The 88,172-nt window shown below is 72.0% G+C and carries 74 protein-coding genes and 1 riboswitch; of the genes, 32 read left to right on the top strand and 42 right to left on the bottom strand.

All coding sequences use genetic code 11. The features are described 5' to 3' along the window. Positions 1-113: 113 nt before the first annotated feature. Positions 114-596, bottom strand: coding sequence for a GNAT family N-acetyltransferase (locus ACWCQM_RS36545; RefSeq protein WP_450919385.1), 483 nt, complete (start codon positions 594-596; stop codon positions 114-116). Positions 597-809: 213 nt separating this feature from the next. Between ACWCQM_RS36545 and ACWCQM_RS36540 the strand changes: the two genes are divergently transcribed. Then, on the top strand, positions 810-1,385 hold the full coding sequence (locus ACWCQM_RS36540) for a hypothetical protein (RefSeq protein ID WP_450919384.1): 576 nt from the start codon (positions 810-812) through the stop codon (positions 1,383-1,385). 344 nt (positions 1,386-1,729) lie between these two features. Continuing rightward, positions 1,730-2,023 (top strand): hypothetical protein, encoded by a 294-nt coding sequence (locus ACWCQM_RS36535; protein ID WP_450919383.1) that lies wholly within the window; start codon positions 1,730-1,732, stop codon positions 2,021-2,023. A 162-nt stretch (positions 2,024-2,185) separates the two neighbouring features. On the opposite strand, the gene ACWCQM_RS36530 is transcribed toward ACWCQM_RS36535, so the two are convergent. Continuing rightward, on the bottom strand, positions 2,186-2,983 hold the full coding sequence (locus tag ACWCQM_RS36530; RefSeq protein ID WP_450919382.1) for a tyrosine-protein phosphatase: 798 nt from the start codon (positions 2,981-2,983) through the stop codon (positions 2,186-2,188). A gap of 99 nt (positions 2,984-3,082) precedes the next feature. After that, the gene (locus tag ACWCQM_RS36525) at positions 3,083-3,577 is read right to left on the bottom strand and encodes a DUF6325 family protein (protein ID WP_450919381.1); all 495 of its coding nucleotides are present in this window, start codon (positions 3,575-3,577) and stop codon (positions 3,083-3,085) included. Positions 3,578-3,865: 288 nt separating this feature from the next. Here ACWCQM_RS36525 and ACWCQM_RS36520 point away from each other — a divergent pair, with 288 nt between their 5' ends. The 5 genes from ACWCQM_RS36520 to rho all read left to right on the top strand — a co-directional run bounded on the left by ACWCQM_RS36520 (position 3,866) and on the right by rho (position 13,146). Beyond that, positions 3,866-6,250, top strand: coding sequence for an ATP-binding cassette domain-containing protein (locus ACWCQM_RS36520; protein ID WP_450919380.1), 2,385 nt, complete (start codon positions 3,866-3,868; stop codon positions 6,248-6,250). A gap of 165 nt (positions 6,251-6,415) precedes the next feature. Next, complete coding sequence (locus ACWCQM_RS36515) at positions 6,416-8,272, top strand: methylmalonyl-CoA mutase family protein (RefSeq protein ID WP_450919379.1); 1,857 nt, start codon at positions 6,416-6,418, stop codon at positions 8,270-8,272. Beyond that, entirely contained in the window at positions 8,272-10,515 is a 2,244-nt protein-coding gene (gene scpA, locus ACWCQM_RS36510) for a methylmalonyl-CoA mutase (protein ID WP_450919378.1), read from the top strand. Before ACWCQM_RS36515 ends, scpA begins: the two co-directional genes overlap by 1 nt. Positions 10,516-10,525: 10 nt before the next feature. Then, positions 10,526-11,515, top strand: coding sequence for a methylmalonyl Co-A mutase-associated GTPase MeaB (gene meaB / locus ACWCQM_RS36505; RefSeq protein ID WP_450919377.1), 990 nt, complete (start codon positions 10,526-10,528; stop codon positions 11,513-11,515). Between the two features lie 491 nt (positions 11,516-12,006). Beyond that, complete coding sequence (rho, locus tag ACWCQM_RS36500) at positions 12,007-13,146, top strand: transcription termination factor Rho (protein WP_450919376.1); 1,140 nt, start codon at positions 12,007-12,009, stop codon at positions 13,144-13,146. Between the two features lie 113 nt (positions 13,147-13,259). Here rho and pgm read toward each other — a convergent pair whose 3' ends face one another. Next, positions 13,260-14,906, bottom strand: coding sequence for a phosphoglucomutase (alpha-D-glucose-1,6-bisphosphate-dependent) (gene pgm, locus ACWCQM_RS36495; protein WP_450919375.1), 1,647 nt, complete (start codon positions 14,904-14,906; stop codon positions 13,260-13,262). A 582-nt stretch (positions 14,907-15,488) separates the two neighbouring features. Between pgm and ACWCQM_RS36490 the strand changes: the two genes are divergently transcribed. From ACWCQM_RS36490 to ACWCQM_RS36450, 9 genes are all read left to right on the top strand, one after another. Further along, entirely contained in the window at positions 15,489-16,664 is a 1,176-nt protein-coding gene (locus ACWCQM_RS36490) for a glycosyltransferase family 4 protein (protein WP_450919374.1), read from the top strand. Then, the gene (locus tag ACWCQM_RS36485; protein ID WP_450919373.1) at positions 16,661-18,136 is read left to right on the top strand and encodes an exopolysaccharide biosynthesis polyprenyl glycosylphosphotransferase; all 1,476 of its coding nucleotides are present in this window, start codon (positions 16,661-16,663) and stop codon (positions 18,134-18,136) included. The genes ACWCQM_RS36490 and ACWCQM_RS36485 overlap by 4 nt, the downstream gene beginning before the upstream one ends. A 3-nt stretch (positions 18,137-18,139) precedes the next feature. Next, positions 18,140-19,516: an O-antigen ligase family protein gene (locus tag ACWCQM_RS36480; RefSeq protein WP_450919372.1), complete on the top strand. Its 1,377-nt coding sequence runs from the start codon at positions 18,140-18,142 to the stop codon at positions 19,514-19,516. Beyond that, positions 19,513-21,129 (top strand): lipid II flippase MurJ, encoded by a 1,617-nt coding sequence (locus tag ACWCQM_RS36475; protein WP_450919371.1) that lies wholly within the window; start codon positions 19,513-19,515, stop codon positions 21,127-21,129. Before ACWCQM_RS36480 ends, ACWCQM_RS36475 begins: the two co-directional genes overlap by 4 nt. Further along, the gene (locus ACWCQM_RS36470) at positions 21,119-21,880 is read left to right on the top strand and encodes a polysaccharide deacetylase family protein (protein WP_450919370.1); all 762 of its coding nucleotides are present in this window, start codon (positions 21,119-21,121) and stop codon (positions 21,878-21,880) included. The genes ACWCQM_RS36475 and ACWCQM_RS36470 overlap by 11 nt, the downstream gene beginning before the upstream one ends. Further along, positions 21,877-23,013 (top strand): glycosyltransferase, encoded by a 1,137-nt coding sequence (locus ACWCQM_RS36465; protein WP_450919369.1) that lies wholly within the window; start codon positions 21,877-21,879, stop codon positions 23,011-23,013. Before ACWCQM_RS36470 ends, ACWCQM_RS36465 begins: the two co-directional genes overlap by 4 nt. Further along, positions 23,010-23,687, top strand: a complete 678-nt coding sequence (locus ACWCQM_RS36460) for a YveK family protein (RefSeq protein WP_450919368.1) — start codon at positions 23,010-23,012, stop codon at positions 23,685-23,687. The genes ACWCQM_RS36465 and ACWCQM_RS36460 overlap by 4 nt, the downstream gene beginning before the upstream one ends. Continuing rightward, positions 23,684-24,847, top strand: coding sequence for a GNAT family N-acetyltransferase (locus tag ACWCQM_RS36455; RefSeq protein ID WP_450919367.1), 1,164 nt, complete (start codon positions 23,684-23,686; stop codon positions 24,845-24,847). The genes ACWCQM_RS36460 and ACWCQM_RS36455 overlap by 4 nt, the downstream gene beginning before the upstream one ends. 149 nt (positions 24,848-24,996) lie before the next feature. Further along, complete coding sequence (locus tag ACWCQM_RS36450; protein WP_450919366.1) at positions 24,997-25,278, top strand: chaplin; 282 nt, start codon at positions 24,997-24,999, stop codon at positions 25,276-25,278. Between the two features lie 75 nt (positions 25,279-25,353). On the opposite strand, the gene ACWCQM_RS36445 is transcribed toward ACWCQM_RS36450, so the two are convergent. After that, positions 25,354-26,214 (bottom strand): tyrosinase family protein, encoded by an 861-nt coding sequence (locus ACWCQM_RS36445; RefSeq protein WP_450919365.1) that lies wholly within the window; start codon positions 26,212-26,214, stop codon positions 25,354-25,356. A gap of 19 nt (positions 26,215-26,233) precedes the next feature. Then, complete coding sequence (locus ACWCQM_RS36440; RefSeq protein ID WP_450919364.1) at positions 26,234-26,749, bottom strand: tyrosinase family oxidase copper chaperone; 516 nt, start codon at positions 26,747-26,749, stop codon at positions 26,234-26,236. A gap of 203 nt (positions 26,750-26,952) precedes the next feature. Between ACWCQM_RS36440 and ACWCQM_RS36435 the strand changes: the two genes are divergently transcribed. From ACWCQM_RS36435 to ACWCQM_RS36410, 6 genes are all read left to right on the top strand, one after another. After that, the gene (locus tag ACWCQM_RS36435; protein ID WP_450919363.1) at positions 26,953-28,242 is read left to right on the top strand and encodes a cytochrome P450; all 1,290 of its coding nucleotides are present in this window, start codon (positions 26,953-26,955) and stop codon (positions 28,240-28,242) included. Between the two features lie 111 nt (positions 28,243-28,353). Then, positions 28,354-29,538 carry a glycoside hydrolase family 26 protein gene (locus ACWCQM_RS36430; protein ID WP_450919362.1) on the top strand — a complete coding sequence of 395 codons (1,185 nt, stop codon included), beginning with the start codon at positions 28,354-28,356 and terminating at the stop codon, positions 29,536-29,538. A gap of 31 nt (positions 29,539-29,569) precedes the next feature. Then, entirely contained in the window at positions 29,570-30,322 is a 753-nt protein-coding gene (locus ACWCQM_RS36425) for an SDR family oxidoreductase (RefSeq protein ID WP_450919361.1), read from the top strand. 196 nt (positions 30,323-30,518) lie between these two features. Continuing rightward, the gene (gene dhaK / locus ACWCQM_RS36420; RefSeq protein WP_450919360.1) at positions 30,519-31,505 is read left to right on the top strand and encodes a dihydroxyacetone kinase subunit DhaK; all 987 of its coding nucleotides are present in this window, start codon (positions 30,519-30,521) and stop codon (positions 31,503-31,505) included. Positions 31,506-31,543: 38 nt separating this feature from the next. Then, positions 31,544-32,161 (top strand): dihydroxyacetone kinase subunit DhaL, encoded by a 618-nt coding sequence (gene dhaL / locus ACWCQM_RS36415; RefSeq protein ID WP_450919359.1) that lies wholly within the window; start codon positions 31,544-31,546, stop codon positions 32,159-32,161. Beyond that, on the top strand, positions 32,158-32,568 hold the full coding sequence (locus ACWCQM_RS36410) for a PTS-dependent dihydroxyacetone kinase phosphotransferase subunit DhaM (RefSeq protein ID WP_450919358.1): 411 nt from the start codon (positions 32,158-32,160) through the stop codon (positions 32,566-32,568). The genes dhaL and ACWCQM_RS36410 overlap by 4 nt, the downstream gene beginning before the upstream one ends. 62 nt (positions 32,569-32,630) lie before the next feature. On the opposite strand, the gene ACWCQM_RS36405 is transcribed toward ACWCQM_RS36410, so the two are convergent. Together ACWCQM_RS36405 and ACWCQM_RS36400 are read right to left on the bottom strand one after the other, a co-directional pair. Beyond that, on the bottom strand, positions 32,631-33,782 hold the full coding sequence (locus ACWCQM_RS36405; protein WP_450919357.1) for a GH12 family glycosyl hydrolase domain-containing protein: 1,152 nt from the start codon (positions 33,780-33,782) through the stop codon (positions 32,631-32,633). A 229-nt stretch (positions 33,783-34,011) separates the two neighbouring features. Next, the gene (locus ACWCQM_RS36400) at positions 34,012-37,506 is read right to left on the bottom strand and encodes a phosphodiester glycosidase family protein (RefSeq protein ID WP_450919356.1); all 3,495 of its coding nucleotides are present in this window, start codon (positions 37,504-37,506) and stop codon (positions 34,012-34,014) included. A 183-nt stretch (positions 37,507-37,689) separates the two neighbouring features. Between ACWCQM_RS36400 and ACWCQM_RS36395 the strand changes: the two genes are divergently transcribed. Continuing rightward, complete coding sequence (locus ACWCQM_RS36395) at positions 37,690-38,196, top strand: NUDIX domain-containing protein (RefSeq protein ID WP_450919355.1); 507 nt, start codon at positions 37,690-37,692, stop codon at positions 38,194-38,196. Here the strand turns inward: ACWCQM_RS36395 and abc-f are convergent. The 4 genes from abc-f to ACWCQM_RS36375 all read right to left on the bottom strand — a co-directional run bounded on the left by abc-f (position 38,160) and on the right by ACWCQM_RS36375 (position 43,641). Next, a complete protein-coding gene (abc-f, locus tag ACWCQM_RS36390) occupies positions 38,160-39,857 on the bottom strand; it encodes a ribosomal protection-like ABC-F family protein (RefSeq protein ID WP_450919354.1) in 1,698 nt (565 codons plus the stop codon). The two genes, ACWCQM_RS36395 and abc-f, sit on opposite strands and share 37 nt — an antisense overlap. A gap of 379 nt (positions 39,858-40,236) precedes the next feature. After that, positions 40,237-41,442: a glycoside hydrolase family 6 protein gene (locus tag ACWCQM_RS36385; RefSeq protein WP_450919353.1), complete on the bottom strand. Its 1,206-nt coding sequence runs from the start codon at positions 41,440-41,442 to the stop codon at positions 40,237-40,239. 117 nt (positions 41,443-41,559) lie between these two features. After that, the gene (locus ACWCQM_RS36380) at positions 41,560-42,756 is read right to left on the bottom strand and encodes a PP2C family protein-serine/threonine phosphatase (protein WP_450919352.1); all 1,197 of its coding nucleotides are present in this window, start codon (positions 42,754-42,756) and stop codon (positions 41,560-41,562) included. 24 nt (positions 42,757-42,780) lie between these two features. Then, positions 42,781-43,641: a GNAT family N-acetyltransferase gene (locus ACWCQM_RS36375; RefSeq protein WP_450919351.1), complete on the bottom strand. Its 861-nt coding sequence runs from the start codon at positions 43,639-43,641 to the stop codon at positions 42,781-42,783. Between the two features lie 466 nt (positions 43,642-44,107). Between ACWCQM_RS36375 and ACWCQM_RS36370 the strand changes: the two genes are divergently transcribed. Both ACWCQM_RS36370 and ACWCQM_RS36365 read left to right on the top strand, forming a co-directional pair. Then, on the top strand, positions 44,108-44,989 hold the full coding sequence (locus ACWCQM_RS36370) for an RNA polymerase sigma factor SigF (protein ID WP_450919350.1): 882 nt from the start codon (positions 44,108-44,110) through the stop codon (positions 44,987-44,989). A gap of 270 nt (positions 44,990-45,259) precedes the next feature. Beyond that, on the top strand, positions 45,260-46,519 hold the full coding sequence (locus ACWCQM_RS36365; RefSeq protein WP_450919349.1) for a sulfite oxidase: 1,260 nt from the start codon (positions 45,260-45,262) through the stop codon (positions 46,517-46,519). Between the two features lie 33 nt (positions 46,520-46,552). Here the strand turns inward: ACWCQM_RS36365 and ACWCQM_RS36360 are convergent, their stop codons facing one another. Then, on the bottom strand, positions 46,553-47,449 hold the full coding sequence (locus ACWCQM_RS36360) for an NAD(P)-dependent oxidoreductase (RefSeq protein ID WP_450919348.1): 897 nt from the start codon (positions 47,447-47,449) through the stop codon (positions 46,553-46,555). Positions 47,450-47,495: 46 nt separating this feature from the next. Beyond that, complete coding sequence (locus ACWCQM_RS36355; protein ID WP_450919387.1) at positions 47,496-48,098, bottom strand: adenosylcobinamide amidohydrolase; 603 nt, start codon at positions 48,096-48,098, stop codon at positions 47,496-47,498. Between the two features lie 360 nt (positions 48,099-48,458). Between ACWCQM_RS36355 and ACWCQM_RS36350 the strand changes: the two genes are divergently transcribed. Continuing rightward, positions 48,459-49,448 (top strand): PRC and DUF2382 domain-containing protein, encoded by a 990-nt coding sequence (locus ACWCQM_RS36350; protein ID WP_450919347.1) that lies wholly within the window; start codon positions 48,459-48,461, stop codon positions 49,446-49,448. Between the two features lie 111 nt (positions 49,449-49,559). Here the strand turns inward: ACWCQM_RS36350 and ACWCQM_RS36345 are convergent, their stop codons facing one another. The 23 genes from ACWCQM_RS36345 to ACWCQM_RS36235 all read right to left on the bottom strand — a co-directional run bounded on the left by ACWCQM_RS36345 (position 49,560) and on the right by ACWCQM_RS36235 (position 78,644). Further along, positions 49,560-50,375, bottom strand: a complete 816-nt coding sequence (locus ACWCQM_RS36345; RefSeq protein WP_450919346.1) for an ABC transporter ATP-binding protein — start codon at positions 50,373-50,375, stop codon at positions 49,560-49,562. Next, positions 50,372-51,421, bottom strand: coding sequence for a FecCD family ABC transporter permease (locus tag ACWCQM_RS36340; RefSeq protein WP_450919386.1), 1,050 nt, complete (start codon positions 51,419-51,421; stop codon positions 50,372-50,374). The genes ACWCQM_RS36345 and ACWCQM_RS36340 overlap by 4 nt, the downstream gene beginning before the upstream one ends. Before the next feature lie 29 nt (positions 51,422-51,450). Then, entirely contained in the window at positions 51,451-52,446 is a 996-nt protein-coding gene (locus ACWCQM_RS36335; RefSeq protein ID WP_450919345.1) for an ABC transporter substrate-binding protein, read from the bottom strand. Positions 52,447-52,549: 103 nt separating this feature from the next. After that, positions 52,550-52,736: riboswitch (cobalamin riboswitch) on the bottom strand. Between the two features lie 130 nt (positions 52,737-52,866). After that, positions 52,867-53,046: a hypothetical protein gene (locus ACWCQM_RS36330; protein ID WP_450919344.1), complete on the bottom strand. Its 180-nt coding sequence runs from the start codon at positions 53,044-53,046 to the stop codon at positions 52,867-52,869. Beyond that, positions 53,043-54,941: an acyl-CoA dehydrogenase family protein gene (locus ACWCQM_RS36325; protein WP_450919343.1), complete on the bottom strand. Its 1,899-nt coding sequence runs from the start codon at positions 54,939-54,941 to the stop codon at positions 53,043-53,045. The genes ACWCQM_RS36330 and ACWCQM_RS36325 overlap by 4 nt, the downstream gene beginning before the upstream one ends. A 49-nt stretch (positions 54,942-54,990) precedes the next feature. Beyond that, positions 54,991-55,938, bottom strand: coding sequence for a carbohydrate kinase family protein (locus tag ACWCQM_RS36320; protein ID WP_450919342.1), 948 nt, complete (start codon positions 55,936-55,938; stop codon positions 54,991-54,993). 111 nt (positions 55,939-56,049) lie between these two features. After that, entirely contained in the window at positions 56,050-56,313 is a 264-nt protein-coding gene (locus tag ACWCQM_RS36315; RefSeq protein WP_450919341.1) for a type B 50S ribosomal protein L31, read from the bottom strand. Between the two features lie 100 nt (positions 56,314-56,413). Beyond that, on the bottom strand, positions 56,414-57,730 hold the full coding sequence (locus ACWCQM_RS36310; RefSeq protein ID WP_450919340.1) for an MFS transporter: 1,317 nt from the start codon (positions 57,728-57,730) through the stop codon (positions 56,414-56,416). Further along, on the bottom strand, positions 57,727-58,398 hold the full coding sequence (locus ACWCQM_RS36305) for a helix-turn-helix domain-containing protein (RefSeq protein ID WP_450919339.1): 672 nt from the start codon (positions 58,396-58,398) through the stop codon (positions 57,727-57,729). Before ACWCQM_RS36305 ends, ACWCQM_RS36310 begins: the two co-directional genes overlap by 4 nt. A 67-nt stretch (positions 58,399-58,465) precedes the next feature. Continuing rightward, positions 58,466-59,347, bottom strand: a complete 882-nt coding sequence (locus ACWCQM_RS36300; protein ID WP_450919338.1) for an ABC transporter substrate-binding protein — start codon at positions 59,345-59,347, stop codon at positions 58,466-58,468. A gap of 5 nt (positions 59,348-59,352) precedes the next feature. Continuing rightward, the gene (locus ACWCQM_RS36295) at positions 59,353-60,045 is read right to left on the bottom strand and encodes a GNAT family N-acetyltransferase (protein WP_450919337.1); all 693 of its coding nucleotides are present in this window, start codon (positions 60,043-60,045) and stop codon (positions 59,353-59,355) included. A gap of 49 nt (positions 60,046-60,094) precedes the next feature. Beyond that, positions 60,095-61,009: a YihY/virulence factor BrkB family protein gene (locus ACWCQM_RS36290; RefSeq protein WP_450919336.1), complete on the bottom strand. Its 915-nt coding sequence runs from the start codon at positions 61,007-61,009 to the stop codon at positions 60,095-60,097. Between the two features lie 118 nt (positions 61,010-61,127). Beyond that, entirely contained in the window at positions 61,128-61,445 is a 318-nt protein-coding gene (locus tag ACWCQM_RS36285; protein ID WP_450919335.1) for a cupin, read from the bottom strand. 32 nt (positions 61,446-61,477) lie between these two features. Beyond that, a complete protein-coding gene (locus tag ACWCQM_RS36280; protein ID WP_450919334.1) occupies positions 61,478-63,112 on the bottom strand; it encodes a glycoside hydrolase family 13 protein in 1,635 nt (544 codons plus the stop codon). Positions 63,113-63,227: 115 nt separating this feature from the next. After that, entirely contained in the window at positions 63,228-64,175 is a 948-nt protein-coding gene (locus tag ACWCQM_RS36275) for a carbohydrate ABC transporter permease (protein ID WP_450919333.1), read from the bottom strand. Between the two features lie 15 nt (positions 64,176-64,190). Continuing rightward, entirely contained in the window at positions 64,191-65,153 is a 963-nt protein-coding gene (locus tag ACWCQM_RS36270) for a carbohydrate ABC transporter permease (RefSeq protein WP_267077518.1), read from the bottom strand. 89 nt (positions 65,154-65,242) lie between these two features. Then, positions 65,243-66,655 carry an extracellular solute-binding protein gene (locus tag ACWCQM_RS36265; RefSeq protein ID WP_450919332.1) on the bottom strand — a complete coding sequence of 471 codons (1,413 nt, stop codon included), beginning with the start codon at positions 66,653-66,655 and terminating at the stop codon, positions 65,243-65,245. A gap of 391 nt (positions 66,656-67,046) precedes the next feature. Next, complete coding sequence (locus ACWCQM_RS36260) at positions 67,047-71,336, bottom strand: discoidin domain-containing protein (protein ID WP_450919331.1); 4,290 nt, start codon at positions 71,334-71,336, stop codon at positions 67,047-67,049. 369 nt (positions 71,337-71,705) lie between these two features. After that, positions 71,706-72,890, bottom strand: coding sequence for a S8 family peptidase (locus ACWCQM_RS36255; protein WP_450919330.1), 1,185 nt, complete (start codon positions 72,888-72,890; stop codon positions 71,706-71,708). Positions 72,891-73,095: 205 nt separating this feature from the next. Beyond that, positions 73,096-75,156: a beta-galactosidase gene (locus ACWCQM_RS36250; RefSeq protein ID WP_450919329.1), complete on the bottom strand. Its 2,061-nt coding sequence runs from the start codon at positions 75,154-75,156 to the stop codon at positions 73,096-73,098. A 98-nt stretch (positions 75,157-75,254) separates the two neighbouring features. Continuing rightward, positions 75,255-76,595 (bottom strand): ABC transporter substrate-binding protein, encoded by a 1,341-nt coding sequence (locus ACWCQM_RS36245; RefSeq protein WP_450919328.1) that lies wholly within the window; start codon positions 76,593-76,595, stop codon positions 75,255-75,257. Positions 76,596-76,778: 183 nt separating this feature from the next. Further along, positions 76,779-77,720, bottom strand: a complete 942-nt coding sequence (locus ACWCQM_RS36240) for a carbohydrate ABC transporter permease (protein ID WP_450919327.1) — start codon at positions 77,718-77,720, stop codon at positions 76,779-76,781. A gap of 3 nt (positions 77,721-77,723) precedes the next feature. Beyond that, positions 77,724-78,644, bottom strand: coding sequence for a carbohydrate ABC transporter permease (locus tag ACWCQM_RS36235; RefSeq protein WP_450919326.1), 921 nt, complete (start codon positions 78,642-78,644; stop codon positions 77,724-77,726). Positions 78,645-79,143: 499 nt separating this feature from the next. Between ACWCQM_RS36235 and ACWCQM_RS36230 the strand changes: the two genes are divergently transcribed. Together ACWCQM_RS36230 and ACWCQM_RS36225 are read left to right on the top strand one after the other, a co-directional pair. Next, entirely contained in the window at positions 79,144-80,160 is a 1,017-nt protein-coding gene (locus ACWCQM_RS36230; RefSeq protein WP_450919325.1) for a LacI family DNA-binding transcriptional regulator, read from the top strand. A 79-nt stretch (positions 80,161-80,239) separates the two neighbouring features. Next, the gene (locus ACWCQM_RS36225; protein ID WP_450919324.1) at positions 80,240-80,866 is read left to right on the top strand and encodes a YdeI/OmpD-associated family protein; all 627 of its coding nucleotides are present in this window, start codon (positions 80,240-80,242) and stop codon (positions 80,864-80,866) included. 24 nt (positions 80,867-80,890) lie between these two features. On the opposite strand, the gene ACWCQM_RS36220 is transcribed toward ACWCQM_RS36225, so the two are convergent. Together ACWCQM_RS36220 and ACWCQM_RS36215 are read right to left on the bottom strand one after the other, a co-directional pair. Next, positions 80,891-81,457, bottom strand: a complete 567-nt coding sequence (locus ACWCQM_RS36220; RefSeq protein WP_450919323.1) for a GNAT family N-acetyltransferase — start codon at positions 81,455-81,457, stop codon at positions 80,891-80,893. 203 nt (positions 81,458-81,660) lie between these two features. Beyond that, entirely contained in the window at positions 81,661-82,335 is a 675-nt protein-coding gene (locus ACWCQM_RS36215; RefSeq protein ID WP_450919322.1) for a TetR/AcrR family transcriptional regulator, read from the bottom strand. 142 nt (positions 82,336-82,477) lie between these two features. On the opposite strand from ACWCQM_RS36215, the gene ACWCQM_RS36210 reads away from it, so the two are divergent. Then, entirely contained in the window at positions 82,478-83,614 is a 1,137-nt protein-coding gene (locus ACWCQM_RS36210; protein ID WP_450919321.1) for an FAD-dependent oxidoreductase, read from the top strand. Between the two features lie 98 nt (positions 83,615-83,712). On the opposite strand, the gene ACWCQM_RS36205 is transcribed toward ACWCQM_RS36210, so the two are convergent. Together ACWCQM_RS36205 and ACWCQM_RS36200 are read right to left on the bottom strand one after the other, a co-directional pair. Further along, positions 83,713-84,174, bottom strand: a complete 462-nt coding sequence (locus ACWCQM_RS36205; RefSeq protein WP_450919320.1) for a pyridoxamine 5'-phosphate oxidase family protein — start codon at positions 84,172-84,174, stop codon at positions 83,713-83,715. A gap of 11 nt (positions 84,175-84,185) precedes the next feature. Continuing rightward, positions 84,186-84,620: an SMI1/KNR4 family protein gene (locus tag ACWCQM_RS36200; protein WP_450919319.1), complete on the bottom strand. Its 435-nt coding sequence runs from the start codon at positions 84,618-84,620 to the stop codon at positions 84,186-84,188. A gap of 186 nt (positions 84,621-84,806) precedes the next feature. Between ACWCQM_RS36200 and ACWCQM_RS36195 the strand changes: the two genes are divergently transcribed. Both ACWCQM_RS36195 and ACWCQM_RS36190 read left to right on the top strand, forming a co-directional pair. Continuing rightward, the gene (locus tag ACWCQM_RS36195) at positions 84,807-85,532 is read left to right on the top strand and encodes a dienelactone hydrolase family protein (RefSeq protein WP_450919318.1); all 726 of its coding nucleotides are present in this window, start codon (positions 84,807-84,809) and stop codon (positions 85,530-85,532) included. A gap of 313 nt (positions 85,533-85,845) precedes the next feature. Then, the gene (locus tag ACWCQM_RS36190; RefSeq protein ID WP_450919317.1) at positions 85,846-86,352 is read left to right on the top strand and encodes an N-acetyltransferase; all 507 of its coding nucleotides are present in this window, start codon (positions 85,846-85,848) and stop codon (positions 86,350-86,352) included. 216 nt (positions 86,353-86,568) lie between these two features. Here ACWCQM_RS36190 and ACWCQM_RS36185 read toward each other — a convergent pair whose 3' ends face one another. Then, positions 86,569-87,477: a sigma-70 family RNA polymerase sigma factor gene (locus tag ACWCQM_RS36185; protein ID WP_450919316.1), complete on the bottom strand. Its 909-nt coding sequence runs from the start codon at positions 87,475-87,477 to the stop codon at positions 86,569-86,571. Positions 87,478-87,563: 86 nt separating this feature from the next. Here ACWCQM_RS36185 and ACWCQM_RS36180 point away from each other — a divergent pair, with 86 nt between their 5' ends. Continuing rightward, complete coding sequence (locus ACWCQM_RS36180; protein WP_450919315.1) at positions 87,564-88,022, top strand: carboxymuconolactone decarboxylase family protein; 459 nt, start codon at positions 87,564-87,566, stop codon at positions 88,020-88,022. Positions 88,023-88,172: the final 150 nt, after the last annotated feature.

The raw sequence follows: 88,172 nt of genomic DNA, 5'->3' as shown, positions 1-88,172 counted from the left end.
GGTGCGCGGCGGCCGGGGCCCGCCCCGCGGGGGGGGGCGGGGGGGGGGGCCGCGCCCCCCCCCCCCCCCGGCGGCCGGCGCGCCGGCCGGCCGCCGCGCCCCCCCCCCACGGCTCAGGGGGCGCCGCCCACCGCGAGGGTGAACTCGGGCCTGTCCCACATCACCGCGGGCGGCCGGGCGCGCACGATGCCGGTGCGTTCCGCGCCCACGCTGCGGTAGAAGCCCTCCGACGGCGGGTGCGCGACGACGCGGAGGGCGTCCAGGCCGGCACGGTGCGCCTCGCCGCGCAGGTGGCCGATGAGCAGACGGCCGATGCCCCTGCCCTGGGCGTGGTCGGCGACGAACATCAGGTCGAGTTCCGGGGGCGACAGGATCAGCGCGTAGAAGCCGAGCACCCGCTCGTCGTCGACGGCCACATGGACGGTGTGCGTCTCGATGTAGTCGGGGCCGATCCTGTATCCCGCGACCATGGGCGCGTAGTGGCCCTCGTAGGCGCGCGACGAGGTGACCAGGCGGGTGAGCCGCTTGGCGTCCCGTGCGACGGCCCGCCTGATCCGGACCTCGCCGCCCCGGCCTCCCGTAATGCTCGATCTCATGAGGCGAGTATTACGCACTTGAAGGGCCCGGCACACCTGCCCCCGGCCCGCCTCCGGGCCGCTCCGGGAAGAACCCTGCCTCGAACGGCTTCGAGGGGGTACACGACTGATGCACAGCGCCCGGCGGCATCCCGAACCGGGCCCGGAACGAGAGGAGTTGACGGGAGTGGAACAGCACGACGCACCGACCACGAACCGACGGGAGTGCCGGCCATGACGACCGTGGTGATCATCGTTGCCGTCGTCCTGGTGGCAGCACTCGCCCTCTTCCTCGTCCGTGGGCAGAAGACCGGCGGGCGTGGGCTGCGGCGCCGCTTCGGCCCCGAGTACGACCGCACGGTCGCCCGTCACGACGGCGACACGAAGGCGGCCGAGCACGAGCTCGCCGAGCGGGTGAAGCTGCACGGATCCCTGTCCGAACGGCCCCTGTCACCGGAAGCCCGCGAGGCGTACGCGCGCCGCTGGGCCGAGGTGAGGGAACGATTCATCGACTCGCCCAGGGACGCGGTCGTCGAGGCCGACGCCCTGCTGGCGCAGCTGGCGCGGGACCGGGGCTTCCCGGACGGCGACAGCTTCGAGGAGCAGACGGCCGCCCTCTCGGTCCATCACGCCGAGCAGGTCGACGGCTATCGGAGGGTGCACACGGCCGTGAGGGGCCAGGGCGGCACGGAGGAGATGCGGAAGGCCCTGATCGAGGCCCGAGCGCTCTTCGACGTCCTGCTCGCGGACTCACCCGATGAGCCGGTCCACGCGGGCCGGCACGAGGCGAAAGGCAGTGCATCAGCGTGACGGACTCCACCGGACGAACCACACACACGACAGAGCCGGCTCCCGCGACGGACCCGGTCCCGACCACTGACCCGCGCAGGGCCCCCGCGACAGAACCGGTCTCCACTTCGGACTCGCGCAGGGCCCCCGCGACGGACTCGGTCTCCACTTCGGACTCACGCAAGGCCCCCGCCACGGAACCGGTCTCCACGACGAATCCGCGCAAGGCCCCTGCGGCAACTCCCGCGGCGACGGCCCGAACCGCGTCCGCCGACGCGACGGCCCGCGACACCACCGCCCGCGGCCTGCGGAACAGTGGTCCCGGTGACCACGATGTTCCGCCCGCCCCGCGTACGGCCCCCGACGTGCCGGGCACCGGGCGGGCCGACGGACCGCTGGTCTCCAGGGACGACCAGGACAAGCTGTCCCGGCGCATGCACCACGCGGTCACCGACTTCGTCGAGAACCCCCGCCGGGCCGTCGAGGAGGCGGAGGGCACGTTCGAAGAGATCGTCTCGGGCCTGACCGAGGCCCTCGCGGAACGCAGGCGCGTCCTGCGCGCGGGCTGGCGGGAGCAGGACACCGAGGCACAGACGGAAGAGCTGCGCGTGGCGCTCCAGCACTACCGCGACATCAGCGAACAGCTGCTGAAGATCTGAGCGGCACCGCTGTCGCACACCGGCCCGGTGCGGAGTCCCGCGGACTCCGCACCGGGCCTTCGCCTGCGCGGGCAGGCCGCCGGACCGGCACGGTGGGATCCGTGGGACACGCGCGGACAGTCGGAGCGACACGGTGGGAGCCGAGTGAGACGCGCGTGGACCTCAGACCGGCACCGTCAGGTCCTCGCGCAGCCGCTCGGCCACGGCGGGAGGAAGGCGCAGCGCCTTGCTCAGATAGCCGTCGAGACCGCCCCAGCGCTCGTCCATGGCGTCCAGGGCCGCCTCGAGGTACCGGGGCCGGGCGTCGATGACCGCGGACGCGATGTCCGGGTCGCCGCCCTCGTCGAGGAAGCGCCGCAACGCCGGCCCGAAGGCCGCACGGACCGCACGGTTCACCGCGAGGAACTCCTCGCGTACGACGTCACGCGAGGCGCCCGCCGTCATCAGCAGCAGCGCCGCCGCCCATCCCGTGCGGTCCTTCCCGGTCGCGCAGTGGAAGAGCAGGGGCCGGGCTCGGGGGTCGGCGGCGGTGTCCAGGAAGGCCCGGTAGGCGGCCGCAGCTCCCGGGGAGAGAACCATCTTCCGGTAGGTCTGGGCGAACATCTCCTCCGCCCTCCCGCCGCCGAGGAGGCTCGCTGCTCCGTCCGGGTCGTTGAGCAGCGCCCTGAGCCGGGCCGGCGCGACGCCAGGGTTGTCGCCGAGGACGTCGGCGACGAAGAGCCTGGCGCCCGGCGGCAGACGGTCGGGCGCCCACTGGCGCTCCTCGGCCGTGCGCAGGTCGACGACCGTACGGATACCGAGGGCGGCCACGGCCATGTCGTGGTCCGCGTCGAAGTCGCTCAGCTGGCCGGAGCGCAGCAGGACTCCCTGCCTCAGACGGTGGTCGCGCCCCAGGGCGATGCCGCCCAGATCGCGCAGGTTGACGACGGTGGCTGCGGGGACGGCCCGGGCGGTCTGCACGATGAACTGCCTCTTTCCCGACAGACTGCAGGTCGGAATCAACGTCGCACGGCGTGCGCATATCGACAAAGGAAACGTGGGGTGCCGGCCGGTGTGGAGTCAGTCGGCGAGGATCCTGGTCTTCTGGGCCGCGAACTCGGCCTCGGTGAGTGCCCCCTGCTGCCTCAGCGCCGCGAGCCTCTCCAGCAGCGTGATGACGTCGTCGCCGCCGTCGGCGGGGACGCGCTCATGCGCCAGGAGACGGCCGCCCGCCTCTTGGACCGCCCGGGTGAGCGGGACCGACCAGAGGTCCTCCCACACGATCAGGGCGGCGGAGTCACCCTCCGGCAGGCGTTCGAGCACTTCGAGATCGGTGATCTGAGGCACCCCGTCCCGGCCGCCCTCGGGTGGCTCGAAGGCCAGCAGCCCCTGAGGGTCCATCGCGCGCAGCTCCAGGCGTTCGAGAGCTCCGCCCGAGGCTCTGCGGGCGAAGGCCAGATCGAGGATGCGTGCCGCCTCGGAGGCGACGGCGTCCACCAGTACGGGCGCGATCGCGTCGGCGAAACGGCCCCCGGGAAAGGTGACGACGAGGTACTCCACTGGTCCCACGGCCACGGTGCGTCCTTCCCCTGCGGTGCTGGGTCGACTGAAGCTTAACTTCGGACATTCAGTGACGCATTGTGAAATCCAATGACGAACCAGCCGGTCAGGAATCGAGAAGCGTGTGCGGACCGCCGCCCGTAGCGTGAAACACGGAACGCCGCGCTTCGGCCGGCCCCGTTCCCGGGAACTCCCCGGACCGCACAACCGGACTGGTAGACAACGACCGTTGCCGCGCACGTGCCGGTGACACGGCAGGCGACCGCGCAGGCGGCCCGCGCAACAGATGGAGACACGACGAGCATGGCCACGAGGACGAACAGACGGTCACCCGCGCCGCATGTTTCCGACAGCCACGACCTGATCCGCGTGCACGGAGCGCGCGTGAACAATCTGAAGGACGTCAGCGTCGAGATCCCGAAGCGCCGCCTCACGGTGTTCACCGGGGTCTCCGGCTCGGGCAAGAGTTCGCTGGTGTTCAGCACGATCGCCGCGGAGTCGCAGCGGATGATCAACGAGACCTACAGCGCCTTCGTGCAGGGCTTCATGCCGACGCTCGCGCGGCCCGAGGTCGACGTGCTCGAAGGGCTGACCACCGCGATCATCGTCGACCAGCAGCGACTGGGCGCCGATCCCCGCTCCACCGTCGGCACCGTGACCGATGCCAACGCGATGCTGCGCATCCTGTTCAGCCGGCTCGGCGATCCGCACATCGGCCCGCCCGGCGCGTACGCGTTCAACGTCCCCTCGGTCCGCGCCAGCGGGGCGATCACCGTCGAGCGGGGCAACAAGAAGACGGTGAAGGCCACCTTCAACCGCACCGGCGGCATGTGCGGGCGGTGCGAGGGCAGGGGCTCGGTCTCCGACATCGACCTCACCCAGCTCTACGACGACTCGAAGTCGATCTCCGAGGGCGCGTTCACCATCCCCGGCTGGAAGTCGGACAGCTTCTGGACCGTGCGGCTGTACGCCGAGTCGGGTTTCCTCGACCCGGACAAGCCGATCAGCAGGTTCACCAAGAAGGAGATGCGGGACTTCCTCCACCACGAGCCGGTCAAGGTCAAGGTCGAGGGCGTGAACCTCACGTACGAGGGCCTGATCCCCAAGATCCAGAAGTCGTTCCTGTCCAAGGACAAGGACGCGATGCAGCCCCACATCCGGGCGTTCGTCGAACGCGCCGTCACCTTCACCACCTGCCCCGAGTGCGACGGCACCCGGCTCAGTGAGGAGGCCAGGTCGTCGAAGATCGGGCGGATCAGCATCGCCGACGCCTGCGCCATGCAGATCAGCGATCTGGCCGAGTGGGTGGGCGGTCTCGACGAGCCGTCGGTGGCGCCGCTGCTCACCGCGCTGCGGCAGACCCTGGACTCGTTCGTGGAGATCGGCCTCGGCTATCTGGCGCTCGACCGCCCCTCGGGCACGCTGTCGGGCGGTGAGGCGCAGCGGGTCAAGATGATCCGTCATCTCGGCTCCTCGCTGACCGATGTCACCTATGTCTTCGACGAGCCCACCATCGGCCTTCACCCGCACGACATCCAGCGGATGAACGACCTGCTGCTGCGGCTCCGCGACAAGGGCAACACCGTGCTCGTCGTGGAGCACAAGCCGGAGACGATCGCGATCGCCGACCACGTCGTCGACCTCGGCCCCGGCGCCGGAACGGCCGGCGGCACCGTCTGCTTCGAGGGCACGGTCGAGGGACTGCGGGCCGCAGGCACCATCACCGGCCGCCACTTCGACGACCGTGCCACGCTCAAGGAGACGGTGCGCAAGCCCACCGGCACGCTGGAGATCCGCGGCGCGACGGCGCACAACCTGCGGAACGTCGACGTCGACGTGCCGCTGGGGGTGCTCACCGTCGTCACCGGTGTCGCCGGTTCGGGCAAGAGCTCGCTCGTGCACGGTTCGATCCCCGCGGGCGAGGACGTGGTCTTCGTCGACCAGGGCGCGATCAAGGGCTCGCGGCGGAGCAACCCGGCGACGTACACCGGGCTGCTGGACCCCATCCGCAAGGCGTTCGCCAAGGCCAACGGCGTGAAGCCGGCCCTGTTCAGCGCGAACTCCGAGGGCGCCTGCCCCACCTGCAACGGCGCCGGGGTCGTCTACACCGACCTGGGGATGATGGCCGGAGTCTCCACGACGTGCGACGACTGCGAGGGCAAGCGGTTCCAGCCCGCGGTGCTGGAGTTCCTGCTCGGCGGACGGGACATCAGCGAGGTGCTGGCCATGTCCGTCACCGAGGCCCAGGAGTTCTTCGGCGCCGGTGAGGCCGCGACGCCCGCCGCGCACCGCGCCCTCGGCCGGCTCGCGGACGTCGGGCTCGGCTATCTCAGCCTCGGCCAGCCGCTCACCACCCTCTCCGGCGGCGAGCGCCAGCGGCTGAAGCTGGCGACCCACATGGCGGACAGGGGCGGCGTGTACGTCCTCGACGAGCCGACCGCGGGCCTGCACCTCGCCGACGTCGAGCAGTTGCTCGGTCTGCTGGACCGGCTCGTCGACTCAGGCAAGTCGGTCATCGTGGTCGAGCACCACCAGGCGGTCATGGCACACGCCGACTGGATCATCGACCTCGGCCCGGGCGCCGGTCACGACGGCGGCACGATCGTCTTCGAGGGGGCACCCGCCGACCTCGTCGCGGACCGGTCCACCCTCACCGCGCAGCACCTCGCGGCCTACGTCGGAGCCTGACCGGGGCGGCGCGGTACCAACGCCCTTGCCCGGCGTCGGCGTTCACCCGGGCCGCCGTCACGGGGCGGAGCCGCTGCGGCGAGGAGGCTCTCGTACCGCTGGGAGAGGGCAAGGTCACAGTCAGTGGCTCTGCTGCTCCCCGGAGCGCTGACCTAGCATCTGACCATGACGGTCCTGCCTGCTGACGGGCTTTCTCCGGCCTCCGATTTCCCCGACCCTTCCCACGACCAGTGGCAGAGCCTCGTCGAAGGCGTACTGCGCAGGTCGGGCAAGGAAGTCACAGGGGCGGCGGCCGAGGAAGCGCTGTCCACCGCGCTCGGGGACGGGCTCACCGCCCGCCCGCTGTACACCTCCGCCGATGTGTCGGCGGACCCCGGTATGCCCGGCTTCGCCCCTTTCACCCGGGGCAGCAGGGCCGTGGGGAACACCACGAACGGCTGGGACGTGCGCCAGCGCCACGCGCTCACCGATCCCGTGCGCCTGAACGAGGCGTTGCTCGGGGACCTGGAGAACGGCGTCACCTCGCTCTGGCTGGCCGTCGGCGGGCCCGGCGGGGTTCCGGTCGAGGGTCTGGCCCGCGCTCTGGAGGGCGTGTACCTCGACCTGGCGCCCGTGGCGCTCGACGCGGGAGCCGGCCTCGGGCCCGCCGTACGGGAGTTGCTCCGGCTCCACGAGGCGCGCGGGCACGCGAAGGCAACGGTGAGGGGAAGCCTCGGGGCCGATCCCCTCGGGCTGGCCGCCCGCGGGGGCACGGAGCCGGAGTTCGGCGAAGCCGTCCACTGGGCGCAGGTCTGCTCAAGCGAGTACCCCGGGCTGCGGGCGCTGGTGGCGGACGCCCTTCCGTACCACGAGGCGGGCGGTTCGGCGGCCGAGGAGCTCGGGCTCTCGCTGGCCACGGGCGTCGCCTATCTGCGGGCACTGACGGCGGCGGGGCTCTCCGTCGAGGAGGCGTGCGGACAGCTGGAGTTCCGGTACGCGGCGACGGCCGACCAGTTCCTCACGATCGCGAAGCTGCGCGCGGCACGGCGGCTGTGGTCCCGCGTCGCCGAGGTCTGCGGGGCTCCCGGCGCCGGGGCCCAGCGGCAGCACGCGGTGACCTCGTCCGTGATGATGTCCCGCCGCGATCCCTGGGTGAACATGCTGCGCACGACGCTTGCCTGTCTGGGTGCGGGCGTGGGCGGCGCGGAGTCCGTGACCGTGCTGCCGTTCGACCACGCGCTGGGACTGCCGGACGCGTTCGCCCGGCGCATCGCCCGCAACACCTCGACGATCCTGATGGAGGAGTCGCATCTGGCCCGGGTGACCGACCCGGCAGGCGGTTCCTGGTACGTCGAGCGGCTGACCGATGAACTCAGCTCTGCCGCCTGGACGTTCTTCCAGGAGATCGAGCGGGCCGGCGGCCAGGCCGCCGCGCTGCGCTCCGGCATGGTCCAGGAGCGGCTCGCGGCCACCTGGGCGGCCCGGAGCAAGGACCTGGCCCGTCGCAAGGAGCCGGTGACCGGGGTCAGCGAGTTCCCGGCCATCGACGAACGGCCGGTGGAGCGCGAGCCCGCCCCCGCCGTCCCGTCGGACGGAGGGCTGCCCCGGGTCCGGCGCGACGAGGCGTTCGAGGCGCTGCGCGCCCGCTCGGACCGGCATCTGGCCGCCACGGGGAGCCGTCCCCGGGTCTTCCTCGCCGCCCTGGGACCCGCCTCGGCCCACACGGCGCGGGCCTCCTTCGCCGCGAATCTCTTCCTCGCGGGCGGCATCGAGCCCGTCCAGGAGCCGGCCTCCGTGGACGCGTCGACCGCCGCGGCGGCCTTCAAGGCGAGCGGGGCCACGATCGCGTGCCTCTGCTCGACGGACGCCCTCTACGCCGAGCAGGCCGAGGGCGTCGCCGCGGCGCTCAGGGCGGCGGGCGCCGAGCAGGTCTTCCTCGCCGGACGGCCGGACGCCTTCCCCGGGGCCGACGTCCATGTGTTCGCCGGCTGCGACGCGGTCGCCGTCCTCTCGTCCGTACTCGACCGCATGGGAGCGGCGTGATGCAGAACCCTGAGACCACCGGGTCCCCCGGGACCCCGGCGTCCGTGGTGCCGGACTTCTCCGGCGTCGCCCTGTCCGGGGACGCCCCCGCCGAGGTGTCCGACGAGCAGTGGCGCGCCGCCGTGAAGGAGTCGGCGGGCCGCTCGGAGGACGAGCTGGCCTGGGAAACCCCGGAGGGCATCGAGGTCAGGCCGCTCTACACCGGGCGGGACCTGGAGGGGCTGGACTTCCTCGGGACCTACCCGGGCATCGCGCCGTATCTGCGCGGCCCGTATCCGACGATGTACGTCAACCAGCCCTGGACGATCCGTCAGTACGCCGGATTCTCCACGGCCGAGGAGTCCAACGCCTTCTACCGGCGCAATCTCGCGGCGGGGCAGAAGGGTCTCTCCGTCGCCTTCGACCTTCCGACCCACCGGGGCTACGACAGCGATCACCCCCGGGTGACCGGCGATGTCGGCATGGCGGGTGTGGCGATCGACTCGATCTACGACATGCGGCAGCTCTTCGACGGCATCCCGCTGGACCGGATGTCGGTGTCGATGACGATGAACGGCGCGGTGCTTCCCGTGCTCGCGCTGTACATCGTGGCCGCGGAGGAGCAGGGCGTCGCGCCCGAGAAACTGGCCGGGACCATCCAGAACGACATCCTCAAGGAGTTCATGGTCCGCAACACCTACATCTATCCGCCCGGTCCCTCGATGCGGATCATCTCCGACATCTTCGCCTTCACCTCGCAGAAGATGCCGCGCTACAACTCGATCTCGATCTCCGGCTACCACATCCAGGAGGCCGGTGCGACGGCCGATCTGGAGCTGGCGTACACGCTGGCCGACGGCGTGGAGTATCTGCGGGCCGGTCAGGAGGCGGGCCTCGACGTGGACGCGTTCGCTCCGCGGCTCTCGTTCTTCTGGGCGATCGGCATGAACTTCTTCATGGAGGTCGCCAAGCTCCGCGCGGCGCGGCTGCTCTGGGCCAGGCTGGTCAAGGAGTTCGGCCCGAAGAACCCCAAGTCGCTCTCGCTGCGCACCCATTCGCAGACGTCCGGCTGGTCGCTCACCGCCCAGGACGTGTTCAACAACGTCACGCGCACCTGTGTCGAGGCGATGGCCGCCACCCAGGGCCACACGCAGTCGCTGCACACCAACGCGCTGGACGAGGCACTCGCCCTGCCGACGGACTTCTCGGCGCGGATCGCCCGCAACACCCAGCTGCTGCTCCAGCAGGAGTCGGGCACCTGCCGGGTCATCGACCCGTGGGGCGGCAGCGCGTACGTCGAGAAGCTGACGCACGACCTGGCGCAGCGGGCCTGGCAGCACATCGAGGAGGTCGAGGCCGCGGGCGGCATGGCGAAGGCCATCGACGCGGGCATCCCGAAGCTCCGGATCGAGGAGGCCGCCGCGCGTACGCAGGCACGGATCGACGCGGGCCGCCAGCCCGTCATCGGGGTGAACAAGTACCGGGTGGAGACCGACGAGAAGATCGATGTGCTCAAGGTCGACAACTCCTCGGTGCGCGCCCAGCAGATCGAGAAGCTGCGCCGGCTGCGCGAGGAACGCGACGAGGACGCCTGCCAGGCCGCCCTGCGCGCCCTGACCGACGCGGCGGGCCGGGAGCCGGGGCCGGACCTGGAGGGCAATCTGCTGGCGCTGGCGGTCGACGCAGCCCGGGCGATGGCCACGGTCGGAGAGATCTCGGAGGCGCTGGAGAAGGTGTACGGGAGGCACGCGGGGCAGATCCGTACGATCTCCGGGGTGTACCGCAAAGAGGCAGGAGAGTCCCCCTCCGTGGACCGCACCCGCGCGCTGGTCGGAGAGTTCGAGGAGGCGGAGGGGCGGCGCCCGCGCATCCTCGTCGCCAAGATGGGCCAGGACGGGCACGACCGCGGCCAGAAAGTGATCGCGACGGCCTTCGCCGACCTGGGCTTCGACGTCGACGTCGGCCCGCTGTTCCAGACGCCGGGCGAGGTGGCCCGGCAGGCGGTCGAGGCGGACGTGCACATCGTGGGCGTCTCGTCGCTGGCCGCCGGTCACCTCACGCTCGTGCCGGCGCTGCGCGAGGAGCTGGCCGCCGAGGGGCGCGAGGACATCATGATCGTGGTGGGCGGGGTGATTCCGCCGCAGGACGTCGAGGCGCTGCACGAGGCGGGTGCCACCGCGGTGTTCCCGCCCGGCACGGTGATCCCGGACGCCGCCCACGACCTGGTCGCGCGGCTCGCCGCCTCGCTCGGCCACGAGCTGTGAGCCGCTGAAGGTGGCCGCGAACATCGACATCGACGCCTACGTCAAGGGCGTGCTCGACGGCAAACGGGCGTACGTCGCACGGGCGATCACGCTCGTGGAGTCCGCCCGCCCCGATCACCGTGTGCTGGCGCAGCGGCTGCTGAGCGAGCTGCTGCCGCACGCGGGCCGGGCCAGAAGGATCGGGATCAGCGGAGTGCCGGGCGTGGGCAAGTCCACGTTCATCGACGCGCTCGGCACCCTGTTGACGGGTCTCGGGCACCGGGTCGCGGTGCTGGCCGTGGACCCGTCCTCCAGCCGGACGGGCGGTTCGATCCTGGGGGACAAGACCCGCATGGAGCGGCTGGCGGTGGACGCGCGGGCGTTCGTACGCCCCTCCCCCACGGCCGGGACGCTCGGCGGTGTGGCCAAGGCGACGCGCGAGTCCATCGTGGTGATGGAGGCGGCGGGCTACGACGTGGTGCTGGTGGAGACGGTGGGGGTGGGGCAGTCGGAGACGGCGGTCGCCAACATGGTCGACACCTTTCTGCTGCTCACCCTGGCCCGGACGGGCGATCAGCTGCAGGGCATCAAGAAGGGGGTCCTTGAGCTGGCCGACGCCATCGCGGTCAACAAGGCCGACGGCCCGCACGAGCGCGACGCGCGCTCCGCGGCGCGTGAGCTGGCGGGTGCCTTGCGGCTGATGCACCCGGCGGACGCGGCCTGGGCTCCCCCGGTGCTGACGTGCAGCGCCAGGGAGTCGACGGGGCTGGACACGCTGTGGGAGCGGCTGGAGCAGCACCGCACGCTCCTGGAGTCCACCGGCCGGCTCGCGGCCAAGCGCCGCGAGCAGCAGGTGGACTGGACATGGACGATGGTCCGCGACGACCTGCTGGACAGCCTCCGCGCCCACCCGGCGGTGCGCACGCTCACCCCGGAGCTGGAACAGCGCGTCCGCGGGGGAGAGTTGACGGCCACGCTCGCGGCCGAGCAGATCCTGAAGGCGTTCCGCGGGGAGGGCTGAGGGCACGTCGTCGCCGGGGGACGGCGAACGGCGGGAACCGTCACGGCCCTTGCGTCCGGGATCGGCTCGCCAGGGCTGCGAGCACCGCGAGCCGTCACAGCCCTTGCGCCCGGGACCGGCCCGCCGCCCGGGTGAACGCCCGGCCGCCACCCTGGCGAGCAGCCGGCCGCCACCCTGGCGAGCAGCCGGCCCGCTGCAGCGGACGTCCGCCGGGCCTCCGCCGCAGCGGGCCGGGAACCTGCCGGAGAGCCCGGCCCCTTCCCCCCGCTCCCCCATACGTGCTACCTTGCGAGCAGCATTCGTGAACGCCCTAATCGGGCGCCGATGCTTCTTCCCCGCTGTTGCGCCCGTCCTGTGACGACCGGCGATCCAGCTTTTCGCACCACCTCTTCCGTCCGGTACGGGCCTCTTCCGCCCGTCGTACGAGGCGTGACATCACCGCCTTGCCTTCGCCGGACCTCTCATTCGCCATGTCCGCGAAAGGACCCACCATGACCAGCACACTCGAACGCCCCGTATCCCCGCAGAGCCTGCCCGTCCGCACCGTCGGTGTCCTCGACACCACGCAGAACGGACATGGCGTACTGCGGACCGACGGTGGCCACCCCTCGTCCCGTGACATCCAGGTGTCGCCCGCGCTGATCCGGCAGTACGGCCTGCGCAAGGGCGATCTCGTCGAAGGCACCTGCGAGCGGCCTCGCGTGCTCTCCCTCGTCGACTCGGTCAACGGCCGTGCGGCGCACGAGCTCCGTGGCCGGCCGCACTTCCGTGACCTCACCCCGCTGCACCCCCGGGAGCGGCTGCGCCTGGAGACGCCCGGCGGCGGCCTCGCGCCGCGCCTCATCGACCTCGTCTCCCCGGTCGGCAAGGGCCAGCGCGGCCTGATCGTCGCTCCTCCCAGGACCGGCAAGACGGTGCTGCTCCAGCAGATCGCCGCGGCGGTCGCCGTCAACCACCCCGAGGCCCATCTGATGGTGGTCCTGCTGGACGAACGCCCCGAGGAAGTCACCGACATGCGCCGCTCCGTGCGGGGCGAGGTGTACTCCTCCACCCTCGACCGTCCCGCCAAGGAGCACATCGCGCTCGCGGACCTCGCCGTGGAACGCGCCAAGCGGCTGGTCGAACAGGGCCGGGACGTCGTGATCCTCCTCGACTCCCTCACCCGGCTCTGCCGCGCCCACAACAACAGCGGCGGGGCCGGCGGGCGCACTCTGAGCGGCGGCGTCGACGCGTCCGCGCTCACCGGCCCCAAGAAGCTCTTCGGGGCGGCCCGGCTGGCCGAGGAGGGCGGCTCGCTCACCATCCTGGCGACCGTGCTCGTGGAGACCGGCTCCCGCGCCGACGACTACTTCTTCGAGGAGCTCAAGGGAACCGGCAACATGGAGCTCCGCCTCGACCGCGCCCTGGCGGACAGGCGGGTCTTCCCCGCGGTCGACATCACGCCCTCCGGTACCCGCCGTGAGGAACTCCTGCTGCCCGCAGCCGAACTGGCCGCCGTACGGGGGCTGAGGCGCGCCCTGCGGTCCCGGGAGGCGGGGGCCACGCTCGAAACACTGCTCGACAGGCTGCGCAGGACCCCCGACAACGCGGCCTTCCTCCGCCAGATCCGGCAGACCGTCCCCGACGCCTGACCGGCACCGTCGCCGGCTCGGGTCCGCGGCTCCCTATCGGCCGGGTCCGCGGCTCCGTATCGGCCGGGGTGCGGCGGGCCCGGGTCCCGGGCCCGCCGCTCGGTGCCCGTCGCTCAGCCCGCGCCGCCCAGTGCGTCGGAGACCAGGGCGCGGGCCTCGTCCTGGACCCTGGCCAGGTGTCCGGCGCCCTGGAAGCTCTCGGCGTACACCTTGTAGACGTCCTCCGTGCCGGAGGGGCGGGCCGCGAACCACGCGCTGTCGGTGCAGACCTTGAGCCCGCCGATGGCGGCGCCGTTGCCCGGCGCCTCCGTGAGCACCGCGGTGATGGGCTCGCCCGCCAGGGTGTCGGCGGTGACCTGCTCCGGGGAGAGCCTGGCCAGCACCGCCTTCTCCTCACGGGTCGCGGGCGCGTCGACCCGGGCGTAGGCCGGATCGCCGAAGCGGGCGGTGAGTTCGCCGTAGTGCTGGGAGGGTGTGGAGCCGGTGACCGCGGTGATCTCGGAGGCCAGCAGGGCGAGCAGGATGCCGTCCTTGTCGGTGGTCCACACCCGGCCGTCGCGGCGCAGGAAGGAGGCACCTGCGGACTCCTCCCCGCCGAAGCCCAGCGTGCCGCCGAACAGTCCGTCGACGAAGAACTTGAACCCGACGGGGACCTCCACCAGTTGCCGTCCGAGGTCAGCCGCGACCCGGTCGATCATGGAGGAGGAGACCAGGGTCTTGCCGATGCCCGCGCCGGCGGGCCACCCCTCCCGGTGGGAGTAGAGGTAGCGGATCGCGACGGCGAGGTAGTGGTTGGGGTTCATCAGCCCGCCGTCGGGCGTGACGATGCCGTGCCGGTCGGCGTCGGCGTCGTTGCCCGTGGAGATGTCGTAGGCGTCGCGCTGTTCGATCAGTGAGGCCATGGCGTACGGAGAGGAGCAGTCCATCCGGATCTTGCCGTCCCAGTCCAGCGTCATGAAGCGCCAGGTCGGGTCGGCGAGCGGATTGACGACGGTGAGGTCGAGCCGGTGGCGCTCGGCGATGCGCCCCCAGTACGCGACCGAGGCCCCGCCGAGCGGGTCGGCTCCGATCCGGACGCCCGCGTCCCGTACGGCGTCCAGGTCGAGGACGGCCGGGAGGTCGTCGACGTAGGCGCTCAGGAAGTCGTGCCGGCCGGTGGTTCCGGCGGCCAGGGCGCGGGCGTACGGGATGCGCCGCACCTCCTTCAGCCCGCCCTCGATGAGGGCGTTGGCCCGGTCCTGGATCCAGGAGGTGGCGTCCGACCCTGCCGGGCCGCCGTGCGGGGGGTTGTACTTGAAGCCGCCGTCGGCGGGCGGGTTGTGCGAGGGGGTGACGACGATGCCGTCGGCGAGTGAGGAGGTGCGGTCCCGGTTGTACGTCAGGATCGCGTGCGAGACGGCGGGGGTCGGGGTGTAGCCGTCGTCGGTGTCGATCAGGACGGTGGCCCCGTTCGCCGCCAGCACCTCCACGGCCGTGATCCGGGCGGGCTCGGACAGCGCGTGGGTGTCCGCCCCGAGGAACACCGGCCCGTCGGTGCCCTGGCGGGTGCGGTACTCGCAGATGGCCTGGGTGGTGGCCGCGATGTGGTCCTCGTTGAAGGCCGCCGCCAGGGCCGAGCCCCGGTGGCCCGAGGTTCCGAAGGCGACGCGCTGGCCGGGCTCGGCCTGGTCGGGGTGGACCGTGTAATAGGCCGTCACCAGCCGTGCCACGTCCACCAGGTCTCCGGGCTGCGCCGGCTGACCGGCCCGTTCGTGAACCATCGGTTCTCCTCTGTCGTCATCGGCCGTTTCGCTGTCCGCCACGGGACGGACGATCATCACGAGTCGTACCCGATACTGCCTCGTCCGCTCCGCTCCCGGGCAACGGGGGCGGAGCAGCAGTACATCCGGAGAGCGGCGGAACACAGGCCGTTTCACGATGATTGGCCGGTTCACGCGGAAAGCATGCCGATTCCCGGCAAGGCTCCGAATGCACCAGGCGAGGCGACAAACACCGCGGACCGAATTAGGTCGCCCAATCGGGGGAATTCGGGACCGCTTAACTCCCGGCACGTATAGGGAACCCCACGGGAAACGGGCGGCCGCGCACGGCACGGCCATCATGCGTCAGGGCCGGGATTCAAAGCGTTCACCCTGGTCTGACACGCCGCAGGATTCGGCAGCCGAGTTCCCGCTGCCTGCTCACGGGTAGTCCGTGGAGACGGAGCGCGAGTCATACGTGTATTCCGACGAACGTTCTGTCACAGTGCGTTTCGGTTTTACCCACTCGATCTCCGCCGCCATATTCCTTGCCGCCGGTCTTTAACCGAACCGGCTCTTCGGGGCATGTGAAAGAGAGCCTGCGTGCTGCAGAAGAGTTGCACCGAGGAAAGTCGACTGACGGTCCTTCATCTGGTCCAGCCGGTGGACGGCGGCGTCGCCCGCGTCGTCACCGACCTGGTCGCGGCACAGGTCCGTGCGGGCCACCGGCCCGTCGTGGCCTGCCCGGCGGACGGTCAGCTGCCCGAAGGCGCCGCCGCGGCCGGGGCCCGGGTGTGCGTGTGGCCCGCCGAGCGCTCCCCGGGGCCCGGACTCGGGCGGGAGATCGCCACGGCGGGCCGTCTGGTCCGCGCGTACGCCCCTGATGTGATCCACGCCCACAGCTCGAAGGCCGGGCTCGCCGGACGTCTCGCGGTGCGCGGCCGGGTCCCGACCGTGTTCCAGCCGCACGCCTGGTCGTTCGAGGCACTGGAGGGCAGGGCCGCCGGTCTGGCGAAGGCGTGGGAACGGCTCGGGGCGCGCTGGAGCGACCGCATCCTGTGCGTCAGCGAGTCCGAGCGCCGGGCCGGGCTGCACGCGGGCATCGCGGCTCGCTGGTCGGTCATCCACAACGGGATCGACCTCACGCGCTTCAAGCCCTCCGGCGCGGACGCCCCGGTGAGGGCCCGTGCCGCGCTCCCCCTGCTCGACGGTGTCCCGGCGGACGCGCCGCTCGTCGTGTGCGTCGGGCGGCTGAGCCGGCAGAAGGGCCAGGACGTGCTGCTGCGGGCCTGGCGTGCGGTCTCCGACGGCGGCGCGCGGCTCGTGCTGGTCGGCGACGGACCGTACGAGGAGGAGCTGCGGCGCGCGGCTCCCCCCGGTGTGCTCTTCGCCGGCGGGTGCGCGGATGTGCGGCCCTGGCTCAGGGCCGCGGACCTGCTGGTGCTCCCGTCCCGCTGGGAGGGGATGGCGCTGGCCCCCCTGGAGGCCATGGCCTGCGGCACTCCCGTCCTGCTGTCGGACGTGAACGGGGCGCGGGAGAGCCTGGCCCCGGGACACGTGCCCCACTGCCTCGTGGCGCCCGAGGATCACGCCGCTCTCGCGGCGGCGCTCACCGCCCTGCTGACGGACCCGGCCCTGCGCGCCGAACTGGGCCGCACGGCGCAGAGCCGCGCGCGGTCGGTCTTCGACGTGACGAGGACGGCCGGAGCGGTGCTGCGTCTCTACCAGGAACTTGTCGGCCAGTCCCGCCCCATGACGAGGAAGCGCACCGAGCGATGACGACGGAGAGTGCACCTGTCCCCCGTGCCGCCCAGGCCACCGCCGTACGACGTGCGGTGTACGCGATCCGCCCGCCCCGCAGTGGCGGCGGACGGCCGGCCGCCCCCGCCGTCCCGGGCAGGAGGCGCAGGGCGGCCCCCGCCGCGCTGATGGCCGCCGACTGCCTGGCACTCGGCCTGGCCACGGCGCTCGTCGCTCCCTGGCCGTGGCTGTCGGCCGTCGTCCTCCTGCAGGCCGCGGTCCAGCTGCTCCTGAACTCCTGGCGCGGCCTCTTCAGGACCGGGCTGTCCCCGTCCGTCCTGGCGGAGCTGCCCGCGCTGTCCGGTCTCGCGCTCGTCCAGTGGTACGCGACGGCCGAGGTGCTGGCGGCGTCCGGTTCGCGCTACGCCGTCGGCTGGGCGGCCCTGGCCTTCGCCGCCGCCGCGCAGACGGTGCTGTGCTGCGCCGGGCGCGCCGTCGTGCACCGGGCCCGGCTCCGGGCGGCCGCGCGCCGCCCGCGGTCCACGCTCGTCGTAGGGTCCGGGCCGCTCGCCGACCGGGTCTCGGCCGTTCTCCAGGAGCATCCGCGTTACGGGATGCGGCCGGTCGGCCGGGTGGGCACCGCGGCGGGCGAGATCCCCGCCCCCGCGAGCGGCACCGCGCTTCCCGTCCTCGCGTCGGTACAGGACGCGGGGCGTGCGGTCATCCAGAACTCCGTGCGGCACGCGGTCTTCACGGCCCCGCCCGAGTCGGTGCCGGACGGCGAGGAACTCTTCGCCCTGTTCGCCCGGCAGGGCTGCCAGGTCTGGCTGATCACCGATCAGGGAACGGCCGGGCGCTTGCGGAGCACGGCCCGGCCCGACCACGTGTGGGGTTTCGCCGCCCACGCGCTGCACACGGGGCCGCAGCGCCCGGTGGCGCAGCGGGTGAAGCGCGCCATGGACGCCGCCCTGGCCGCCGTCGCCCTGGTCGTGGCGTCCCCCGTGATGGCGGTCTGCGCCCTCGCCGTACACCTGTGCGACGGCCCCGGCGTCATCTTCCGGCAGGAGCGGGTCGGCAGGGACGGGCGGCCGTTCGTCCTTCTGAAGTTCCGCACCCTGCGCCCCGCCGACGCGCACGAGTCGGCCACCCGGTGGAACGTGTCCACGGACACCCGCATGAGCCGGGTCGGCAGGACGCTGCGCAGGACGTCGCTCGACGAGTTGCCCCAGCTGTGGAACGTGGTGCGCGGGGACATGAGCCTGGTCGGCCCACGCCCCGAACGCCCCTATTTCGTGCAGCAGTTCAGCCTCGCGCATCCCGGCTACCGGAACCGCCACCGGATGCCGGTCGGCATCACGGGGCTGGCGCAGGTGCACGGGCTGCGGGGCGACACCTCCATCGAGGACCGGGCACGCTTCGACAACAGGTACATCGACACCTGGTCGCTCTGGCAGGACGTGTGCGTGCTCGCGCGCACGGCCGGCTCGGTGTTCCGGCTCGGGGGCAGCTGAACCGTGACACTCACCGAGACCGAGGCACCCGCCGTACGGACCCCCGTCCGGCCCCCCGCGCCGGCCGTCGTCGAGGACGCGCCTTCGCGCGGGTGGGCCCGCCGGTGGCCGCTGCTGCCGCTGGTGGCGACGGTCCTGCTCGTGGCCGTGCCGTCCGACGGCGCCGACAGCACGGGCGCCACGGCCGCCGACCTCCTCTCGGGTGTCGCCGTCCTCGTCTGTGTGGGCCGCCTGCTGTTCCTGAGGCGGCGTCCGCTCACCACGGCTGCTGCGTTCGTGCTGGGTCTGCCGGTGGCCGGGCTCGCCCTGGCCACGGTCTGCGCCGCGGACCCGGCGGCGGCCCTGCCGGGATTCGTGCGGTACCTCCAGGTCTTCGTCCTGGTGCCGGCCGCCGTCCTCCTCCTGGTAAGGGACGCCCAGGGATTCCGCGTCCTCGCGGGCACGCTGGTCCTGCTGGCGGTCGTCCAGGGCGCGACGGGCGTCCACCAGTACGTCACCGGCACCGGTGCCTCGTACATGGGCGAGGAGATCCGCGCGGTCGGCACCTTCGGCCCCAGCGATGTGATGGGGATGGCCACGGTCGTCGGCTACGGGCTGCTCGCGGCAGCGGCGTTCGCGCTGCGTCCCTCCGCGGGCGCCCCCCGGTGGCTGAGGGTCTGGGCGGCGGTGACGGCGGCACTGCTGGTCGTCCCGCTCGCGCTGTCCTTCAGCCGGGGGGCCTGGATCGCGACGGCCGCGGGCGCTCTCGCCGTGATCGCGCTGACCGGGCTCCGTCAGGCCGTCCGCGCCCTGGCGGTCCTGGGCGCGGCCGGCGTGGTGCTGGTGGGTGGCCTCGGTGTCGGTTCCGAGATGATCTCGCAGCGGCTCACCAGCATCACCGAGGTGACCAGCGCGCCCGACCCGTCCGTCAACGACCGCTACACGATGTGGGCCGCGGCCGAGGGCATGTGGCGCGAGCACCCGGCGGCCGGGGTCGGCCTCAAGGGCTTCCCCGCCCACCGGGACGCGCACGCGTCCATCGGGCTCTCGGCCGGGAGCGACACCGAGGGGGCGGGGCAGGAATTCCGCAGGCAGCCGCTGCTCTCCCCGCACAACATGTATCTGCTGGTGCTGAGCGAGCAGGGTCTGATCGGCTTCACCGCCCTGGTGGGTTCCTGGGCGGCACTCCTGGCCGGCTGCGTACGCAGGCTCGTGCTCTGCCGGTCCCGGGGCACCGCGGCCGTCGACTGCGGGCTGGCCGCCGTCGGGCTGATGACCTGGCAGACCGTGGACTTCCTGTACGCGGACATCGGCGGCCCCTCCACCGTCCTCACCGGGATCGTGCTCGGCCTGGCGGCGTGGTGGGCGCTGGCCGGTCCTGAGAGGACGACCGCAGCGTGAGCGCCACCACGGGCACGCCCCCGGAGGCGGTCGCAGGACCGTCCACGCGTGACGCTCCGGCGGGCCCCGGCCGCTTCCTGGCACGGGCGGCGGGCGGTGCCGCCGGGCTGACCGTGGTCGCCGCGGTGCTGGGACTCGTGCGGGACCAGGCCATCGCCCGGCTCTTCGGCGCCAGTCATGCCAGCGACGCCTTCCTGATCGCCTGGACCGTGCCGGAGATGGCGGCCACGCTGCTGATCGAGGACGGAATGGCGCTGCTGCTCGTGCCCGCGTTCAGCCTGGCGCTGACCCGGCGCGCCACCGGGGGGACCGCGGTGGACCCCGTGCGGGCGCTGGTGGCCGCGACGCTCCCCCGGCTGTCGGCCGCGCTGGCCTGTGTGGGCGCCCTGCTGGTCTGGGGCGCGCCCTGGGCCGTCGGCATCCTGGCACCCGGGCTGGACGATCCCCGGCTCGCCGTGGACTGCACCCGCCTGACGGCGGTCACGGTGCTGACCTTCGGGATCACCGGGTACTTCAGCGCCGCGCTGCGGGCGCACGGCCGCTTCCTGGCACCGGCCGGCGTCTACATCGCCTACAACATCGGCATCATCGGCATGACGCTGGCACTGCACTCCGTCTGGGGGGTGCGCGCCGCCGCCGCCGGGGTCGCCCTGGGAAGCGTGCTGATGATCCTGACCCTGCTGCCCACCTTCGTGGCGCTGGTGCCCGGCCGGCGCGGGCGGGTGCGGAGGGCGGCCCGGGAGCGCGGCCCGGCCCTGCTCGGTGCGGCGGTCCTGGCGCCGGTCGTCCTGTTCGTGGTGAGCCGTCAGTCACAGGTCTTCGTCGAGCGCTTCCTGGCCTCGTCCCTGCCCGACGGGGCGATCTCCCATCTCAACTACGCGCAGAAGGTGGCGCAGTTGCCGATGGTGCTCTCCATGATGATCTGCACGGTGACCTTCCCCGTCGTCGCCCGGGCCATGGCGGCCGGCGACCGGGAGGGCGCCCGGCGGCGGGTCGAGCGCGATCTCGCCCTGGCCGGGACCGTGGTGCTGCTGGGCACCGCGACGGTGCTCGGATGCGCGCCGCAGATCGTCGAAGTCCTCTTCCAGCGGGGCGCCTTCGACGCCGCGGACACGGCGGCCACCGCCGGTGTGATGCGGGTCTACGCGCTCGGTCTGCTCGGTCACACGCTGGTCGGCGCCCTGTGCAGGCCGTTCTTCTCGGCGGGCCGGCCCACCTGGTACCCGCTCGGGGCGATGGGCGCGGGCCTCCTGGTGACCACCGGGGCCGGGCTGGTCCTGACCGCTCCGTTCGGCGTGGAGGGCATCGCAGCCGCCAACGCGCTGGGCATCAGCACGGCAGCGCTGGCGATGCTCCTGGGGCTGCGTTCACGGGCGGTCGCCGTACGGGCCGGCTCGGTGGCCCTCTCCCTCGCGAGGCCCGCCGCCGCCGCGGCGGTGGCGGCGCTGGCGGGGTGGACGGCGGTCGGTCCGGTGCCCGGAGCGCTGCCCGGTCTCGCGGCCGGCTGCGCCGTCGTACCTCTCGCCTTCCTCCTCACGGCTCTCGCGCTCAGAGCACCGGAAGCCGTTCATCTGCTGGCACTCATCCGACAGAGGTTCACCCATGGCCGCTGACACCTCAACACCCCGTGTCCGTACGCTCCCCCGCCGGTCCCAGCCGTGGATCCTCACCTATCACTCGGTGAGCGACCCGACAGACGATCCGTACGGCATCACCGTCTCCGCCGACCGCCTCGACGAGCAGCTGACCTGGCTGCGGCGCAGGGGCCTGACCGGCGTAGGGATCACGGAACTGCTACGGGCCCGGGCCGCCGGGCAACGCGGCCTGGTCGGGCTGACGTTCGACGACGGGTACGCCGATTTCCTCGACGAGGCGCTCCCGGTGCTGCTCGCGCACGGCTGCACCGCGACCGTGTTCGTGCTGCCGGGACGATCGGGCGGTACGAACACATGGGATCCGCTCGGCCCCCGCAGACCGCTGCTCACCGAGGAGGGCATCCGTACCGTCGCGGCGGCGGGGATGGAGGTCGGCTCCCACGGCATGCTCCACCGGGATCTCACGGCCCTGTGCGACGACGAGCTGCGCGAGGAGACGCGAGGCAGCCGCGACGCGCTCGCCCGCCTCACCGGCCAGGCCCCGCCGGGTTTCTGCTATCCGTACGGCACGGCCGACCGGCGGGTGCTCGGCGCGGTGCGGGAGGCGGGGTACGCCTACGGCTGCGCGCTCGTCCCGGGTTCCCTGTCGGGTCCCTTCGCCCTTCCCCGTACCCATGTGAGCCACGCGGACCGGTCCACCCGGCTGCGGGCCAAGGAGCTGCGGCACCGGCTGCGGCACCGCCGCGCACAGGCGGGTGACGCCGGATGAGGGCGTTGCACGTCATCACCGGTCTCGGCATCGGCGGGGCCGAGCAGCAGTTGCGTCTGCTGCTGCGTCATCTGCCGGTGCGGTGCGACGTGGTGACGCTGACCAATCCGGGTGCGGTCGCGGAGGGCCTGCGCGCCGACGGCGTCCGGGTCCGGCACCTGGGCATGCGGAGCAACCGCGACCTCGCCGCCGTGCCCAGGCTGGCCCGGCTGATCCGCAGGGGCTCGTACGACCTCGTGCACACGCATCTGTACCGGGCGTGTGTCTACGGGCGGATCGCGGCACGGCTCGCCGGGACCACCGTGGTGTCGACCGAGCATTCGCTGGGACACGCGGAGATCGAGGGCAGGCCGCTGACCCGTGGCACCCGGGAGCTCTACCTGCGCACCGAGCGGCTCGGGGCGGCGACGGTCGCCGTCTCCGACACCGTCGCGGGCCGGCTGCGCGACTGGGGGGTACCCGCCGCCCGCATCCATACCGTCCCCAACGGCGTCGACGTGGCCGCCTTCCGCTTCGACGGCGAGCGGCGCCGCGCCACCCGCGCGCTGCTGGGCATCCCCGAGGGCGCCTTCGTGGTGGGGGGCGTCGGCCGGCTCGTGCCCGGAAAGCGCTTCGACGCCACGCTCCGGGCCGTCGCCGCGCTGCCCGGCGCCTGGCTCGTGCTGGCCGGGGACGGCCCGGAGGCCGGGCCGCTGCGCGCGCTCGCCGCGGAGCTGGGTGTGGCCGGCCGCGTCCGCCTCCTCGGGGAGTGCGGCAGCGGGGGCACGGCACCGGGAATCCCCGCCGTGCTCAGCGCCGTGGACGCCTTCGTCTCGGCGTCCCGGGAGGAGTCCTTCGGGCTGGCCGCCGTCGAGGCCCTGTCCGCGGGACTGCCCGTGGTGCACGCGGCCTGCCCCGCCATCGAGGACCTGGCGGGGCGGGTGCCCGGAACGACCCGTGTCGGGGCCTCCCCCGGCACCGCGGACCTCACCGGTGAACTCACGTCCGCGCTGCGGCGCCTGAGCGGGAGCGGCACCCGCAGACTGCCGCCGCCGGCCGCCGTGGACCACTACGACATCCGGCTCAGCAGCCGGCGCCTCATGGACGTCTACGCACACGCCACCGTCCCCCCGACCGAGAGAGCACACCCATGACCGAGTCGCCCGCGCAGCAGCCTGCCGTCCCCGGACGGTTCCGCAGGCTCCGCACCGCATCCCTACGGCCCAGTTGGTGGCCCCTGCCCGCCTGCGTCCTGCTCGGGGCGGCATGCGGGCTCTCGTACGGGATGCTCGCCACGCCCGAGTACGCGGCCACGGGTTACGCCATGGTGACCGCGGCCAAGGGCACCGACCCGGCGGCGGCGCTGGGCTACGCGCAGTCCTACGGCCGTCTCGCCACCAGCGACGCGACCCTCGGCTACGCGAAGGGCGCCGCAGGCGAGCCGGTGCGCCGACTGCGCACGCACGTGGTGTCCGAGACCTCCCCCGACTCTCCGATGATCTCCGTCACCGGTACGTCGGCCGATCCGGACCGCGCGGCGGACATCGCCAACGCGGTCACCGAGGCGCTGGTGGTCAGCAGCGGTCATGTCGCGAAGGAGACCGGAGTGAGCCTGATCAAGTTCTCGCACGCGGTGCCGCCGGGCGACCCCGTGTCCCCTTCGGTGCCGCTGGGCACGGCCGTGGGCGCGAGCGCGGGCGGGCTGGCGGGCGGACTGGTCCTGCTGGTCCGCCCCCGGGCCGGCCGCCGTGACGTCACCGCCCAGGTCCCGGGCCCCGCCCAGGGCGGCACGGACGCCCCCGCCGGCGAACGGGAGCTCGTACGATGACCAACGCCACGCGCGGGCGGCTCACCGCCACCCTCTGCCGGGACCTCGCCGAGTTCACCGCACTCGCCGCGGAGTGGGACGCGCTGCACCGCCGCTGCCCCACCGCCACCCCGTTCCAGAGCCACGCGTGGCTCCATTCGTGGTGGCTCTCCTACGGAACCCAGGGCAGGCTGCGGATCGTCCTCGCCCGGCGGGGCGGCCGGCTGATCGGCGCGGCCCCGCTGATGCTGGCGCACCGTCCGATGCCGCTGCTGGTGCCGTTGGGCGGCGCGATCTCCGACTACTCCGACATCCTCGTGGACGCCGAGGACACCGAGGGCGCGGTCACCGCTCTGGAGCGCGGGCTGCACCGCGCCGCCGCGCACACCGTCGTCGATCTGCGCGAGGTGCGGCCCGGCGCCTCGGCGCAGCTGCTGGCCGACGCCTGGTCCGGGGCGCGGAGCAGCCTCACGGACTCGACCTGCATGGAGCTGCCGGGTGAACCGATCGAGGTCCTCATCGGGCGGATGAGCGGTTCGCGCGGCCAGCGGGTCCGCGCCAAGCTGCGCCGGATCGACTCGCTGGGCATCGAGTGCCGCGAGGCGTCCGTGCACCGGGTGCCGGGCGCCATCGGCAACCTGCTGCGGCTGCACGAGCTCCAGTGGCTCGGCCGGGGTGTCAACGAGGAGCATCTGCGGCCCCGGTTCTGCGCGCACCTGGTGCGCAGTACCCGCCGGATGGTGCGCGACGGCGAGGCCTCGGTCAGGGAGTTCGTGCTCGACGGACAGGTGGTGGCGGCGGATCTCTCACTCCGGTCCGCGCAGCTGACGGGCGGCTATCTGTACGGGGTCGATCCGGGGCTCAGGAAGAAGGTGGACGTCTCGTCGATGCTGATGCGCGAACTGGCGCGGGAGGCGGGCGGCCTGGAGCGGGGTGTCCTGAGCCTGCTGCGCGGCTCGGAGCAGTACAAGAACAACTGGTCGCCCGTGCCGGTGGTCAACCGGCGTCTGCTGCTGGCGCGTTCCGGTCTCGCCCCGTCGCTGCGGCTGCGTGAGGCGCAGATCCTGGCGCGGGACCGGGCGGCGGAGGCGGTGAAGTCCCGCTTCCCCGAGGCACGGGACTGGCGCGGGGTGCTGAGCGAGCTGCCGTCGGCCGGGCGGGCGCTCATCGGCATGCGTTGATCCGGTCGGCCGGACCCGATCTCAGCGGCCGGAGTTGGGCCGAGATGATGACTTTTGCTCCGGTCCGTTACCGTCTGTCGACTTCCGCGTTGTCAGTGCACAGCGGCCGCAATCCAGGCGGCCGGTCTCGTCCCTCTCAAGGAGAACTGATGTCGCGTATCTCGAAGGCGGCCGCCGTCATGGCCGGTACCGGTGCCCTGCTCGCGGGCGGTGCCGGCATGGCCACCGCCGACTCCGGCGCGCAGGCCGTCGCGGCCGGCTCCCCCGGCGTCCTTTCGGGCAACGTCGTCCAGGTGCCCGTGCACGTCCCGGTCAACGTCTGCGGCAACACCGTGAACGTGATCGCGCTGCTGAACCCGGCGTTCGGCAACACCTGCGCCAACGTCTCGGACAGCCACGAGGACAAGGGCGGGTACGGCTACGGCCACTGATCTCCCCCGCAGCACCGTGAGGGCCTCCCCTTCCCGCCCCAGGGCGGGAAGGGGAGGCCCTTCGCGCTGCGCCGTTCAGACGTACCGGTAGAGCCGCGTGTGGTCCATGAGCTGCGAGGGCCGCACGTCCCAGGGCGGCATGGGCCGGTCGGCCGGGAACACCCGGTCCCGCTGCGGGTCGTCCTTCGGGAGCTCACGGGCGGGCAGATAGCGCGAGCGCGGATGCGCCTTCTGCCAGCGCGCCCAGAGCAGGTCGATGAAGGCGTGGTGCAGCCAGAAGACGGGATCGTCGGGCGACGCCGCGCCCCCCATCGACCCGCCGATCCAGCGGTGCACCTGGTTGTGGTTGGCCACACCGCGGCCCTCCCGGATGCCCCAGCCCTCGATCCTGTTGCGGAAACCGGTGGCGCTGACGCTGTTCCAGGGCGCGGTGTCGTAGACCGGGTCGCGCAGCGCGCGGTCCACGTCCGCCGCACGGGGCAGGGTGACCGGCGAGGAGGGGCGGCCGAGATTGCGCCGCAGGAAGGGGTCGTCGGTGACCCCGGCGCGGATGCGCCAGTTCCCCCGCCGGTAGGCGAACGGCCCCGTCATGACCTGCCGGTCGCCGGGCCTGCCGTTGCCGCCGAGGAAGTCCTCCGCCCAGAGGGAGGAGCTCGCCGTGTTGTCCCGGGTCCAGTCCCAGTAGGGGATCGACACGCGGGAGTCGACGGACCGGAGCGCCTCCTCGAACTCCAGCAGGTACCTGCGGTGCCAGGGGAAGAATGACGGTGTCATGTGGGCGGGCCGCGGCCCGCTCTCGCCGTCGGTGACGTAGTACTGCCGGTGCAGGCTGACGAACTCGTCGTAACGTCCCGAGCGCTTCAGCTCCAGGATCGCGTCGACCAGGCGTTTCTTCTCGGTGCGCGTCAGATCGCGCTGGTTCTTGCGGTTGTACACCCGTGTTCGTCCTTAGGGTTCAGATGGTGTGCGGGGAGACGGCGGACAGCTGGGCGGTGCCGAGCTCGTCGACCGCGGCGCGGGCGGTCTCCCGGAGCGTCGGGAACGACTCGTAGTGGTTGACGGTGCTGAGGTAGGTGCCGTCCGCGCGGCGCATGACATGCAGCGCCCTGCCGTCGATGTGGATCTCGGCGTCCGGTGCCGCGCCGGCTCCGCCCGCGTACGGCTGCGCACCGGTGAGCGGCTGTGCGCCCGCGTAGGGCTGCGCACCGGCGAACGGGTGCGCGTCCGCCGGGTCGGCGGTGGCCGTGCCCCGGATGTCACGGCCCTTGTACACCTCGGAGAAACGCTCGGGCCCCACGGCGTCCCGGTCCGGGCCGGGGGACACGCCCTCCGGCTTCCGGAGGAGGACCGGGGCGAGCACGCCGCCGGTGCAGGCGACCACGGTCGCCGTGAAGGCGGTGCGCAGTACGGCGCGGCGGGCCGGGCCGGTGGTCCGGGACGGTTCCCCGCTCGCGCCGGTGGTCGGGTTCATAATGGGTGTACCTGCCTCTCGTCCGCACGTGCGAGATGTCTCGCTCGTGAGTGGCAACGAGACGGGGCTCGAACGGTTCTCATCCGTTACGCAGCACGGACGCATCGCGCGACCGTGGGAATCAGCCCGCCGGTCCGGCCGTGTCGGCCGTGCGGTGCGGCACGCCGGGACAGCATGGCCGTCCGAGCTCCGGGAGGTTGTGCATGAACACGCAGACGCAGGTACGCAACGGCCGTGTGCCGAGGGAAGCCTCCGCCGACCTGGCCGATCCCGGCTTCTGGCGGCTGCCCAGGTCCGAACGGCTGTCCGCGTTCGCCCGGCTGCGGGAGCTCGACGCACCGGTCCTCTTCACTCCGCGTGCGGGCTCGGGCGCGCCCTTCCACGCGCTGGTGAGGCACGCGGACGTGCGGGCGGCCAGCAGGCAGCCGCAGGTCTTCGCCAGCGCGCCCGGCGTCACCACCCCGGAGCCGGCGCGCTGGGCCAAGGCGGTCTTCGGCAACTCCATGGTCAACATGGACGGCGCCGAGCACGCGGGGCTGCGCCGGACCATCTCCCGCGCCTTCACCCCGAGACTGCTGGCCGCCGCCGAGGAGAACATCGGCGCGGTCGCGCGGCGGCTGGCGGACGAGATGGCCGCCGAGGGCCCCGGTGACTTCATGCGTTCGGCGGGCGCCCGAATGCCGTTCGAGGTGATCTGCGACCTGATGGGCATCCCGGTGTCCCGCCGGGCCCGGATCGCCTCGCGCATCGACCTGGCGTCCGAGTACGTCGGGGTCCGGCGCAGGGGCCTGGCCAGGGTGCGGGTGCCGGGGCGCGGGCTGCGCTCCCTGGCCCGTATGCAGATGGACATGGCGGCCGTCGCCCGCGAGCGGCGCCGCGTCCCGGAGGACGACCTGGTCTCCGCGCTCGTCCGGGCGGATGTCGGCGGCCGGGCCCTGTCCTCGCGTGAGCTCGGCGCGTTCTTCTCGCTGCTGCTCGTCGCCGGCGTGGAGACCACCAGGAACGCGATCGCCCACGGGCTGGTGCTGCTGACCGGGCATCCGGAGCAGCGGGAGCTCCTGGAGTCCGACTTCGACCGGTACGCGGACGGGGCGATCGACGAGATCGTGCGGCACTCGACGCCGATCATCCAGTTCCGCCGGACGGTGGCGGCCGAGTGCGCCCTGGGCGGGCGCACGTTCGTGCCCGGGGAGAAGGTCGTCCTCCTCTACGCGTCCGCGAACAGGGACGCGTCCGTCTTCGACGACCCCGATTCCTTCGACATCACCCGGTCCCCCAATCCGCATCTCGGATACGGTGGCGGAGGCCCCCACCACTGTCTGGGGGCGCATCTGGCGAAACTGGAGATGAAGGCGCTCTTCCGGGAATTGCTCACCCGGCGGGCGGGGGTCAGGGCGGGGGGAGAACCGCGTCTGATCGATTCGAATTTCGACAATCGCGTGGGCTCGCTCCCCTTCACCTTCGAATTCTGTCACCCGAATGGGGCGCAATGATCCTGCGCGTGTCGCTAATGGTCTATTCACCGGCGTTACCACCACCCATAGTTGAATCTTTCTCCTTAGGGTCGAAAGGGTCGGATACAGGCCACAACCCAAGGAGGAGCCGTGCCCGTACAGCGCCGTCTCGTCACTTTCGGCACCGGGGCTGCCGCGCTCGGCCTTCTCGTCGGTGGAGCGTTCGTCGCGAATCAGGACGCCGGTGACACCCAGTCCGGGAAGAGCGCCGCGCCGGCCCCGCCGGTCGCCGGCGGAACGACCGCCATCGGCGCCTATCTGGACTACGGCCCCCAGGGCATCCAGCGGATGGAGGAGCTTTCGCGCTGGCTCGGGGGTACGGAGCTGCGCGTCGGGCACACCTATCTGCCGGGCGACCTCTGGGAGAACATCGAGGGCCGCCCGGGCTTCCTCGCCTCGTGGGCCGCCTGGCGCAGGGCCGCGGACGACCGGATGTTCGTGCTCAACACCCCGATGCTGGAGCGCAACGAGGAGCGCGTCTCCGACTCCGAGGTGCGGAGCCTGCTGCGGGCCGGTGCCGCCGGGCAGTTCGACGAGCACTTCCGCAAGCTGGCCGAGCGTCTGGTCCTGCTGGGCGTCCCGGACACGGTGATCGTGCTCGGCTGGGAGATGAACGGCACGACGTACACGCACAGGTGCGGGCCCGATCCCGTCGCGTGGAAGGAGTACTGGAACCGCATCGTCACCACGATGCGGTCCGTCTCCGGGCAGAAGTTCCGCTTCGACTTCGCGCCGAGCAGGGGGCGGGACGCCGTGCCCTGGACCGAGTGCTATCCGGGCGACGACGTCGTGGACATCATCGGTATGGACTCCTATGACCAGCCGCCCGCGCGAACCTTCGACGAGCAGGTGAACGAGCCGTACGGCCTGCAGAAGCACGTGGACTTCGCGGCCGAGCACGGCAAGCCCGTCTCGTATCCGGAGTGGGGACTCTTCCGCAACGGCGACAATCCCGAGTACATGCGCCGCATGCTGGAGTGGTTCGACCGTCACAAGCCGGTCTACCAGACGATCACGGACTACTGCCCGCACGGCGTGTGGCAGTGCGCGGAGAACCCCGAGTCCTCGCAGGTGTTCCGCGAGAAGCTGAGCGGACTGCCGGACACCGGGCCCTCAGCTCCCGACCCGGTCACGACGCCCGCGCCGAAGCCCGACAAGCCGGCGCCCACGGTGCCCACGCCCGACCCGAACGAGAACGGATGGTGCATCACGGTGCCGCTGAGCGACTGGTTCGGGCAGTGGCTGACCGACCGCGAGTTCTGCGTACGAGGCTGAGGGCTCGCCCCGGGAAACGAAGGAGCAGGACATGCGCGTGGCGGTGGCGGGCGGAACAGGGGTGGTGGGCCGGCTGGTGGTCGGGGAACTGACCGCGGCGGGCCAGAAGCCGGTGGTGCTGGCGCGGTCGCACGGCGTGGACCTGGTCTCGGGCACGGGACTCGACGCGGCGCTGGAGGGGGTGGTGGCGGTCATCGACGTGAGCAACATGATGACGCTCGGCCGTGCCAAGGCCGTGGCCTTCTTCGGCACGGCCGGCCGCAATCTGCTGGACGCCGGGGCGCGCGCCGGAGTCGGCCACCACCTCGCGCTGTCCGTCGTCGGCGTCGACCGGGTCCGCCACGGCTACTACCAGGGCAAGCTGGCCCAGGAGGAGACCGTGCGGGGCGGCCGGGTGCCGTGGACCGTGCTGCGGGCCACGCAGTTCCACGAGTTCGTCCTGCAGACGCTCGACCGGAGCCCGAAGCCGCTCGCCGTCGTGCCCCGGATGCGCATCCGGCCGGTGGCGGCCCAGGAGGTGGCCCGGCATCTGGTGGAGCTGGTGCTCACTCCGCCCCGGGGCATGGCGCCGGAGTTCGCGGGACCGCGCGAGGAGCAGCTCGTCGACCTGGTGCGCAAGGTGCTGCGGGCTCGCGGTGAGCGCAGGCTGGTGCTGCCCGTGCGGGTCCCGGGCGCCGCGGGGGCCGCCATGGCGGGCGGCGGTCAGCTCCCCGCGGGGCCGGGCCCCCGGGGCGTGCGGACCTTCGACGAGTGGCTCACGACCGCCGTCACACGGGACGGGTGAGGGCGGTCCGCAGCCCTCCGGGACTTCCCTCCCACGGAGCGGACCGGACGCGCCTCCCCGCGACGCGTCGCTTCCCGATCACGCGTGTCTCTTCGATACTGGGTGGCGTACGCACCTGAGACACGAGGACCGGATTCATGCTGACGGCCGGTCGCCACGACCGGCCGGCGCGCTCCCCCAGGAGGAACCGTTGCGCATGCTCATCAACGTGCCGGAGACCGTCGTCGCGGACGGACTCCGCGGAATGGCCGCCGCCCATCCCGAGCTGGTGGTGGACCCCGAGAACCGCGTCGTCGTCCGGCGTGACGCGCCGGTGGCGGGGAAGGTGGCGCTGGTCTCGGGCGGCGGGTCGGGGCACGAGCCGCTGCACGCGGGGTTCGTCGGGCCGGGGATGCTGTCGGCCGCGTGCCCCGGGGAGATCTTCACCTCGCCGGTGCCGGACCAGATGGTGCGGGCGGCCGCCGCGGTCGACAGCGGCGCGGGCGTGCTCTTCGTCGTGAAGAACTACACGGGTGACGTGCTGAACTTCGACATGGCCGCCGAACTCGCCGAGGACGAGGGGGTCCAGGTCGCACGGGTCCTGGTGGACGACGACGTGGCGGTCGCCGACAGCACGTTCACCGCGGGCCGGCGCGGCACGGGGGCGACCCTGTTCGTCGAGAAGATCGCCGGGGCGCTCGCCGACGAGGGGGCCCCGCTGGAGCGGGTGGAGTCGATGGCGCGCCGGGTGAACGAGTCCTCGCGGAGCTTCGGGGTGGCGCTCAGCTCCGTCACCACACCGGCGAAGGGCAGCCCGACCTTCGATCTGCCGCCGGGCGAGCTGGAGTTGGGCATCGGCATCCATGGCGAGCCCGGCCGGGAGCGCCGTCCGATGATGACCTCGGGGGAGATCGCCGACTTCGCCGTGGACGCGGTGCTGGACGATCTGCGGCCGGCCGGTCCGGTGCTGGTGCTCGTCAACGGCCTGGGGGCGACACCGCTGCTGGAGCTGTACGGGTTCAATGCCGAGGTCCAGCGGGTGCTGTCGGAGCGGGGTGTGCCGGTGGCTCGTACGCTGGTGGGGAACTACGTGACGTCGCTGGACATGGCGGGGTGCTCGGTGACGCTCTGCCAGGTGGACGAGGAGATGGTGCGGCTCTGGGACGCGCCCGTACAGACGCCCGCGCTCCGCTGGGGCCGGTGACGGAGATCGCCCACCGTCTGCGAGGAACAGGAGATCTTGTGCTCGACACCGATTTCTTCCGCCGTTGGATGGCCGCCACCGCGGCTGCCGTGGACCGTGAGGCGGACCGGCTGACCGAGCTCGACGCCGCGATCGGGGACGCGGACCACGGCAGCAACATGCGGCGCGGCTTCACCGCGGTGACCGAGGTCCTGGAGAAGGAGGCCCCTGCCACGCCCGGCGCCGTCCTGACGCTGGCGGGCCGGCAGCTCATCTCGACCGTCGGCGGGGCGTCCGGGCCCCTGTACGGGACCCTGCTGCGGCGAACGGGCAAGGCGCTGGGCGACTCGGGCGAGGTGGACCCCGGTCAGCTGGCCGAGGCGCTCGGGGTGGGTGTCGCGGCGGTCGCGCAGCTCGGCGGCGCGCAGGCCGGGGACAAGACGATGCTCGACGCGCTGCTCCCCGCCGTGGAGGCGGTGGGCTCCTCGTTCGGGGAGGCCCACGACGCGGCGCTCGCCGGTGCGCTGGCGACGGTACCGCTCAGGGCGCGCAAGGGCCGGGCGAGTTATCTGGGTGAGCGCAGCGTCGGGCACCAGGACCCCGGGGCCACCTCGGCCGCGCTGCTGATCGGGGCGCTCGCCGAGGCCGGGGAACCGAGCGGTGGAGGCGGGGCATGAGCGAGGAGAACCAGGTCGGGATCGTGCTCGTCTCGCACAGCGGCCCGGTCGCGGCGGCCGTGGCCGAACTGGCCATCGGGCTGGCGGCCGGTGGCGCGACGGCGCCGGTGGCGGCAGCGGGCGGAACCTCGGCCGGCGGCCTGGGGACGAGCACGGAGCTGATCGCCGAGGCGGCAAGGAAGGTCGACAGGGGCGCCGGCGTGGCGCTGCTCGTGGACCTCGGGAGCGCGGTGCTCACGGTGAAGTCGATGCTGGCGGACGGCGCGGAACTGCCGGACGGGGCACGGCTGGTGGACGCGCCGTTCGTCGAGGGGGCGGTCGCCGCGCTGGTGACCGCGTCGGCGGGCGGCGATCTGGACACCGTGGAGGCGGCGGCCACGGACGCCTACGGATACCGGAAGACGTGAGCCGGCCGTGCCGGCCGCCCCTGTAGGGAAGGGCGGCCGGCACGGGTCCGAGGGGGTGGGGCTCAGGCCGTTGTGCAGACCGCCCCGTTGAGGGTGAACTGCGTGGCCTTGGCGTACGTGCCCGAGTAGGCGCCCTGGAAGCCGAAGGACTGGCTGCCGCCGGGCTCGAGCCGTCTGTTGAACGCGGCGTTGACGGCCCGTACGGTTCCGGAGGACGGGGTGAGCGTCGCGTTCCACGCCTGGGTGACGGTCTGGCCCGCCGGCAGGGTGAAGCCCAGCGCCCAGCCGTCGACCGCGGTGGTGCCCGTGTTGGTGACCTTGACGTCGGCGGTGAATCCGCCGGCCCATGAGTTCGCCGTGTAGCTCACCCGGCACGCGCCGGGCTCGGCCGGCTCCTCGGGCTCCTCCGGCTCGACCGGGCCGCCGCTGCCTCCGCCCAGCTCGACGGACGAGGAGAACGAGCCGAGCCCGAGGCCGGCACCGCCCTGCCACGGCTCGAACCCGGCCTGGACGCTGGTGAGGTACCAGGAGTTCTGTGCCATGCCCCGGGCGACGGTCGCGTCCACGAAGTCCATGACGTCGAAGCTCCAGCTCGCGATCGCGGACGGGGCCACGAACGAGATCACGTCGTTGCCGCCGTTGTTGCCCGTCCACACCTCCCAGCTGCGCCCGGCGACGGTGGCGGTCCCGGTCTGCGAGCCCACCGGCTGGACCGGGCCCACCCGGTTGAACCAGATCATGATCTCGGTGCGGTTCACGCCGTCCGTTCGCGGCGTGGGGTCGAGCCAGATGTCGTAGGCCGCGTCGTAGACGGCGTTGTCGACGTACCGGTAGCTGACGCTGCTCGGCGCGCTGCTGATCGTGCTCAGCTGCGCGGGGAGCTTCGTGCCGGGTGAACAGTTCGTGTAGTGGCAGCCGTTGAAGACGGACGGATACGACTTGGGTGCCCCGTTCGTGGGCACCGAGCCCTCGGCCCTGGTGACGTCGAAGCCGTTCGCCGTGACGTTGACGCACTGTTCGGCGGAGGTGCCCCAGCGGTTGTTCTGCACCACGTACTGGCCCTGGATGACGGTCGTGCCGTACTGCTCGCAGATCTGGGTGTCGGCGTGCGCGGGTGCGGCGGCCGTGGCGAGGGCCGCGCACGAGGCCACTGCCACGAACAGGGCCGCGGCCTTGGTGCGGATGGACCGCAGTAAGCGGACGGGGCTCTTCATGATGTCCCTTCGGTAGAGCCGGGGTGCCCGTGAGGACACCCCGGCAGGGAAACTGGGAGCGCTCCCACTCCGTTCCAGCGTGGAACCTATGGGGCTGGTGGGAACCGGCGCAAGGCTCAGTGCGCACCAAATGCCAACACCCGCACGGCCCTTGGCCACCACAACGGAACACCGCACGGCTCCCGGGCGGGTCCGGGGGCCGTGCGGCGGTGGGGGCGGGCAGGGTCTGTCAGGCGGCTGGCTTCACCGCCGCCCCTGCCGCGATCGCGATCCGCACCTGCCGGGTGGTTCCGTTGACGGACACCGCGAGGGTGATGGTGCCCGGCCGGAGCGCGGTCAGCGTGCCCGTGGCCGGGTCCAGCGTCGCGATGTGCCGCCCGCGGGCGTCGTCCGCGTCCGGGACGCGCACGTTCGGGGAGCCGGTCCAGTCGGCGCTGAGCGGGAAGGCGACGGGCACCGTCCGCGCTCCCTGGGTGACGCTCGCGCCGACCCTCGTACGCTCCCCCACGACGAGCTCGGCGGGCGCGTCCAGGGACAGGGCGTCGACATGGGCGCGCGTCTGGGCGGAGACCCAGTCGGGTCCGCCCCGCCAGGGCTGGCGGCGCGCCGCGGCCTGTTCACCGGACGTCACGCGGTCGGCGCCGACGAGGGTCCAGCCGGTGAATCCGCCCTCGTCGGCAGGGCCCGCCGGGGCCTTGCCGGAGTTCCCGTTGACCAGATACGGGACGCCGTCGACGTGCGAGGCGTGGAAGACGCCCACGTGGCTGCCGATGAGGGCCGCGCCCTTGCCCGTCGCACGGCGGAAGCCGGCGAGCCACTGTTCGACGAGGGCGGCCTCCTTGCGGTCGCTCAGCTGGCTGCCCTTCTGCGCGGTCGGGTCGCGCGGCGGCACGTGTTCGATCAGCATCACGGAGCTGACGGACGGGTCCTTCGCCGCCGCGTCCAGCTGGGCGCGGACCCGCTCGATCTGCGCGAATCCTCCGCCGCGCAGGCTGAGGCTCGACGTGTCGAGGGTGAGGAAACGGGTGCCCCGGTGGTCGAACACGCGCTGCGCAGGACCGAACTGGGTGACGAAGTTGTCGATCTTCCCGCCCATCACCTCGTGGTTCCCCGGCACGTAGTACCAGGGAAGCGCGTCGCCGAGCTCCTCCTCCAGGATCCGGCGGGCGAAGGCGAGGTCGGCGGGCGATCCCTCGTCGACGAGGTCTCCGTTGACGACCAGGAAGTCGGGCCGGGCCGCCTTGATCTCGCGCAGGGTGCGGCGGGCCTGCTGGACGATGGCGCTGTCCGGCTCGCGTGCGACGAACTGGGCGTCGGACATCACCGCGAACTGCCAGTCCCTGCCCTCGGTCGTGGCGGCGGAGTCGATCAACGGGTCGGCGGGTACGGCCTGTTCGGGAAGGTCGACGGTCGGCGGGACTTGGGCCGTCAGGTCGTCCACGACGATCTCGCCGGTGTACTGCCGGGCCGCCGCCGTCTCGGCGAGGTAGAAGCGGTGCACGGACAGCGGCATCGCCACGCCCGGCGGCACGGCGAAGGTGACCTGCCGCCAGCCGGTCCAGGTGATGTAGGGACCGCGCAGCAGCTGGTCGGAGCCCGCCGCGTCCTTCAGATGGAGGGTCGGCCAGGCGCCGTTGCCGTCGCCCTTGATCCAGAGGGTGTACGCCTGCGGCTGACCCGGCACGGCGACCGGCTGCGGCGGGGCGGCGTAGGCGGCCCTCGTCGCCGTCGAGCGGGTGAAGTCGTAGGTGAGCCGGAGGCCTGTGCCGGTGTGCCCCTCGGGTGTCGCACCGAGCGAACCGTCGGCGCGGGCCTGGCTGAACTTCCAGGATCCGGCGTCCTCGAAGTCCGACACCGCCTGCTCGCCGAGCCCGACGCTCACCGCGAGGGTGGTGCTGACGCCCGCCACGGTGGCCCTGATCTGTCCCGCTCCGGTGCCGGTGCGGGACCGTACGGTGAAGGACCCCTCTCCGTCGTCCTCGACGGAGAACAGCGCGCGGTCGTAGTCGAGGGTGAGGTCGGCGGGCTCGATCGGGGCACTCGTGCCGTGGGCGTCGAGGCCGACGATGCCGAAGGAGCCCGTGGCGTCCCCGTCCGCGAGCCCGACCCGCGTGGTGGTGGGCTGGATCCGGGCCAGCCTGTCCAGGACCGTGAGCGTGGTCCCGCCGTGCGCGCCCGCGCGTTCGGCCCGTACCTCGGTCGTGCCGCCACGACGCGCGGTGAACGTGCCCTGCCGGTCGACGCTGCCGATCGCCGGGCTGACGGCACGCCAGTGCGGTGCGCCCGCCGCGGGGCCGTACGTCTCGTCGAATCCGGCGGCGGTGAGCCTGCGGGTCAGTCCGGGGAAGACCCGCTCGGGATGGCCTCCGGTGACCGGGTCGTCGCCGGGGGCGGCGCCGGCCGGCGTACGCGTCTCCACCCAGAACCCTTCGAGCCGGCCGCTGCCGTCTGGGGCGGTCAGGGCGAGGCCGTTGGGCACGGTGCGCTCGCTGCCGTCGGACGGGCTGTTCTCGACCTGGAGCTCGTCGCTGCCCGGCTCACGGGCCACGAGCGTCGAGGAGCCGCCGCCGTCGAGGTTCAGCGCGCTGTACGAGCCCGCGCCGCGCATCATCGCGCCGAGCTCTGTGAGGGTGACGCCGCCGCTGTCGGCCTGGCGGCCGTCGACGGTGACGACCTGCATGGTCCGGCCGTCCTTGGAGAAGCCGACGGCCGTGCGCGGCGCGGCGGTGTTGTTGCCCTCGCCGTCGTGGTTCTGCGCCACGCCGTCGACGACGAGCAGTTCCCTGCCGCCGACCGCGGTACGCGGGACGGCTCCGCCGTCGGTGCGCGCGCGGTATGCGACGGAGACAGGGTCGCCCGGCTCCAGCGCGCCCAGCAGGGCGGCACCGGCCTCCCGGCCGACGAGGACCACGGTGTCCTCGGGCACGGGCCCGGTTCCCGGGGTGCCGGACACGGACACGACCTCGCCGTCGCGGACGGCCACTTCGGCGACGGGCAGCGCGGCGTCGACGGTCAGGGCGCGGTCGGCGCTCCCCCAGGCCGAGGTGTAGGCGCCCACACCGCCGGCCGGTACGTTCGCCGCGTTGTAGGCGGCCAGCGGGTGTTCACCCGAGGGGAGGGTCAGCGTGCCCTCGAAGTACAGCTCCAGGACGCGGCCCGCGTTCTCCGGGCCGATCCCGACCGCGCGGTTGGCGCCCGCGGCCGGGGAGTGGACCGTACGTCCGTCCTGGATTCCGGGGCCCTGGGGCGCTCCGGTCTGGTTGATGTCGAAGAAGTCCGCGTTGATCGCCGCGACGGTACGGCGGCCCTTCCCCGGGTCGTGCCCGGCGGCGAGCTCGGAGACCGTGTGCCGGTCCGAGACCTTGCCCGACGACAGGTAGTCGGCGCGCACATCGCTGCCGTCCAGATCGACCGAGAGGGTGTCGACCCGCAGCCACTTGTCGGACTCCAGCCGGTCGTACGAGCTCAGGCTGACGCCGGGGGCGAGGGGGCGGGTGGCGCGGGCGGTCTCGATGCCGTCGCCGTCCACGACGGATGCCGCCTCGCCCGACGGGGCGCTCGGCGCCGGCGGGGCGACGGGTCTGAGGCTCTCGGCGGTGGTGTGCGGACGGGGGTCCGGAGTCGTGTCGGCCGCCGCGGGTACGACGGCCCCGGCCGCCGCCACCGCCACGGTCGCCAGCAGCACGAGGGGACGCAGGGTGCTGCGGAAGGTGCCAAGGCCCACAAATCCTCCTGGTGCGGAGCGGATTGCACGCGATTCACGCTGTCGGCGGTCAGCATGACCGGACACGGTGGGTCGCACCAGAGGACAACGGGGACATCAGGAGAAACAGTGTGCGGCGAAGGAGTGACCCGGGGTGGCCCGGATCGGTGGCCTTCGCGCGGACCGCGCCCCACACTTGACGACATGTCGACAGTCAGGCGCAGTGCGGGAATTCTCCTCTTCCGGATCGTCGCCCGCCCGGACGGCGGCCGGGACGCCGAGGTGCTGATCGGCCACATGGGCGGGCCGTTCTGGGCCCACCGTGAGACGGCTGCCTGGTCCGTCCCCAAGGGGGAGCAGGGCCCAGGCGAGGAGCCGTCCGCCACCGCCCGGCGGGAGTTCGAGGAGGAGCTCGGGCTCGCCTTGCCGGACGGTGAGTGGGTTCCGCTCGGCGAGGCACGGCAGTCGGGCGGCAAGACCGTGACCGTATGGGCCGTGGAGGCCTCGCTCGACCCCGCCGAGGCGGTTCCCGGCACCTTCACCATGGAGTGGCCGAGGGGGTCCGGGGTGCGGCAGGAGTTCCCGGAGATGGACCGGTTCGCCTGGTGCACCCCGGACGAGGCCCTCGAACGGCTGGTCACGGGCCAGCGGGTCTTCGTCGAGCGCCTGCTCGCCTACGTACGGGAGGGCCGCGCGCCCTCGCAGGCGTAGGCCCCGGTGCCGGTCGCCACCCGGCCCGAACGGAGTTCGACGCGGTCGCCGGTGAAGCGTCCGCGGAAGCTGCGGTCGTGCGAGACGACCACGACGGCTCCCTCGTACTGCTGGAGCGCGGCCTCCAGTTCCTCGACCAGCCCGAGCGCGATGTGGTTCGTCGGCTCGTCGAGGACCAGCAGGTCCGCCGGGCGGGTCACCAGCCGCGCGAGGGCCAGCCTGCGCTGCTGCCCGACGGAGAGGGCCGCGACGGGCACGGTCAGGTCCTCCGGGCGGAACAGGCCGAGCGCCAGGAGCTCGTCGGCCCACTCGTCGGGGTGTCCCGGCCTGCCCGCCGCGAAGGTGGCGAGCAGGGTGCGGCGGGTGGGGCGGGCGGGGAGTTCCTGCGGGAGGTAGCCGATCCGGCCGTGCCGCCGGACCGTACCGGCGTCCGGGGCCAGGTCACCGGCCAGGACGCGCAGGAGGGTGGTCTTGCCCGCGCCGTTGGGTCCGGTGATCAGAAGCCGCTGCCCGGGCCCCACGCGCAGGGAGGGCACGTCCAGGCGTGCGCCGACGACGACGCCGTCCAGCTCGGCGACGGGACCGGAGCCGCCGCTCCCCTCCACGGGGGTTCCGTCCCCGGACACGACGGCGAGCCGGGCGGTGAAGCGCAGCGGGCGGGGCGGCGCGGGGACGGGTGAGCGGCGTAGTGCCTCCAGCCGGGTCCTGGCCGCCCTGACCCGGCCGGACAGCTTGGCCTCGTGCGACCTGCGGTGCTTTCCGAAGCCCTGCCCCGGGTCCTTGCCTGTGCCCGCGAGCCGCTGCCCCGCCGCGTTCACCTGTTCCTCGGTACGGGCCAGCTCCGTCAGCCACTCCTGGTGGTCCTGAGCCCACCGGGCGCGCGCGGCGGCCTTGGCCCTGCGGTATCCGTCCCAGCCGTCCCCGTAGCGGGAGACGTTCCTCAGGTCGCGGTCGACCTCCAGGATCACGGTGGTGACGCGCTCCAGGAAGGCCCGGTCGTGGGTGACGGCGACCACGGTGCCCCGGTGGGCGCGGAGATGGGCCTCCAGCCAGCCGACGGCGTCGGCGTCGAGGTGGTTGGTGGGCTCGTCGAGCAGCAGGAGTTCCGGAGCGGCGGCCAGCACGCAGGCCAGGGCCAGCCGGGACTGCTCGCCACCGGACAGCGAGCCGAGCCTGCGGTCCCGGGCGAGGGAGCCGAGGCCCAGTCCCTGCAGGGCCGCTCCGGTCCTGGCGTCGGCCTCGTATCCCCCGCGCCGCTCGTAGGCGGTGAGCAGGTCGCCGTACGCGCCGAGCCGCGCGTCGGTGGGCTCCTCCTCGGAGAGCTCCTGCTCTGCGGCGCGGATGCGGCGCTCCAGTGCGCGGAGTTCGGCGAGTGCCTCGTCGACGGCGTCCTGGACGGTGCTGCCGGGGTCGAGGGCGAGGGTCTGGGAGAGGTAGCCGGTGCCGCCCGGGAAGCCGACGGTGATGTCACCGCTGTCGGGGGCCTCCGCTCCGGCCATCAGCCGGAGCAGGGTGGACTTGCCGGAGCCGTTCTCGCCGATGACGCCCGCCTTCTCGCCGGGGCGGACGGTGAGGGACACCTGGTCGAGGACGGAGCGGTCGCCGTAGGTCTTGGAGACGTCGCTCATGGCCAGCTGGGCAGGGTGGGACTGAAGAGACATGGATGCTTTCCCTGAGGTGACGGGCCCTCGGCGGCACGCACGTCGTCGCGGACAGAGGCGCGCTGCGGGGCCGATGTGTCGTCGGACAGCGGGAAGGACCGCGTCGCGCGGGCGTGACGCTCGGCGTCACACGGCGACGGCCGCCGTCACGCGGCGGCGTCCTGGCTGGAACTCAGAGAAAGAAGTACAAGGTACCCATGGCACCCATGCTACCCGTCCGGCGGGCGGGCCCCGGTGGATTTTTCCGCCCACCGGAACCGGACCGCGCCGACGGCCCGTCAGGCCGGGGGCGGGCGGAGCCGGCTCGGTCCGCCCCCGAACTCACACGCACGGGTTTCGCCCGGCCCGGTGCCTGTACGCGCCGGGCCGGCGGGTCTCGTCAGAGCAGGGGCGGCTGGGCGAGCCTGACCAGCTCGAGTGCCTGCTGGGGGAACCACGCTCCGGCGGCGGGGTCCACGGTGCCGCGCTCCGGGTCCTCGGGACCCTCCGTGCCGCGCAGGCAGAGTCCGTCCGACTCTCCCGGGATCTTGATCCACAGCCGGGCGTCGTGGAGCGGGTCGCCCGTGCTGGTGGTGGGCCGGGCGCCCAGGCCGCGGTCCGGCGGGTTGCACCATTCCTGTGCGTCGGTGTACTTCCCGGCGGGTGCCGTCCAGGTGCCCAGACCGTTGCGGCTGGAGTCGGTGACGAAGTGCTTCATCCGGGCGGGGTCGGTGTCGACGTTGGCGTCCAGCCAGGACTGCGCGTCGGCCCGGGGCCACCACTGGTTGGGGCACTCGGCGCTGTCGCCACCCTTGTCGACGTAGGCCAGGCAGGACGAGATGAGGGTGCCGTACCAGGTGTTGGCGTCCTCCGTGTGGTAGTTGGAGGCATTGGTGTAGACGCCGGTGGCCCGCTCCACTCCGCCCTTCAGGAGTCGCGGCACGATGCTGTTGACCGAGTGCCACCCCTGGTGCCCGGTGTCGAGGTAGACCTTGGTCCTGGCGAGCGGTTCGAGGGTGTCGACCGCGTAGTTCACCTCGGTGTAGCGGGCGGCCGTTCTCGTGCCCTCGGCGTCGTCCTGGCCGCAGTCGGCGGGAAGCAGGGCGAGCGAGTCCGGCTCCAGGACGACCAGGGCCTCGCGCCCGCCTATGCCCCGGGCGACGGCGTCGATCCACTCGCGGTATTCGGCGGTCGTGGAGGCTCCGCCGCCGGAGTAGTTGGCGCAGTCCCGGCCGGGGACGTTGTAGAGGGCGAAGACCGGGACGGAGCGCTGTGCCGACGCCTCTCGGACGACCCGCTTCGCCTCCTTCTCCACGACGGCGGGACTCTGGTCCCCGAACCAGACGGCGTGCGGCGTGCGGGCCATGGCCACGATGCCCGCGGCGTCGCGCAGCTGGCCCTTGCGTGCGAGGTCAAGGGCCTGGCTGTACGCGCCGGGGTTGGCGTCGGGCGTGTAGAGGCGGGTGCTCCGGTCGCCGGTCCGCTCCGCCGCCCCGTCGGCCCGCGCCGTGTCCGCGGGGCCGGCCGCGACCGCCTGGACGGTCATCAGCAGAGCCGCCGCGCAGGCCAGCGGCAGGGCTCGTAACAGGGTCGCTCTGGTGCGCATGGGTGTGGTCCATCCTCTGTCGCGACGAACGTGCGGGAGCGCTCCCGCACACGGACTGCGGGAGCGCTCCCATGAGCGTTCCCGAGGGCCGTGAACGCGTCAAGAGCGGTGCGCGTGTTACTTCGTGGGGCCGGAGGCCGCGGCGGCCCCGGGGGCCCGCGCCGCACTCCCGCTCCCCTGCGGTCTGCTGAGGACGAGTACGGCGATGTCGTCGCGCCGTACTCCCCCGGAGAAGCCCTCCAGGTCGTCCAGGAGCGCTTCCAGGACCTGGGACGGCTCGCGGTCCGCCCATCCGCCGAGCCGCTGGTCGAGGGGGTAGAAGTCGCCGGTCACGTCGCGCGCCTCGGTCACCCCGTCGGTGAAGACCAGCAGGGCGGCACCGGGCGGGAAGCCGAACGACTCGGCCGCCCGCGCCTCACCGCCGAGCTCCGCCATGCCGAGGGGTACGGAGGTCCGGTGCAGGGTGACCGGGGACGCCTCGCCGTCGTGCAGCAGCCGTGGCGGCAGATGGCCGCAGTTGACGGCCCGCACCCGGTCGCCGTCGTCGAAGGCCAGCAGGAGGGCGGTGACGAAGCGCTCCTCCTCCCCGTTCTCGCCGGAGAAGGCGTTGTGCCGGACGACCGCGTCCTCGACGGAGTCGGCCACGGCGGTGAGCTCCCGCTCCTTCACCGCGGCCTCCCGGAAGGCGCCGAGGGCCGCGAAACCGGCGCCGATGGCGGGCAGCCCCTTGCCCTGGACGTCGCCGATGATCACCCGGGTTCCGTACGGCGACTGGACCACCTCGTAGATGTCGCCGCCGACGAAGCGGTCCTCCTCGATCGGCGCGTAGGCCCCCTGGGCGAGGACCTGCCGCGTGACGATGGGGAGCGGGCGCAGGATCTGCCGCTGAAGCGCCACGGCCGCCGAGCGGAGCCTGGCCACCTCGGTGGCGTGCCGGATGCGCGCGGCGCAGGCGACGACGCCCAGAGCGCTGGCGAGGGCCGTGAAGCCGATGAGGAAGACCACGTCCCAGAACGCCCCGGTCGCGGCGATGCGGGAACCGACGACGACCAGCGTGACCCATACCGCCACTCCGGTGGTCTGGCGGACCGTGCAGAAGACCGAGGCGAGCGCCGGCAGCACGACCAGGAGCGGGATGAGCGGCAGGTCGGAGCCGGTGAGCGCGTCCAGCAGGACGACCGCGAAGGTCAGGAGGAGCATGCCGAGCGCGAGCGCCCAGGACCCGATGCGGGCGGCGCCCGCTTCCGTCTCACCCGGATCGGACCAGGGCGACGCGTCGCGCGCCGCCGACGGGCGCCGGAGCCCTTTGACCACGCCGCGCCTCCCGCATATCGGCCGCTACCGCCCCACCTGTTCCAAACTACCCGTCCCCTGGTCCGGGGTCCTGGCGCGGGTCCGTGTCACCGCGTCCGCCGGGACGATCGCGGAGAGGAAGGCAGTCCTGCGGCGCAGGGTGAAGCCGAGGGATTCGTAGAGCCGGATGGCGCCGGTGTTCGATGCCGCCGCGTGGAGGAAGGGGGTCTCGCCCCGTTCCCTGATGCCGTGGGCGACGGCCCTGATGAGGCGGCTCGCGAGCCCCTGGCCGCGCACGGACTCGTCGGTGCACACCGCGCTGATCTCGGTCCAGCCGGCCGGGTGCAGACGCTCGCCCGCCATCGCGGCCAGGACCCCGTCGCGGCGGATGCCGAGATAGGTCCCGAGCTCCACGGTGCGGGGCAGGAACGGGCCGGGGCGGGTCCGCTCGACCAGGTCCAGCATCTCCGGTACGTCGGCCGGGCCGAGCAGCACCGCCTCCGGGTCGGGTGCGGCGTCCACGGCCCGGTCCACCATCTGTACGCCCTCCGCGTGGAAGACGATCTCCCAGTCGGCCGGCGGTGGCTCACGGAAGGCCGTGAGGGTGACGGACGCGCCGGGGCCCGCGAGACTGGCGACATCGGCCCAGTCCTGGGCGTCGGGGTGGTCCGGGAGGGCGAGCCAGGGGGTGACGTCGGGCTGGTAACGCAGGATGCGGCCGCTCCGCTCGGCGAAGTGGGCGTGGGGGCCGGTCAGGGAGGAGCGGGCGGGGTTGTCCAGCGGATGGGCGGCCTCACCCTCGGGCCCGGGCCCGGCACTCCGTGACGGCTCGGGCTCCTGCGACGCGGCCGCGGGCGGGGCCTGGAGCGTGGGCGGCTGCGTGAGCGGGGATGTGACCTCGGGCATGGACTCTCTCACTCCGTCGGGGATCGGGGGCCGGCGACAGGGGTGAAAGCCCGTTTCGACGCATACCTATTCCCGTGCGGCCCTCTGTTCACAAACGTGCAATCAGCGGACCCTTCCGGCGTGCAATCAGCGGGCCCGTCCGGCGGGCCGGCGGAGCACACAGAAAGGGGGGACGTGTGCAGGTCCGGCCAATCGTGTACCGCTGGTCCGGATACGGCCCCAACAGACCCCGGGCTGTGGCACTCTGGATACGGCCGCCCCACCGGGCTCCCCCGTACCGGTGGGGCGGTTCTGTGTGCTCCCGCGCCCACGAGGGCTCCGCAGCCACGCCCCCCGGGGGCGATCATGAAGCTTCCCGGCCAATACGGGAACCGGTCTGGCTCAAAACAGCCTTCCTGTGCATGAGTTGCCACCCATCGGGCAGGCGCCTACACCTCAAGGCCCACGACCCGAGGAGCGTGACGGGATGACGGCGCACACTGCACAGACCGCGCACACCACAGCGGCGGAACGGGCAGGCGTCCCGGACGGACTTCCCTGGATCGAGGACGCCGGGCGGATCGCCCCGCAGGACGCGCGGAGGGTGTCGAAGCTCTTCTTCGACCGTCTGCGGGTCCTCGAAGAGGGCACCCATGAGTACCAGTACGCCCGGAACACACTGATAGAGATGAACCTCTCCCTCGTGCGGTTCGCCGCCGGCCGCTTCCGCAACCGGGGCAGCGGCGACATGGAGGACATCGTCCAGGTCGGCACCATCGGCCTGATCAAGGCCATCGACCGCTTCGACCTCTCCCGTGAGGTCGAGTTCACGTCGTTCGCCGTGCCGTACATCGTCGGCGAGATCAAGCGTTTCTTCCGGGACACCACCTGGTCCGTCCATGTGCCGCGCAGGCTGCAGGAGTTGCGGGTGGACCTCGCGAAGGCGAAGGAGACCCTGGCGGCCGGACTCGACCGCGACCCGACCGTGGCGGAGCTCGCCGAGCACCTCGGCCTGGAGGAGGAAGAGGTCACCGAGGGCATCGTCGCGGCCAACGGCTACACGGCCGGATCGCTGGACATGCCGTCCGACACCTCGGAGCCGGCGAGCCGCGCGGTCGGCGGGCGCACGTACGCCGATGTACTCGGCGAACCGGACCCCGCGATGGAGTCGGTGGAGAACCTCCACACGCTCGCCCCGCTGCTGGGCGAGCTCGACGCACGTGAGCGCCGCATCATCGACATGCGGTTCGGCCAGGAGATGACACAGGCTCAGATCGGCGAGGAGCTCGGCATCTCGCAGATGCATGTGTCGCGGCTGCTCAGCCGCATCCTGCGGAAGCTGCGCAGCGGGATGCTCACGCAGGACTGAGCGGGAGAGACCGGACCAGCGAGCCGGCGCAGGGCCGGTCCCCGGCGGTGGGGGCCGGTCCTGCGCCTTGTGTTGCGGCGGCGTTGCAGCTTCGTGGACACGTGCGCGAGTCGCTTCCGTACCCGCTCGGGCGGCCTCTACGGTCACTGACCAGTAGGCCGCCGGCCGCCGGAGGCGTGTGAGAGGGAGTCCGCCGCCCGGCCGCGCGGGGCGGCGGACTCCCTGCCCCGGTTCGCGGGCGCCTCCCCTCGATCTCCCCCTGGAGCGCTCATGTCGTCCGTACCGCCGTCCGAAGCCGCGTACGACCGGATACGGCTGGGCCAATGGGCCGCCGGCCGTGCCAGATCGGCCGGGATCGACCGGCGTGATCTGCTGAAGCTGGTGGCCGCCGCGTCGGTCGCCGCACCGCTGGTCCCGGCGCTCGCCTCTTCCGCCCGGGCGGCGCAGACCCTCGCCGGGGTGGTGAAACCCCTGCCGCCGGAGCTGTTCACGGTCCGCGGCACCAACGCGGAGACGAACTTCGCGGCGCTGCGCGACACCGGGCTGCTCACCCCCGCCGACCGCTTCTTCGTCCGCAACCACACCGCGACGCCGGTCCTGGACGCGGCGGGCTGGAAGCTGACCGTCTGGGGCAGCGGACTCACGGGCGGCCCGGTGGACTTCTCTTACGAGGACCTGCTCGCCCTGCCGTCCGTGTCCCGGACGGCGTTCGTCGAGTGCGCGGGCAACGGGCGGAGCTTCTTCACCTCGCAGCAGGGCCAGACGGTCAGCGGCACGGCGTGGACCCTGGGCGCGATCGGGACGGCACGCTGGCGCGGGGTGCGGCTGGCCGATGTGCTGCGCCTGGCGGGGATCGGCAGCGACGCCGTCGACGTGCTGCCGCGCGGGCTGGACGCGGAGGTCGTCAGCGACGGTACGAATCTGGGCCGGGTCCGCAGACCGCTGCCGGTGGCGAAGGCCCTGGACGACGTGCTCCTCGCGTACGAGATGAACGGCGAGCCGCTGCCGCCCGACCACGGCGCCCCGGTCCGGCTGATCGTGCCGTCCTGGGTGGGCATCGCGAACATCAAGTGGGTGGGCGACATCGAGGTGAGCGCCGAACCGCTGCTGACCCCGTGGAACACCGGCCTGTACCGGCTGTTCGGCCCCGGTCATCCCCCCGAGGGCAGCGCGCCGCTCACCCGCCAGACGCTCAAGAGCGCGTTCGAGCTGGCCCCCGGTGCCTCGTTCGCGGCGCACCGGCGGCATCTGCTCACCGGCAGGTCGTGGTCGGGGGGCGCGCCCGTGAGCCGCGTCGAGGTCAGCACCGACGGCGGCGGCCACTGGCGCCCGGCCAGGCTGCGGGACGAGCCCAGGTCCGGGAGCTGGGTGCGGTGGACGGCCGACTGGGTCCCGGAGGAGACGGGCCCCGGCGTGCTGCTCGCGCGGGCGACGGACCGCTCGGGCCGCACCCAGCCGGAGACGACCGCGCACAACACGCAGGGCTACCTCTTCGACGCGGTGGTGAGGCACCCGGTGACCGTGGTCTGACGTGCGTCTCGGCGTACGCGCCGGCGCCGCTTCCTACTCGGGGCGGCCCGCGTAGTACGTGGCGATCATGTCCTGGTCACCGTGTCCGGCCGCCTCCGCCCTGCCGAAGCGCTCGGCGGAGGCGGCGACCAGATCGAGTCTCACCCCCGCGGCCCCGGCCGCGTCGAGGATCAGCCGGGAGTCCTTGAGTGCGGTGGAGAGCGCGAAGCTCGGGCTGAGATCGCCGGTGAGCACGGCGGCGGACTTGGCCTGGAGGTACGGCGTGTCCAGCGGGCCGCCCTTCATCGCGTCGAGGAACAGCTGCGGGTCGAGCCCCAGACCCTCGGCGAGATTGAGGCACTCCGCCACACCGTTGACCAGGTTGATCACCCAGGTGTTGGCGACGAGCTTGAGCCGGGTGGCGGCTCCGGGGTCCTCGCCGACCCATACGGTGCGCTGCCCGATCGCGTCCAGGACGGGGAGGGCCGTGGCTCGTGCGCCCGAGGGTCCGGACACGAACACGGTGAGGGTGCCCTGCTCCGCGGGCTGTCTGGTGCCGGAGACGGGGGCGTCGAGGTAGACGAGTCCCAGGCCGGCCGCCCGGTGGACCAGCTCGGTGGTGGCGTCGAGCCCGACGGTGGAGCTCTGCAGCCAGACCTGTCCCGGGCGCAGGCCGGGCGTCGCCGCGGTCAGGGTCTCGGCCACGGACGGGCCGTCGTTCAGCACGGTGAGGACGACGTCCGCCCCGCGTACCGCTTCCTCGGCAGTGTCCGTCACGGTGGCGCCGTGGGCGGCCAGCGGTTCGGCCTTGGCGCGCGTACGGTTCCAGGCCCGGACGGGGAGCCGCGCCCTGAGCAGGCTGCGGGCCATCCCCGATCCCATGATCCCGGTGCCGAGGACCGCGACGGTCGGTGCGCCCGGGGCGGTGTCCGCCGGAGAATCGGTGGCCATGGGGAGAGTCCCTTCGTCGGTGCGGGGGTCTCGCGACCCGTGGGCCTCAAGACTGCCGCAACGCGCCCTCCAGCACGGCACGGTGGACGGCTCTGGCGAGTCGCGCGCCCCAGAGCGAGCGGGGCCCGGCGAACGGTTCACCGGGCTGTTCCCCCGGGTCCGGCGCGGCGACGCACACCGAGTCCGTCGGGGTCCCGGAGCAGTCGAGTCCGGCGTCCACGAGGGCCTGGACCTTCGCCTCGGTCGCGGTCGCCACCGCGTTGACGAGTGCGGCGTCCGAGAGGGGTACCGGGAGGACGACGACGATGTTGACGGTGCCCGGCGGGAGGGGGCCTTCGGTCCCTTCGGCGGGGGCGGCGGCCCATCCCCGTACGCCGAGGCCGCTGGTGACGGTCGCGGTCGCGCCGCCGTCGTCCGCGGCGGTGTACGCCGTGACGTCGGCGGCCGTCATCAGTCCGGCGCCGGGCCCTTCGAGTGCCTCGGCGGCGGCGATCTCACGGAGGTGGCGGTCGGGGTCGAGCCGGGGGTAGCCACCGGGCACCTGCGCGTTCAGGATCCAGGCGCGCGGGCCGATCCCGCCGCCGAGCACGGCGCTGCTGCACACCCGCCAGCCCGGTCCCAGCCGCCAGACCAGATGGTGCAGGCCCAGACCGTCCTCCTGCCTGGCGAGCAGCTCGCCGCGCTGCCGGGGCAGGCGGATGCCCGTGGATCCGATGGCGCACCCCTCCCGACAGGCCGGCCGACGGTCGGCGACAGCGCGTCGATCATACGGGCGTCCTCCGTCCGCACATCCGGCGCACCCAGGCACGCGCTCACCCGAATGGCGTAACCGGTGGAGAGGGCCCACATCCGCGTGGAACGGGGCAACCGCCCCTCTTCGGTGTCCCTGGCCGCTCGCCGCCACGGCCGGGAAGTTGCACCGTCCATCCGGGTGAGGCGCGATGGAATCCGGACGCGCCACCCCAGGTGGACCCACCCACAGGACGCGCCCGGGCGAGGAGGAATCGGCATGGGAGCCGCTGACGGTTTCACGGATTCCGGAGAACTCGACGGTCTGACCGTCTACGACAGCGACGGCGAGAAGGTCGGCACTGTCGGCCGGGTGTACGTCGACGACGACACCGGAAAGCCCGACTGGGTGACGGTCAAGACCGGCATGTTCGGCATGAAGGAGAGCTTCGTACCGCTTGCCGGAGCCCGCAGCGTGGGCTCCGACCTGCACGTCGCACATACGAAGGACCGCGTCAAGGAAGCCCCCCGGGTGGACGCCGACGCGCATCTCTCCGTGTCCGAGGAGGAGGAGCTCTACCGGCACTACGGGATGACCAGGAAGGCCACCGGCCGCGGCGACGCCCGCACGACGTCCGGGACGGGAACCATGGGAGCCGCCGGTGCCGCGGGCGCTGCCGGAACCGGTACGGCTCGCACGACCTCGGCCGGACAGGCGAAGACCTCGGGCACGACGGCCGGCATGGGCACCACCGGTGCCGGCACGGGCAGGCACCGCGACATGGACACCTCCTCCACGTCCCGCCCGCTCGCCGGAGCCGGAGCGGAACGGTCCGCCGCCGGCACCGGCCGTGAGGAGATGATCCGGTCCGAGGAGCAGCTCCAGGTCGGCACGGAGGAGTACGAGAGCGGAAGGGCCCGCCTGCACAAGTACGTCGTGACCGAGAACGTCACGCGCACGGTGCCCGTGTCCCACGAGGAGGTACGCGTGGTGCGTGAGCCTCTGAAGCCGGGCGAGCGGACGACGGGTGTGAAGGGGACGAGCGAGCTCGGCGAACAGGACGTCGAGGTCACCCTGCACGCCGAACGAGCCACCGTCCGCAAGGAGGCTGTCCCGGTGGAGCGGGTCCGTCTCGAGACCAGCAAGGTCACCGAACAGAAGGAAGTCTCCGCCGAGCTCCGCAAGGAGAAGATCGACTACGCGGACGGAAAGGACATGGGCAGCGGCAAGGACACGGGCGGCGAATTCGGCCAGGGACGTCGCCGCTGACCCCTCACCCAGCGGCGGAAGGCCGCGCGACAGCACACGAGGGGCGGTCCCGGTCGGTCGACGGGCCCGCCCTCTCGTGGTGCCGCGCCGCTCGTGGGGCCGGCCCGTGCGTCACGGACTCCCCGGCAGGAACCGCACCGAGGGCCGGCCGTCCGGCCCTTCCGGCGTCACCCGCGCGCGCACGCGGTAGACATCGGCGATGAGTTCCTCGGTGATCACTTCCGAGGGCGTTCCGCCGGCCACGACGCGGCCCTTCTTCATGACCGTCACCCGGTCGCAGAACATGGCCGCCAGATTGAGGTCGTGCAGTGCGATCACCGCGGTGACGGGCAGCGCCGCGACGAGGGAGAGCAGTTCCAGCTGGTGCTGGATGTCCAGATGGTTCGTCGGCTCGTCCAGCAGCAGTTCGCGCGGCCGCTGGGCGAGCGCCCGGGCGATCTGGACACGCTGGCGCTCGCCTCCGGACAGGGTGTGCCAGGACTGGCCCGCACGGTCGGCGAGTCCGGTGCGTGCCAGCGCCTCGCGTACGGCGTCCTCGTCGTCGGGTCCGGGCGCCGACCAGGCGCGACGGTGCGGAATGCGGCCGAGGCGTACGACGTCCGCCACGTTCATCTCGACCTGGGTGACGGCGTGCTGGTCGACCACGGCGACACGGCGGGCGACACTCCTGCGGCCGGTCTCGGCGAGGGTGCGGCCGTCGAGGGTGACCACGCCCCGGCCGGGGGTCAGCACGCCCGCCATCACTCTGAGCAGCGTGGTCTTGCCCGAGCCGTTGGGTCCGAGCAGCCCGGTCGTGCTGCCGGGCGGCGGGGCGATACTCACCCCGTCCATGACGAGCCGTCCGCCCGCCTCCCGGCTGACCCGCGACGCCCTCAGCCCTTCGCCGGGCGCGGGTGCGACGGTCCCGGGGTGCTTCTGAGGGCTCATGCGCTCCTCCGCGTGCGGTAGAGAACCAGGACGAAGGCGGGTACGCCGATGAGGGAGGTGACCACGCCGACCGGAACCTCCTGAGGGTCGAGGACGGTCCTGGCCAGGGTGTCGACCCAGACCAGGAAGACGGCCCCGGCGAGCGCGGTGAGCGGCAGCAGCCGTCGGTGCCCCGAGCCGGCCAGCGCACGGGCCGCGTGCGGCAGCACGAGGCCGACGAACCCGATGGCACCCGCAGAGCTGACGAGGGCCGCCGTCAGCAGCGCGGTCGCGCAGAGCAGCACGATCCGGGTGCGGGCCACGTGCACCCCGAGAGCGGCAGCCGCGTCCTGGCCGAAGGCGAAGGCGTCGAGCGTACGGGCGTGACCCAGGCAGATCAGCAGTGTCACGGCCAGCACGGCGGAGCACATCCACACGTCGCCCCAGCCGACCCCGCTCAGGGAGCCGAGCAGCCAGAACAGCACGCCCCGGGTCTGCTCGGCGTCGGCCGCGGTCATCACCACGAAGGAGGTGAGCGCCGAGAAGAGCTGCATGGCCGCGACCCCGGAGAGGACGACCCGGTCGGTCGAGCCGCCGAGGGTGTGGCTGAGCAGCAGGACGAGGGCGAAGGAGCACAGGGCCCCGACGAATGCCCCGGCCGGGACCGGGACCACTCCCCCGCCGACGCCGAGCACGACGACCACGACCGCGCCGGTGGACGCCCCGGAGGAGACGCCGAGGACGAACGGGTCGGCGAGCGGATTGCGCAGCAGCGACTGCATCACCGTGCCGCACACCGCGAGCCCGGCCCCGCACACCGCGGCGAGCAGGGTGCGGGGCATGCGCAGGTTCCAGATGATGCCGTCGCGGATCGGGGTCAGCCGGGGTTGGGCGAGCCCGAGGTGCGAGGCCACGGCCGACCAGACGTCCGGGACGGAGATACGGGCGGGGCCGATCGTGACGGCGACCGCGACGGACAGGAGCAGCAGGGCGAGACCCCCGGCCCACAGGAGGCCGTCGCGCACGACGCGGGCTCCGGCGGCGCGGCCCGCCGGCGGCAGCTCCACGCGTACGTCCGGGGCGTGTCCGGTGTCCGTCACCCCGCGAGCCCGAACGAGCGGAGCCCGGCCGCGACGCGCTCCACGCCCTCCACGGTCCGGATCGTCGGATTCATGGCCTGGCCGCTGAGCAGGACGTACCGCTTGTGCCGTACCGCGTCCATGTTCTTCGTGGCGGGGTTGGACTCCAGGAACTCGATCTTCTTCGCGGCGCTCTCGGCCGTCTGCGACTTCCGGGTCAGGTCGCCGATGACCAGGACGTCGGGGTTCCGGTCGGCGACGGTCTCCCAGTTGATCTGGGGCCATTCCTCGTGGGTGTCGTCGAAGACGTTCTCCGCGCCGAGTTCCCCGGTGATGATGCCGGGGGCTCCGCAGCAGCCCGCCATGTAGGGGGCCTCGGAGTTGGCGAACCAGTAGAGCAGGCTCGTTCCGGACGCGTCGATGCCCTTGGTCGCGGCACCGATCCGGGCCTGGAGCCGGGCGACGAGCGCGTCGCCCCGCTCCGGTACGCCGAACACCCGCGCGAGCTCGCGTACTTCGGTGTAGACGCTGTCCATGGTGAGCGGCTTCGTACGGGAGCCGTCGCCACTGCCGCTGTTGTCCTTGGCGGTGCAGTCGGCGGGCGAGACGTACGTCGGCACTCCGAGGTCCTCGAACTGCTCGCGCGGCGCGACGCCGCCCTTGCCGAGGGTCGATTCGAACGAGGCGCTGACGAAGTCGGGTTCCACGGCGAGGACCTTCTCCGAGGAGGGGCGGTTCTCCGCGATGCGGGGGATCTTCGTCTCGGCCTTCTCCAGGCCCTTCATCACGGGATCGGTCCAGGTGGAGGTCCCGGCGAGCCGGTCGGCGAGGCCCAGGGAGAGCAGGATCTCCGTCGATCCCTGGTCCAGGGAGACCGCGTGGCGCGGTGCGGAGTCCACGGTGACGGTGCGTCCGCAGTTCGTCAGCGTCACCGGAAATCCGGCGCCGCCCCCTCCCGGTGCGGCTCCGGTGGTCCCGGTGCCGCCGCATGCGGTCAGCAGGACAAGTCCCATGAGGACCGGGGTGGTTCGGCGTGCGGTGCTGGCTATGGGCGGCACAGGGTCCCTCGGCGTCTCTGGGCTCATGCGCGGAGCCCGTACGGAGTTCCGCTCCCGGGTGCGGAAGCGGGTGCCAGCAGGTCTTCGGACTCGGGTTCGTCCGGACGGGGCGCCTTCCCGGGGCACCCGAGGATGTCCCAGTGGCCGTGGCCCCGCCCGTCCCCCTCACCGCTGCGCGTCAGCTCCGGATTCGCACCGGATTCCCTGACTCCACGTGGAGTGTGACTGGCGTCTGCAAGCTATCACGCGACGTGACGGCGGCTTCTGCGGCCGGTGCGGATCTCACTTCCGGGGCCCTCGGCCGGTACGACGGGCAGGGCCGGTACGGCGGGCGGGACGTCGTCCTCCGTACCGGCCGGCAGGTCCTCGGGCGGGTCAGCCCTTGGGGCGAACCGATTCGCCGCGGCGTCTGCGCGGTCCCCCTCCCACGCGGGCGAGCACGGACACCGTGCCCCAGTAGGCCAGCAGGACCGCGCTCGTGCCGAGGATCTCCAGGCCCTCCGCGACGCGGCGGCCCATCGGCCGTGCCTCACGGGCCGGGGACGGGGCGCTCATCGGGCGTCCGCCGGACCGCTGTTCCAGGGGCCCCGGGGGTCGTCGTAGGCGTCGGCGTAGCCGGGCCCCGCGATGGGCCAGTCGGCGAGCAGTTCAGCGGGCAGGGCGAAGGAGTCGGCCAGTTGGGGGGCGTGCGCGGCGACGGCCGTGATCAGCTCCTCGGCGGTCTCGGCCAGTGCCTCGGTCTGAACGGCGCTCAGCAGGCCCGCGGCCAGCAGGTCGCCGCTGTTGCGGGCGACCCACTCCACGGCGAACAGCCGCTCCAGTTCCCCCAGCCGCTCTCTCGCCGCCCCCTCGGGCAGTGCGGCGCGGGCCTCGGCGTAGGCCTCGGCGGCGTGCCGGTAGGCATAGGCCTCGACTCCCCGGATCGCGGGCCCGGACGCCGCGTTCCACTGCGCGAGGACGTCGGTGTCCGGCACCCGCAGCGCCCGGGTCCTGGCGCGGTCGAACCAGATGTCCTCCACCGCGGCGAGGAGCCGGACCAGGAAGCGCGGGTCGGCGAGGTCGCCGGGCTCGCCGGTCCCCTCGCGCCCGGGCTCGGCGGGAACACGGCCGGGCCCGTCCGGCCCGGCCGGGACACTCCCCGGCGCGTCCGGCCCGGCCGAGAGGAGCAGGTCGGCCGCCGCCTTGGCGTAGAGGGCGATGTTGTCGCCCTCGGCCGTGATGGCGCCCTCCACACCCGTGACGAGTTCGGTCATGCCGTTGTTCTCCAGCAGCGCCTGCGCGCCGCAGCGTTCACGGCTCTCGACGATGACCTCCCGGGCCCGCCAGGTGATCCATGCCTTGGCGACGTCGACGAGCGTCCCCGCCTCGGCCCTGCCGCCCTCCTCCGTACAGCTCTCCCAGCGCTCCTGTGCCCTGCGGTGCAGCAGGCTCATGGCGAAGACCTTGGCCATGGCCGAGGCGAGCGGCCCGTGGTGGGTGCGGTGGGCGTTGACCGGTACGGGCGGTGTGCGCCGGGAGCCGGAGATCATCCGGTGGCCCCCGTAGCGCACGGCGACCGCCAGGGTCGCGCGGGCCGAGCCCGCCGCGCAGGCGCTCATCGAGACCCGGCCGTGGATGACCCTGCCGATCGAGGTCAGGAAGCGCCGCCGCCTGTCCCCCGGTGCCGTCCTGAACTCCCCCCGGGCGCCCTCCTCCCGGTCGGCTCCCAGCAGGGCGTCACGTGCCACGAAGAGCTGGTCGAAGGAGGTCAGACAGTGGTCCACGGGGCTGCCCATCCGGGCGGGCAGCCGCCGCACCCTGATGCCGGGCAGCGCGCGCTCCTCGTCGGTGAGCGGCACCAGGAAGAGGCGTACCCCGTGGTCGGAGCCGTCGGCCACCAGACGTGCGGCGACCAGCCCGGACTTGGCCCCGCCCGCCGGGCTGGTGTTGGGCATGAACTTCTGCGCGCCCGCGTTCGGGGTGTGCAGGACGAATCCGTCGCGCTCGCGGTCGTACGTCGCGGTGGTCTCCATGGCCGCCGCGTTGTTTCCGTGTGCCACCTCCGTGCACAGGAACGTGCCGATGCGGCGCAGGGACAGATAGTCCGACAGGTCCCGGTGGCCCGCGCCGTCCTGATCGAGGAGGCTGCCGAGGAAGAGGTTGTAGTGGATGCCCGCGACGGTGGTCAGCGCGGGGTCGACCGGCCCGAGCCAGGCGTGCAGGGCGGCCAGGGCGCGTGGGTCGGCGGCGAGGCGCGCCCCGCTGTCGAGGGAGAGGTTGAGGACCCGCAACCGGTCGTAGGCGAGTTCCAGTCGCTCTTCGGGCGTTCCCCCGGCGGGGCGGCGGAACGGTTCTGTGCTGATCAGCCGCTGCCAGAAGCCGTGTTCGCGGCGGTGTTCCGGACCGAGGAGGACGGCGGTCAGCAGTTCGGTGGTGGACGGTGGAGCGGTTTCGGTGAGGGTCACGGTCATACCGGGCTGAACGAGGAAGGTGCGTCCGAGGACACCCCCGTCACTCCGATCACCCGGGTACAGGCGCGCTGGTCAGAGCCGCTGCCAGCTCCTCCTCGTCGGGAGGCAGCGCACCGGCCCGCCGGACGGTCACGGCAGCGGAGGCCACACCGTGGCGCAGGACGTCGCCGAGGGTGGCGGCGTCCAGGGAGCGCAGCCGTGTGCGGGCCTCCGCGCCGAGCAGTCCGTGCGCTACCAGGGCGTGCAGCGTGCCGGACATGAAGGCGTCGCCCGCGCCCACGGTGTCCTCGACCCGGACGGGCGGCGCCCCGATGCCGACGGTCCCGCCGGGCAGGAACGCCTGGGCGCCCTCGGCTCCCCGGGTGAGCAGGACGACGGCGGGCCCGGAGCGCAGCCAGCGCTCGGCGGCCTCCTCCGGGGTCTCGTGCGGATACAGCCTGCGCAGGTCCTCGTCGCTGGCCTTGACGATGTCGCTGAGCGCGACGCAGCGCTCGGCTCGCCGGACGGCGGTGGCGTGGTCCCCCATCAGGCCGGTCCGCACATTGGGGTCGTAGCTCACGGTCGCGGCCGTACGGAGCGCTTCGACCAGGCCCAGGACCGTGTCCGCGCCGGGTTCCAGGGCGGTGGCGAGGGACCCGGTGTGGACGTGCACGGGTGGCTCCCCCGGCCGCTCGACCGGGCCCAGCGTCCAGGTGATCGCGAAGGCGTAGGCCGCGCGGCCCTCGTCGTCCAGCTCGACGGTGGCGGCCGGGGTGGGCTCCGGGCTCCCGTCCGTCAGCACCCGCACCCCGGCGCCGGCGAGGTGGTCCCGGATCAGCCGCCCGTCGGCATCCGGACCGAGCTGGGTGATCAGGGTGGTGTCGCGGCCGAGCCTGGCCAGCCCGTACGCGACGTTCGCGGGGCTGCCACCGGCGTGGGTGCGGTCCGGCGCGCCCGGCGTCCGGACGATGTCGGCGACGCATTCGCCGATGACCAGGAGGGCGGGGCTGTCGGGCATGGGTGCGGGTCTCCTGGGGAACGCGGGCGGGCCGGCCGGTGGAGCGCGGCTGTCACGGGGCAGGGCGCCGCCGATTCTGCCCGGTGCGCGGGGGCCGTGGAGACCCGGGGTTCAGGGGGTGTCCCCGCGCCCCTCGTCGCCGTACCGCCGCTCGAACTTCGCGACCTGGCCCTCGGTGTCGACCACCCGTGCCTTGCCGGTGAAGAACGGGTGGCTCTCGGCGGAGATCTCGACGTCGATGACCGGATAGCTGTTGCCGTCGTCCCAGTCGATGGTCTGCTCGCTCGACGCGGTGGACCTGGTCAGAAAGGCGTAACCGGCGGAACGGTCGCGGAAGACCACGGGACGGTACGACGGGTGCTTGTCCTGCTGCATGCCTGCTCCTGGGGGTACGGGGATCTCGCGTCCCGCTCCGGGCCAGCGTCCCGAACCCCGGGTGCGGGCGCGATCGGGGGCGTCCGTACGGAGCAGTGCTTCAGGCCCCGCCCCACTCCGGCGCCGGAGCGCCGGCGGTGCGCCGGGCCCAGAGCAGCGCTCCGGCGAGCAGGACGGCGGCGGTGAGCAGCCAGGGCAGCGGTCCTGCGGGGAGCAGGCCGACGACCAGGCCGGCGGCGGCTCCGGTCAGCTGCTGGGCGAGCGACTGCACGGACAGGGCGGTCGCCCGGCCCGCGGTGTCGACGCGGCGGTGCAGGAGGTCGCTCTCGCTGGGACCCGCGGCGCCGAGGCCCAGGTAGACCAGCCCGTATCCGGCGGCGGCGAGGGCCGCCGCCGGGGCGCCGGACGCGGTGACGGTGGCGCCGAGCACCAGCAGGCCGGCCGCACCGGCGCCGAGGCTCACCAGGACCGCGCGCTCCCCGTCCCCCGTGACCCGGGCGACGAGCGGCGCCAGGCGGCTGCCGAGCGCGGAGCAGACGAATCCGGCCGCCGCGAGTCCGGCGAAGAGCACCGCGCCGGACTCCGGGGCCCCGGTCAGCGCGGCGGCGCGGCCCGGGGTGAGCAGTTCGAGGGCGGCGAGCGCGGTGCCGGCGGCGCCCGTGGTCATCAGGATGCGGCGGATGAGCGCGTCCCCGGCACCCAGCCGCAGACCCGCACCGATGGCGCCGGGGACGCCCCGCAGGACTCCGCGCAGGGTGGCCGCGGGGCGGGGCGGCTCGGTCAGGGCGGCCAGGACGTAGAAGACGAACACGACGTTGACGGCCGCGCCGAGCAGCACGGGCACGGACAGGGGCAGGACCAGGCCGGAGGTGAGGGCCCGCAGGCCCTCCCCGGGGTCGGCGCCGAGGCCGAGCAGCCAGGGCGTACCGCCGCCGACGAGCACGCCGAGCGCGATCGCGCCGGACGAGGCGGCACTGCCGTGTGCCAGCCCCGTGCGCAGATCGGCGTCGGGGCCGGCGTGGGCGTGCACGGTGTCGACGTACCAGGCTTCGGCGGGTCCGCTGGACAGGGCCCGCCCCGCCCCCATGAGGGCCATACCGGGGATGATCACCCACGGGGTCGTCCCCAGGGCGATGAGGGCGAGGGCGACGGCATTGAGTATCCCGGCACCGGCCAGGACCTTGCGGCGGCCGATGACGTCGGAGAGCCCGCCGGTGGGGAGTTCGAGGACCGCCACGGTCAGGGAGTGGGCGGCGTAGGCCGCGGCGACGGCGGCGAGCGTCAGCCCGCGCTCGGTGAGCAGCAGGACCATGGGCGCCAGCGCGAGACCCGCGGGCAGCCAGAAGAGGAACGACACCGTGACGAATCTTCGGCGCGCGGCGCGTTCCCCGGGCCCGCCGCCCGGCCGCCCGCTCACGCGGCGTCCCCGTTGCCGGAGGTCTCGTCGGCGGCGGGCGCGCCCCGGTCGGCCGAACCCTTGCCGCCTGCGCGTGCGCCCCGGTCGTCGGGGGCCAGCGGGAGTCCGGCGGTGAGCAGCACGACCCGCTCGGCCCGGGGGTCGTGCTCGTCCCGGGCGGTCAGCTCGGCCAGCTTGGCGCCGATCGTGTCCCGGAGCTCGCGGAGGGACTCCGGGGTGAGCAGCGGCATCAGGTCGTCGATCCCCGAGGGGTCGTGCCACTCCTCGCCCAGGCGGCCCGCCTCGATGTCCGCCTCGTGCCGGTCCACCGACTGCCGCAGGTGCTCGATCTGCCGGCGCCTGCCCAGCACGGTCATCGCCCGGCCCGCCGGGGTGGCGAGCATCGCCGCGTTGTCCGTCGAGGTGACGGCGTGCACCGCCTTCCAGCGACGCTCACGTCCGTCCCGGTGCTCGGCCTCGGCGACGAAGGCGTACTTGGCCAGCACCCGCAGGTGGTAGCTGGTCGACGCGGAGGACTCCCCGGTCCTGACCGCCAGCTCACTGGCGGTGGCAGGACCGTGGAGACGCAGCAGTCCGAGCAGTTTCAGGCGCAGCGGGTGGGTGAGCGCCTTGAGTGCCGCCGGGTCCTGCTCGGGGTCGAGCACGCGGTGCGTCGCGTCGTTGTCCATGACGGCAGGTTAGAGCGGTTCGGCACTTTGCCAAATAGTTTTTGCAGAATTTCTTTGGGAAAGTTGTTCAGCCGGCCGAGGATTCCTCCAGCGCGTCCGCGACCAGCGCCAGGAAGCGCGCGTGGGCCTGCGGGCTGCACAGCGGCTCCGGATTCCACGGCACGGTCCGCACCCGCCGCCCGGCGTCCTGCCACTCCGGGGCGGCGATGTCGCCGAGCGGGACCGCGTTGGACCGTACGTCCGCGAGGACGATGCCGGGCTCCAGGGCCGCCGCCTCCTCCCAGCCGAGGGTGGCCCAGTTGACCCCGGCCCCGTCGGGCGGGGGCACCAGCCCGACACCCAGCTCGGCCAGCACCCGCAGCTCGGGCCACATCTGGGGACGGGCGACATACGCCTGCTCCTGGCCGGCGGGCGAGAGGGCCACCACCCTCGGGGCCTGCGGCAAGGCGCTCACCACGGCCCGGAGCCGCTCGCGCGCGGCGGCCGGCCCGTTCGCCGCGTCCGGGGCCCCCTCACCCCCGAGCGCGTGCGCGAGCTCGGCGAAACGCCCGGACACCTGGTCCAGGGTGCGCGCCTGGCCCACGTCGATCACGACGACCGGGACGCGCTCCTCCAGGTGCTTGGCGGTGTCCGGGTCCAGTCCGTAGAGCTGGCCGTGGCCGTAGCTGACGGCCACCACCAGGTCGGGCGCGCCCCGTAACAGCGTCTCCACGTCCAGGTCGGCGCCCGCGCCCCGGTAGTCCACCGCCTCCAGCGGGAGCGTGCCCGTCTTGGCCAGGTCCGGCTCCGGCCCGTCGTGCCCCGAACCGAAGATCCCCTCCGGGTGGATCCCGTAGTCCCACAGCGTCGCGCCCGCCTGGATGTACGCGAGCACCCGGGACGGGCGGCTGTCCGCAGTCGCCAGCTGACCCCGGTCGTCCGCGAAACTCCACGCGCTCTGCTCCGTCATTTCACTCACCCCTCCGAACCGGCGGCCGCGGCCCTCGCCCGGGCTCGCCCCTCACTACCTGCCCAGCCCGCCGACTCCACACCCCCCGTCGAGCGCCCGAGATGGGTCAGCGGGCCGGGGTCGGGTACGTCGATGACCTCGAAGCCGAGCCGGTCGTAGAAGGCCCTGGCCGGAGTGTTGGCCGTGACCATGGACAGATGGACGGCCGGAACCCCCCGCCCGTGCAGCGCGCCCAGGAAGGCACCCATCAGCTCCCTGCCGTACCCCTTGCGCTGCCACGGCGGCAGCAGGTCGATGTGCAGGTGCGCGGGATACTCGCGGAGCTCAGGGAGGATCATGCGCTCGGGGCGGTACAGCAGCGCCGTCATCGCCTCGGTGAGGTTGCGGGGCTCACCCTCGGGCTCGGGGAAGCGCCCGGCCACCCGGGGCACCCAGGTCTCACGGAAGGCGTCCACGAACCGGGGCGTGTCCGCGGTCCCCAGGATGTAGCCGACCGCCCGCCCCGAGCCGTCGTCGAGGACGAAGGCCAGCTCGGGTTCCAGGTGGGCGTAGGGCTCGGCGAACAGCGCGGGCATGAGTCCGGGGTCCGGGTACAGATGCCGGGAGTCGCCGCCGTTGTCGGCCGTGCGGACGCAGATGTCCGCGAGGGCCTCCTGGTCACCGGGACGGTAGGGACGCACATGGGCGGTCTGTGTCATCGCCCCATCCTTCACTTGTGGGAGCGCTCCCACAAGGCCCCCGGGCCCCTCAGTCCGCGTCCTGCCCGGGCCGGTTCTCCGTGCGGGCCAGTTCCACGTTGAACTGGGCGCCGGTCAGGAGCGCCAGGTTGGTGAACCAGATCCAGATCAGGAAGACGACCAGGCCGGCCAGCGAACCGTACAGCCGGCTGTAGCTGGCGACATGGGTGGCGTACAGCGCGAAGCCCGCCGAGGCGACCAGCCAGAGGAACGCCGCGAGGACCCCTCCGGGCAGCCCTTGCCGCACATCCCGCGCGGAGCGGGGTCCCGTGCTGAAGAGGACCACGATCAGGCAGGCGACCAGACAGAGCAGCACGGGCCATTTCAGGCCCGCCCAGAGCGTCTCGCCCGCCTGGTCCAGGCCCAGCCGGTGGCCGAGCCAGCGCGCCAGGGGGCCGGTGAGCACGAGGGCGAAGGCGCTGGCCATCAGCAGGACGAGCAGGCCGATGGCGGAGACCACGATGATGTGTGCCTGGCGCAGAGGGGGCCTGGTGTCCTTCACGTCGTGCATGGCGTGCATCGCCCTGCGGAAGACCGCCAGATAGCTGGAGGCGGACCACACGGCGCTCACGCTCCCGGTGGCCACCAGGAGCCAGACGGCGGTGCGCTCCTGGGTGGCCGCCTCCAGGGGGCGGCGCAGCGCGGCCCCGGACTCGGCCGGGGCGAAGGCCGTGATGTCGGCGATCAGCGCGTTGGTGGCGCCGGGGTTGGCCAGCCCGATGACGGAGACGGTGACCAGGAGGGCCGGGAGCAGCGCGAGGATGGCGTAGTAGGTCAGGGCCGCGGCCCAGTCGGAGAGGTCGTCGTTCCACAGGGAGACGGGGGTTCGGCGCAGAGCGGCGCCCCAGTGCCTCGGCGGCTTCGCGGGACGCCCCGCCTGGGACGGGAGGCGTTCCGCGCGGAGGGTGTCGGTCCTGCTGGGCACGCGGATACTCCGGGGGACGTAGGAGAGGCGGACGTCAGGAGGCCGTCACGGGTCGTGCGGCGTTCTGACGTCCCCCTTTCTCTCATGCCTCGATCCCCTGGCCCTACTCCAGGTGCTCTCAGTCGTTCACCGCGGTGAGCAGCACGACGGAGTCCTCCAGTGCCAGCAGCCCGTGCCGCTCCTGGGGGATGGGGTGCAGCCCGCCCTCCGCGAGGTCCACGTCCCCGGACCCCGCGGTGAGCCGGACCGCGCCGCGCAGCACCTGGAGCGAGGCCGCGGGAGGCGCGTTGTGCTCGTCCAGGGCCGATCCCGCCGTGAGCGCGATCACCGTCTGCCGCAGTGGCGCCTGGCGCAGCAGCAGGTGCGCGCTGCGCCCGTGCGCGTCCGTTCGGGCCGCGGCCAGGTGCTCGTCGGCGAGAGCGTTGAGATCGTCCATACGACCACTGTGCCGCAGCCTCCGCTCCCCCGCTATCGCGTCCCGCGCAGCCAGGCCGCGGTGTCGTCGGGCAGCAGACCCGACGCGTCCAGCGGGCCGCTGGTCAGCAGCACGGTGTCGTGCTCGGGGAGCCTCACCGGGCTCCCCGAGAGGTTGACGACGCAGGTCAGGCCGTGTGACCGGGTGAAGGCCAGGACACCGGGTTCCGACGGCAGCCAGTTCAGCCTGCCGTCGGCGCCCTCGCCGGGGGTGGCGGCGAAGCCGGGTTCGCGGCGGCGCAGCCGCAGTGCCTCGCGGTAGAGGGTGAGCATGGAGGCGGGGTCGGCGGCCTGCTCGTCGGCGGCGTACGAGGGCCAGGAGACGGGCTGCGGAAGCCAGGGTTCGACCGTGGAACCGAAGCCCGCGTACGGTTCGCCGGAGGACCAGGGAAGGGGGACCCGGCAGCCGTCGCGCCCGGGGTCGGTGCCGCCCGAGCGCAGGTGCATCGGGTCCTGGATGCGTTCGCGCGGGATGTCGGCCTCGGGCAGGCCGAGCTCCTCGCCCTGGTAGAGGTAGACGGCGCCCGGCAGGGCGAGCGAGAGCAGGGCGGCGGCCCGGGCCCTGCGGGTGCCGAGCTCCAGGTCGGTCGGGGTACCGAAGACCTTGGCCGCGAAGTCGAAGCCGGTCGCCTCGCGTCCGTAGCGGGTGACGGTGCGGGTCACGTCGTGGTTGCAGAGCACCCAGGTGGCGGGGGCTCCGACCGGGGCGTGCTCGGCGAGCGTGTCGTCGATCGCGGAGCGCAGCAGGTTGGCCTCCCAGGGGCAGGCGAGGAAGTTGAAGTTGAAGGCGGTGTGCAGCTCGTCGGGCCGCAGGTAGCGGGCGAAGCGCTCGGGGTCGGGGAGCCAGACCTCGCCGACGAAGATGCCGTCGTACCGGTCGGCGATGGTGCGCCAGGAGCGGTAGATGTCGTGGAGCTCGTCCCGGTCGACGTACGGGTGTGCGTCGGTGCCCTGGGTGAAGTCGGGCAGGGCGGGGTCCTTGGCGAGCAGGGCCGCCGAGTCGATCCGTACGCCCGCCACGCCCCGTTCGAACCAGAAGCGCAGCACGTCCTCGTGCTCCTGGCGGACCGCCGGGTGCGCCCAGTTGAGGTCGGGCTGCCCGGGGGCGAACAGGTGCAGGTACCACTGGCCGTCGGGGAGCCTGGTCCAGGGGACGCCGCCGAATTCGGAGACCCAGTCGTTGGGCGGGATCTCACCGTGCTCCCCGCGTCCGTCACGGAAGTGGAAGAGCTCGCGTTCGGGACTGCCCGGGGCGGCGGCCAGCGCCGCCGCGAACCAGCTGTGCTGGTCGGAGACGTGGTTGGGGACGATGTCGATGATGGTGCGGATGCCCAGCTCCCGGGCCTCGTCGATGAGCTTCTCCGCCTCGGCGAGGTGGCCGAAGGCGGGGTCGATGGCGCGGTAGTCGGCCACGTCGTAGCCGCCGTCGGCCAGCGGGGAGAGGTACCAGGGGGTGAACCACAGGGCGTCCACGCCCAGTTCCACGAGGTAGGGCAGTCTGGCCCGGACCCCCGCGAGGTCACCGGTGCCGTCCCCGTCGCCGTCGGCGAAGCTGCGTACGTAGATCTGGTAGATGGCGGCGTCGCGCCACCACGGTGCGGTGGCCTCGGTCGGACGGATGGCTGCCACGTGTCGTTCCTTTCGGGCAGGAGGTACTCCGCCCCCGGCCCGGACGCGGGGCGTTCGATGGGTGGGCCGGCGGCGGAGTGCTGGTGGGAGGCGGTGGTTCGGTTCGGGGTGGGCGTCAGCCCTTCAGACCGCCCGCGGTGAGACCGCTCATGATGTTGCGCTGGAAGAGCAGGAAGATCAGCAGCGTCGGGACGGACGCGATGGTGAGCGCCGCGATGAGGACGTTCTGCGGGACCCCGTTGGAGAGCGAGTAGATGCCGACGTTGAGGGTCTGCTTGCCCGGGTCGGGCAGGGTGAGCATGGGCCAGAGGAAGTCCTTCCAGACTCCGACGACCGCGAAGATGGAGACGACGCCGAGGATCGGCCGGGAGATCGGCAGGACGATCGAGCGCAGGGTGCGCAGGGATGAGGCGCCGTCGATGGCCGCCGCGTCGAGGAGTTCGCCCGGGATCGAGTCGAAGAACCGCTTCAGCAGGAAGATGTTGAAGGCATTGGTGACCGAGGGCAGCCAGATCGCCCAGGGCGAGTTGAGCAGGTTGCGCTCGAAGACCGGCACGTCGAGGACCGTGAGGTACTGCGGGACCACGAGCACGGTCGCGGGGATCATCAGCGTGGCGAGCATCATGCCGAGGATGACCTTGCCGAACACGGGGCGCAGCTTGGAGAGGGAGTAGGCGGCGGCCACGTCCAGGACCAGCTGGAAGGCCAGCGCCCCGAACGCGTAGTACAGGGTGTTGAAGAGCAGCTGGGCCAGGTCCATCACGTTCCACGCCTGGGAGTAGTTCTCCGTGTGGATCGAGGAGGGGAAGGCCGTGGGCGGGCTCTGGACGACTTCCTGGGTGGTCTTGAGGCCACCGGTGACCATCCAGTACAGGGGGCCGAGGAACACCAGGGTGAAGCCCAGCGCCACCAGGGCGAAGACGATCCAGTAGACCGCCTTTCCCCGGGGCCGGCCGAGCTGGGCGGGTGAGATCAGGGTCCGCTGGCGGCCCTGGTCCGCGTCCCGTCCGCGGTTCCTCGCGCGTCGGGTCCCGCGCCGGGAGGCAAGTGTGCTCGATGCCATCGTGTCGCTCCCTTCCTAGTCTTCGCTGCCGCGGCTGAGGCGTACGTACACCGCGGAGAAGCCCGCGAGGACGACCAGCAGGAGGAGGCCGAGGGCCGCCGCTCCGCCGTAGTTGTTGAAGTTGAAGGCGTACTGGTAGATGAGGTAGACGACGGTGGTGGTGGAACCCTCGGGGCCGGCCCCGTTGGTCAGCAGGAACGGCTCGGTGAAGACCTGCATCGTCGCGATGATCTGCATGAGCAGCAGGAGCGACAGGATGAGCCGGGTCTGCGGGATGGTGACGTGCCAGATCTTGCGCAGCAGTCCGGCGCCGTCGAGTTCTGCGGCCTCGTACAGCTCCCCGGGTATCCCCTGGAGTGCGGCGAGGTAGATGAGGGTGGCTCCGCCCATGTTCATCCAGGTGGATGCGATGACCACGGAGAGCATGGAGGTGCCCGGGTCCTGGAGCCATTGCTGGGCGGGCAGATGGAGGAATTCCAGGATGCGGTTGAAGAGCCCGTAGCCGGGGTCGTAGAAGTACTTGAAGAGCAGTACGGAGGCGACCGGCGGCAGCATGACGGGCAGATAGACCAGCAGGCGCAGATATCCCTGCGCGTGCCGGAACTCGTTGAGCACGACGGCGACGACGAACGGCACCGCGAACCCCAGCAGGAGCGCCAGGACGGTGAAGAGCAGGGTGTTGCGCCAGGCCTGCCAGAAGGCGGGGTCGTTGAAGACGTAGCTCAGGTTGGACCAGCCGGCCCAGGTCGTCCTGCCGTCCTCGGTCTTCTGGAAGGCCAGGAGGAACTCCCGGACCATCGGATACCAGGAGAAGAACGAGAAGCAGAGCACCGCTCCGATCAGGAAGCCGTGCGCCGAGATGTTGCGGCGCAGGGCGCGCACGAACTCCTCGCGGGCGGAGTCCGGGCCCGTGGGGCGCTGGTGGTGGCCGGGCGGCGGCGCGCTCGCCTTCCCGGTGGACAGGGTGGGGGCCGACATGGTCTCTCCTCGGTGCTGGTGCGGTCACTCGTGTGCGAACGGTCCGGACACGGGGGCCGGGCCCGCGCGACCCGGCCCCCGCGCGTCCGTCACTGGTTGGCCAGTACCTGGTTGACCTGCTGCTCCGCGGTGTCGAGCAGCTTGTCGATGTCCGCGTCCTTGTTGGTGAGGACCGCTGACATCGCGTTGTCGAGGATCTTGTAGATCTCCTGCGCCTTCGGCGGCTCGGCCTTGCCCTGGACCGGGTTGTCCATGAAGGCCTTGAAGTTCGCGACGGGCATCGTGGCGTGGGCGACGCGTTCGGCGTCGTCCGCCGCCTTGCTCGCGCCGAGGAAGAAGTTGGGCTGCGGGAGTCCGACGGGGAGGTTGTCGGCCTTCCTGCGGCCCCAGTCGAACTGCCCCTTCTTCGGGGTGAGGTTCTGGAAGTTCAGCCAGGCCACGGCCGCCTTGATCTTGTCGGGCGAACTGCCCTTCTTGATCATGTAGTTGTTGCCGCCGAAGAGCGTGGCCTCGCCCCCGGGAATGGGCCCCATGCCGAAGTTCTCGTACGACGCGCCGAGCTGCTGCACCATGTAGGTGATGTCGTCGGGCGCGGCGAGGAACATGCCGAGCTTGTCGGTGGCTATCTGCTTCTGCAGGTCGCCCCACTTCAGCAGCTGGGTCTTGCCCATGCTGTCGTCCTCCCAGCGCATCTCGTGCAGCTGCTGGAGGACCTGCTTGCCCTTGTCGTCGTTGAACGCGGCCTTCTTGCCGCTCGCGTCCACGACGTCACCGCCGAGGCCGTACTGCGTGGCGGTGAAGTGCCAGCCGCCGTTGTTGCCGGCGCTGTACTCGCCGAAGCCGGAGATGCCCTTGCCCAGGGCCGAGATCTTCTTGCTCGCGGCGCGGACCTCCTCCCAGGTCGAGGGCGGGGTGTCCGGGTCCAGACCGGCCTTCTCGAACAGGTTCCGGTTGATCATCAGGCCCATGGTGTAGTTGCTGGTCGGCAGCGCGTAGAGCTTGCCGTCCTTGCGGGCCACGTCGAGCACCTGGGGCTGGATGTCCTTCAGCGCCGGCACGGAGGTGTCGTTGACGTAGGCGGAGATGTCCTCGGCCCCGTCGTTGTCCAGCACCTGCTGGAGATCGGTGAAGTACGCGTAGAACACGTCAGGCTGGGACTTGCCCTTGAGCATGGCCGTGAAGCGCGGCGGCTCCAGGCACTGGCCCGGCGTCGACTTCCCGTTGATCCTGACGTTCGGGTACTTCTTGTTGAACGCCTTGACGTCCTCTTCCCACTCGCGCAGCTCCGCGGCTTTCGCTGCCGGAGGCATGCAGTCGATCGTCAGCGTCACCTCGGCGTTCGGTTCGAGCGGCGCCGACGGATCGGACGACCCGCCACCGGAGTTGTTCTCCCCGTCGCCGCTGCTGCTCGTGCCGCAGGAGGCAAGGGCGGTCAGGGCGAGCGCGGTGACGACAGCGGCGGCGGAGGCACGGCGGGTACGGCGGAACCCAGCACTTCTCATCGGTGGTCCCCTTCGGGCATGAGCACGGAAGGCCCCGGCCGACTCTCTGCCGGGGCGCGGCACACTCAACCACCGTCGACATGCGAGCGCAATATCCCGCGCAGTTTTCGTAAATGTTTGACATCCTTCCGCATGTGCGGGGCACCGCTCGAAAGGCGGCCGGAGCCCCGCAGACACGCCTCCGCACCGCACCCGGGCGGGCCGGGTGCGGTCGCGGGGCACTGCCGGAGGGACCTCATCCGATTCACACGGGCAGGCTGCGCGGCCCCCTCCGGGAGCAAGGGCCGCAAGAGTCGGACTTCCGCTTGCAAGCGGGCGTACGCACACGGGGGTGCCGCCCGGACCTCCTTGCGGGGGACCCGGGAGACACCCCTCCGTGCGGTCCGCGGACCTACGGGTTGATGTTGATCTTGAAGGTGGAGGTGGTGTTCTTCACGTCCTGGGCGTTGCCGCTGAGCTTCAGCCCGTTGAAGGTGACCTCACCGACGGCAGGCCCCTGGCCCGCCTCCGGCATCTCGTTGGCCCACAGGCCGAACCCGGACTTCGCGTCGAACGCGTCACCGCTCTTGCGCGCACCGGAGACCGAGATGTCCGTGAGCACCGTGTCCTTGATCGGGAACTGCGGCTGCCCTCCCACGTAGTTGGTCTGGAACATGATCCCGCTGTACGTCGGGTCCACGATGTCGACGTGCGAGATCCGGATGCCCTGGAAGACCTTGGAGGCCGAGAAGAGCCAGATCCCGGGGAAGGTCTGCGTTCCCCAGAAGTGTCCGCCGGCCCGTACGACCGACACGTTCTCGATCGCCGTGGGACCGGTGCCGAATCCGTTCATCGGATAGCCGAAGTCCAGCGAACTGACCGTGATCCCCGAGTACACCAGGGTGTCGGCGATGTGGATGTTGCGGAAGGTGTTGTCGTAGCCGCCGTACACGGCCACTCCCGCGGCCCGCCAGGTGAGGATGGACGTGAGGTTCTCGTACACGTTGTTCTTCATGTCCGCGCCGCCCGCGTCGATGGCCGAGAACAGAGCGAAACTGTCGTCCCCCGTGGCCCGTGCCTCGTTGTTGGTGACGTGGTTGTCGGTGGACCCGTTCGTCATGTTGATGCCGTCGGCGAACATGTTGCGGATCCGGGAGTTCCTGATGGTCACGCCGTCGGTGTTGGCGCCCCAGTAGAGGCACACCATGTGCTCGTTCCAGATGTTGTCGATCACGATGTCCGAGACGTTGGAGAAGTCGAACACCTTGCCGGGCCCGTCGATGCGGGACGTGTAGTTGCCGAAGTACGCGAAGTCCGAGAACGAGGAGCCCTTGGCACTCGCCTCGGCACGGAATCCGATGTCGGTGTTGTCCTGGGTCGACGGGGCGCGGAACCGGGTGAACCAGGGGCCGGCGCCGACGACCTTCACGGCCTTGCCGTAGACCTGGAACTTGCTGGCGGTGGAGTAGTCACCGGCCGGCAGGTAGACACCGACGAGCTTCCCCGTGGTGTCCATCCGGACCTTGTCCAGGGCGTTCTGGACGTCCTGGTGGGTGAAGCCGGCGGGCACCGTGTAGGTGGCCGGGTCCGGGTTGGGCACCTGGGAGACCTGCTCCAGGCTGACGAAGTCGATCGCGTAGGTGCTGGTGTTGGCCGCGTCCTTCTGCAGCCGGATCCTGCTGCCCGCCGGGACGGTCTTCCCCAGCATGACGTTCGCCTCGTCGTAGATGTGCCGGGGCGCGCCCGAGCCGGGGTCGTTGCCCGGTCCGGTCTCGTTCCCGTAGAGCCAGGCGTACTTCGAGGTGAGGTCGATCGCCTTCAGGAAGGTGCCGTCCACGTAGACGTTCAGCTTCGACTCGATGCCGCCGCCGCTCGCGGAGTCCGGGATGGAGAACCGGGTGACCAGGGTGTTGGTGGTCGCCCGGGTGGTGAACTCCACGTAGTTCCCGGTGCTGTCGAGGGTGACGGCCTTGCGGCCGGACGCCTCGCCCGCGACGTCGCCGACGGTCCTGTTGGGGCCGACGACCTTGGCGCCTCCCCCGGTGACACCGTCCTCCGCCTCGTACATGTCGTACGGCATGTTGGCGCCGCGTCCGACGAAGAGCGATTCGGTGCTGGTGTTGTTCTCGCGCTTCACCGGCAGTTCCTCGGCATCGTCGGCGAGCACCACCTTCACCGTGTACGAGCCGTTGGCGGCGGTCCAGGTGCCCAGGGAGACCGGGGCGGTCGTGGAACCCGCGGCGATGGCGCCGTTGTGCGCGCCGGTGAGGGTCTTGACCGTGGCGCCCTTGGAGTCGATGAGGCTGAGGGTGATGCCGTGACTGCCGCTCGCGGAGGAGACGGAGCCCTGGTTCTTCACGGCGACGGAGAAGGTGACCGTGTCGCCGTTCGAGGGGGACGACGGGGAGGTGGTGACCGCGCTCGTCACGAGGTCGGAGCTGGAGATCGGCTTCACCACCAGCGGGGCGCCACTGGTGAAGCGGTTGTTCGTCTCGTTCTGCTCGATGATCTCGCCCGCCGGGTCGACGACCGCTCCGAGCGTGTAACTGCCCGCGTCACGCGCTCCCACGGACGCGCTGACCTGGGTGGAGGCACCCGCGGCGAGTGCGCCCACCGAGGCGGTGGCGGCCTTCGACCCGCCGAGCTCGAAGTCCAGCTTCCCTGCGGGAGAGGCGACCGCGCCGGAGTTGCGGACGGTGGCCGACAGGGTGATGGCGTCCGATTCCACGGGGGCCGAGGGCGAGGCGGCGACCGCCGTGACCTGGAGGTCCGGGTTGGGGGCCGGAGCGCCCAGCACCTGGAACTCGGCGACCTGACCGGCGCCGGAGCCGGTGTTGGAGGTGAACTTCAGCTGGACGTCCGCGACCCGGGCGGTGACCGGGATCGTCACCGTGTTGCCCGTCGCCGGGCTGAACGCGTAGTCCTTGGCGGCGGCGAGACTCGTGAACGAGGTGGCGTCCTGCTCCCGGCCGAGCACCTGGATGTTCTGGGTGCGCGCACCCCAGGCGCTGTCCGGGTTCAGCTTGACGACCACGCTCTCGGTGTCGGCGTTGGCCCCGAGCTTGACGGTCAGGGTGTTGGGGTAGCTGCCGCCCGCGCCCTCCCAGTACGTGCTGAGGGAGTTGTCGTTGGCGTTGGCCGCGACGAAGGTGTGGACGACCGACGATGCGGTGATCGGCTTGGAGACGGCGAGGTTCGAGGCGCCGCTCGTGGACCCGTTCCGCGTCACGGTGTTGCTGGCGCCGGAGACGTTGCCCGCCGCGTCCTTGGCCCGCACGACGTAGCTGACGGTCGTGGCGGCGGGCTGGGTGTCGGTGTACGTGGTCACGTCGCCGGCCACGCTCTTGCGGAGCACGTTGTCGGCGTAGATGTCGTAGCCCGTGACACCCTTGTTGTCCGAGGACGCCGACCAGGTCAGCTTGATCTGCCCGGTGGCCGGCTCCGTGAACGCCAGACCCGAGGGCGCGGTGGGCGCCTGCGTGTCACCGGAGTCGCCGGTGCGGGTGACGGTGTTGCTGTTCCCCGACTGGTTGCCCGCCGCGTCCTTGGCCCGGACGTGGTACGAGACGGTCTCGCTCGCCGGGCGGGTGTCGGTGAAGGTGGTGACGCCGGCGCCGACGCCGGTCAGCAGTGTGTTGTTGGCGTAGATGTCGTAGCCCGTGACGCCGGTGTCGTCCGAGGACGCCGACCAGGTCAGCCTGATCTGCCCGGTGGCCGGCTCCGTGAAGGCCAGGCCCGACGGCGCGGTGGGTGCCTGCGTGTCACCCGTGGCCGGGCCGTAGATCTCCAGCTCGGAGAGCTGGGCGGCCGGCTGCACGGAGTTGGCCGTGACCAGCACCCGCACGTAACGGGTCGTGGTCGCGTCGAAGGAGATCGTCGCCGACTGCCCGCCCGCGGCGTTGAAGGTGTACGCCCTGGACGCGGTCAGGTCGCTGAACTCCGTGCCGTCGGCGCTGCCCTGGATCTTCAGGGTCTGGCTGCGCTGCTCCCAGCCGTCGGGCAGTCTCAGCACGACCCGGTCGACCCGGACCGAGGAGCCGAGGTCGGCCTGGATCCACTGCGGGAGCTCGTTGTTCCTGCTCTCCCAGTAGCTGGCCCGGTTGCCGTCGTTGCCGTTGGAGGCCGTGTACGTCTCGGTCCAGCTGCTCGCCCGGAGCGTCCTGCCCGCCGCGAGGTTCGCGGAGGACTCGCCCGCGGCCCTGACCTCCAGTTCGGAGAGCTGTGCGTTCTGCCACCCCGTGTTGGCCGTGACGTTCACCCGCACGAACCGGGCCTGGGTGGCCGGGAAGGTTATCTTCACGGCGTTGGAGGTGCCGGGGCTGAAGGTGTACGCCGCCGAGTTCTTCAGCGTCGAGAAGCTGGTGCCGTCGGCACTCCCCTGAACGGAGAGGGTCTGCTGCCTGGTCTCCCACCCCGCCGGAAGCTTCAGCGTCACCTCGTCGACCCGGGCGCTCGTGCCGAGGTCGGTCTGCACCCACTGCGGCAGCGTGCCGCCCGAACCCTCCCAGTACGTCGCCTGGTTGCCGTCCGTCACGTTGCGGGCGGCGTACTCGCCGCCCGCGCTGCTCGCGGCGGCGGTCCGGCCCGCGGCGATGTTGGGGCCGTCGGCCGCCGCAGCGGTGAACGACGGCCATCCGATCATCAGAAGACTGGTGGTGACCACGGCGGAAAGGGCCCGCCATCTCCAGCGTTGGGCTCTCATAAGTCCCCGATCTTCGGCCTCGGCGCCTGATGCTCCGAGGGCGCGGCTCTGTCTGTTGGTGCCCTGTGGCACTTGTTTCTGCGCATACTGAGCTGAGATTTGCGCGCAGCTGTCAGAGAGTTGCAGAGAAGGCAGAGAGCGTCCACCGTTGGGACAGAAACCGGAACGCCATGACGGACTGCCGGATGTGGCCAAAGACCCTTCAGGAAAGTCGATTGGGGAGTCCGCGACGGCCCGCTCAGGGCTCGGAGAGATACGTAAGAAATTTGCGTGTAGCTGCAAGGTTCTGGAAAGTGCCTGCTCCACGGCACGGCGAAAAGCGGGGCCCGCTGGACGCGGACCCCGCTCGGATGCGGCCGGAGACGAAGTTCAGAGACCGCCGGTGTACAGCAGAAGGTCGGGCGAGCCGGAGCCCAGTCCCGTCAGGACGTCCGGGGTGGCCTCCGCGGCGAGCCAGTCGGCGACCTCCTGCGGGGAGGCGTCCGGGTTCTGCTCCTTGTAGAGCGCGGCGACACCGGCGACGTGGGGACTGGCCATGGACGTTCCGCTCAGCGTCGTGGAGCCGCCGCCGAGGTTCGCGGACACGATGTCCACGCCGGGGGCGTACTCCCACACACAGGTGCCCCAGTTGCTGAACGTGGCCTGCCGGTCCTGGTCGTCGCTGGCCCCGATGGCCAGCACACCGTCGGCGCGCGCCGGGGAGACGTCACAGGCGTCCTGGTTCTCGTTGCCCGCCGCGACCACGGGCAGGGTGCCCTCCGCCGCGAGCGCGTCGAAGGCGTCGTCCACGGCCGACGAGGCGGGCCCGCCGAGGGAGGCGTTGACCACGGCGGGCTGCTCGGCGTTCTGGGCGATCCAGTCGAGGCCGGCGATGATGCCGGCCCAGGTGCCGGAGCCCTCGCAGTTCAGGACCCGTACCGGGACGAGGGAGGCAGCGGGGGCGACACCGTAGGTGGCGCCGGCCACGGTCCCGGCGACATGGGTGCCGTGACCGTTGCAGTCCTCACCGTCCCGGCCGTCCCCGACCGCGTCGTAGCCGGCACCGACCCGGCCGCCGAACTCGGCGTGCGCGGACTCGATGCCGGTGTCGAGGATGTACGCGGTCACCCCCTGACCCGTGCCGGTCACGTCGTAGTTGCCGTCCAGCGGCAGGGCGCGCTGGTCGATGCGGTCCTGGCCCCAGCTGCCCGCGACGGCCCGGCTCCCGGAGGACGCCTTGGCCTTCGGCGGCGAGACGGACGCCTCGCTGTTCTCCTCCACGGCCTGGACACCCGCCGTGGCGCGCACCTTCTCGAGCTGGGCGGGGGTGAGCGAGGCCGCGAAGCCGTGCAGGACCTTGCTGTAGGTGAAGAGGGTGTCGACACCCAGCTGCTCGGCCATCGCGCCCGGTGTCTGTCCGGGCGAAACGGTGACGATGTACTGCCCGGGCACGGCCCGGGCCGACTTCTGCACCGGCACGAGGGTCTCGCCGGTGTCGGCCGTGGCCGTGGTGGTGCCGATCAGGGGCGCGATCAGCAGTAGAGCGGCTGGTGCCCAGCGGGCGCGCAGGCGCATGCGTTCTCCCTTGAGGTGGAGGAGCGGATCGCGGACCGCGTCAGGCCCGCGACATGCGAACACCTGACCTTTCGTCCACATCCGGGGAGGGCCTTGAGCCACGTCAGCCGTACAGCGCAACGATCAGTACACGGGGAGGCCGCTTCCTCGCGACAGGACGAACCGGCCCCGGCGTGCACGGCGGCACGCCGGGGCCGGGCCCGGCTCAGACGAAGGGCGTCGCGCCGGGCGCCGTGCGGAGCACCGCGACCCCGCGCGGGGGAAGGACCAGACCGCCTTCGGCGGACGGCCCCGTGAGGATCTCCCCCGCCACCGCCCCGCACGCGGCGGCCTCGTCCGTACGGTTGACGAGGAACCAGTACGCGTGGGAGCCGTCCGTACGCACCGTCAGCTCCACGTGCCCCCGCACACCGGCGGGCAGCTCGCTGGACACGCCGGCGGCGGAGAGCAGCGACCGCAGCACCTCGGGCAGCCCGTCGCCGCTCAGCCGGGTGGAGACGTACGCCGCCGAACCGCCGCTTTGCAGGGGTCGCCGGGTGAGCGCGGGGCGCCCTGCCTGGTCCCCCGTGCCGTACCGCGCGAGCACCTCGGTCCCGGGATCGGTCAGGTCGATCCGGTCGGTCCACAGGGTGCCGGTCAGACCGTTGTCGAGCTGTACGTCCGTGCCTTCCGGCAGGGGGCCGAACTCCTCGATCCGGATGCCCAGCAGTTCGCGGAGCGCTCCCGGGTATCCGCCGAGGTGGACGTGGTCGTTCTCGTCGACGATTCCCGAGTAGTAGGTGGTGGCGAGGTGGCCTCCGCCGCGCACGAAGGCGTCCAGCCGGCCCGCGAGCGCCTGGGGCACGACGTGCAGGAGGGGGGCGGCGACGAAGTCGTAGCCGGTGAGGTCGGCCCCGGTGGTCACGACGTCCACCCGGACTCCCAGCGCCAGGAAGGCCGAGTACCAGTCGAGCGCCTCCTGCCGGTAGTCCAGCAGGGAGGACGGCAGGGAGTCGCGTTCGACGGCCCACCACGACTCCCAGTCGTACACCAGGGCGGCGCGCGCCGGTGCGCGCACGGAGCCGGCGACCGGGGCGAGTGCCTCCAGGGTCCGGCCGAGGGCGGTCACCGAGCGGAACACCTCGCTGTCCGGGCCCGCGTGGGGCACCATCGCGGAGTGGTACTTCTCCGCTCCCGCGGCGGACTGGCGCCACTGGAAGAAGCAGACCGCGTCGGCTCCGTGGGCGACGTGGAGCAGCGAGTCGCGGGCGAGGTCGCCCTCGCTCTTGGCGACGTTCACGGTCTGCCAGTTGACCGCGCTGGTGGAGTGCTCCATCAGGAACCAGGGCCTGCCGCCGGCGATGGAGTGCGTCAGGCCGGCGGAGAAGGACAGCTCGTCCAGGCGCTGCGGCCCCGGGCGGGTGTAGTGGTCGTTGGAGACGAAGTCGATCTCCTCGGCCCAGTCGGGGTAGTTCATGCCCTTGGTACCGCTCATCACCATGAAGTTGGTGGTGGCAGGGATGTCGGGCGTGACGCGGCGCAGGATGTCGCGTTCGGCCCGGAGATAGTCCTTCAGCGCGTCCGACGAGAAGCGCTTGAAGTCCAGCTGCTGGGTGGGGTTGGCGTGGCTCGCGGCCAGCCTCGGCGGCAGGATCTGATCCCACTCCCCGTAGTGCTGGGACCAGAAGGACGTGGCCCAGGCGCGGTTGAGCTCGTCGAGTGTGCCGTAGCGGGTACGCAGCCAGTCGCGGAAGGCCCGCGCGGCGTCGTCGGAGTAGTCGTAGATGTTGTGACAGCCGAGCTCGTTGGAGATGTGCCAGGCGACCAGCGCGGGATGGTCCGCGTAACGGGTGGCCATGGCCTCGACCAGCCGCAGGGCGTACGTGCGGAAGACGGGCGAGGTGGGGCGCCAGTGCTGCCGTGCGCCCTGGGCGAGGGTCTCACCGGTCCGGGTGACCGGGAGGATCTCCGGGTGCAGGGTGGAGAGCCAGGGCGGCGGCGACGCGGTGGCGGTGGCGAGGTCCACGGCGATCCCGTTGTCGTGGAGCAGATCGAGGATCTCGTCCAGCCAGCCGAAGTCCCAGCGGTCCTCGGCCGGCTGGAGGCGCGCCCAGGAGAAGATGGCGACGGAGACGACGGTCACCCCGGCCTCGCGCATCAGCCGTACGTCCTCCTTCCACACCTCGCGCGGCCACTGCTCCGGGTTGTAGTCGGCCCCGTAGGCGAGGTGGGCGGGGCTGTCGTCGGAGAGCGGGCGCAGCCATGCGCGCGGGGAGGAGGAGGTCATGATGATCCTTTCGGATGCGGAGGTGCGAGTACAGCGCGGGGCGGCCGCCCGTCGGAGGTACGGGCGGCCGCCCCGGTTGCCGGGTCAGCGGCGGGTTGTCACTTGTTGACGCTGAAGCCCTGGTCCGTGCCGTAGGCGACGGCGGCCTTCTGCCACTGCTTCAGCCCGTCGGCCAGCGTGGTGGAGGAGACGTACGCCTTGCCGACGGAGTCGTTGAATATGGAGTTGGCGTAGACCTGGTACGGCAGGTACGACCAGTCCTCGGGCACCTGGCTCGCCGAGCGGGCGAAGATCTCGTTCGCCTTCTGACCGCCGAAGTACGGGAACTCCGTGTCGAGGAAGCTGGCGGAGGAGAGGTCCGCGGTGGTCGCGGGGAAGGCCCCGGCCTTGATGCGCGCCTGGACGCCGTCCGAGTGGTTGGCGTACTCGTTGAAGGCGTACGCCAGGTCCTTGTTCTTGCCGTCCTTCATCACCGCGAGGGAGCTTCCGCCGTTCTCGGAGCTGACCTCGCCGCCCTTCTCCCACTGCGGGAGGGCCGCGGCGCGCCAGTCACCGGCGGCGGCTTCCACGCCGGAGGCGAAGTTGGCGGGCATCCACGCTCCGGTGGCGAGGGTGGCGATGGTGCCGTCCGCCAGGCCCTTGTACCACTCGTCGCTCCAGTTGGCGATGGGCGCCAGGAGCTTCTCGTCGAGCAGCTTCTGCCAGACCTCGGTGAACGCGACGACACCCTTGTCGTCGGTGAGGTCGACCGTCACATCGGTCCCGCGGCTCTTGAACGGGGTTCCGCCGGCCTGCCAGATCATGCTGGTGGTGAACCCGGCGTCACCGGTGTCGTTGGTGATGTAGGCCTTCGGGTCCGCTGCGTGCAGGGCGCGCGCGGCCTCCAGGTACTCGTCCCAGGTGGTGGGCGTGGCGATCCGGTGCTTGTCCAGCACCTTCTTGTTGTAGAAGAGCGCCATCGGGCCGGAGTCCATCGGCAGGGCGTACACGGCGTCATCGACGGCGACCGAGTTCCACGGGCCCGGGGAGTAGTCGTCCTTGAACTCGTCGGCGCCGTAACGGCTCAGGTCCTCCAGGGACTTGCCGAGTGCGAACTGGCCGAGGGCGTAGTACTCGATCTGCGCGACGTCCGGGACCCCGGATCCGGCCTGGACGGCGTTCTGCAGGGCGGTGTACTGGTCGTTGCCGGTTCCGGCGTTGACCAGCTTCACCTTGACCTTCGGGTACTCCTTCTGGAAGTCGCTGACCACCTTCTCCAGCGTCGGTTCCCAAGCCCACACCGTGATCGAGCCGCCCTCCTTCAGGGCCGCCCGGAGAGCACTTCCGGACACCGCCTCGTCCGAGGCGGGCTCGTCGGAGGACCCGCACGCGGTGAGGCTCAGCGCGGCCGCGCACAGCAGGCCGACGCCACGCATCGCGCGTCTGGTCATGGTTCTCATATCGCTTCACTCCGTTGTGGTGAGGGTGGTTCACGAACTGTCGAGCGCCCGCACGGCACGTGCGGGAGATGGGGGGTGGGGCGCCGCGTGGCCGGGGCCGGGGTGGGGCGCCGCGTGGCCGGGGCCGGGGTGGGGCGGCCCCGGAACGCGCGGGAATCGGTGTCCTGCGCGGCCGGGGGGCGGTCAGCCCTTGACGCTGCCCGCCGCCAGCCCCGACTGCCAGTAGCGCTGGAGCAGCAGGAAGGCGATGACCAGCGGCACGATGGTCAGCAGGGAGCCGGTGATGACGAGGTTGAAGACGGGCTGGCCGCCCGCGGTCGACGCCTGCTCGTTCCAGGCGTCCAGTCCCAGGGTCAGCGGGTACCAGTCCGGGTTCTTGATCATGATCAGGGGCAGGAAGTAGTTGTTCCAGGTCTGCACCATGGTGAACAGCAGGACGGTCACGATGCCCGGGCCGAGCAGCGGGAGCGCGACCTGGAAGAAGGTCCGCACCTCCCCGGAGCCGTCCATCCGGGCCGCTTCGAGGAGTTCCGTCGGGATGGCCTCCGCGGCGAACACCCACATCAGGTAGAGCCCGAACGGGGAGATCAGCGACGGGATGATGACGGCCCACGGCGTATCGGTGAGGCCCATCTTGCTGAACATGAGGAAGGTGGGGACGGCCAGGGCGGTCGCGGGGACGGCCACCGCGCCGATGACGGTGGCGAAGACGGCGCGCTTGCCCGTGAAGTCGAACTTGGCCAGGCCGTAGCCGCCGACGACCGCGAGGAAGGTGGCACCGCCGGCGCCCACGACCACGTACAGCAGGGTGTTGAGGAACCAGCGGACGAAGATGCCGTCGTCGTAGGTGAGCGTCTGGGTGATGTTGTCCCAGAGGGCGAAGTCACCGCTGAACCACAGGCCGAAGGAGGTCTGCAGACTCCGCTGCGTCTTGGTCGCGTTGATGAGGAGCCACGCGAGCGGCAGGAGCGAGTAGAGGGCGGTCAGCCCCATGAGGGCGGTGAGCAGGACGCTGCGGCGGGGCCTGCCGGCCGAGTGGCGCCGGCGCGTGGAACGCAGGGGCGTCGGGGCACGGTGGTCGGTTCGCCGGGGCGTCTGCTGGGCGGTGTGGGAAGGTGCGCTCATCGCTCACGCCTCCTTTCGCATGCCGCGCAGCTGGACCGCGTACGCGATGATCATCGTGACGACGCCCATGACGATGGAGACCGTGGCCGCGTAGTTCTGCTGCCTGCCGGAGAAGGCCAGCGTGAAGGTGTAGAGGTTGGGCGTGAAGTACGTGGTGATCGCGTTGGGCGCCAGGTCCTGGAGGATGCTGGGCTCGTTGAACAGCTGGAAGCTGCCGATCACCGAGAAGATCGTCGCGATCACCAGGGCGCCGCGGATCGCGGGGATCTTGACCGCGGTGATGACCCGCCACTGTCCGGCTCCGTCGATCTCCGCCGCCTCGTAGAGGGACTTGGGGACGACACGCAGGGCCGAGTAGAAGATCAGCATGTTGTAGCCGATGAACTCCCAGGTGACGATGTTGCCGATGCTGGCCAGCACCAGGGAGGGCGACAGCGGGTCGGGCAGGGACACGTCGAGGGCGTCGTTGACGTTCGCGACCAGCCCGAACCTGGTGCCGTAGATGAATCCCCACATGAGCGTGGCGACGACGGCGGGCACGGCGTAGGGCAGGAAGACGGATATCCGGAAGAAGCTCTTCCCGTAGAGCCTGCCGCTGTCGAGCGCCAGGGCCACGAGCAGGGCGAGGCCGAGCATGACGGGCACCTGCACGGCGAGGAAGAGCACGACCCGGCCCACGGCATCCCAGAACTGCTCGTCCTGGAAGGCCCGCTGGAAGTTGTCCAGGCCGACGAAGGACGTCCCGCCGACCAGCTGGTCACGGAAGAAGCTCAGATACAGCGAGTAGGCGATCGGGGCGAGGAACACCAGGGCGAACACGGCCATGAAGGGGCCCACGAAGATCCACCCGACCTGGCCCCGCCGGGCACGGGACCTTCTCGCTGGTGGGCGGCGTCCGGTCGTGAGCGGCGTAACGGCCGTCATGGGTACTCCTGTTGTTCCGGCGTTGAGCAGGGCCCCGGCCGGATGGAGACACCGGACATCGTGGAGGCGCTGTACTTGAGGAGGCCGATGTACACGTCGACACGGGCGCCGATGCTCCGGCGCCGATGTTTACGTAAACATTTCTCGGTGGAGTGATGTCTACACGTCTCTCACGCCATGGTCAAGACTCTGTTTCCCCCGCACGCCGAGGAGTTGGGACACCATTTCCCCGCCTCGGCCCCGCCCGGCGGCGCCACACGCGCGCCCATGTGTCGGCGCCTGGCCCGCGGAGTGGTAGAAATGCCGGTGGTCCGAGCCCTCGGCCGACATGCGATTCGAGCCATACGCGGAGCGGAGACGAGGCCGGCCCCGATCGGAACACTCCCGGGCAGGCTCGCGGCGGAAGACGGCCCCGCGGCCGGAACCCGGCGCCCCCACACGGCGAAAGGCTCACGCAACCACGACGGAGGCAGACGAAGTGCACGGACAGGAGCAGGCCATGGACCGGCCTCCACGCAAGGAGGCTTCGATGGCCGACGTCGCCCGGCTGGCCGGGGTGTCCTCGCAGACGGTCTCCCGTGTCTCCAACGGGCACGCAATGGTCTCCGAGGAGACCCGGGAACGTGTCCTGACCGCGATGAAGGAGCTGAACTACCGGCCCAACAGTGCCGCGCGGGCACTCAAGAGCGGGAAGTTCCGGACGCTGGGCGTCATCCTGTTCACCCTGGCCACGACGGGCAACGTGCGCACACTGGAGGCCATTTCCGCCTCCGCGGCGGACGAGGGCTATGCCATCACCCTGCTGCCGGTCGCGACACCCACGAGCACGGGGGTCAGGGGCGCCGTGACCGTGCTCGGCGAGCAGGTCGTGGACGGTATCATCGTGATCATGGAGGTCCGCCTCCTGGACGCCGCCATCTCCCTCCCGCCGCACACCCATGTCGTCGTGGCCGACTCCGACGCCGGCGACCGCTACAGCGTCGTGGACACCGACCAGTCCGGCGGCGCCAGGGCGGCGGTGCGGCATCTGCTCGACCTGGGGCACCGCACGGTGGTGCATGTGGCCGGTCCCCCTGAGTCGTTCGCCGCCCAGCGCCGCGCCCACGCCTGGCGCCAGACACTGGAGGAGGCCGGGCGCCCGGTCCCGCCGCCGGTGGAGGGCGACTGGTCGGCGGCCTCGGGGTACGAGGCGGGGCTCACCCTGGCGGCCGACCCCTCGTGCACGGCGGTCTTCGCCGCCAACGACCAGATGGCGCTGGGCGTTCTGCGCGCCTTGCAGGAGCAGGGCAGGCGCGTGCCCGACGACGTCAGTGTCGTCGGGTTCGACGACATAGCCGACTCCGCCTCCTTCCTGCCGCCCCTGACCACCGTCCACCAGGACTTCGCCGAGATCGGGCGGCTGTGCGTGGACGGCGTACTGCGGCAGATCCGCAACGAGACGACGGAACGGGGCACCACCCTGGTCCCGACACGGCTGGTCGTCCGGGGCAGCACGGCTCCTCCGCCCCCCTCCTGACCAGGGGCCGCGCCGGGCGGCCGCCGCACCCGAGGGATACAGGACGGGAACTGTCCTTTTCGCCCTCTAGCGTGGAGGCATGACCTCATCACCGAGCGGGACGGCCACCTCGATGACACTGGAGCGGAAGACGGACGACGGCGGAGGGGAACCGGTGCTCTTCGAGAGGGCCGAGCTGCTCGACGCCTGGCTGGAGAGGTACCACGCGGAGCGGACGGGACTCTGGCTGAAGATCGCGAAGAAGGGCTCGGGCATCGCCTCCGTCACCGCCGCCGAGGTGGTCGACGTCGCGCTCTGCCACGGCTGGATCGACGGGCAGCGCAGGTCCCTGGACGAGGTGTACTACCTGCAGAGGATCTCGCCCCGCCGCCGCACGAGCAGCTGGTCCCTCGTCAACGTCCGCAAGGTCGAGGCGCTGACCGCCGCCGGCCGGATGCGGGAGCCGGGCCTGGCACAGGTCCACGCGGCGCAGGAGGACGGCCGGTGGGCGTCGGCGTACGAGTCCCAGCGAGAGGCCACCGTGCCCGAGGACCTGGCGGCCGCGCTGGCCGGGAACCGGGTGGCCGCCGAGCGCTTCGCCCAGCTCGGCAGGAGGGAGCGCTATCTCGTCCTGCTTCAGCTGATGACGGCGAGGACCGGGAAGGTCAGGGCCGCGCGGCTCGCCCGGATGACGCGGAAGCTGGAGGCGGGAGAGCCGATCGGCTGACCCGGCCGACCGGTCCGCCGGGGTTCACCGCACCGACGGGCGCGGGTGGGTGGCCCAGTATTCGGCGGCGGTGATGCCGAGGAGCACGACGTCGTGGTGGGCGCCGGCGAAGAACTCGTGCTGCCGGAGCCGCCCCTCCTCGACGAAACCCAGCCGGCGGTAGAGGGCCAGGGAGGCGTCGTTGAAGGCGTAGACCTCCACCTCGCACTTGTGGTGGCGCTGCTCGGCGAACATGTAGGTGAGGACGAGTTCGGTCGCCTCGGCCGCGTATCCCCTGCGGCGGTGAGCGCGCGCTACCTCGATGCCCGTCCTGAAGCGTCCGGCGCGGCTGTCCGTCTCCCCGACCGTGACGGACCCGGCGAACGCGCCGTCGGCCAGCACCTCGATCACCAGGCGGAACGCCTCACCCCCCGGCGGGCGCGCGGCGCGCTCGGCGGTCCAGGAACGGAAGCCCTCGGCGGAGCGCGGAGGTTCGACCATGTCGGCGTTGCGTACGTCGTGGGTGTTGTGGGCCAGATCCCGGAAGCCCTCCCAGTCCTCGGGCTCGACGCCTCGCAGGCGCACCCTCTCGCCGGTCCACATACCGCCCATGGCGCCCACCACTTCCGTCTTGGTTGCAGGCGGCCCGCGCCGTGCACGTCGAACTCGACACAGTAGCGGTGGGACCGGCTCGGACGCCGGGCGATCTCCGGGGCGGGCGCCCGGCGGGCCCGGCTTGCGGGGAGCGGTCCTGTTGCGTGGCGGGCGGCCCGGCGTCCGGCCGCACGGCGGGCGGCAGGAGTCCGCCACGGAGGTCAGCCGGCCGTGATTCCGCCGAGGATGAGGTCGATCCCGGCGAGGAACTCCTCACGGTCGTCGTGCTCACGCAGTTGTCCGGCGACCTCCCGGGTGAACGCGTACAGGCCGGGGTCGAGCTCCTCCCACGCGGCAGCCGTGGCGTCGAGGAACTCGGTCCGATTCGCACCCGGCCTGGCCTTCCGGGTGTTGGCGGCGTTCTGGCCGGCGACTCCGAGGATGTAGTTCAGCAGCGTGGACGCCGCAGTGAACAGTGTGGCTTCGGGGACTCCGAGCGCCTGGACCTGGCGGCCGATGCCTTCGAAGATCCGCAGTTTCGGCGACGGTGACGGCGACGGCGTACGGGCGAGGTTGCCGCCGACCCACGGGTGGGCGTCGAACGCGTCGAACACGCCGAGCGCCAGTGCGCGGATCGCGTCCTGCGGCGTCGCGTCGGCGTCGTCGGGTGAGATGGCGGCGGTGACGACGGCGTCGGTAGCGGCGGCGAGGAGCTCGGCCTTGCCCGTGACGTGCCAGTAGATCGCGCCCGGTCCGGTCGAGAGACGCTCGGCCAGCGCGCGGAACGTGAGCCCGCCCTCGTCCACCGTGTCGAGGAGCTCCACGGCGGCGGCGACGATGCGCTCCCGCGACAGCGGTTCCTGCCGTCGCTCCAAACGGCGCGTCCTGGTTGCCATGCCTCCATCCTAGCCACCCTGGAACACCGTTCCATCTTGACAGCGAGTGGAACGGCGTTCCATCCTGAAGCCCCTGGAACAGCGTTCCATTTCTGTTCCGCCGGTGCTCACCCGGCGGCCCGCCGCGAGGAAGGAAGCACCCATGACCTCACCGGTCACGATCATCGGCGGAGGGCTCGGCGGGCTGACGCTCGCCCGCGTCCTGCACGTCCACGGCATCCCCGCGACGGTCCACGAAGCGGAGGCGTCGCCCGCGGCGCGCACCCAGGGCGGCCTGCTCGACATCCACGAGAACGACGGTCAGCTCGCGCTCAGGGCGGCCGGTCTGTTCGAGGAGTTCCTCGGCATCGTCCAGCAGGGCGCCCAGGCGTCACGCGTGCTCGACAAGCACGGCACCGTCCTGCTGGACGAGCCCGACGACGGTTCGGGCGGGCGCCCCGAGGTCGACCGCGGCGACCTCCGGCGGATTCTGCTCGACTCACTGCCCGCCGGCACGGTCAGGTGGGGGCGCAAGGCCACCGCGGCCAGGGCCCTCGGGGACGGCCGGCACGAGGTGACGTTCGCCGACGGGGCCACCCTGACCACCGGCCTGCTGATCGGCGCGGACGGGGCGTGGTCGCGCATTCGCCCGCTGCTCTCCGACGCCCAGCCGGAATACACCGGCACGTCCCTGATCGAGACCCGGCTGTACGAGTGCGACACCCGCCACCCGGCGGGCGCGCGGGCCGTCGGCGACGGTTCGCTGTTCGCGCTCGCTCCCGGCAAAGGGATCTCCGCCCACCGCGAACAGGGCGGCGTCCTGCACACCTATGTGACGATCAACAAACCCCGGGAGTGGATGGACGCCATCGACTTCACGGCCCCGGACGCGGCCAGGGCGCGTGTCGCCGCCGAGTTCCACGACTGGGCTCCGGAGCTCACCGCCCTCATCACGGACGGCGAGACCGCCCCGGTACCGCGCACCATCAACACCCTGCCGCTCGACCACCGCTGGAACCGGGTGCCCGGTGTGACACTGCTCGGGGACGCCGCCCACCTGATGTATCCGGCCGGCGAGGGAGCCAATCTCGCCATGTACGACGGCGCCGAACTCGCCACCGCGCTCGCCGCGCACCCGGACGACACCGAGGCCGCGCTCGCCGTGTACGAGGAAGCCATGTTCACCCGCAGCGTCGCATCCGCCGCCCTGGCCTCACGGGTCCATGAGCTGTGCTTCGACGCCGACGCCCCGCACAGCCTCGTCGGCTTCTTCACCGGCCACGCCGCCCAGACAGGCTGATCCGCCACCGCCGTCGTGGATCGCTGGTCCAGGCCGCGGATCATCGCCGTCAGGCGCCCGCAGGTCGCGGTGCCCAGCGGATTCACACTGCTCTCGTGCTACCCCAGCCACGCCCCGTCACGCATGACCAGCCTGCCAGGAAGCTCCGGTACTCCGCGCCAGGCGCGCACGGTCCGGGGCGTCACGCACACGTACACAAAGGAGGCCTCTTCCGTACGCGGATCCCAGCCGAACTTGCCTGCAAACCCGTCTGCGGCATCATTCGGCACTTCCTTCGCCGGAAAGCACTTCGCCTCCCCTTGCAGCAGCACCACGTCGAAGGCATCCGGCAGAGCCAGCCGTACGCGCGGTTCCTTGTCCACATTGCGCACGGTCGCGGAGCTCGCGCCGGTACACATCCACACCGACTGCCCGTCCCACAGAAACCACAGGGGCACCTGATGCGGTCCGTGGTCGGGGTGGGACGTCGACACCCAGATATCGCGCTCCGAGCCGAGCCGCTCCAGGGTGTCCCGCCTGCGCTCCAGCGCGGTGCGGCGAATGTTCTGCGTAGCCTGCATGGACACCGACCTTAGACAGCGGGTCCACCGTGCGCATGGGGCGCAGGTCCTAGGTCATGGTCGGTGTCGTCCCATTTCCATCCGGTTCGAGGGAAGTGCTCCAACAAGGCGGAGAGGGAAGCTGCCTGGTGGATGGCCGATGACCAGTCTTCCGCGGAGACGTCAAGTGTCACCAGGGGCGGGGGGTCCCGGCGGAAGTCGTAGGTGAGCAGCTCGCGGCTTCCGTCCCCGCCGATGACGACGGCGCCGGGGAAGCGATTCTGGAATTCCCCGGCCTCGTTGCTGCCGATGAGGTCGTCCAGAGCGTCGATCACCAGGAAGTCGCCTGCGGGAGGAACGAACCGGCTCATACTCCCCGTGGTTCCCATGAAGTCCCGGTAGTCCTGAGGAAACCGGACTCCGAAGTGGTGCTCGACCTGCACGATCGGGTCATCGTTCGAACTCATCGGACAGTTCTACCAGGAGCAGAGTCGGGGAATGGCGGGCCCGCGGACGTACGCGTGAGAGGCCCAGCTCGGGCGCCTTGAAGCCTTGAGCCCGGCCCCGTACGTCCAAGGGCGGAACACCCGCGCTGTTCTGCCAGGGGCTAACCCCGGCCCGGTCGGACTCGGCGATCACTAACGTCCAGTTACATGACGACGATGACGACGCGCACCGTCCAGTACCCGGCCGACGGTCTGACGATGATCGGGCACCTCGCGCTCCCGGCCGGTACCGGCCCCAGGCCCGCGGTGTTGCTCGGACCGGAGGGGACGGGACTCAGTGACGTCGAGCGCCGCCGGGCCGATGCGCTCGCCGAGCTGGGATACGTCGCGCTGGCTTTCGACCTCCACGGCGGGCGCTACCTGGGCGACCCCGAGGAGATGCTGGCCCGGTGCATGCCGCTGCTCGCCGACCCCGACCGGATGCGGGGCATCGGCCACGCGGCGCTGGATGTGCTGCGCGCCGAACCGCGGACCGACCCCGGCCGGATCGCCGCCATCGGCTACGGCACCGGCGGCGCCATCGGGCTGGAACTCGGACGCGACGGCGTCGACCTGCGCGCGATCGGGACAGTCAACGCGCTGACCACGGGCCGACCGGGCGAGGCGGCGCGCATTCGCTGCCCGGTGTGGGCCGGGGTCGGGTCGGAGGACCCGATCATGCCGCCCGCGCAAAGGGACGCGTTCACCGCCGAGATGCAGGACGCGGGTGTCGACTGGCGCCTCGTGGTCTACGGCGGGGCCCTGCACGCCTTCCACCATCCGCCGGTCGGCCACCCCGTGGTCCCCGGCGTCGGCCACCACCCACAGCACGCGCGGCGAGCCTGGCGCGACGTCGTCGGCCTGCTCGCCGAGTGCCTGCCCGTGACGGAGTGATCCGGGGAATGCCCAGGCAGGCAGGCCGATGCCGGGCACTGACAGGCCCTTCCCCTCAACGAACTGGTGAGCTCGGGCGTCGGCTGTGGCGGAGAGGTCGAACTGCTCCAGCAGGCCGAGTGAGGATTCAGGGGTTCCTCCGAGCTGCGGCGTGGCGCTGCCGTTTGCCCAGCGGCGCCTGGGAGAGATCCTCGGCCGTAGACGGCACCGGTTCGGCGCAGGACTCCCCGGTGGCAGGCGTCGCAGTCGGACGCCGAGGACTCCGCGGTCGCCCATTCAGCACCACAGCCGCGCGCTGCTACGGTCGGGCGCTATGAGCTGGCTCCCCGATGACTTCGTCCATCCCGTCCTGGTACCGCTGCCGGGCAGTGGTCATCACCTGCGGCCGATCCGGGAGGCGGACACCCCGCTCGACTATCCGGCCGTGATGGGTTCGCGCGAGCGGCTGTGGACCATCTTCGGGCCGGCCTGGGGCTGGCCCGCGGCCACCATGTCGTACGAGGCGGACCGGGCCGACCTGTTGCGGCACGAGATGGAGATCGCCGCACACCAGTCCTTCAACTACGCGCTGTTCGACGCGGCGGAGACAGCCCTGCTGGGCTGCGTCTACATCGACCCACCGGAGAGGGCGGGCGCGGACGGCGAGATCTCCTGGTGGGTGGTGGACGAGCTGGTCGGCAGCAAGGTCGAACAGGTCCTGGACGAGCGGGTGCCGCAGTGGATCGCCGCCGACTGGCCGTTCGAGCAGCCGCGCTTTCTCGGCCGCGAGATCTCCTGGCCGGACTGGCTCGCCCTGCCGGAGAACCCGAAGCGTAAGTAGCTTTTGCCGTGAGGCTCTGGGGACTTGATGCTCGAACGGCTGTCTTGATCGGGTGGTCGTCGGGGGCTCGTCGTATGCGGGGCGGCCTCCTGAACAGCTCGCCGGTTCGGACGCCCTGGCTGGCGGGCGCGTCCGGCCTGAGCTGGTCCGACGGGCCGGCTCACCGAGCCTTGTCCCACACCTGTTGATCGGGACGGGCGCCTCGGACATGTGCGATCACGTCCGGTGGGCCCAGGGCGGCATGGTTGACCCGGCCTGGGCCGGCAAGTCCATGAGCGCGAGTTGGGCGGGGTCGACGACAGCGGTGATCGCGGTGATGCGGGCATCGGTGACGGTGAAGGTGAGAACGGACAGTGGTGTGCCGTCCTCGTTCCAGGAGATGACTCCCGGGTGGCCGTTGATGGTCGCTGCGTGTCCTCGTGCCGCGGCTCCGGCCACTCGCGCGCGGCCGGCTACTTCCGTGGCCCCGATGGTGACGAACTGGCCATCCGGGGTATGGACGGTGAACTCCACTTCTGGATGGAGCACCTGCAGCAGTCGCTCGAACTGACCGTTGCCGGCCGCGGCCAGGAAGGCTTGGACCACCTCGCGTTGTTGCCGCCCTGCGCTTGACGGCTGCTTGGCGGCCTGCACTTTCCGTCGGGCCCGGCTGGTGAGCATCTTGGTCGCGTCGGCGGACTTGCCGAGGATCCTGCCTATCTCCCCGTGGGGTACGGCGAACACGTCATGCAGGACGAACGCCAGTCGTTCGTCGGGGCGCAGTGAGTCGAGGACCGTGAGCAACGCGAGGCCGACGGAGTCACCGAGGGCCACAAGGTCTTCCGGAGCGGGTGCTTCGTCGAGCGTCACCGTGAATTCAGGCAGCTGGTCGTCGAGGGCGACTTCCGGGCGGGTGCGGGCCGACCGCAGGACATCGAGGCTGATGCGACCGACCACGGTGGTCAGCCAGCCACCGAGGTTGTCAATGGTGCCGGCGCCCTGACGGGACAGACGCAACCACGCTTCCTGGACCACGTCCTCCGCGTCGGCGTGCGAACCCAGCACGCGGTACGCGACACCTCGGAGCCGGTCACGGTGGGTCTCGAAGGCATCGGCGATCGAGGCCGGGAGATGTGCGTCGGGCATGTTGTTACCTTCCTGAAAGCAGCTCCGTCATAGGGGTGACGGGCGTCGGCCCCGGAACGTAACCCCGATCAAGGAGAGCACTTCGCATGGAGAACCGCCTCAAGAACAAGAATGCGCACAACCCCGATGTGTGGACCGCGGTCCAGCACCTCCACACGGCCATCGCGGCCGGGGGCGTCGACCCGAAACTGCTCGCGCTGGTCCACCTCCGCGTCAGCCAGATCAACAGCTGCTCGGCATGCGTCTACGCCGGCGTCGCCGCGGGAAGGAAAGCCGGTGAAACCGACGAGCGTCTGCACAACGTGGCGGCATGGCGCGAGGCGCCGTTCTACACCGACGCGGAGCGCGCGGCCCTGACGCTTGCCGAGGCCGCCACCCGGCTGCAGGACGGCGCGGAGGGAGTGACCGATGCGATCTGGGACGAGGTCAACGCTCACTTCACCGAGGAGGAGATCGGCGCGATCAACCTGGAGATCGCGCTGACCAACTTCTTCAACCGACTCAACCGCACCGTCAAGGAACCAGCCGGCCAGACCTGGGGCTGAGCCCGGGTGCAGGCGGTCCTGGCGCACAAGGGAGATCCCGCGGCGGGGGGGGGGGGGGGGGGGGCCCGCCCCCCCCCCCCCCCCAAGACCCCCACCAGAAAAAAAAAAAAAAACTAGTTTATTTATTTGTGGTGGTGGTTATTGTATTTT

The organism is Streptomyces sp. NPDC002125, assembly GCF_053593715.1.
Note: the sequence above shows the minus strand (reverse complement) of the source record. Positions and strands in the feature narration are given on the sequence as shown.

Coding starts and splice junctions, on each gene's coding strand:
- ACWCQM_RS36545 (WP_450919385.1), bottom strand. CDS start 596: ATGAGATCGAGCATTACGGGAGGCCGGGGCGGCGAGGTCCGGATCAGG.
- ACWCQM_RS36540 (WP_450919384.1), top strand. CDS start 810: ATGACGACCGTGGTGATCATCGTTGCCGTCGTCCTGGTGGCAGCACTC.
- ACWCQM_RS36520 (WP_450919380.1), top strand. CDS start 3,866: ATGGCCACGAGGACGAACAGACGGTCACCCGCGCCGCATGTTTCCGAC.
- ACWCQM_RS36515 (WP_450919379.1), top strand. CDS start 6,416: ATGACGGTCCTGCCTGCTGACGGGCTTTCTCCGGCCTCCGATTTCCCC.
- scpA (WP_450919378.1), top strand. CDS start 8,272: ATGCAGAACCCTGAGACCACCGGGTCCCCCGGGACCCCGGCGTCCGTG.
- rho (WP_450919376.1), top strand. CDS start 12,007: ATGACCAGCACACTCGAACGCCCCGTATCCCCGCAGAGCCTGCCCGTC.
- pgm (WP_450919375.1), bottom strand. CDS start 14,906: ATGGTTCACGAACGGGCCGGTCAGCCGGCGCAGCCCGGAGACCTGGTG.
- ACWCQM_RS36485 (WP_450919373.1), top strand. CDS start 16,661: ATGACGACGGAGAGTGCACCTGTCCCCCGTGCCGCCCAGGCCACCGCC.
- ACWCQM_RS36470 (WP_450919370.1), top strand. CDS start 21,119: ATGGCCGCTGACACCTCAACACCCCGTGTCCGTACGCTCCCCCGCCGG.
- ACWCQM_RS36465 (WP_450919369.1), top strand. CDS start 21,877: ATGAGGGCGTTGCACGTCATCACCGGTCTCGGCATCGGCGGGGCCGAG.
- ACWCQM_RS36460 (WP_450919368.1), top strand. CDS start 23,010: ATGACCGAGTCGCCCGCGCAGCAGCCTGCCGTCCCCGGACGGTTCCGC.
- ACWCQM_RS36455 (WP_450919367.1), top strand. CDS start 23,684: ATGACCAACGCCACGCGCGGGCGGCTCACCGCCACCCTCTGCCGGGAC.
- ACWCQM_RS36450 (WP_450919366.1), top strand. CDS start 24,997: ATGTCGCGTATCTCGAAGGCGGCCGCCGTCATGGCCGGTACCGGTGCC.
- ACWCQM_RS36440 (WP_450919364.1), bottom strand. CDS start 26,749: ATGAACCCGACCACCGGCGCGAGCGGGGAACCGTCCCGGACCACCGGC.
- ACWCQM_RS36435 (WP_450919363.1), top strand. CDS start 26,953: ATGAACACGCAGACGCAGGTACGCAACGGCCGTGTGCCGAGGGAAGCC.
- ACWCQM_RS36425 (WP_450919361.1), top strand. CDS start 29,570: ATGCGCGTGGCGGTGGCGGGCGGAACAGGGGTGGTGGGCCGGCTGGTG.
- dhaK (WP_450919360.1), top strand. CDS start 30,519: ATGCTCATCAACGTGCCGGAGACCGTCGTCGCGGACGGACTCCGCGGA.
- ACWCQM_RS36410 (WP_450919358.1), top strand. CDS start 32,158: ATGAGCGAGGAGAACCAGGTCGGGATCGTGCTCGTCTCGCACAGCGGC.
- ACWCQM_RS36405 (WP_450919357.1), bottom strand. CDS start 33,782: ATGAAGAGCCCCGTCCGCTTACTGCGGTCCATCCGCACCAAGGCCGCG.
- ACWCQM_RS36395 (WP_450919355.1), top strand. CDS start 37,690: ATGTCGACAGTCAGGCGCAGTGCGGGAATTCTCCTCTTCCGGATCGTC.
- abc-f (WP_450919354.1), bottom strand. CDS start 39,857: ATGTCTCTTCAGTCCCACCCTGCCCAGCTGGCCATGAGCGACGTCTCC.
- ACWCQM_RS36385 (WP_450919353.1), bottom strand. CDS start 41,442: ATGCGCACCAGAGCGACCCTGTTACGAGCCCTGCCGCTGGCCTGCGCG.
- ACWCQM_RS36375 (WP_450919351.1), bottom strand. CDS start 43,641: ATGCCCGAGGTCACATCCCCGCTCACGCAGCCGCCCACGCTCCAGGCC.
- ACWCQM_RS36370 (WP_450919350.1), top strand. CDS start 44,108: ATGACGGCGCACACTGCACAGACCGCGCACACCACAGCGGCGGAACGG.
- ACWCQM_RS36365 (WP_450919349.1), top strand. CDS start 45,260: ATGTCGTCCGTACCGCCGTCCGAAGCCGCGTACGACCGGATACGGCTG.
- ACWCQM_RS36360 (WP_450919348.1), bottom strand. CDS start 47,449: ATGGCCACCGATTCTCCGGCGGACACCGCCCCGGGCGCACCGACCGTC.
- ACWCQM_RS36350 (WP_450919347.1), top strand. CDS start 48,459: ATGGGAGCCGCTGACGGTTTCACGGATTCCGGAGAACTCGACGGTCTG.
- ACWCQM_RS36345 (WP_450919346.1), bottom strand. CDS start 50,375: ATGAGCCCTCAGAAGCACCCCGGGACCGTCGCACCCGCGCCCGGCGAA.
- ACWCQM_RS36335 (WP_450919345.1), bottom strand. CDS start 52,446: ATGGGACTTGTCCTGCTGACCGCATGCGGCGGCACCGGGACCACCGGA.
- ACWCQM_RS36330 (WP_450919344.1), bottom strand. CDS start 53,046: ATGAGCGCCCCGTCCCCGGCCCGTGAGGCACGGCCGATGGGCCGCCGC.
- ACWCQM_RS36325 (WP_450919343.1), bottom strand. CDS start 54,941: ATGACCGTGACCCTCACCGAAACCGCTCCACCGTCCACCACCGAACTG.
- ACWCQM_RS36320 (WP_450919342.1), bottom strand. CDS start 55,938: ATGCCCGACAGCCCCGCCCTCCTGGTCATCGGCGAATGCGTCGCCGAC.
- ACWCQM_RS36315 (WP_450919341.1), bottom strand. CDS start 56,313: ATGCAGCAGGACAAGCACCCGTCGTACCGTCCCGTGGTCTTCCGCGAC.
- ACWCQM_RS36305 (WP_450919339.1), bottom strand. CDS start 58,398: ATGGACAACGACGCGACGCACCGCGTGCTCGACCCCGAGCAGGACCCG.
- ACWCQM_RS36300 (WP_450919338.1), bottom strand. CDS start 59,347: ATGACGGAGCAGAGCGCGTGGAGTTTCGCGGACGACCGGGGTCAGCTG.
- ACWCQM_RS36295 (WP_450919337.1), bottom strand. CDS start 60,045: ATGACACAGACCGCCCATGTGCGTCCCTACCGTCCCGGTGACCAGGAG.
- ACWCQM_RS36285 (WP_450919335.1), bottom strand. CDS start 61,445: ATGGACGATCTCAACGCTCTCGCCGACGAGCACCTGGCCGCGGCCCGA.
- ACWCQM_RS36275 (WP_450919333.1), bottom strand. CDS start 64,175: ATGGCATCGAGCACACTTGCCTCCCGGCGCGGGACCCGACGCGCGAGG.
- ACWCQM_RS36270 (WP_267077518.1), bottom strand. CDS start 65,153: ATGTCGGCCCCCACCCTGTCCACCGGGAAGGCGAGCGCGCCGCCGCCC.
- ACWCQM_RS36265 (WP_450919332.1), bottom strand. CDS start 66,655: ATGAGAAGTGCTGGGTTCCGCCGTACCCGCCGTGCCTCCGCCGCCGCT.
- ACWCQM_RS36260 (WP_450919331.1), bottom strand. CDS start 71,336: ATGAGAGCCCAACGCTGGAGATGGCGGGCCCTTTCCGCCGTGGTCACC.
- ACWCQM_RS36255 (WP_450919330.1), bottom strand. CDS start 72,890: ATGCGCCTGCGCGCCCGCTGGGCACCAGCCGCTCTACTGCTGATCGCG.
- ACWCQM_RS36250 (WP_450919329.1), bottom strand. CDS start 75,156: ATGACCTCCTCCTCCCCGCGCGCATGGCTGCGCCCGCTCTCCGACGAC.
- ACWCQM_RS36245 (WP_450919328.1), bottom strand. CDS start 76,595: ATGAGAACCATGACCAGACGCGCGATGCGTGGCGTCGGCCTGCTGTGC.
- ACWCQM_RS36240 (WP_450919327.1), bottom strand. CDS start 77,720: ATGAGCGCACCTTCCCACACCGCCCAGCAGACGCCCCGGCGAACCGAC.
- ACWCQM_RS36235 (WP_450919326.1), bottom strand. CDS start 78,644: ATGACGGCCGTTACGCCGCTCACGACCGGACGCCGCCCACCAGCGAGA.
- ACWCQM_RS36230 (WP_450919325.1), top strand. CDS start 79,144: ATGGACCGGCCTCCACGCAAGGAGGCTTCGATGGCCGACGTCGCCCGG.
- ACWCQM_RS36225 (WP_450919324.1), top strand. CDS start 80,240: ATGACCTCATCACCGAGCGGGACGGCCACCTCGATGACACTGGAGCGG.
- ACWCQM_RS36220 (WP_450919323.1), bottom strand. CDS start 81,457: ATGGGCGGTATGTGGACCGGCGAGAGGGTGCGCCTGCGAGGCGTCGAG.
- ACWCQM_RS36215 (WP_450919322.1), bottom strand. CDS start 82,335: ATGGCAACCAGGACGCGCCGTTTGGAGCGACGGCAGGAACCGCTGTCG.
- ACWCQM_RS36210 (WP_450919321.1), top strand. CDS start 82,478: ATGACCTCACCGGTCACGATCATCGGCGGAGGGCTCGGCGGGCTGACG.
- ACWCQM_RS36205 (WP_450919320.1), bottom strand. CDS start 84,174: ATGCAGGCTACGCAGAACATTCGCCGCACCGCGCTGGAGCGCAGGCGG.
- ACWCQM_RS36200 (WP_450919319.1), bottom strand. CDS start 84,620: ATGAGTTCGAACGATGACCCGATCGTGCAGGTCGAGCACCACTTCGGA.
- ACWCQM_RS36195 (WP_450919318.1), top strand. CDS start 84,807: ATGACGACGATGACGACGCGCACCGTCCAGTACCCGGCCGACGGTCTG.
- ACWCQM_RS36190 (WP_450919317.1), top strand. CDS start 85,846: ATGAGCTGGCTCCCCGATGACTTCGTCCATCCCGTCCTGGTACCGCTG.
- ACWCQM_RS36185 (WP_450919316.1), bottom strand. CDS start 87,477: ATGCCCGACGCACATCTCCCGGCCTCGATCGCCGATGCCTTCGAGACC.
- ACWCQM_RS36180 (WP_450919315.1), top strand. CDS start 87,564: ATGGAGAACCGCCTCAAGAACAAGAATGCGCACAACCCCGATGTGTGG.